The organism is Corynebacterium alimapuense, assembly GCF_003716585.1.
Taxonomy (GTDB): Bacteria; Actinomycetota; Actinomycetes; order Mycobacteriales; family Mycobacteriaceae; genus Corynebacterium; species Corynebacterium alimapuense.
The window spans coordinates 1-115,343 of the sequence record NZ_PTJO01000003.1 but is presented as its reverse complement, the minus strand read 5'-3'; the positions used below and the strand labels follow the sequence as shown (position 1 = coordinate 115,343).

At 56.5% G+C, this 115,343-nt stretch carries 106 protein-coding genes, 2 tRNA genes, 5 pseudogenes and 1 riboswitch (1 of these 114 running past the window's edge); of the genes and pseudogenes, 64 read left to right on the top strand and 49 right to left on the bottom strand.

The annotated features are described in order from the left end of the window. The 3 genes in view from C5L39_RS02010 to C5L39_RS02000 are tightly spaced (at most 47 nt apart) and all read right to left on the bottom strand, a layout consistent with a single transcriptional unit that may run on beyond the window. Positions 1-799: the 5' end (the start) of a cation-transporting P-type ATPase gene (locus C5L39_RS02010; RefSeq protein WP_123047227.1), read on the bottom strand. It extends 1,877 nt beyond the left edge of the window; the window shows 799 of its 2,676 coding nt (coding positions 1-799); it begins with the start codon at positions 797-799; the stop codon falls past the left edge of the window. Positions 800-846: 47 nt separating this feature from the next. Next, positions 847-2,211 carry a PFL family protein gene (locus C5L39_RS02005; RefSeq protein WP_123047226.1) on the bottom strand — a complete coding sequence of 455 codons (1,365 nt, stop codon included), beginning with the start codon at positions 2,209-2,211 and terminating at the stop codon, positions 847-849. A 20-nt stretch (positions 2,212-2,231) separates the two neighbouring features. Beyond that, complete coding sequence (locus C5L39_RS02000; RefSeq protein WP_123047225.1) at positions 2,232-2,501, bottom strand: ACT domain-containing protein; 270 nt, start codon at positions 2,499-2,501, stop codon at positions 2,232-2,234. 37 nt (positions 2,502-2,538) lie between these two features. Between C5L39_RS02000 and C5L39_RS01995 the strand changes: the two genes are divergently transcribed. Genes C5L39_RS01995 through C5L39_RS01985 form a run of 3 tightly spaced genes read left to right on the top strand, consistent with a single transcriptional unit; the run spans position 2,539 to position 3,968 of the window. Beyond that, complete coding sequence (locus tag C5L39_RS01995; protein WP_123047224.1) at positions 2,539-2,760, top strand: PLDc N-terminal domain-containing protein; 222 nt, start codon at positions 2,539-2,541, stop codon at positions 2,758-2,760. Beyond that, on the top strand, positions 2,761-3,261 hold the full coding sequence (locus tag C5L39_RS01990; protein WP_123047223.1) for a DUF1990 domain-containing protein: 501 nt from the start codon (positions 2,761-2,763) through the stop codon (positions 3,259-3,261). It abuts the gene before it with no gap. 17 nt (positions 3,262-3,278) lie between these two features. Beyond that, positions 3,279-3,968, top strand: a complete 690-nt coding sequence (locus tag C5L39_RS01985) for an SDR family oxidoreductase (RefSeq protein ID WP_123047222.1) — start codon at positions 3,279-3,281, stop codon at positions 3,966-3,968. Here C5L39_RS01985 and C5L39_RS01980 read toward each other — a convergent pair. The 3 genes from C5L39_RS01980 to acnA form a co-directional block, all read right to left on the bottom strand. Beyond that, complete coding sequence (locus C5L39_RS01980; RefSeq protein WP_123047221.1) at positions 3,965-4,705, bottom strand: glutamine amidotransferase; 741 nt, start codon at positions 4,703-4,705, stop codon at positions 3,965-3,967. The two genes, C5L39_RS01985 and C5L39_RS01980, sit on opposite strands and share 4 nt — an antisense overlap. 32 nt (positions 4,706-4,737) lie before the next feature. Beyond that, on the bottom strand, positions 4,738-5,304 hold the full coding sequence (locus tag C5L39_RS01975; protein WP_123047220.1) for a TetR/AcrR family transcriptional regulator: 567 nt from the start codon (positions 5,302-5,304) through the stop codon (positions 4,738-4,740). Between the two features lie 124 nt (positions 5,305-5,428). Beyond that, positions 5,429-8,200: an aconitate hydratase AcnA gene (gene acnA, locus C5L39_RS01970; protein ID WP_206750000.1), complete on the bottom strand. Its 2,772-nt coding sequence runs from the start codon at positions 8,198-8,200 to the stop codon at positions 5,429-5,431. A gap of 266 nt (positions 8,201-8,466) precedes the next feature. On the opposite strand from acnA, the gene C5L39_RS01965 reads away from it, so the two are divergent. The 3 genes from C5L39_RS01965 to C5L39_RS01955 all read left to right on the top strand — a co-directional run bounded on the left by C5L39_RS01965 (position 8,467) and on the right by C5L39_RS01955 (position 12,475). Continuing rightward, complete coding sequence (locus C5L39_RS01965; RefSeq protein WP_123047218.1) at positions 8,467-8,955, top strand: Rv1476 family membrane protein; 489 nt, start codon at positions 8,467-8,469, stop codon at positions 8,953-8,955. Positions 8,956-9,484: 529 nt separating this feature from the next. Continuing rightward, positions 9,485-11,365 (top strand): DIP1281 family NlpC/P60 protein, encoded by a 1,881-nt coding sequence (locus tag C5L39_RS01960; RefSeq protein WP_123047775.1) that lies wholly within the window; start codon positions 9,485-9,487, stop codon positions 11,363-11,365. A gap of 36 nt (positions 11,366-11,401) precedes the next feature. Continuing rightward, positions 11,402-12,475, top strand: a complete 1,074-nt coding sequence (locus C5L39_RS01955; protein WP_123047217.1) for a ferrochelatase — start codon at positions 11,402-11,404, stop codon at positions 12,473-12,475. On the opposite strand, the gene C5L39_RS01950 is transcribed toward C5L39_RS01955, so the two are convergent. Next, on the bottom strand, positions 12,442-13,182 hold the full coding sequence (locus C5L39_RS01950) for a hypothetical protein (RefSeq protein WP_123047216.1): 741 nt from the start codon (positions 13,180-13,182) through the stop codon (positions 12,442-12,444). The two genes, C5L39_RS01955 and C5L39_RS01950, sit on opposite strands and share 34 nt — an antisense overlap. A 33-nt stretch (positions 13,183-13,215) precedes the next feature. On the opposite strand from C5L39_RS01950, the gene C5L39_RS01945 reads away from it, so the two are divergent. The 3 genes from C5L39_RS01945 to C5L39_RS01935 are packed head-to-tail and all read left to right on the top strand — an operon-like array spanning position 13,216 to position 15,746. Continuing rightward, positions 13,216-14,064, top strand: a complete 849-nt coding sequence (locus tag C5L39_RS01945; protein WP_197714705.1) for a DUF3097 domain-containing protein — start codon at positions 13,216-13,218, stop codon at positions 14,062-14,064. A gap of 25 nt (positions 14,065-14,089) precedes the next feature. Further along, positions 14,090-14,518 carry an NfeD family protein gene (locus C5L39_RS01940; protein ID WP_123047214.1) on the top strand — a complete coding sequence of 143 codons (429 nt, stop codon included), beginning with the start codon at positions 14,090-14,092 and terminating at the stop codon, positions 14,516-14,518. Positions 14,519-14,522: 4 nt separating this feature from the next. After that, positions 14,523-15,746 (top strand): SPFH domain-containing protein, encoded by a 1,224-nt coding sequence (locus tag C5L39_RS01935; protein ID WP_245974844.1) that lies wholly within the window; start codon positions 14,523-14,525, stop codon positions 15,744-15,746. 38 nt (positions 15,747-15,784) lie between these two features. Here the strand turns inward: C5L39_RS01935 and C5L39_RS01930 are convergent, their stop codons facing one another. Together C5L39_RS01930 and C5L39_RS01925 are read right to left on the bottom strand one after the other, a co-directional pair. Further along, positions 15,785-16,354, bottom strand: coding sequence for a MarR family transcriptional regulator (locus C5L39_RS01930; RefSeq protein ID WP_123047213.1), 570 nt, complete (start codon positions 16,352-16,354; stop codon positions 15,785-15,787). A gap of 44 nt (positions 16,355-16,398) precedes the next feature. Then, the gene (locus C5L39_RS01925; RefSeq protein ID WP_123047212.1) at positions 16,399-17,100 is read right to left on the bottom strand and encodes a TVP38/TMEM64 family protein; all 702 of its coding nucleotides are present in this window, start codon (positions 17,098-17,100) and stop codon (positions 16,399-16,401) included. 105 nt (positions 17,101-17,205) lie between these two features. On the opposite strand from C5L39_RS01925, the gene C5L39_RS01920 reads away from it, so the two are divergent. After that, positions 17,206-17,631 (top strand): cupin domain-containing protein, encoded by a 426-nt coding sequence (locus tag C5L39_RS01920; protein WP_123047211.1) that lies wholly within the window; start codon positions 17,206-17,208, stop codon positions 17,629-17,631. Between the two features lie 138 nt (positions 17,632-17,769). On the opposite strand, the gene C5L39_RS01915 is transcribed toward C5L39_RS01920, so the two are convergent. Continuing rightward, positions 17,770-17,855, bottom strand: a tRNA-Leu gene (locus C5L39_RS01915). A gap of 201 nt (positions 17,856-18,056) precedes the next feature. Between C5L39_RS01915 and C5L39_RS01910 the strand changes: the two genes are divergently transcribed. Continuing rightward, positions 18,057-18,599 (top strand): YbhB/YbcL family Raf kinase inhibitor-like protein, encoded by a 543-nt coding sequence (locus tag C5L39_RS01910; protein WP_123047210.1) that lies wholly within the window; start codon positions 18,057-18,059, stop codon positions 18,597-18,599. A gap of 12 nt (positions 18,600-18,611) precedes the next feature. Further along, positions 18,612-19,031 carry a hypothetical protein gene (locus tag C5L39_RS01905; RefSeq protein ID WP_197714704.1) on the top strand — a complete coding sequence of 140 codons (420 nt, stop codon included), beginning with the start codon at positions 18,612-18,614 and terminating at the stop codon, positions 19,029-19,031. Positions 19,032-19,110: 79 nt separating this feature from the next. Here the strand turns inward: C5L39_RS01905 and C5L39_RS01900 are convergent, their stop codons facing one another. From C5L39_RS01900 to C5L39_RS01890, 3 genes are read right to left on the bottom strand one after another with little or no spacing between them, the layout of a single operon-like run. Beyond that, positions 19,111-20,205, bottom strand: a complete 1,095-nt coding sequence (locus C5L39_RS01900; protein ID WP_123047209.1) for a quinone-dependent dihydroorotate dehydrogenase — start codon at positions 20,203-20,205, stop codon at positions 19,111-19,113. A gap of 30 nt (positions 20,206-20,235) precedes the next feature. Continuing rightward, a complete protein-coding gene (locus C5L39_RS01895) occupies positions 20,236-21,291 on the bottom strand; it encodes a YncE family protein (protein ID WP_245974843.1) in 1,056 nt (351 codons plus the stop codon). Positions 21,292-21,324: 33 nt separating this feature from the next. Further along, positions 21,325-22,236, bottom strand: coding sequence for an aldo/keto reductase (locus C5L39_RS01890; RefSeq protein WP_123047207.1), 912 nt, complete (start codon positions 22,234-22,236; stop codon positions 21,325-21,327). Between the two features lie 105 nt (positions 22,237-22,341). Between C5L39_RS01890 and C5L39_RS01885 the strand changes: the two genes are divergently transcribed. The 9 genes from C5L39_RS01885 (at position 22,342) to C5L39_RS01845 (ending at position 31,466) form a co-directional block, all read left to right on the top strand. After that, positions 22,342-23,169 carry an undecaprenyl-diphosphate phosphatase gene (locus C5L39_RS01885; protein ID WP_123047773.1) on the top strand — a complete coding sequence of 276 codons (828 nt, stop codon included), beginning with the start codon at positions 22,342-22,344 and terminating at the stop codon, positions 23,167-23,169. 34 nt (positions 23,170-23,203) lie between these two features. Next, the gene (mshC, locus tag C5L39_RS01880) at positions 23,204-24,439 is read left to right on the top strand and encodes a cysteine--1-D-myo-inosityl 2-amino-2-deoxy-alpha-D-glucopyranoside ligase (RefSeq protein WP_123047206.1); all 1,236 of its coding nucleotides are present in this window, start codon (positions 23,204-23,206) and stop codon (positions 24,437-24,439) included. A gap of 23 nt (positions 24,440-24,462) precedes the next feature. Then, the gene (locus tag C5L39_RS01875; protein ID WP_123047772.1) at positions 24,463-24,843 is read left to right on the top strand and encodes a hypothetical protein; all 381 of its coding nucleotides are present in this window, start codon (positions 24,463-24,465) and stop codon (positions 24,841-24,843) included. A gap of 5 nt (positions 24,844-24,848) precedes the next feature. Beyond that, positions 24,849-25,520, top strand: a complete 672-nt coding sequence (locus tag C5L39_RS01870) for an HAD family hydrolase (protein WP_123047205.1) — start codon at positions 24,849-24,851, stop codon at positions 25,518-25,520. 19 nt (positions 25,521-25,539) lie between these two features. Beyond that, positions 25,540-25,803, top strand: coding sequence for a phosphoribosyl-ATP diphosphatase (locus C5L39_RS01865; protein WP_123047204.1), 264 nt, complete (start codon positions 25,540-25,542; stop codon positions 25,801-25,803). 20 nt (positions 25,804-25,823) lie between these two features. Beyond that, positions 25,824-26,669: an ATP phosphoribosyltransferase gene (hisG, locus tag C5L39_RS01860; RefSeq protein WP_123047203.1), complete on the top strand. Its 846-nt coding sequence runs from the start codon at positions 25,824-25,826 to the stop codon at positions 26,667-26,669. 106 nt (positions 26,670-26,775) lie between these two features. Further along, positions 26,776-28,278 carry an aspartate ammonia-lyase gene (gene aspA, locus C5L39_RS01855; RefSeq protein ID WP_123047202.1) on the top strand — a complete coding sequence of 501 codons (1,503 nt, stop codon included), beginning with the start codon at positions 26,776-26,778 and terminating at the stop codon, positions 28,276-28,278. Between the two features lie 192 nt (positions 28,279-28,470). Then, the gene (locus C5L39_RS01850) at positions 28,471-29,781 is read left to right on the top strand and encodes an anaerobic C4-dicarboxylate transporter (RefSeq protein WP_123047201.1); all 1,311 of its coding nucleotides are present in this window, start codon (positions 28,471-28,473) and stop codon (positions 29,779-29,781) included. 26 nt (positions 29,782-29,807) lie between these two features. Continuing rightward, positions 29,808-31,466 carry a formate--tetrahydrofolate ligase gene (locus C5L39_RS01845; protein WP_123047200.1) on the top strand — a complete coding sequence of 553 codons (1,659 nt, stop codon included), beginning with the start codon at positions 29,808-29,810 and terminating at the stop codon, positions 31,464-31,466. On the opposite strand, the gene C5L39_RS01840 is transcribed toward C5L39_RS01845, so the two are convergent. Next, positions 31,463-32,299: a RecB family exonuclease gene (locus tag C5L39_RS01840; RefSeq protein WP_123047771.1), complete on the bottom strand. Its 837-nt coding sequence runs from the start codon at positions 32,297-32,299 to the stop codon at positions 31,463-31,465. The genes C5L39_RS01845 and C5L39_RS01840 overlap by 4 nt on opposite strands. 36 nt (positions 32,300-32,335) lie before the next feature. On the opposite strand from C5L39_RS01840, the gene C5L39_RS01835 reads away from it, so the two are divergent. The 11 genes from C5L39_RS01835 (at position 32,336) to C5L39_RS01785 (ending at position 45,389) form a co-directional block, all read left to right on the top strand. Next, positions 32,336-33,589, top strand: a complete 1,254-nt coding sequence (locus C5L39_RS01835; protein ID WP_123047199.1) for a M18 family aminopeptidase — start codon at positions 32,336-32,338, stop codon at positions 33,587-33,589. Between the two features lie 26 nt (positions 33,590-33,615). Further along, positions 33,616-34,452: a tRNA (adenine-N1)-methyltransferase gene (locus C5L39_RS01830; RefSeq protein WP_123047198.1), complete on the top strand. Its 837-nt coding sequence runs from the start codon at positions 33,616-33,618 to the stop codon at positions 34,450-34,452. A gap of 51 nt (positions 34,453-34,503) precedes the next feature. Further along, positions 34,504-36,003, top strand: a complete 1,500-nt coding sequence (gene arc / locus C5L39_RS01825; protein WP_123047197.1) for a proteasome ATPase — start codon at positions 34,504-34,506, stop codon at positions 36,001-36,003. A gap of 9 nt (positions 36,004-36,012) precedes the next feature. Beyond that, the gene (gene dop, locus C5L39_RS01820; protein ID WP_123047196.1) at positions 36,013-37,524 is read left to right on the top strand and encodes a depupylase/deamidase Dop; all 1,512 of its coding nucleotides are present in this window, start codon (positions 36,013-36,015) and stop codon (positions 37,522-37,524) included. A gap of 81 nt (positions 37,525-37,605) precedes the next feature. Continuing rightward, positions 37,606-37,797, top strand: a complete 192-nt coding sequence (locus C5L39_RS01815) for a ubiquitin-like protein Pup (RefSeq protein ID WP_123047195.1) — start codon at positions 37,606-37,608, stop codon at positions 37,795-37,797. 5 nt (positions 37,798-37,802) lie between these two features. Further along, complete coding sequence (gene pafA / locus C5L39_RS01810; protein ID WP_123047194.1) at positions 37,803-39,230, top strand: Pup--protein ligase; 1,428 nt, start codon at positions 37,803-37,805, stop codon at positions 39,228-39,230. After that, the gene (locus tag C5L39_RS01805; RefSeq protein WP_245974842.1) at positions 39,231-40,184 is read left to right on the top strand and encodes a helix-turn-helix transcriptional regulator; all 954 of its coding nucleotides are present in this window, start codon (positions 39,231-39,233) and stop codon (positions 40,182-40,184) included. It abuts the gene before it with no gap. Positions 40,185-40,187: 3 nt separating this feature from the next. Further along, entirely contained in the window at positions 40,188-41,165 is a 978-nt protein-coding gene (locus C5L39_RS01800) for a helix-turn-helix transcriptional regulator (protein ID WP_123047193.1), read from the top strand. A 55-nt stretch (positions 41,166-41,220) separates the two neighbouring features. Continuing rightward, on the top strand, positions 41,221-41,556 hold the full coding sequence (tatA, locus tag C5L39_RS01795) for a Sec-independent protein translocase subunit TatA (RefSeq protein WP_123047192.1): 336 nt from the start codon (positions 41,221-41,223) through the stop codon (positions 41,554-41,556). Between the two features lie 24 nt (positions 41,557-41,580). Beyond that, positions 41,581-42,570, top strand: coding sequence for a twin-arginine translocase subunit TatC (tatC, locus tag C5L39_RS01790; protein ID WP_425453832.1), 990 nt, complete (start codon positions 41,581-41,583; stop codon positions 42,568-42,570). Positions 42,571-42,602: 32 nt separating this feature from the next. Beyond that, the gene (locus C5L39_RS01785; RefSeq protein ID WP_123047190.1) at positions 42,603-45,389 is read left to right on the top strand and encodes a DEAD/DEAH box helicase; all 2,787 of its coding nucleotides are present in this window, start codon (positions 42,603-42,605) and stop codon (positions 45,387-45,389) included. Here C5L39_RS01785 and C5L39_RS01780 read toward each other — a convergent pair. Then, positions 45,386-46,009: a S1 family peptidase gene (locus C5L39_RS01780; RefSeq protein WP_123047189.1), complete on the bottom strand. Its 624-nt coding sequence runs from the start codon at positions 46,007-46,009 to the stop codon at positions 45,386-45,388. The two genes, C5L39_RS01785 and C5L39_RS01780, sit on opposite strands and share 4 nt — an antisense overlap. Before the next feature lie 34 nt (positions 46,010-46,043). Here C5L39_RS01780 and C5L39_RS01775 point away from each other — a divergent pair, with 34 nt between their 5' ends. Together C5L39_RS01775 and C5L39_RS01770 are read left to right on the top strand one after the other, a co-directional pair. After that, the gene (locus C5L39_RS01775; RefSeq protein ID WP_123047188.1) at positions 46,044-47,159 is read left to right on the top strand and encodes a M24 family metallopeptidase; all 1,116 of its coding nucleotides are present in this window, start codon (positions 46,044-46,046) and stop codon (positions 47,157-47,159) included. 32 nt (positions 47,160-47,191) lie between these two features. Further along, the gene (locus C5L39_RS01770) at positions 47,192-47,923 is read left to right on the top strand and encodes an SDR family oxidoreductase (RefSeq protein WP_123047769.1); all 732 of its coding nucleotides are present in this window, start codon (positions 47,192-47,194) and stop codon (positions 47,921-47,923) included. Here the strand turns inward: C5L39_RS01770 and C5L39_RS01765 are convergent. Further along, on the bottom strand, positions 47,920-48,588 hold the full coding sequence (locus tag C5L39_RS01765) for a hypothetical protein (RefSeq protein ID WP_123047187.1): 669 nt from the start codon (positions 48,586-48,588) through the stop codon (positions 47,920-47,922). The two genes, C5L39_RS01770 and C5L39_RS01765, sit on opposite strands and share 4 nt — an antisense overlap. Positions 48,589-48,616: 28 nt before the next feature. Between C5L39_RS01765 and C5L39_RS01760 the strand changes: the two genes are divergently transcribed. From C5L39_RS01760 to C5L39_RS01745, 4 genes are read left to right on the top strand one after another with little or no spacing between them, the layout of a single operon-like run. Continuing rightward, positions 48,617-49,936, top strand: coding sequence for a lipase family protein (locus tag C5L39_RS01760; RefSeq protein ID WP_245974841.1), 1,320 nt, complete (start codon positions 48,617-48,619; stop codon positions 49,934-49,936). Between the two features lie 9 nt (positions 49,937-49,945). Further along, the gene (locus tag C5L39_RS01755; RefSeq protein ID WP_123047185.1) at positions 49,946-50,482 is read left to right on the top strand and encodes an FxsA family protein; all 537 of its coding nucleotides are present in this window, start codon (positions 49,946-49,948) and stop codon (positions 50,480-50,482) included. Beyond that, positions 50,479-51,963: an apolipoprotein N-acyltransferase gene (lnt, locus tag C5L39_RS01750; RefSeq protein ID WP_123047184.1), complete on the top strand. Its 1,485-nt coding sequence runs from the start codon at positions 50,479-50,481 to the stop codon at positions 51,961-51,963. The genes C5L39_RS01755 and lnt overlap by 4 nt, the downstream gene beginning before the upstream one ends. A 50-nt stretch (positions 51,964-52,013) precedes the next feature. After that, a complete protein-coding gene (locus C5L39_RS01745) occupies positions 52,014-52,820 on the top strand; it encodes a polyprenol monophosphomannose synthase (protein WP_123047183.1) in 807 nt (268 codons plus the stop codon). A 38-nt stretch (positions 52,821-52,858) separates the two neighbouring features. Here the strand turns inward: C5L39_RS01745 and C5L39_RS01740 are convergent, their stop codons facing one another. After that, positions 52,859-53,236, bottom strand: a complete 378-nt coding sequence (locus C5L39_RS01740) for an RNA polymerase-binding protein RbpA (protein ID WP_123047182.1) — start codon at positions 53,234-53,236, stop codon at positions 52,859-52,861. Positions 53,237-53,374: 138 nt separating this feature from the next. Between C5L39_RS01740 and C5L39_RS10860 the strand changes: the two genes are divergently transcribed. The 6 genes from C5L39_RS10860 to C5L39_RS01710 all read left to right on the top strand — a co-directional run bounded on the left by C5L39_RS10860 (position 53,375) and on the right by C5L39_RS01710 (position 59,558). Further along, positions 53,375-53,710, top strand: coding sequence for a hypothetical protein (locus C5L39_RS10860; protein ID WP_425453831.1), 336 nt, complete (start codon positions 53,375-53,377; stop codon positions 53,708-53,710). Between the two features lie 7 nt (positions 53,711-53,717). Beyond that, positions 53,718-54,422 carry a YceI family protein gene (locus C5L39_RS01730; RefSeq protein ID WP_245974840.1) on the top strand — a complete coding sequence of 235 codons (705 nt, stop codon included), beginning with the start codon at positions 53,718-53,720 and terminating at the stop codon, positions 54,420-54,422. After that, positions 54,422-54,607 carry a hypothetical protein gene (locus C5L39_RS01725; RefSeq protein WP_123047181.1) on the top strand — a complete coding sequence of 62 codons (186 nt, stop codon included), beginning with the start codon at positions 54,422-54,424 and terminating at the stop codon, positions 54,605-54,607. Before C5L39_RS01730 ends, C5L39_RS01725 begins: the two co-directional genes overlap by 1 nt. 1,236 nt (positions 54,608-55,843) lie before the next feature. After that, entirely contained in the window at positions 55,844-57,295 is a 1,452-nt protein-coding gene (locus C5L39_RS01720; protein WP_123047180.1) for a GntP family permease, read from the top strand. A 59-nt stretch (positions 57,296-57,354) separates the two neighbouring features. Further along, positions 57,355-58,602 (top strand): CaiB/BaiF CoA transferase family protein, encoded by a 1,248-nt coding sequence (locus C5L39_RS01715; protein ID WP_123047179.1) that lies wholly within the window; start codon positions 57,355-57,357, stop codon positions 58,600-58,602. Continuing rightward, entirely contained in the window at positions 58,599-59,558 is a 960-nt protein-coding gene (locus C5L39_RS01710; RefSeq protein WP_123047178.1) for a beta/alpha barrel domain-containing protein, read from the top strand. The genes C5L39_RS01715 and C5L39_RS01710 overlap by 4 nt, the downstream gene beginning before the upstream one ends. Positions 59,559-59,851: 293 nt before the next feature. Here the strand turns inward: C5L39_RS01710 and C5L39_RS01705 are convergent, their stop codons facing one another. The 3 genes and pseudogenes from C5L39_RS01705 to C5L39_RS01700 form a co-directional block, all read right to left on the bottom strand. After that, positions 59,852-60,433 carry an IclR family transcriptional regulator gene (locus C5L39_RS01705; RefSeq protein WP_245974880.1) on the bottom strand — a complete coding sequence of 194 codons (582 nt, stop codon included), beginning with the start codon at positions 60,431-60,433 and terminating at the stop codon, positions 59,852-59,854. Positions 60,434-60,460: 27 nt separating this feature from the next. After that, positions 60,461-60,655 (bottom strand): annotated as a pseudogene (locus C5L39_RS10855) (helix-turn-helix domain-containing protein); the annotation flags it as partial. Positions 60,656-60,920: 265 nt separating this feature from the next. After that, the gene (locus tag C5L39_RS01700) at positions 60,921-62,216 is read right to left on the bottom strand and encodes a class I SAM-dependent methyltransferase (RefSeq protein ID WP_123047176.1); all 1,296 of its coding nucleotides are present in this window, start codon (positions 62,214-62,216) and stop codon (positions 60,921-60,923) included. 171 nt (positions 62,217-62,387) lie between these two features. Here C5L39_RS01700 and C5L39_RS01695 point away from each other — a divergent pair, with 171 nt between their 5' ends. The 7 genes and pseudogenes from C5L39_RS01695 to C5L39_RS01660 all read left to right on the top strand — a co-directional run bounded on the left by C5L39_RS01695 (position 62,388) and on the right by C5L39_RS01660 (position 71,603). After that, entirely contained in the window at positions 62,388-63,800 is a 1,413-nt protein-coding gene (locus C5L39_RS01695) for an NAD(P)/FAD-dependent oxidoreductase (RefSeq protein WP_123047175.1), read from the top strand. A gap of 207 nt (positions 63,801-64,007) precedes the next feature. After that, a pseudogene (locus C5L39_RS01690) lies at positions 64,008-65,858 on the top strand (pyruvate formate lyase family protein); the annotation flags it as partial. Then, a pseudogene (gene grcA2 / locus C5L39_RS10945) lies at positions 65,838-66,392 on the top strand (autonomous glycyl radical cofactor GrcA2). The pseudogenes C5L39_RS01690 and grcA2, both read left to right, overlap by 21 nt. Next, entirely contained in the window at positions 66,389-67,261 is an 873-nt protein-coding gene (gene pflA, locus C5L39_RS01680) for a pyruvate formate-lyase-activating protein (protein ID WP_123047172.1), read from the top strand. The pseudogene grcA2 and the gene pflA overlap by 4 nt, the downstream one beginning before the upstream one ends. A 64-nt stretch (positions 67,262-67,325) precedes the next feature. After that, positions 67,326-67,437, top strand: a riboswitch (TPP riboswitch). Then, entirely contained in the window at positions 67,426-68,244 is an 819-nt protein-coding gene (gene thiM / locus C5L39_RS01675; protein WP_123047171.1) for a hydroxyethylthiazole kinase, read from the top strand. It overlaps the preceding riboswitch by 12 nt. Further along, a pseudogene (locus C5L39_RS01665) lies at positions 68,241-70,399 on the top strand (bifunctional hydroxymethylpyrimidine kinase/phosphomethylpyrimidine kinase). Before thiM ends, C5L39_RS01665 begins: the two are co-directional and overlap by 4 nt. Before the next feature lie 127 nt (positions 70,400-70,526). Beyond that, the gene (locus C5L39_RS01660) at positions 70,527-71,603 is read left to right on the top strand and encodes a magnesium and cobalt transport protein CorA (protein WP_123047168.1); all 1,077 of its coding nucleotides are present in this window, start codon (positions 70,527-70,529) and stop codon (positions 71,601-71,603) included. Positions 71,604-71,620: 17 nt separating this feature from the next. Here C5L39_RS01660 and C5L39_RS01655 read toward each other — a convergent pair whose 3' ends face one another. Continuing rightward, the gene (locus tag C5L39_RS01655) at positions 71,621-72,067 is read right to left on the bottom strand and encodes a PaaI family thioesterase (RefSeq protein ID WP_123047766.1); all 447 of its coding nucleotides are present in this window, start codon (positions 72,065-72,067) and stop codon (positions 71,621-71,623) included. Between the two features lie 88 nt (positions 72,068-72,155). Here C5L39_RS01655 and gndA point away from each other — a divergent pair, with 88 nt between their 5' ends. The 6 genes from gndA to C5L39_RS01625 all read left to right on the top strand — a co-directional run bounded on the left by gndA (position 72,156) and on the right by C5L39_RS01625 (position 79,798). Then, on the top strand, positions 72,156-73,610 hold the full coding sequence (gene gndA, locus C5L39_RS01650) for an NADP-dependent phosphogluconate dehydrogenase (RefSeq protein ID WP_123047167.1): 1,455 nt from the start codon (positions 72,156-72,158) through the stop codon (positions 73,608-73,610). Positions 73,611-73,736: 126 nt separating this feature from the next. Next, entirely contained in the window at positions 73,737-75,053 is a 1,317-nt protein-coding gene (locus C5L39_RS01645) for a DEAD/DEAH box helicase (protein ID WP_123047166.1), read from the top strand. Positions 75,054-75,065: 12 nt separating this feature from the next. Beyond that, the gene (locus tag C5L39_RS01640; RefSeq protein ID WP_123047165.1) at positions 75,066-76,448 is read left to right on the top strand and encodes a hemolysin family protein; all 1,383 of its coding nucleotides are present in this window, start codon (positions 75,066-75,068) and stop codon (positions 76,446-76,448) included. Next, positions 76,445-77,497, top strand: a complete 1,053-nt coding sequence (locus C5L39_RS01635) for a hemolysin family protein (RefSeq protein WP_123047164.1) — start codon at positions 76,445-76,447, stop codon at positions 77,495-77,497. The genes C5L39_RS01640 and C5L39_RS01635 overlap by 4 nt, the downstream gene beginning before the upstream one ends. Next, positions 77,490-78,359, top strand: a complete 870-nt coding sequence (locus tag C5L39_RS01630) for a 3-methyladenine DNA glycosylase (protein ID WP_123047163.1) — start codon at positions 77,490-77,492, stop codon at positions 78,357-78,359. The genes C5L39_RS01635 and C5L39_RS01630 overlap by 8 nt, the downstream gene beginning before the upstream one ends. Positions 78,360-78,388: 29 nt before the next feature. Next, positions 78,389-79,798, top strand: a complete 1,410-nt coding sequence (locus C5L39_RS01625) for a hypothetical protein (RefSeq protein ID WP_123047162.1) — start codon at positions 78,389-78,391, stop codon at positions 79,796-79,798. Positions 79,799-80,069: 271 nt separating this feature from the next. Here the strand turns inward: C5L39_RS01625 and C5L39_RS01620 are convergent, their stop codons facing one another. From C5L39_RS01620 to secA2, 5 genes are all read right to left on the bottom strand, one after another. After that, positions 80,070-80,615 (bottom strand): MerR family transcriptional regulator, encoded by a 546-nt coding sequence (locus C5L39_RS01620; protein WP_123047161.1) that lies wholly within the window; start codon positions 80,613-80,615, stop codon positions 80,070-80,072. 122 nt (positions 80,616-80,737) lie between these two features. Beyond that, positions 80,738-81,355, bottom strand: a complete 618-nt coding sequence (locus tag C5L39_RS01615; protein ID WP_123047160.1) for a bifunctional nuclease family protein — start codon at positions 81,353-81,355, stop codon at positions 80,738-80,740. Beyond that, positions 81,355-82,092, bottom strand: coding sequence for a transcriptional regulator FtsR (gene ftsR, locus C5L39_RS01610; protein ID WP_165857952.1), 738 nt, complete (start codon positions 82,090-82,092; stop codon positions 81,355-81,357). The genes C5L39_RS01615 and ftsR overlap by 1 nt, the downstream gene beginning before the upstream one ends. A gap of 19 nt (positions 82,093-82,111) precedes the next feature. Then, complete coding sequence (odhI, locus tag C5L39_RS01605; protein ID WP_123047159.1) at positions 82,112-82,540, bottom strand: oxoglutarate dehydrogenase inhibitor Odhl; 429 nt, start codon at positions 82,538-82,540, stop codon at positions 82,112-82,114. Between the two features lie 106 nt (positions 82,541-82,646). Continuing rightward, complete coding sequence (gene secA2, locus C5L39_RS01600; protein ID WP_123047158.1) at positions 82,647-84,938, bottom strand: accessory Sec system translocase SecA2; 2,292 nt, start codon at positions 84,936-84,938, stop codon at positions 82,647-82,649. 73 nt (positions 84,939-85,011) lie between these two features. Here secA2 and C5L39_RS01595 point away from each other — a divergent pair, with 73 nt between their 5' ends. From C5L39_RS01595 to C5L39_RS01575, 5 genes are all read left to right on the top strand, one after another. After that, positions 85,012-86,172 (top strand): bifunctional alpha/beta hydrolase/OsmC family protein, encoded by a 1,161-nt coding sequence (locus tag C5L39_RS01595; RefSeq protein ID WP_197714703.1) that lies wholly within the window; start codon positions 85,012-85,014, stop codon positions 86,170-86,172. Further along, positions 86,169-86,561, top strand: a complete 393-nt coding sequence (locus C5L39_RS01590) for a YchJ family protein (protein ID WP_123047156.1) — start codon at positions 86,169-86,171, stop codon at positions 86,559-86,561. The genes C5L39_RS01595 and C5L39_RS01590 overlap by 4 nt, the downstream gene beginning before the upstream one ends. 4 nt (positions 86,562-86,565) lie before the next feature. Beyond that, complete coding sequence (locus C5L39_RS01585) at positions 86,566-87,234, top strand: type 1 glutamine amidotransferase (RefSeq protein WP_123047155.1); 669 nt, start codon at positions 86,566-86,568, stop codon at positions 87,232-87,234. 67 nt (positions 87,235-87,301) lie between these two features. Beyond that, a tRNA-Pro gene (locus tag C5L39_RS01580) sits at positions 87,302-87,375 on the top strand. A 78-nt stretch (positions 87,376-87,453) separates the two neighbouring features. Beyond that, on the top strand, positions 87,454-87,831 hold the full coding sequence (locus tag C5L39_RS01575; RefSeq protein WP_123047154.1) for a thioredoxin family protein: 378 nt from the start codon (positions 87,454-87,456) through the stop codon (positions 87,829-87,831). A gap of 61 nt (positions 87,832-87,892) precedes the next feature. On the opposite strand, the gene C5L39_RS01570 is transcribed toward C5L39_RS01575, so the two are convergent. From C5L39_RS01570 to C5L39_RS01535, 8 genes are all read right to left on the bottom strand, one after another. Next, positions 87,893-88,684 (bottom strand): ABC transporter ATP-binding protein, encoded by a 792-nt coding sequence (locus tag C5L39_RS01570; protein WP_123047153.1) that lies wholly within the window; start codon positions 88,682-88,684, stop codon positions 87,893-87,895. Positions 88,685-88,689: 5 nt separating this feature from the next. Then, complete coding sequence (locus C5L39_RS01565; RefSeq protein ID WP_123047152.1) at positions 88,690-89,604, bottom strand: ABC transporter permease; 915 nt, start codon at positions 89,602-89,604, stop codon at positions 88,690-88,692. Then, positions 89,601-90,581, bottom strand: a complete 981-nt coding sequence (locus C5L39_RS01560; protein WP_123047151.1) for an ABC transporter substrate-binding protein — start codon at positions 90,579-90,581, stop codon at positions 89,601-89,603. The genes C5L39_RS01565 and C5L39_RS01560 overlap by 4 nt, the downstream gene beginning before the upstream one ends. A 100-nt stretch (positions 90,582-90,681) precedes the next feature. Further along, positions 90,682-91,755 carry a diacylglycerol/lipid kinase family protein gene (locus C5L39_RS01555; protein ID WP_123047150.1) on the bottom strand — a complete coding sequence of 358 codons (1,074 nt, stop codon included), beginning with the start codon at positions 91,753-91,755 and terminating at the stop codon, positions 90,682-90,684. Positions 91,756-91,765: 10 nt separating this feature from the next. Then, positions 91,766-92,566: a CE1 family esterase gene (locus C5L39_RS01550; protein ID WP_165857951.1), complete on the bottom strand. Its 801-nt coding sequence runs from the start codon at positions 92,564-92,566 to the stop codon at positions 91,766-91,768. A 530-nt stretch (positions 92,567-93,096) separates the two neighbouring features. After that, complete coding sequence (locus C5L39_RS01545) at positions 93,097-94,026, bottom strand: CE1 family esterase (RefSeq protein ID WP_123047148.1); 930 nt, start codon at positions 94,024-94,026, stop codon at positions 93,097-93,099. Continuing rightward, a complete protein-coding gene (locus C5L39_RS01540) occupies positions 94,023-95,771 on the bottom strand; it encodes an ABC transporter ATP-binding protein (RefSeq protein ID WP_123047147.1) in 1,749 nt (582 codons plus the stop codon). Before C5L39_RS01540 ends, C5L39_RS01545 begins: the two co-directional genes overlap by 4 nt. Then, entirely contained in the window at positions 95,768-97,219 is a 1,452-nt protein-coding gene (locus tag C5L39_RS01535) for an ABC transporter transmembrane domain-containing protein (RefSeq protein ID WP_123047146.1), read from the bottom strand. Before C5L39_RS01535 ends, C5L39_RS01540 begins: the two co-directional genes overlap by 4 nt. 46 nt (positions 97,220-97,265) lie before the next feature. On the opposite strand from C5L39_RS01535, the gene C5L39_RS01530 reads away from it, so the two are divergent. Beyond that, the gene (locus C5L39_RS01530) at positions 97,266-98,048 is read left to right on the top strand and encodes a class I SAM-dependent methyltransferase (RefSeq protein WP_123047145.1); all 783 of its coding nucleotides are present in this window, start codon (positions 97,266-97,268) and stop codon (positions 98,046-98,048) included. Between the two features lie 78 nt (positions 98,049-98,126). On the opposite strand, the gene der is transcribed toward C5L39_RS01530, so the two are convergent. The 4 genes from der to C5L39_RS01505 form a co-directional block, all read right to left on the bottom strand. Continuing rightward, a complete protein-coding gene (gene der, locus C5L39_RS01525) occupies positions 98,127-99,686 on the bottom strand; it encodes a ribosome biogenesis GTPase Der (protein WP_123047144.1) in 1,560 nt (519 codons plus the stop codon). Continuing rightward, positions 99,683-100,363: a (d)CMP kinase gene (gene cmk / locus C5L39_RS01520; RefSeq protein ID WP_197714712.1), complete on the bottom strand. Its 681-nt coding sequence runs from the start codon at positions 100,361-100,363 to the stop codon at positions 99,683-99,685. The genes der and cmk overlap by 4 nt, the downstream gene beginning before the upstream one ends. An 11-nt stretch (positions 100,364-100,374) precedes the next feature. Beyond that, positions 100,375-101,313: a pseudouridine synthase gene (locus tag C5L39_RS01515; protein ID WP_123047142.1), complete on the bottom strand. Its 939-nt coding sequence runs from the start codon at positions 101,311-101,313 to the stop codon at positions 100,375-100,377. Between the two features lie 265 nt (positions 101,314-101,578). Further along, the gene (locus C5L39_RS01505) at positions 101,579-102,376 is read right to left on the bottom strand and encodes a sulfurtransferase (protein ID WP_123047140.1); all 798 of its coding nucleotides are present in this window, start codon (positions 102,374-102,376) and stop codon (positions 101,579-101,581) included. A gap of 96 nt (positions 102,377-102,472) precedes the next feature. Between C5L39_RS01505 and C5L39_RS01500 the strand changes: the two genes are divergently transcribed. Then, positions 102,473-103,036, top strand: coding sequence for a GNAT family N-acetyltransferase (locus tag C5L39_RS01500; protein WP_123047139.1), 564 nt, complete (start codon positions 102,473-102,475; stop codon positions 103,034-103,036). A 98-nt stretch (positions 103,037-103,134) separates the two neighbouring features. On the opposite strand, the gene C5L39_RS01495 is transcribed toward C5L39_RS01500, so the two are convergent. The 11 genes and pseudogenes from C5L39_RS01495 to C5L39_RS01445 form a co-directional block, all read right to left on the bottom strand. Further along, entirely contained in the window at positions 103,135-103,977 is an 843-nt protein-coding gene (locus C5L39_RS01495; protein WP_123047764.1) for a ParA family protein, read from the bottom strand. A gap of 201 nt (positions 103,978-104,178) precedes the next feature. After that, positions 104,179-105,081: a site-specific tyrosine recombinase XerD gene (gene xerD, locus C5L39_RS01490; RefSeq protein ID WP_123047138.1), complete on the bottom strand. Its 903-nt coding sequence runs from the start codon at positions 105,079-105,081 to the stop codon at positions 104,179-104,181. Next, positions 105,078-105,746, bottom strand: coding sequence for an NUDIX domain-containing protein (locus C5L39_RS01485; RefSeq protein WP_123047137.1), 669 nt, complete (start codon positions 105,744-105,746; stop codon positions 105,078-105,080). Before C5L39_RS01485 ends, xerD begins: the two co-directional genes overlap by 4 nt. Before the next feature lie 11 nt (positions 105,747-105,757). Next, the gene (locus C5L39_RS01480; protein WP_123047136.1) at positions 105,758-107,404 is read right to left on the bottom strand and encodes a CTP synthase; all 1,647 of its coding nucleotides are present in this window, start codon (positions 107,402-107,404) and stop codon (positions 105,758-105,760) included. A 147-nt stretch (positions 107,405-107,551) separates the two neighbouring features. After that, the gene (locus C5L39_RS01475) at positions 107,552-108,487 is read right to left on the bottom strand and encodes a copper transporter (RefSeq protein ID WP_123047135.1); all 936 of its coding nucleotides are present in this window, start codon (positions 108,485-108,487) and stop codon (positions 107,552-107,554) included. A 13-nt stretch (positions 108,488-108,500) separates the two neighbouring features. Then, the gene (gene steA / locus C5L39_RS01470; RefSeq protein ID WP_123047134.1) at positions 108,501-109,688 is read right to left on the bottom strand and encodes a putative cytokinetic ring protein SteA; all 1,188 of its coding nucleotides are present in this window, start codon (positions 109,686-109,688) and stop codon (positions 108,501-108,503) included. A gap of 48 nt (positions 109,689-109,736) precedes the next feature. Then, a complete protein-coding gene (gene recN / locus C5L39_RS01465) occupies positions 109,737-111,464 on the bottom strand; it encodes a DNA repair protein RecN (protein ID WP_123047133.1) in 1,728 nt (575 codons plus the stop codon). 26 nt (positions 111,465-111,490) lie between these two features. After that, complete coding sequence (locus tag C5L39_RS01460) at positions 111,491-112,438, bottom strand: NAD kinase (protein ID WP_123047132.1); 948 nt, start codon at positions 112,436-112,438, stop codon at positions 111,491-111,493. Beyond that, complete coding sequence (locus tag C5L39_RS01455) at positions 112,435-113,259, bottom strand: TlyA family RNA methyltransferase (protein WP_123047131.1); 825 nt, start codon at positions 113,257-113,259, stop codon at positions 112,435-112,437. The genes C5L39_RS01460 and C5L39_RS01455 overlap by 4 nt, the downstream gene beginning before the upstream one ends. 90 nt (positions 113,260-113,349) lie before the next feature. Continuing rightward, on the bottom strand, positions 113,350-114,333 hold the full coding sequence (locus C5L39_RS01450) for an HAD-IIA family hydrolase (RefSeq protein WP_123047130.1): 984 nt from the start codon (positions 114,331-114,333) through the stop codon (positions 113,350-113,352). A gap of 17 nt (positions 114,334-114,350) precedes the next feature. Beyond that, positions 114,351-115,229 (bottom strand): annotated as a pseudogene (locus C5L39_RS01445) (hypothetical protein); the annotation flags it as partial. Positions 115,230-115,343: the final 114 nt, after the last annotated feature.

Genomic DNA, 115,343 nt, shown 5'->3' with positions numbered 1-115,343 from the left:
AGCTGGTGTCATAGAGCAGCACCGAGGTCACTGCCATGAGTGCTGCCATGATCACGGCAGCAACAGCGAGGAAGGAAGAGAACTTAGCCATTGACTTCATCAGCGGAGTTTCCACGTGCTCAACTTGGTTGAGGAGGGAGGTAATCCGGCCAATCTCGGTATCTTTACCGGTTGCGGTAGCTATTCCTAATCCGGAGCCAGCAACGACAGTGGTACTAGAAAAGGCCATCGAGCTGCGATCACCAAGATCGGCGTCTTGTTCCACGGCATTGGAACGTTTGTCTGAGGGCACTGACTCACCGGTCAGTGCGGCTTCCTCAATGCGTAAACTGCTGGCTTGAAATAGACGTAAGTCAGCTGGCACCTTATCGCCGGCACTGAGCTTGACGACATCGCCGGGGACCAATTCCTCTGCGCCCACGGTCATCCAGCGCCCGTCACGGCGTACTTGGGAGGTAGGGGAGAGCATGTTCTGAATAGCCGCCAGAGCATTGGCTGCTTTGCCCTCTTCGATGAAACCGACGAGCGCGTTAATCAACACCACCGCGGCAATAACAATGGTGTCGATGTAATGCCCGAGAACAGCGGTGAGCGCCGCGGCCCCGATAAGGACAAAGATCATCGGGTCATTGAATTGTCTCAACAACCGATGAAACGCAGATTCTGCGGGAGCTTGGGGCAGAATATTGTCACCATGAGCGCTCTTTGCGTTAACTACCTCTTGAGCTGATAAGCCCTCGGGACGACTGTCTAAGCTATCAAAAACTTCCTGGGCAGCTAGCGCATACGGAGAGAACATAATAGTTATATTCTACGCCCGAGCCCGAAAAAGCTCTTGGAAAAACCTTAGTTGCGGAAGCCGTGAACTGGGGCGGGGATGAACCCTCCACGGTTAATAAATGTGGAGTTGCCAACTTGGTTGACCGGAATGACTGGGGCATATCCTAGAAGACCTCCGAAGTTGACCTCGTCTCCAGGTGCGGTTCCAGGGACCGGGATTACTCGGACCGCAGTAGTCTTATGATTCATCACACCAATGGCGGCTTCATCGGCGATCATGCCCGCGATAGTCTCTGCGGTGGTATTTCCAGGAATAGCGATCATGTCGAATCCGACCGAGCAGATGGCAGTCATCGCTTCGAGTTTGTCCATGGTGATCGAGCCGGAACGCACGGCATCGATCATTCCTTTGTCCTCGGAGACCGGGATGAAAGAACCGGAAAGCCCACCCACACGCGAGCAGGCCATCATGCCGCCCTTTTTCACTGCGTCATTGAGCAGTGCTAGAGCAGCGGTAGTGCCATGGGTGCCTACCTGATCAAGCCCCATGTGTTCAAGGATGTGGGCCACAGAATCACCTTGTTCGGCGGTCGGTGCCAGCGAAAGGTCGACGATGCCGAAGGGCACGCCAAGCCGCTCTGCCGCCATATCACCCACCAGTTGTCCTGCGCGGGTGATCTTGAATGCTGCCTTCTTGATCTCTTCTGCGACCTCGTCGAGGCTGGCACCCTCGAGGGAGCCGAGTGCCCGGTCAACTACACCGGGTCCGGAGACACCCACTGAGACCACACAATCGGGTTCTTCGACGCCGTGGTAAGCGCCCGCCATAAACGGGTTATCGCCGACAGAGTTGGCAAAGACCACCAGTTTGGCGCAGGCGATCGCTGATTGATCTTTAGTCAGCTCCGCAGATTCTTTGATAACTCGGCCCATAGCGGCAGCAGCATTCATGTTGATGCCTGCCCGCGAGGTAGCAATATTGACCGAGGAACACACTACATCGGTCTGGCTCAACGCTTCCGGGATCGAACGGATGAGGGCTTTGTCTGCGGTAGTTGCGCCCTTTTCGACGAGTGCAGAGTAGCCACCGATGAAGTTGACGCCGACCTTCTTGGCCGCGGAGTCTAAAGCACGCGCAATATCTGCTGGATTGCCCTCGAGTCCAGCGGTGATTAGCGCAACCGGAGTCACCGAGATGCGTTTGTTGACAATCGGGATTCCTAGTTCGGCCTCGATGCCTTCGCATACCTCGACCAATCGCTCGGCCCGAGTGACCACGAGATCGTGGACAGCCTGACACGTCTCATCCATAGTCGATCTTGTGCATCCGAGTAAGGAAATACCCATAGTCACGGTGCGGATATCTAGTCGGTACTGTTCAATCATCTCGATGGTATCGAGGATGCTTCGGGTGTTTAGATGAAAGCTCATAGAGTGGCCTGTAATCCTGTCTAAATCTCGTTAACGGCAGTAAACAGTGCCTCGGATTGGATTCGGATAATGAGACCTTGGGCCTGCTCCACCTCTAAAATCCGCTTCTGAATGGTGGAGATATCGGTGGCGTGTTCATCGAACTCGACCCGCAGAATCATGGTGAACCACTCATCCATGATTGTCTGGGAGACATCGAGAATGTTGATCTCCTGCTCGGCCAGAGTGGTGGTTACGGCGGCAATGATTCCGGTGTGATCTGCGCCGGTGACTGTCATGATGGCAAACATTCCTCAAGCATATCGGCGTCAACTAGGATTGGACACTATGACTGCTAAAGATCTCAAGAGCTGTTCAAACGCGAGCTGTGGTCAGAAAGCTGGCCTAGCAGCACTCACCATTGCTGATGTGGTTGCTAAAACTGCAGTATTGATTGATATCTACCGTCGCCCAGCGGAAGATATCCGCGGCCCGAAGTGGGTGTGGGTGCTGGCACAAGCACTCAACGGCGTGGGCCCAGCCTCTTATTGGATGTTCGGTCGCAAGTAGTTGTCCTCACTGACCTATCCTGATCATTTAAAGTTAGTCACCCTAGGGCTTGCCAAGGGACAAGCTCCCAGCGAGTTTGGCCTTGATGACTCGTGGGCAATCACTGATCATTCGGCTGTCTTGGGCCACGGAACAGAGTGTTTTTCAGCTGCCGCGACTCGTTTAACGGATTGGCGAGCGCATGAACATGCTGGAGTCAAAGTTAGCCGTGAAGGTCTACTAGTCCGACTTACTTTCGGTCCGACGATGTCTCCGTGTCTGATCCTCCACGAGGAATCCACTCCAGACCGCCATGTATTGGTCTATGGGACCCTACCTGGGCATGTCGAATGCGGGGAAGAAGCATTCATCATTGATTTAGCAGATTCTGGCGAAGTCACTGGCCGTTGTGTGGCGTTTTCTCAACATTCCTGGTGGTTGGCTCGGTTGGGATCTCCAGTGGCACACGCGGTACAGAAATGGGCAACAAGGCGTTATGTTGAGGGCATGCGGCCCAAATAGTCCGTAGGGTGGATGACATGACAAAGAAGGTATTGATCATCGGCGGGCACGGAAAAGTTGCCCAACTGTCCACTCCTCGGCTCGTTTCTGCAGGCCTTGATGTCACTTCTTTGATTAGAAGTCCTGAACAAGTCCCAGATATTGAAGCTCTCGGATCCACTCCACTAGTTCGTGACCTTAGTGTTCTCGACACCGATGACTGGGCACAGCTGTTGGGCGAGTTTGATGTTGTGGTCTGGTCGGCTGGCAGCGGTGGGCATGGAGGCGCCACCGCCACTTATGCCATTGACCGAGATGGGGCACTGTGTTGCATCGGTGCTTTGGAAAAGCTCAAGGACGAAACTTCGCAGCAACCCAAGCTCATCATGGTCTCCTACCTGGGTTCCCTCGACCATGGGATTGATCCAGAGGATCCATTCTTCCCTTATGCCGACTCTAAAAAGACCGTAGATCAGCGGTTGCTCGACTCCGAACTAGACTTCCTTATCCTCGCCCCAGCCAGGCTGACTATGGATCCGGCTAATGGCATCGAAGTCATCTCTGGTGCATTGCCCGGAGATGGGGCTGTCGAGACCTCTCGTGAGCTAGTGGCCATGGTCATTGCAGAGATGGCCACTCGAGACTCGTTCCCGGAAAGAGACATCCTGCCCTTCATCGATGGCACAGGTGGAGTCGAAGCCGCCAAACACGGCGTCGAGAAGCTCTAGCGAAAGGACAGCTGACGCCGGTCACAATAGTCGACAAAATTGCGCATCAACTGGTTTGACCACGTGGTGTCGACTTGAGGTAGGCCGGCGACGATGGTGTCGTAGTCTTCCGGGGAGAAGTATCCGTAATCACGGTAGAAATTCATCCGGTCGTGCATGGCAGCGGCGTCCATGTCTGAGTGGAACTGCGTTGCCCAAACATGTTCGCGATAGCGGAGAAATTGAACGGGACAGCTAGGCCCACTTGCCAACACTGTCAGCTCGGGAGAAATAGCTTCAATACACTCGGTATGCCCAGTCAACGAAGTAAAACTATCGGGCAAGCCTGCGCTGATGGGATCTGTGCGTCCGGCATCAGTGAGTTCGACATAGGTGGGACCACTTTGCTCAGCAAACTGGTGGCCAATGGTCCCTCCTACGGTGTGTGCTAGCCAACTGGCTCCATAACAGACCAGAAACGTGGGTAGTCCAGATTCTATGATTTCACTCAGTTGCTGATGAATATGGTGTTGCCAATCATCCCACGGTTCATTGGTGATGTTGAGCGAACTTCCGCCCACTATCACTCCGTCATAGTCGCTGAGATTGCCCACGCTACGTTCGGTCGAACTTAGAACTATCATGGGAAGTTCAGGAAAAGTCAAGCCTGTGGTCTGGATAAAGTCGCGATACTCGGCAGTGGAAACTTGATCTGCGAGTTCACCAGAGCGGAGCGAAACAAAGAGGACTTTAGGCATAAGTGTGTATTCTACACACCTACGCATCCTGTTTAGGAGCGCTTTCTGACAGTGCTCTCAACCAAGTCGAGGACCTCTTCAAGACCTTCAGTAGACCCACCAGAAGCCAACCTAGTGATGAACCCATCGAGGACCGTTTCCAGATAGGTATGAAGCACATCGGCGGAGACATCTGTTCTCATGCGACCATCGGCAGCGAGCTGCGACAATCGATCTTCCACTGCGGAATCAAGGACCTCTTGATGCTTGCGCCAGCGGATACGGAAGACCGCGTCTGTGCGGAGCAGCTTGGTGATTTCCAACCTGGTGGCTAACCAGTCATAACGCTCAGGGTGTTTGAGCATATCGCGCATCACCTCAACTAGGCCCTCTTCAGCGACTACTGCCGCCTGCCTAGCAGCATCTTCCCGCGCCAAGGCCAGAAAGAGGTTCTCCTTGTCGCCGAAATGATGGAAAATTGCACCGCGAGACTTTCCGGTGGCTCTCTCGAGTAATCGAACCGTGGCACCTTCGTAGCCGTGTTCAGCAAAACAACGCCGGGCGCCCTCCAGAATCTCCGTACGGCGGCGTGTGAGCTCGAGATCGCTGACCAAAGGCATTGAAAAGTCCTCCTAGCAAAGGCAAAGACGCGAAAAGAGGACTGCCTCCTCGGGAGACGGTGATGTCTACCGAGGAGGCAGTCCCCTCAAAGAATGCAGTGTTGACTGCGCGAAACGATGAGCCTTAGACGGCTGCCATCTGGCGCAGAACGTACTGCAGGATGCCGCCGTTACGGTAGTACTCAGCCTCGCCGGGGGTGTCGATGCGCACTGCTGCATCGAATTCCACGGTGGTGCCGTCTTCCTTGGTAGCGGTGACGTGCATGGTCTTCGGGATTACTCCATCATTGAGGCCGGTGATGCCCTCAATGTCGAAGGTCTCGGTGCCATCCAAGCCGAGGGAGCCGTGAGACTCGCCGACCGGGAACTGCAACGGGACAACACCCATGCCGATGAGGTTCGAGCGGTGAATACGCTCGAAGGACTCGGTGATAACGGCCTTCACGCCAAGAAGGTTGGTGCCCTTAGCCGCCCAGTCACGGGAGGATCCGGTGCCGTACTCCTTACCGCCCAAAACGACCAGCGGAATGCCGGCTGCCTTGTAGTTTTCTGCAGCATCGTAGATGAAGGCCTGGGGAGCGCCTTCCAAGGTGAAGTCACGAGTGTAGCCACCGGTGATGTCGACCAGCTGGTTCTGCAGGCGGATGTTAGCGAAAGTACCGCGGACCATGACCTCATGGTTGCCACGACGGGCACCCAGGGAGTTGTAGTCCTGACGTTCGACACCGTGTGCGTCCAAGTACTGGGCCGCAGGGGTGCCCGGCTTGATGGACGAAGCCGGCGAGATATGGTCAGTGGTGACCGAATCGCCGAGCTTGGCCAGGACGCGGGCGCCCTTGATGTCGGTGACCGGCTGAGCCTCGGCGGGCATGCCGTCGAAGTAAGGAGCCTTGCGGATGTAGGTCGAGTTTTCGTCCCACTCGAAGGTCTTACCGGTCGGGATGTCGAGATCCTGCCACTGCTGGTCGCCCTTGAAGACGTCAGCGTAGTCAGCCTCGTAGAGCTCGCGAGAGATCGCGCCAGCGATGGTCTCTTCGATCTCAGCGGTGGAGGGCCAAACGTCCTTCAGGAAGACGTCGTTGCCGTCCTTATCCTGGCCTAGAGCCTCAGTCTCGAAATCGAAGTCCACGGTGCCGGCGATAGCGTAGGCGATGACCAGCGGCGGGGAAGCCAAGTAGTTCATCTTCACGTCGGGGGAGATACGACCCTCGAAGTTACGGTTGCCGGAGAGCACTGCGGTGGCAGCGAGATCGAACTCGTTGATTGCGCCAGAAACCTCGGACGGAAGGGGGCCGGAGTTACCGATACACGAGGTGCAACCGAAGCCGGAAAGGTAGAAGCCCATGGCTTCAAAGTCTTTCCACAGGTCAGCGCGCTTGAAGTAGCCGTCAACGACCTGGGAACCCGGGGCGCAGATGGTCTTGACCCAAGGCTTGGACTGCAGACCCAGCTCGCTGGCCTTACGAGCCAGCAGACCAGCGGCAACCAGAACCGAAGGGTTAGAGGTGTTGGTGCACGAGGTGATGGACGCAATAGCGACCATGCCGTGGTCGAGGGTGTACTCGCCACCCTTGGGGGATTCGACGACCACCGGAGTGGAGGCACGACCCTCAGCACCTGCGGCAGCAGACTCACCATTGCCAGCGAAGGACTCGTTGTAGGAGTCTCCCTCGACAGCGGTGGCCTTAACTGGCTCGGCGCTTTCATCAGAGGCGTAGGTCGGCAGGTCCTTGCGGAACTGTTCCTTGGCCTCGGTGAGCAGGATGCGGTCCTGCGGGCGCTTCGGGCCAGCAATCGACGGCACGACGGTGGACAGATCCAGCTCGAGGTACTCGGAGAAGGTAGCTTCCGGAGCGTCCTCTTCCAGCCACATGCCCTGAGCCTTGGCATAAGCCTCGACGCGAGCGACATCTTCCTTGGAGCGGCCGGTCAGCTCGAGGTACTTGATGGTCTCCTCGTCGATCGGGAACATCGCACAGGTAGAACCGAACTCGGGGGACATGTTGCCGATGGTGGCGCGGTTGGCCAGCGGGACAGACTTGACGCCGTTTCCGTAGAACTCGACGAATTTCTGCACCACGCCGTGGGCGCGAAGCATCTCGGTGATGGTGAGCACCACGTCGGTGGCGGTGACGCCGGCCGGGATTTCACCGGTCAGCTTGAAGCCAACGACACGCGGGATGAGCATGGAGACCGGCTGGCCGAGCATGGCCGCCTCTGCCTCAATGCCGCCGACGCCCCAGCCCAGGATTCCCAGACCATTTTCCATAGTGGTGTGGGAGTCAGTGCCGATACAGGTGTCTGGGTAAGCCACACCCTCGTTGTCGAAGACAACGCGGGAGAGGTACTCGATGTTGACCTGGTGAACGATGCCGGTTCCCGGGGGAACAACCCGGAAGTTGGAGAAGTTCTCGGAGCCCCAGCGTAGGAACTGGTAACGCTCCTCGTTGCGCTGGTACTCGATCTCGACGTTCTTATCGAGAGCCGCGGAGTTACCGAAGGCTTCGACGATCACCGAGTGGTCAATGACCATCTCGGCCGGGTTCAGCGGGTTAACGCCATCCGGATCGCCACCGAGAGTCTTAATGGCCTCACGCATAGTGGCAAGGTCAACAACACAAGGAACGCCGGTGAAGTCCTGCATAAGGACTCGAGCCGGGGTGAACTGGATCTCGACAGAAGGCTCTGCCTCCGGATCCCAGTTGGCAATTGCCTCAATGTGCTCGGTGGTGATATTTGAGCCGTCTTCGGTACGCAGAAGGTTCTCGCCGAGAACCTTCAGGGAGTAGGGCAGCTTCTCCATACCCGGCACTGCATCGAGGGCGAAATAGTCATAGGACTTGTCGCCGACCTCGAGGGTGCGCTTGGCGTTGAAGGAGTTCTTGCTTTCGGTCACAGGGAGCTCCATTTCCTCTTCATTGAACTGAAATGTTCGTTACCGTGAGCGCGTGTCCCGATCAAGGGTGGCGAATACGGCAGAACGCGATGGTCCATACCCAAGTCTAGGGCGATGGAACGTCGACTGTGGCGAGTTTAACAGTACGAGCGTTTTGTTTATGGTTTTTCGGGGCTACTAGCGGCGTGCCCCCACCCCCATCACACCCGTAATAGATATAACGTAACCAGTCTGATCACATCGTCTCGAGAAAGTGCCTCCAACTTATGATCCCTGCCGGTGTCGACATTCCGAATCTCGCCCAGCAGTTACAGGAAGATTCCGTAGCTTTCGGCAATCCGGATGCCGTCAATATGGGCGCCGGCCTGGAACCTGGGCTTGTTAGTGCCGTTACACATGCCGAGTCCATCGACGTGGGTCCAGTCGGTGTGGTCGTGCTGGATTTCACTCCAAATATAACTGCGGATCTCCGCGACATAGCTCAAGAACTATTGATGGCTACGGACCTTGATACCATCATCGTCCGAGCGCCAGGCACTGGGGCAATAGTCAGTGAGACGCACTCTCGCTCTGCAATTGAATCTGCTCAACACGCCTTCCTCGGCAATCCGAACATTGAAGAAGGCACTTTCTATTTCCTGGATCAGCTGGCCAATGCCGGGGCAAATTGGTTTCTCATGGGCCTATTTGCCCTGTTCGCGATCGCCTTGGTGATTGCCTTAACCATCTGGGGCTTTATGGCGTCCCGGCGATAGTTTCGCTCCCGCATGCGAACGCAACACAGTTGCCGCGATTGGGCGATTTAGAGCATATTTATTGTCAAGCTTTCAAGCTTGACTTATTAGCTGGATGGGAAACTTTCGTTGCCAAACAGTTACTCAAAATTGTCCAAATGTCGCTAATTGACCCATAAATGTGAGCTATCTCACAAGATTATTACAGCTCCATAACTTTGCAGGTCATGCACCTGGCCGAGTTGGTCAACCCTTGCCTATTGACCACCATTCGAGGGGAATGTTGGGTCATGAGTGACTCATGTGAATTATGGTTCAGGAATCGGCTCGCGAGTTGATGACAGACTTAGCTTCAATCAGTATTGACGGCTTGATTGGCGTCACTATCTACGCACTGGCATGTGGGGAAGCACGCAAAGCGCGAAGAGATTGCAAGGGAAGTGGACAGGTGTCTGAGGTCGCGAGCTGACCAGAATATGACCGAGACCTTTTAGTCATGTCAAGTCTTCATGGTTGACAAGTCTGAAAATTAGGAGCTTGAGTGGCTACCATGACTTTCCGAGCACGCCTGCGCATCAGCCTGGCGATTGCCGTAAGCACCGCGACCTTGAGCACGATCACCCCAGCTGTCGCGCAGCCTGGGGTTATCATCGCGCAGGCAGAGTCCGCAACTGAAGGTCTCGTCGGATCCTTAACTGACTCACAATCTGATCTTGACCGATTGGAGCTTGAAGTCGGGGCCCTACGTGAGAGCGTCAATCAATCGCTCGTTGATCTGCATGATGCACAAGCCACCACTGAGCAGGCTCGACAAGGAGTCATCACTGCCCGCGCAGAGTTGGATCAAACTCAAAGCGAGATTGAAGAAGCCCAGGCCAATCTCGATGAGATTTCCCGTTCTGCCTACCGTCGCACCACCGCACTGACGGCGGTAACAACCTTGGCTGGCGAGGAAGCCGCCGAAGCCTCACTCGATCGGCAGACTTATCTGCGCAGTCAGGCTGAACGGCAAAGCGAAGCCATTGAAGCACTTGATCTTCTTCGCACAGAGCAGGCCAATAAAGAATCGCAGCTACGCCAAGCACGCGATCTTGCAGAGGCGCGTGAAAAGGAAGCAACCACTAGAGAAGCTGATGCCCGTGCAGCCATCGAGGCAACCTCCCAGCAGATTATTAGCGTCACTGCAGAGCGCGACCGGCTGGCAGCAGAGCGAGACGCAGCTCAAGCCCAGCTCGATGAGATCCGGAATTCTCCAGCAGAAACTCCAGCTCAGCAAACCGCAGTAGCTGAGCTCGAGTCGGCGGAGCAGAATCAGCAACAAGCTGAAGATGAATCCGCCGCCACGGCACAAGCCCGGGCTGCCGCTGAGGAAGAAGCCGCCCGTGTGGCAGCAGACAAGGAAGCTGCCATTGCAGCCTCTGAAACCGCTGCACAGCGACAGGCCGAATCCGAGGCCGCAGTTGAAGATCTAGGCGATAACGAGTCTGCCGAAACTCGACAGGAAGCTGAAGCTGCTGCCTCGGAGGCCGCCGAAGCTGCTCAGCAGGCAGAGCAAGAGGCACAGGAACTTGCTGAAGCGGAAGAGAAAGCTGCCGAAGAAGCCGCAGAACTGGCGCGTCAAGATGAGCAGAATCAGGCTTTGCAGGATCTGGCCGTTGCTGCAGCCTCTGCCGCAGCCGCAGCGTTGATTGCTCAGTCACAGGCCGATCACACTTCTCTTGATAACCCCTATCCTTCGGTCAGCGATGAAGAAAGCGATCCAGTTGAGATCGCCGCGATTCAAAACCCCGAAGCTCTTGATGACCCTGCGGTGGAAGAAGAGCCTGAGGCCATCGAAGATGATGTCGAAGAAGATCTAGGCGAGGAAGATGTCGAAGAATCTTCTCCAGTCCAGGGTCCTTCGACTGAAGATTCCTCGGAAATTATCGACACTGACCTGACCGCGCTGCCCCCAATCAACACGATTGAGGACATCACAGCTGAGGCCTCTGAAACTGTCCTAGGCGACCGAAGCGCGACTATCGAAGCAGTCATTGCCCGAGCACAAACTCAGATCGGAGTCCCTTACGCTTGGGGTGGAGGTAATGCCACTGGCCCGACCCTAGGTATTCGTGACGGCGGAGTTGCTGACTCTTATGGCGACTACCAGAAGATCGGTTTCGATTGCTCCGGACTCATGATCTATGCCTTTGCTGGCGCTGGAATCGCACTACCGCACTACACCGGTTACCAGTACAACCACGGTACTAAAATCGATCCGAGCCAGATGGAACGCGGTGATCTGATCTTCTATGGCTCAGGCGGCAGCAACCACGTGGCAATCTTCCTCGGTGATGGAATGATGCTCGAAGCACCCAGTTCGGGCTCCTATGTTAAGACCTCTCCAGTGCGCTGGTCAGGCATGTCTGAGTACGCTGTGCGCTTGATCTAGTCTTGGTGAGGGCTTGTTGTTGGTAATGTGGCGGTCATGGCTCAAACCCCACATTATGATGCCCTCCTATTACTTTCCTTTGGTGGCCCCGAAGGAAACGACGAGGTCGTTCCATTTTTGGAGAATGTCACCCGCGGTCGTGGGATTCCCCGAGAGCGTCTTGCCAAAGTCGGTGAACACTATTTCCACTTCGGTGGAAAAAGCCCACTCAACGACCTCAATCGAGAGATCATTGCTCATCTCGAGTCAGTGATGTCCGACCGAGAGATAGATTTTCCCGTCTATTTTGGCAATCGCAATTGGCATCCATTCGCAGCTGATACCGCCGAGCAAATGTCTCGTGACGGGGTAAGCCGAGCGCTGGTTTTCGCCACGAGTGCATGGGGTGGTTACTCCGGTTGCCGGCAATACCATGAAGATATCCAGGCAATGATCGCGCACTTGGCAGATCAAGGTCTGCCGAGCATTGAGTTCACCAAATTACGGCAGTTCTATGACCATCCGAGGTTTGTCGGATTCATGGCCGATGCGGTAAACGAAGCACTCGCGAAGATCCCCGAGGATCAGCTGCCCACCACAAAGCTGCTTTTCACCGCCCACTCTGTACCCACCGCAGCTGATAATGCAGCTGGTGGTCCAGAGGATCGGAATCTCTATTCTCGGCAGGTCGCTGAATCCTCTCGTCTGATTGCCCAGACAGCAGGTGTAGATAGTTACGACCTCGTGTGGCAGTCACGCTCAGGCAATCCTGCGACTCCGTGGCTCGAGCCCGATATCGTCGATCACACCACTGAGTTGGCAGCCGGCGGCACAACCGCAGTCGTTGTCTGCCCAGTCGGATTCATCTCCGACCATATTGAGGTGCTCTGGGATCTTGATACCGAACTCGTTGATGCAGCCAAGGAATTGGGCGTGTTGGTTGAGCGCACCAAGACCATTGGTCCCTCAGAGGTTTTTCCGAAGATGATCCTCGAGCTGGTGGATGAGGTGGTCCAAGGTCTGCCGCCAGTGGGGCTGGGAGAAGTGACAGTCCAAGGCTGCACGCTAAACGGTAGCCCCTGCAAACCCGGTTGTTGTCAGAACAAACGGCCGAATTCGCCGACCGCATAGGAGACTCCGGCCATCCGGGCTGCTCGAATATGCCGCCACAGACCCAGCAACTGCGGGTCAATCTGGTGATCGTTCATCCGACCGGTCACCGTCTCCACGATGGCGGCCACCCGATCTGCTCGGGCAAAGAGCTTTGCTGCCCGCGGCGGAACTGATCCTGGCAGACCAGGGGCGTCGTAGAAATCGGACAACGCACCGACCGTCAACCGGGGAGAGTCTAAGCCCGTTGCACGATAACCCGAGGCTTCCACCAGCCGGGCTGCATCTTCAGTCGCCTTGCTCAGTAGTCGGTCGGCTTCGCCTGGGCTCAACCATGCGGGAGCAGGTTGTAGACCAGTTTCGGTAAACCACTGCCAGCCGATCACTGAGTCTGGGACCAGAACATGAGTGGTCAATGGATCTGGGTCTCGAATGAGAATCGCTCCCGCTGTGCTTTTCGACGCCGCGCGTGCCGCAGCGCTATCTGCTCTGATTCCGATGGGTTCTCCGGGGCCAGACAACACGAGCCTAAGAACCGGCTCGCCACTATCGGCTAACAGACTGCTCGTCGTATTCCTTAACTCTCGGAGGAATTCCGTGAGCTCTGGATTACCCAGATCTGCTAAAGCATCAATGAGGTCATCGGTCGATTCAAGTCCATAGAGCCAAGCGCCCAACCAGATAGAAGTGTTCTGCAGCGGGGACCAAACTTGGGCACGGATATCCATGGCGCGGGAGTCTAGCCGATAGAATCAATGACCATGAGTTTCAACGACCCCTACCGGGGAGACATCTTTTCCGGACATAACCGAAATCGTCCCCGCGAGTATCCGAAGATTCCCGCAAAACCGGGCACCGTCGTAGAAATCCGTGGAGAGGACTTCGTCGGCGCGGTTGTTGGCTGGGAACGTACCTACGACGGTGAGTTCGTCCGGCTCGAAGATCGTCGGGGGACTAGGCGTCTGTTTCAGCTGCTTCCCGGTGGGTTTCTCTACGAAGGCCACGCGGTCACCCTCACTCGATATATCGCACCTCAGAAGAAGACTCCTCAGCATTCGAATTCTGGGTCTCGGCGAGTAGAAAATCTTGAAGCCAAGGTCGCTGCGCCCTCCCGCATCTGGGTGGAAGGTATCCATGATGCCGCGATCGTCGAAAAGGTCTGGGGCCATGACCTGCGGGTAGAAGGGGTGGTAGTCGAATATTTGGAAGGACTAGACAACCTTGAGGAGCGACTTGCCGAATTCGTTCCTGGTCCCGGCCGTCGGGTCGGGGTGTTGGCTGATCACTTGGTGAAAGGATCGAAGGAGACTCGGATGACTGAGACAGTAGGGGAACATGTACTGGTCACCGGCCATCCTTTTATCGATATTTGGGCAGCAGTTAAACCAGAACGGGTAGGACTTCGTGCGTGGCCCGAGGTTCCCTATGGTGAAGATTGGAAGACCGGAATCTGCCGCCGAGCAGGCTGGTCAGACCCGCAAGAAGGATGGCGGCGAGTTTCCGCCGCAGTGACTTCTTTCCGGGATCTTGATTCTTCTCTCATCGGTGCAGTTGAGCGGCTGGTTGATTTCGTCACCACACCCGAGCTAACCAAGTCTGACCTCATGTAGGAAGGCTTCCGGTAGGTTGGGGCCCGTGGGAGCAATAGTTTGGTTTATCGCAGCATTAGTACTCGCAGGCCTGGAATTGGCAGTGGGGGAGATGACGCTGCTTATGCTCGCCGGTGGAGCACTAGCAGCAACGGGGATCTCGTTGATCGGGCTCCCGCTATGGGCATCAGTAGTGGCCTTTACCGTCACCTCGCTTGGCCTCCTGGTGTTTCTCAGGCCGTATCTCAAGCGCCGCCTCTATCAGCCGAAAGTGCTTGACACCTCGGTCACGGCTTTGGTTGGTTCTCCGGCGTTGGTTATTGCTCCTATCGAAGCCGCCGGGGGGCAGATTCGGATGGATGGCTCAATTTGGTCAGCACGTTCCCTCGACCCCGTGCACACTTTTGCCGAAGGTGATCGCGTCACCGTAGTCAGCATCGACGGGGCAACCGCAGTCGTCTGGAAGGAATCTTGAACACATGGTAGAAATCATTCTCTTGGTCGTGCTGCTCGCTTTTGTCGCAGCAGTAGTGATCAAATCCATCGCGCTAATCCCTCAGGGAGAAGCCGCAATAATTGAACGATTGGGTAGCTACACCAGGACGGTATCGGGAGGTCTTACCTTCTTGATACCGTTCATCGACCGGGTGCGCGCCCGAATCGATACCCGTGAACGCGTGGTCTCGTTCCCGCCACAGGCGGTGATCACCCAAGACAACCTAACCGTGGCCATTGACATCGTCGTGACCTTCCAGATTAATGAACCTGCCAAGGCCATCTATGGCGTTGACAACTACATCGTTGGTGTAGAACAGATTTCGGTGGCGACCCTCCGAGATGTGGTCGGCGGAATGACGCTGGAAGAAACCCTTACCTCACGAGATACCATCAACCGCCGCCTTCGAGGTGAGCTAGATGCCGCGACCTCAAAGTGGGGCCTACGAATCAGCCGTGTGGAGCTTAAAGCTATTGATCCACCGCCGTCCATCCAGCAGTCGATGGAAATGCAGATGAAAGCTGACCGCGAAAAGCGGGCGATGATTCTCACTGCAGAAGGTCGCCGAGAGTCAGACATCAAGACTGCTGAGGGTGAAAAGCAGGCTCGTATTCTCTCTGCTGAAGGTGACAAGCATGCGTCTATTCTCGCAGCTGAAGCCGAGCGTCAGGCCATGATGCTCAGGGCAGAAGGCGAGCGTGCCTCCCGCTACCTTGAGGCTCAAGGCCAAGCCCGCGCGATCCAAAAGATCAATGCTGCGGTCAAGGCGTCCAAGCTCACCCCAGAGGTGCTGGCTTATCAATACTTGGAGAAGCTGCCAGAGCTGGCCCAGGGTCAAGCCTCAACGATGTGGATGATTCCTTCTCAGTTCGGCGATTCCCTTGAGCAATTTGCGCGTGCCTTCGCACAGAAGGATGAGGAAGGGGTATTCCGCTACGAGCCAAACGGAGTTGATGAGGAAACCCGTGAAATGGCAGAACCAGAAAACATTGATGAGTGGTTTTCTACCGCCTCTGATCCAGAAATCGCTGCGGCAGTTGCAGCGGCCACTGCGGTAGCAAACAAACCGGTGGATCCGGAGCTTCACGAGGTTAAGGCAGCAAAGAAGGCCTCATCATCTCGCCATTCAGCCCCAGACTCCACCACAGCTGAGATCGAAGGCTCTACCGAGGGCTCTTCGGTCGAGCAATCTGCAATTGATCAATAAGCTCGCGGTAGCGAAGAAGTGAAGCGCCAAAGCTAGAACTACTCGCTAGTTTCCGCCCGAGCAATCAGATTGACTGCTAGCTGCCAGCCAGCGGTCTCTGCTTGCCAACCTGCTGCTTGAAGCCGCTGGGACATTGCCTGCTTAGAAATGCCCAACTCCTCAGCGGCCTCGTTCTGATTGAGCCCAGAACGAACCAAGGAGGTCGCCTCTCGGCCTTCCAGGGTTCGCTTGGCTAACACTTGTCCTAATAGCGCGAAGACAGCGGCGATATCCGCTGCGCGGTCTGCCCCTCCACGGGTGCTCAACTTGGCCTTAACTATTCCGGCCCTGCCCCCTTTGCTCAGCGATGCGGTGGCAGTCTTGCGTGCAATGTCGGCATTGCCACCTGGGGCGACACCGATACCGATGACCCAGTTTCCATCGGAGAGCAGCGCCATGACGGTGTCACAGACTGCACGAGGGGATTCCACGGCTGCGCAGATGTCCTCAACTCCCAGAACGTGGAATTCTCCGACTCCATTGAGCGTGGATAGTGCCTCCGCGGAGCGCTTGACCAGTGCGGAACGGCGGATCTCGCGACCTCGGTATCGGGCGTGGACGGCAAGCACTGGTTCTCCCTGCAGCTAAATGTCTCTTCTATGTTCTCTGCAGTCTACTCTACAGGCTTGACGGGTGTCTGATAGTCCACGACTAGTCCCGCGATTCCCACTAGCGCCAGAGCGACAGTGATGACAAGCAGCTGTGGATCAATCTCACCGGTAAGTGCGGAGCCCAATGCGACGGTGACCACTGTGCCAGGAGTCGATCCCACCAGCGTCGCCAGCGTGAAGGCCACCAGGGGCACGCTGCTTAATGCAGCCGCATAATTGAGCACTGAGAAGGGGACAGCTGCGATCATTCTCAGCGAGGCCACCGCCAACCAGCCACGTTGTTCTAAGCGGTGGTTGATCCCCGCGACAGAGGGATGATTAAGGCGCGGCCGCATCCATTCGCCGAGCAGCTTACGGACGACGATGAGTGACAACGCGGCTGAGACGGTAGTGGCTGTCAGAGACACCAAAATTCCGACCCAAGGTCCGTAGAGAACCCCGCTGGCCAAGGTCAACAGAGTGCGAGGAACTGGGAACATGGTGACGATTACGTAGCCCAGCCAGAAGGCCAAGAGGAACTCCGGACCAGCAGCTGATCCCCAACCCACCAGTACATCGAGGGAGGGAATACGCGCGAATATGGCAATGGCTAGGAATAAGACTGATCCAATCACCACTAGGGTTTTGCGAGTTCGAGACCAGCCCCGTACCGCGGCCTGCGCGTCTCGGGAAAGTCCCCAGACAAAATGACCGAAGTGTTTCACGGAAGGTGAGTGTACGCGGGAGCGCAAATTCGATCTCCTAGCCGCACCGTCTAGAGATCACTAGACTTCTAAGTAGAGACATTGAACCACCTAGAAGGAGAGAACATGTCAGATCTGCGAACCGACCATGGGCCGAACCCCTATGTGCTTGATATCGAGAAGGTGACTCTCGACAACGGTGCCTTCCGCGACACCCTGTGGACCGGCTCGTACCTTCAGATGACGGTCATGGCCATCCCCGCCGGCGGGGAAATTGGCGCTGAAGTTCATGATGACCACGATCAGTTCTTGCGCCTGGAGGCTGGACAAGGCCGCATCATGATCGGCACGGATGAGAACAATCTCGATGTCGATCGGATCGTCGAAGATGATTTCGCTATTTTCGTCCCTGCCGGCAAGTGGCACAACTTCGTCAATGAGGGCGAGGAGACCGTCAAGCTGTACTCGATCTATGCAGCTCCTGACCATGTGCCCGGTACCTTCCACCAGACTAAGCAGGATGCCGACAACGATCCCAACGAGCAGCACTAGCTCATTGTAGGAACTGCGGGCAGTCCATTCGGTTGAGATATCACTCGTACTGAGTGAACTGCCCCGATCAGCTCTGCGTAAGAGCATAGAAAAAAGTACCGCGGAAGATATCAAACTATCTTCCGCGGTACTGCACTGTGCCCGGAGGGGGACTTGAACCCCCACGTCCGTTAGTAGGACACTAGCACCTCAAGCTAGCGCGTCTGCCATTCCGCCACCCGGGCTGGGTGTTTGTCTCAATCCTTACTGGCTGAGCACTCGCATTACATTAGCCGGACAGACGTAAAACATACAAATCGCGAGGTTATATGCCCTTTTTTGGCATGCTTGAACGACTTAAGAATCACACCTTTGATATTCCCGATCCGACCTCGACATCTATTGCTTAGTGACGCTGGGGTTTGATTTCAGGTACAAACAAATATATGAGCACCTATGCAGACGATCCTCGTTTCCCCGGCCCTGACCCGTATGCCCCATTGAAGGACTTGCCTTCTTTTACGCTTAATTCCACCGACCTTATCGACGGCGCTGAGCTCGCCCAGGCGCAGTGCGCGCCGGCCAGTATTTCCCCACAGCTTTCTTGGTCTGATCTTCCAGAGGGCACCAAATCCCTAGCAGTGACGTGCTTTGATCCAGATGCCCCGACTGCGTCCGGATTTTGGCATTGGGCGGCGTTCAATATCCCAGTATCAGTGACAGAGCTTTCCACCGGAGCAGGATCCGATGAATCCTTAGGCGGGATTGAGGGAGTGATCACGTTGGCAGGGGATGCTGGTGTGCATTCCTACTATGGAGCCAATCCCCCCGCTGGCCACACCCCTCATCGGTATCTCTTTGCCGTGCACGCCGTTGACGTGGAGAAACTCGATATTGACCAGACGGCTACGGCCACGGTTCTGGGCTTCAATCTCCATTTTCATTCTTTGGGCCGCGCCATTCTTTGGGGCTGGTACGAGACCAAGTAGACTCTGCAGGCCATGAGCAAGAACCGAGACGTCAACGATCCCGGCCGGGCGGCACCCGATAAGCCTGTCTACAAAGTTCCCTTGGCATTGCGCGTCGGTGGTGCCTTCATGGCGCTAGCCGTGGCGTTACTAGTGTTCACCGTCATCGCGGTGTTCACTGATGGCTGGATGGCGCCTTTTGAAGTCACTCCGAGGTTTCTCATCCTCTTAGTGGCGGCAATGGTGGTGGGAGCATTCGCCACCGTGCGCAGAGATCAAGCAGCTAGCCGCAGCCAAGTCGTGGCCTTGATAGTGGCAGTTGTCCTGGTGGGGGCTACTCGATTCATCCCCAGCACCGTGATATTTGTCATGGCGCAGTACTGGTTAGCCATGTACGCAGTGTTCGCGGTGATGTGCGCTCTTATTCTTCGTCGTTCACTGATGTCGCGTTAGCCCAATAGACCAACAAGAAGACCTCTTGTGCAGTCATGAGAGACTGCACAAGAGGTCTTCTTGGGCGTTAAAGGGGCTATCAGTCAAGCCATTCCAGCTCTGAGCCGATTGCCTCAGAGATTGAGTTCAAATCGTGGCGATGAATCTGCTCAGCGATCCCGCGGTGGATGTTTCGGATCCAGTCCGGGCCGCCATAGATCAGTCCGGTGTAGCCCTGCAGCAGTGTGGCCCCAGCAGCGATACGTTCCCAGGCTTGCTCCGGGGTGGAGATTCCGCCCACGGAAATTAGCACCATGTGGTCCCCAACCTTGGCGTGTAGTCGCTTAAGCACCTCTAGCGAGCGTTTCGCCACCGGAGGACCTGAGATGCCGCCAGCACCCAATTCCGCAACCTTTGCAGCAGAGGTCTCTAGACCATCCCGGGAAATAGTCGTGTTAGTAGCGACGATACCGGCCAGTCCTAGTTCCACGGCTAAGTCGGCGACGGCATCGACATCCTCGTCGGATAGGTCTGGGGCAATTTTGACCAACACAGGGGAGCTGGTGGATTTCTGGACCTCAGCGAGAATAGGCCTGAGCGATTCGACCGCCTGGAGGTCACGCAATCCTGGGGTATTCGGTGATGAGACGTTGACCACGAGGTAGTCAGCAAGATCACCGAGCAGGGAAGCCGATCGACGATAGTCCTCGACCGCCTCTTCTGGGGCTACCAACTTGGTCTTGCCAATGTTGATACCGATGACGTCATCGTAGCGACGGTGGCGCAGATTGATCGCGGCATCCGCCGCACCCGCGTTATTGAAGCCCATCCGGTTGAGAATTGCTTTGTCCGCAGTCAGCCGAAACAACCGCGGAGTTGGGTTGCCTGGCTGTGGAGAAGCGGTGATAGTGCCCAGCTCTGAGTAGCCGAATCCCATTGCAGTCCACGTGTCAGCAACGGAGGCATTCTTGTCGAAGCCAGCTGCCAGTCCCAAGGGGCGAGGGATGACTCGACCGAATACCTCCTGAGACAAGACTGGGTCATTGACTCCGATAATTCTCCCGAGCGCTCGATTGGCCGGGCCAGCTGCTTGAAGTAGACCTAGACCATCATGAATGATGCCGTGGATCCGTTCGGGACGGAGAGTAAACATTGCCTTGAGTGCCAATTGGTAGGCGGCTGTGCGCATGCTCATCAGATTAGGCCTTTGCTTGAAATTTGTTAATTACTGGGCGGCGGGTTCGGCGGTAGAAAAGGACTCTGGATCAGCGATGACTTGCAAACCATCGCCAGTCGCGGAGGCTAAGACCAAGGTTCCATCGGGCAGCACGATCGCATTATGAGCATCGGCGAGGGTACTCAGCCTCATCTGCTCCACGGGAACTCCCGTAGAGATGTCATAGCCAACCAGAGAGTTATTCGCGGTCGAAGCGATCCAAGCGAGATCTCGCTCGGAGTCCCAGGCCACAGCCCAAGGACTGGGATCTACCGGAGCAGTCTGATGCAGACGAATGACCTCAGTAGCGGTATAGATAGCAAGCTGATCACCGATGTTATCGGAGGCAATAATCAACCCATCCTCACCACCGGAAATTTGGCCAACTCCCAGGCCAACGCGCAAAGTTCCGCCTTGCTCTCCGTCCTCCCAATGCACATCCTGGATGGTGGTATTGACGGTGTTAGTACGCACTGCGATGTCTTCCTCGCCGTCCACTGGCACCGCTAGGAGTTGGCTGGTGGGGCCAGCGACGGTGATCAGTTCGGTGTCCTCACCCTCACGGTGCACCGACACAGTGTTGGACTCCCCATTGCCCACGAGCAGCGCCCCAGAGTTCGTCAATGCGGCTGACGCTGCCGGAGCGTTGTCTGAGACGTCCCGGGTGACGGTGTCGGTGGGAGCGGCGGCGTCGATAAGCAGCACTTGTTCGTCACATGCCACAACAAAGGTGTCTGTGGAAGCATTGAGATCCCCACAGGTCTCGGGGATCTCTAGCACCGCACTATCTCCAGCTTCGAATTCTTCCAAGGTTCCGATAGCCAGCGCATCACCTGCTCGCAGGCCTAAAATATCTCCGGCCACTTCCATATCGCTGACCTCGGAGAATCCTTCGGGCAGGCCGACTAAAACGCCGGCTGGATCAACTGACTCAGGCGAAGGATCCGCTACCGCCCGGCCCATGTCCGGGTTCTCATCCGGGACCGATCCGGTCTGGCAAGCGACCAAGGTCAAAGAGGTGGTGGCAACGGCGGCCATCAGGGCTGTCAAACGTCCGGTTTTCACGGTTTTTAAGCCTATCAGCGCCGCTGGCAACGACTAACGCGAGACATCGTCGAGGGCCTGAGCAATTGCTCGAGGCAGCACCGCTTCGGTAGCCCTAAGCAGCTGACGCAGCTGCTCCGGATTACTAGCCCCGGCCACCGCGGAAGTTACTCCAGGACGATCTCTGACCCAGGCTAGGGCTACTACCGCTGGCGGCAGATCGAGACCTGCGGCAGCAGTAGTAACAGCTTCTACTACTGTGTGGGATTTTAACCCCAGTAGAGGATGCACCTCGGCTCTAGCAGTGCGAGGAACCCCATCCCGGAAACGCCCAGTCAGCAGACCCTGTGCCAGCGGCGCCGCAGCGATCACTCCCACACCTAGGTGCCGGGCAGCTGGGATCATTTCCTCCTCGATCCCTCTCACCAACAGAGAATATTCATGCTGAGTAGCAACGATTCCACGGGCAGAGAATCGGCTCATCTCCCCGGCGGTGACAGCTAGCTGCCAACCGGTGTAATCCCGCACCCCAGCGTAACGAGTACGTCCGGTGCGAATAGCCCAATCCAAAGTGTCGGAGACCTCCGCCGGAGGGGTCTTTTCATCGAAATAGCCCACCGACCACAAATCAAGATGGTCAGTTCCCAATGCCGACAGTGTGGCATCCAGCTGCGAGATCAGAGCCCGGCGCGAGCAATCCACCCGCCGGCCAACCGGAGACTGCGGAGCCACCCCAGCCGAGGACGAAAGCACCAGTTCCTCACGTCGAACCCCAGAATCGGATAGGGCTGCAGCGAGAGTCTCCTGAGCTTGGCCCTCTGCATACACAGGAGATGAGTCCACCAGGTTTCCACCTGCGTCCACAAAATCTCGGAGCATGGTGCCTGCATTAGTCGCAGACGTGGTCGTTCCCCAGGTGGCGGTTCCCAGTCCGAGCTCGGAGACCCGAAGTCCGCTAAGGCCCATCAAACGTTGTTTCACCTGCACCAGACTAGTAGTAGGGTAGGTCCGGTGAATGACGTGTCCATCTTTGCCTCCGCGGCTGAGTCTACCGCTGCCGCCGCTGAATCGATGACCTGGATCCAGGTCATCGTCTTGTCAATCGTCCAAGGACTTACCGAGTTCCTGCCGGTCAGTTCCTCAGGCCATTTGCGGATCGTCTCTGAGCTGTTCTGGGGCGAAGACGCAGGAGCCTCATTTACTGCGGTCGTCCAATTGGGCACTGAGTTCGCGGTGCTGGTGTTTTTTGCCAAAGACATCTGGCAAATCCTGACCGGTTGGTTTAGAGGTCTATTTAACAAAGAACTCCGCGGGTTCCACTACCGCATGGGCTGGATGGTCATCGTCGGTACGATCCCGGTAGCCTTGGTCGGCTTTTTTGCCCGAGACATCATCCGGGATGGGCTGCGTAACCTCTGGATCACCGCCACCGTCCTAGTGCTGTTTTCCTTTGTCTTCATTCTCGCCGAGAAATTTGGTAAGAAGCAACGTCCCACTGAAGATCTGAAGATGAAAGACGCGATCGTAATGGGGCTGGCGCAGTGTTTGGCCTTGATCCCCGGTGTTTCGCGTTCTGGCGGCACCGTTTCTGCTGGTCTGTTCATGAACCTCGACCGTGAAGTGGCGACTCGTTTTAGCTTCTTGCTGGCGATCCCTGCAGTATTAGCTTCTGGGCTATTTTCTTTGCCTGATGCCTTTGATCCTCAAGCAGGACAGGCTGCCAGCGCCTTGCAGCTATTGGCTGGTACCTCGATTACTTTCGTCCTTGGCTATGCCTCAATCGCTTGGTTATTGAAGTTCGTTGCTCACCATTCCTTCGCCTGGTTCGCGGCCTATCGCATCCCCGTAGGTCTGCTGGTGATGGCTTTGCTGGCCTTTGGCGTCTTGCAGCCTGTCTAAAGGTTTGCTGACATGACACGTTAGAGTGTTGGTCATGCGTTCATGGCCCACCCCTGATGTCCCGCGGGTAGACGGCACTGCCGTTCCGCTCGCTTTGTACGACACTGCCGACGAGGTGGTCCGCCAAGTAGATGCTGGTGAGGTCGCTGGTCTCTACGTCTGTGGAATTACTCCCTATGATTCAACCCACCTAGGCCATGCTGCTACCTATCTGACCTTCGATTTGGTCCATCGTCAGCTGCTCGATAATGGCCACCGCGTGCACTACGTCCAGAACATCACTGACGTCGATGATCCGCTCTTTGAGCGCGCTGAAAGAGACGGATTGGACTGGCGTGATCTGGGGGAGAGCCAGATTGATCTCTTCCGCTCCGATATGACGGATCTGTCGGTCATCCCGCCCAAGGATTACATCGGTGCGATGGAATCGATTGATGAAGTCATCGAATTAGTCCAGCGCTTGCTGGACAATGGCTCAGCTTATGTTGTCGAAGACTCTGAGTTCCCGGATGTCTACGCCTCGATTAGCGCGACGACTCAGTTCGGCTATGAGTCCAACTACGATCGCGCAACCATGGAGCAGTTGTTCGCTGAGCGTGGGGGAGACCCCGATCGCCTTGGTAAGAGAGACCGCCTTGACGCCCTAGTGTGGCGGGCCCATCGAGAGGGCGAACCTGCTTGGGAATCGCCTTTCGGCCCCGGCCGACCTGGCTGGCATATCGAATGCTCTGCAATCGCCACTAATCGCCTCGCCGAGAATTTCACTATTCAAGGTGGCGGCAGTGATCTCATTTTCCCGCACCATGAGTTCTCAGCGGCTCATGCCGAAGCAGGACTGGACTGCTCCAGAATGGCCGGGCACTACGTCCATACCGGGATGATTGGCCTAGACGGGGTTAAAATGAGTAAATCCCTAGGCAATCTAGTGTTCGTTTCTAAGCTCACCGCTGCCGGCTTCGAACCAGCCGTTATCCGGCTCGGGGTGTTTTCCTCACATTATCGTTGCAACCGAGATTGGTCTGAGGCAGTGTTGCAGCAGGCGCAGACCCGTTTGGACTCTTGGCGGGAAGCGCTACTGAGCCCCGGAAGTCTTTCCGCTGCTCAAGAGCTCATCTCGCAGTTGCGCGCACATCTGGCAAACGATCTAGATACTCCTGAGGCCTTGGCTACTGTTGACCGATGGGTCGCCGGAGATAGAGGCCCCAACGAGGCTGAATCTGCGCAACTGGTGACAACTGCCGTCGATGCACTGCTGGGGGTGCGCCTGTAGTGGATTTCAGTCACAATGAGCCTATGACGATTCGTTCCCAGTTCCAGCCCACAGTCGATGAATTCATTTCCACCCTCAATGATTTCGCTACCGGCAGCTATCTCAAAGCCGAAGAAAAAGAGTTCTGGGATCAGCCGTTCAATCCTAAGGTGCTCCCAGAGCTCAAATCCATCCTGGAAAAGATGCTCGATTCCTTCGACGCTCTTGACGATGATCCAACCGAAGAAGATCTAGTCAAGGTTGCTCAACGCTGGGTGGATAAGCTGTTGGAATTCAACGCACGCCACGCCGACGCGGTTATTGAACCAGAGGAAAAAGAAGAGCTTGGGGAACTGATCCGCGAGGCTGCTGCTGCCACCGGCGCCGAAGAGTCGGCGTTGGCCGAGCTACCGGAGCTTGACTGATCATTATGCTCAAAGCGATTTTCTGGGACATGGACGGAACCATGGTGGATTCCGAGCCATTGTGGGGCTTAGCCACCTACGAGCTCAGTGAGCGACTGGGGCGACGGCTACCCCCGGAGCTGCGAGAGCAGACCATGGGTGGCAGCTTCCGCAACACACTTGAAGTGTGCGCTGAGCATGCTTCAGTCACCTTGACGCCTGAGGACTATCCACGGCAACGCAGAATCATGTTTGATCGGATGGCGGGACTATTGGCTGAGCAGCTAGTGCCTAACCCCGGTGTTCAAAAACTCTTAGCAGATTTGCAGGACACCAAGCTACCGATGGTGGTGACCACTAACACTGAACGCGAGCTCGCTGATCCCTCCATTGCTGCGGTTGGAGAGCAATTCTTCACCGACTCGATCTCTGGTGATGAAGTTACTCATCCTAAACCTGCCCCTGACATGTACTTAGAAGCTGCACGAAGAGTTGGTGCGCATCCTTCTGAGTGTCTAGTTTTCGAGGATTCTCAGGCTGGAATGAGTGCGGCTGCTGCCGCAGGCTGCAGGGTAATCGGGCTGTCCGAGCACCCTCCGGAGGGGGTTGTTGCGCTGAGTAGTCTGCACGATCGTACTGACTTCGTGGGTGTCACCGCAGAGACTGTAGCCATGTGGTTCCAGCGGCTGAGTGGGTAGTGGTCTAACCTAGTCGATTGTGAAGAACTTTGACTCTCTCTTTGAAGAACTGACCGAACGCGCGAGCAACCGTCCGGAGGGCTCCGGTACCGTTTCCGCACTCGATGCTGGAGTGCACCAGATCGGTAAAAAGGTCATCGAGGAGGCTGGAGAGGTCTGGATCGCCTCCGAATACCAATCTGATGAAGAGTTGGCGGAGGAGATGTCGCAACTGATTTATTGGACCCAGGTCATGATGATCGCTCGCGGCCTGACCCCGGCAGATATCTACAAGTACCTGTAACTAGGAAGCGACACCACAACATGATCAAGATCGCCGTGCCCAATAAGGGCTCGCTGTCGGAAGCCGCCGTCGAGATTCTCTCCGAGGCTGGGTACAAAGGCCGAGGAGATACCAAAGCGCTGGCCGTGTTCGATGAGGCCAATGACGTGGAATTTTTCTTCCTACGGCCCAAAGACATTGCTATCTATGTGGCCAATGGAAAGCTCGACCTGGGTATTACCGGTCGCGATCTCGCTGGCGATTCCGGTGCAAAAGTCCAAGAGGTGCTCCCGCTGGGATTTGGCGGTTCCACTTTCCGCTACGCCGCTCCGGTAGGCGAGCAGTGGTCAGTAGATGACCTCGATGGCAAGCGCATTGCCACCTCCTACCCGAACCTAGTCCGTGAGGATCTAGCAGCCAGGGGCTTCAACGCCGATATTATTCGTTTGGACGGAGCAGTCGAGATCTCCATCAAGCTGGGTGTAGCCGATGTCATCGCTGATGTGGTCTCCTCCGGCAACACTCTGCGGCGCCAAGGACTAGCTCCTTTCGGTGAACCGTTGGTCGATTCTGAGGCTGTCATCGTCTCTCGTACTGGAGTCGAGATCACCCCGGAGCAGCGAGTCCTTTTGGCCCGCATTGAAGGTATTTTGCACGCTCAGAATTACCTCATGATCGACTACAACATCTCTCGTGACCTGCTTGACTCAGCTGCAGAGATTACCCCGGGGCTTTCAGGACCGACTGTTTCTCCGCTGGCCCGCGAGGATATGGTCGCCGTCCGTGCGCTGATTCCTCGGAAAAAGGCCAATGATGTGATGGACTTGCTTTCCACACTCGGAGCCCAGGCTATTTTGGCTTCTGAACTGAGAATCGTTCGGCTTTAAGTCATTAGGTTTCCCCGGGATATCTCGTGTTGTCCCGGGGCCATGGATTGCAGCTAGCATGGATAGAAACACCATCAGTTGCGTTTCTTATGAGGAGACCTAATCCATGTCGAAGACCACGGGTAAATCAGCTAATTCTTCCCAAAAGCAGGAGAAAAAGTTGAAGCTCTCTAGCACCACTCTTGCTCGGGCAACCCGCACAGAAGAAGACCTTCTTGGGCAGATGGAGGTCCCTGCTGATGCCTATTACGGCATCCACACTCTCCGCGCGATAGAAAACTTCCAGATCTCCAGGACTCGGATCAACGATGTGCCTGAGTTCATCCGAGGCATGGTTCAAGTCAAGAAGGCAGCGGCGCTAGCCAATCGTCGACTACACACCCTGCCTGCTGAAAAATGCGAATCCATCATTTGGGCGTGTGACCAAATCCTCAAGCATGGTCGGTGCATGGACCAGTTCCCCATCGATGTTTTCCAAGGTGGGGCAGGCACAAGCCTCAACATGAACACCAACGAAGTCATCGCCAACCTCGCGTTGGAGCACTTGGGCAAAGAAAAAGGCTCGTACGACATCATCAACCCCAACGATGACGTCAATATGTCGCAGTCCACCAATGATGCCTACCCCACAGGTTTTCGCATTGGTCTCTACAATTCCATGGGCACCCTCATCGAGCAGATCGATGAACTGCAGAAGGCCTTTCAACATAAAGGTCGGGAGTTTCAAGACATCCTGAAAATGGGGCGTACTCAGCTCCAAGACGCAGTGCCGATGACCTTGGGAGATGAGTTCAATGCTTTCGCCCACAATTTGGAGGAAGAGCAATCGGTATTACGCAGTGCCGCTGAGCGTCTCCTAGAGGTCAATCTTGGTGCTACTGCCATCGGAACTGGAGTAAACACCCCCTCTGGATATCGCCATCAGGTCACCGCCTCGTTGGCTGAGATCACTGGCCTGAAGGTTAAATCAGCCCTCGACCTCATCGAGGCCACCAGCGACACCGGTGCCTACGTGCTGGCTCATTCCGCGGTCAAGCGAGCTGCAATGAAGCTCTCGAAAATCAGCAATGATCTGCGTCTGCTGTCTTCTGGTCCTCGTGCAGGGCTCAATGAGATCAACCTTCCACCGCGCCAAGCTGGGTCCTCGATCATGCCGGGTAAAGTCAACCCAGTCATCCCCGAGGTCGTCAACCAGGTTTGCTTTAAGGTCTTCGGCAATGACCTTACTGTGACCATGGCCGCCGAAGCAGGTCAGCTCCAGCTCAATGTCATGGAGCCGGTCATGGGTGAAGCATTGTTCCAATCCATTCGGATGCTCAGCAATGCTGCCTTGGCGTTGAAGGAAAAATGCGTGGAAGGTATCACCGCTAATGCGGACGTCTGCCGCTACTACGTTGATCACTCGATTGGCATTATTACCTACCTCAACCCATTTATCGGCCATCACAATGGCGATCTGGTGGCCAAGGAGGCCGCGTTGACAGGGCGCTCAGTACGCGAGTTGGTCCTGGAAAAAGGACTCATCGATGTTGAGACCCTTGATCGAGTATTGAGCAAGGAAAACCTCATGCACCCTCAGTTTCGCGGAAAACTCTACCTCGATATCTAGACCAACTCAGTTGGTCACCGTGAGGAAACTCATAAAAATGGACTTATTAGTCGCTGCCCGGGAATACTCATGCCAGAGATATTCCTACCGCGGATGAACAGCTAATTTGACCGTAAAGCTCCAACTAAGTGGACCCTTTAGATAATGAGTTGAGTGAGCGTTCATCGCCGAACTGAAAGTACGGTCCGATTTATGCTCCTCGCTCTCCAAATACTCATTGTCTTAGGCGCCATTGTTTTAGGCGCTCGCTTGGGGTCCATCGCAATCGGCTTCGCAGGTGGCCTCGGTGTGTTGCTACTGGGAGCCACCGGCATTCCGGTAACTGCTGCAGATGTGCCCTTTGACGTCATCGGAATCATCATGTGCGTCATTGCCGCCATTTCTGCCATGCAGCGTGCTGGAGGTATGGATTATTTAGTCCACTTAGCCGAGCATTTTCTCCGGCGGAATCCGAAGCAGATTACCCTGTGGGCTCCCGTAGTCACATGGACGATGACTGTATTTGCCGGCACCGGGCACACAGCTTTTTCTACACTTCCGGTGATCGTGGAAGTAGCCAAAGAAAGTAAGGTTCGACCTTCTCGTCCATTGTCGGTGGCCGTTGTGGCTTCGCAGATGGCTATTGTAGCTTCGCCGATCTCGGCGGCAGTGGTCTTTATGGCCACCATCCTGGAGCCTCTCGGAGTGAGCTACTTAACGCTGCTGGGAGTGATGATCCCGGCAACTTTCCTGGCGATTTTTCCGACCGCTTGGTTGACCAACCGCATGGGCAAAGAGCTCAAAGATGACCCCATCTATCTCGATCGCTTGGAAAATGGATTGGTTCGAGCGCCACTTGGCCAACAGGAGTGGACTGCTCCGAAGGGCGCCAAAGCCTCCGTCTGGATATTTCTCGCCTCGATCATTGCCGTGATGGTCTATGCCACAGCAATCTCCGAGCAAGTAGGTCTGATTAACAATCCGACAGTTCCCCGCAACGAAGCAATCATGGCCATCATGCTGGCGGCCGCCGCAGTCATCGTAATAGCAACTCGAATCCCCGCCGATGAAGTTATTAAGACTCAAGTTTTCCGTTCAGGAATGTCTGCCACTATCTGTGTGCTGGGTGTGGCGTGGTTGGGCACGACATTCATCAATCATTACATCGAAGACATTCAGGTCTTGGCAGGTGATGTGTTGGAGACTAGCCCCTGGTTGCTAGCAGTTATTCTCTTCTTCGCCGCCGCTTTGCTCTATTCTCAGGCCGCTACGGCCAAGGCGCTCATGCCAGCTGCACTAGCTATCGGAGTCAGTCCACTGACCGCTGTGGCCGCTTTTCCTGCTGTTGCTGCTCTGTTTATCCTGCCGACTTATCCGACTCTCCTCGCAGCCGTAGAAATGGACGATACCGGATCTACCCGGATCGGCAAGTACGTATTCAACCATCCCTTTATTATTCCCGGAACAATCTGCATCACTGTCTCGGTAATGCTTGCCAATGTCATTGGAGCAGTACTGATCTAATCCTTCACCCACGTAGGATTTAGTTCATGGCTTTAAAAGACGTCGACATCGCCCAGGCCCATACCCTCGAACCGATCGGGGCTATTGCCCAGCGAGCAGGGATCGACCCAGCATCTTTGATCAGCTATGGCACTACCAAAGCCAAGGTTGATATCACTACGCTGGCATCGCCTTCGGACCCCGGAAAGCTAGTGCTAGTGACCGGCATTTCGCCAACACCTGCCGGAGAGGGAAAATCCACTGTGCTGATCGGGCTAGCCGATGCGATGAGCCGGCTAGGAAAAAATGCTGCTGCGGCCTTGCGCGAGCCCTCCCAAGGTCCGGTCATGGGTATTAAAGGCGGGGCGGCCGGTGGTGGCTACTCCCAGATTGTGCCGATGGAAGAAATCAATCTGCACTTCACTGGAGATTTTCATGCCATCGCCGCGGCCACCAACACTCTGTCCGCGATCATTGATAACCACATCCACCACGGCAATGAATTGGGGATCGATCCTCGCCGGGTGACCTGGCAACGCTGCGTGGATGTCAATGACCGAACTTTGCGCAATGTGATCACCGGCCTCGGGGGACCTGCTCACGGAGTGCCACGAGAAACTGGTTTTACTATCACCGCAGCCTCCGAGATCATGGCCGTGTTGTGCTTAGCCACCGATTTGGCGGATCTTAAAAAACGCATCAGCCAGATTACGATCGGATTCACCTACGATCAACAACCAGTCACTGCTGGTCAACTCGACGCCGCTGGAGCATTGACTGCGTTGATGAAAGAGGCGATCAACCCCAACTTGGTCCAAACCCTGGGAGGAACTCCGGCTTATGTCCACGGCGGGCCGTTTGCCAATATTGCTCATGGTTGCAACTCCCTGATCGCCACCCGCGTAGCACTCCAACATGCGGAGATCGTGCTCACTGAGGCAGGCTTCGGCTCTGATCTAGGGGCGGAAAAATTCTTCGACATCACCGCACCTTTTGGTGATCTCACCGTCAACGGTGCGGTCATCGTGGCCACCATCCGATCCCTCAAATACAACGGCGGCCAGCCGCGAACGGATTTGACGACAAAGAACCTCGACGCGCTCAAACCCGGGGTGGCCAATCTCGCCCGGCATGTCAGTAACGTCCAGCAATTTGGCGTAAGCCCGGTGGTCGCGCTCAACCTCTTTGACTCCGATACTGCGGCAGAACGGGAGTTTATGCGCAACTGGGCCAATGACTTCCAGGTTCCGCTAGTAGAAGCCAAAGTCTGGTCCCAAGGCGGAGCAGGCGCCGAAGAGCTCGCACGAGTAGTCCTAGACAATCTTGGTGATCACTCTGCGCAGCTCTACGACGCTGCAGAAGGGGTGGAGAAATCCATCGAGACCATTGCTCGGCGGATCTATCGAGCAGACAAAGTCCAATATTCTCCAAAGGCGCTCAAAGACCTAGCACTAATTCGGGATAACGGCTGGGATCAGCTACCGGTGTGCATCTCCAAGACGCAGTATTCCTTTAGCGATGATCCCAGTGCGCTTGGTGCACCTTCCGGGCACACTCTGCACGTTCGAGAGCTATTGCCACGCACCGGTGCGGGCTTCATCGTCGCGTTGACCGGCAACGTAATGACCATGCCAGGACTGCCTAAAACACCAGCCGCCAACACAATCGATGTCGCCCCTGATGGCCGAATCTCTGGCCTATTCTAGGAATCCCGGCGCGCCAGATCGGCGGTAGATCCTGGCCAACCGGGATACTCCGGCGGGGTGCCGCCAAAGGAAGGACAGAGCTCTTGGAAGGAGCACCAGCCGCAGAGCTTCGAAGTCTTTGGCCGGAAGATCCCTTCCTTTCCATCTCCCTCAATCTTGGCCCATAGATCGCCGAGGTCTCGTTCGAAGTACTCCAGTTCTTCCCGGGAGGGGCTCAGAATCATGGAGTCGATGACCTTGAGGTACATCAGGCGCAGCTGGTGGGGGATGGTGTCAAAAAGCCGCCAATAGACCAGTGCGTAGAACTTCATTTGGAAGGTTGCGGACTGGGAATAGCGCGGGATCGGCTTCTTGCCGGTCTTGTAGTCGACCACTCGAACCTCGCCGGTGGGGGCGATGTCTACTCGGTCGATGAATCCACGCACGGGGACTCCGTTGGGCAGGATGGTATCGACGTACATCTCGCAGGAATCAGCGTCGAAACCCTGTGGGTTTTCCATCTGGAAGTAGCCTCGCAGCAGCTCCCGAGATTCGACCAAGAAACCATGCAAAGTCTCTGGCGGAACCAATTCGAGCAGTTGTTCATCCTGCTCGCACATATCTGCCCACTGTGGTTTGAGTCGCTTCACCGCTGCAGGAAAAGTCCGCTCCTCGCGATTTTTTCCATGCAATTCCTCGAGGACGGCATGGACCAGCGTCCCTTTGACCTGCGCCAGAGTTTTAGGTTCCGGAATCCGGTCAATGGCTTTAAGCCGGTAGAGCAGCGGACACTGTTGGTAGTCGGAGGCACGTGAGGGAGACAGTGCTAGCGGGCGAGGCGAGGGGGAGTCCATGATGGCCAATAGTTTAACCGTGGCAAGGTAGGAGATATGAACCAAACTCCGGATCTTCTTGACTTCCTTGCTTCCGCCCCGAGTTCTTATCATGCGGCTCACCTCGTTGCCGATCGACTATCCGCGGCAGGATTTGCCCGCCAGAACGACACTGATGCTTGGGATGCTTCCCCCGGTGGGCATGTTCTCGTCCGCGGAGGAGCAGTCATGGCTTGGTGGGTACCCGAAGATGCCTCTCCCGAATCCGGATTCCGGATCATCGGCTCGCATACCGATTCTCCCGGTTTCACCCTCAAACCTCATCCAGATATGACCGCCGCAGGTTGGCAGCAGGCGGCCGTGGAAGTTTATGGCGGGCCGATCCTATCGTCCTGGTTCGACCGCGACTTGGGGTTCGCAGGTCGCATTGTCTTGGCTGATGGCTCTACCAAGCGAGTCGCTACCGGTGCCATCGCTCGGATTCCTCATCTGGCAATCCACCTAGATCGTTCGGCTGACCGGAGCATTGATCGTCAACAGCACACCCAGCCGATTATCGGAACTACCGCGACTTCAGTGATGGACGCGGTGGCCGAAGCCGCTGGGGTGGACAAGCAAGATATTTATGCCCACAACGTGATCACCTATGACACTCAACGTGCTGAAGTATTCGGCGCTGATGCGGAGTTTATCGCCGCTGGTCGGATGGATAATCTCACCTCGGTACACGCTTCACTGATTGCGCTATTGCGGGCTGTTGATTCCGGCGATACCGGTAAGGATGTGCTCGTGCTCGCTGCCTTCGACCATGAAGAGGTTGGCTCGGCTTCGACGACTGGGGCCGCCGGCCCGATTCTGGAACAGGTCATGAGCAGGACTGCGGGCTACCTTGGCGCCGATAACGATGGATTCGCCCGGATGATCGCGCGTTCTAGTTGTGTATCGGCCGATGCCGCGCATTCTGTGCATCCCAATTACTCAGGCCGCCACGACCCCTCACACCAGCCGATTATCGGCCAAGGCCCAGTGGTCAAGGTCAATTCCAACCAGCGATACGCCTCCAATGCAAAAACGGTAGCTATGTGGGAACATGCCTGCCGCGCGGCTGGGGTGCCCTCACAAGCTTTTGTCGGCAACAATGATGTGCCTTGTGGCTCGACGATCGGACCGATCACCGCCACCCGCATCGGAGTAGCGACCGTGGATGTCGGCGTGCCCTTGGTCTCGATGCACTCCGCTCGAGAATTAGCAGGCGTGCAGGACCAGATATGGTTCGCGCAAGCGCTTGAGGCATACTTAATTAACCGATAACCCAGATCTACAAGGAGCCCTTCCACATGGCCAATTCCGGCCCGTTCCAGCTCGGCGACCGCGTCCAGCTCACTGACGCTAAGCGCCGTCATTTCACCATCATCCTGGAATCGGGGAAGAGCTTTCATTCCCATAAGGGCATGATCTCCCACGATGAGATCATTGGTATGCCAGAAGGTTCGGTCATCCGTTCCACGCTGGGATCGGATTTCCTACTCTTTCGCCACTTGATGGTCGATCATGTCTTGTCGATGCCCCGTGGCGCGGCCGTGATCTACCCGAAAGACTCGGCCCAGATCCTCGTCGAAGGCGATATCTTCCCCGGCGCCCGAGTGCTGGAGGCAGGTGCCGGTTCCGGCGCTTTGTCTATGAACCTGCTGCGTGCAGTCGGCGAGCAGGGCAAAGTGATTTCCTACGAAATTCGCCAGGACCATTTGGATTTTGCTGAGTCCAACGTCGATGAGTTCTTCGGCGGCCGGCCTGACGCGTGGGATCCCCGGTTGGGCGATCTCAAGGAAGTCACTGCCGATGATCTCGGCGGCCCCGTCGACCGAGTCATCCTGGATATGCTCGAGCCCTGGGAATGCCTAGAGGTCGTGCGCGACATTCTCATCCCCGGTGGAGTGTTCATGACCTATGTGGCTACCGTTCCACAGTTGATGAAGGTCATGGAGGGAATCCGGGAGCAGCAGTGTTTCACTGAGCCACGAGCTTGGGAGTCACTGGTTCGTGAGTGGAAGGTCGAAGGTTTGGCCACCCGCCCGGAGCACCGAATGAATGCCCATACTGCCTTCCTGATCTGGGCTCGTCGCCTGACTGACGGGGTTACCCCGCCGCGCCCGCAGCGCCGCGCTAGGAAATAGCCAGCTAGCTATTAACCCCAGATGAGTGCGGCACGGCTATAGAGTGAGTACATGAACAGCTCTGAGACCACCTCACTCAACCAGGAGATCCAAGCACTGGGTCTCCAAAACGCTAAGCTCTCCCGAGCGCTGAAAGCCTCCCGTGATCGGCTGGCAGATCTCAGCGCTCAAATTGACTCCTTAGCTGAGCCAGCCTCAACTTATGGGGTGTTTTTGGAATACTCGGCTTCCGGTCAAGACGCCGAGGTATTTACCGCTGGACGGCATATGCGGCTAAAGATCTCGCCTGGTATCCCGAAGAAAAAGCTCACCCCAGGGACCTTAGTTCGCCTTGGTGAAGGCAGCATCGTGGTGGAAGATTGCGGCTTTACCGACACCGGTGAGTTAGCCGTGGTCAGCGAGCGCATCGACGGCCGTCGGGTATTGGTAAGCACCCACAATGGCGATGAGCGGCTGTTAAAACTAGCTGGCCCAGTGGCCGAGGAAGCCCGTGCTGGCGACACTCTCTTGGTAGATACCAAGGCCGGGGTGGGTTTTGAGCGAATCCCCAAGACTGAGGTCTCCCAGCTCTCACTCGAAGAAGTTCCAGATGTTGCCTACGAGGACATTGGCGGCTTGGATGAGCAGATTGAATTGATCAAAGACGCCGTCGAGCTGCCATTTTCCCATCCACAGCTCTATCGGGATTATCAGCTCAGCCCGCCAAAGGGTGTGCTGCTCTACGGCCCACCCGGTTGCGGCAAGACGCTGATTGCCAAGGCCGTAGCCAACTCTTTGTCGCGGAGAATGGGGGATGGCTCATCATCCTATTTCCTCAACGTCAAAGGTCCCGAGCTGCTCAATAAGTTCGTTGGAGAGACTGAGCGACGCATCCGCCTGATCTTTGAACGCGCCCGTGAGTTAGCAGGCGAGGGCCGTCCGGTGATCATCTTCTTCGATGAGATGGAGTCAATCTTCCGTACCCGTGGATCAGGAGTGTCCTCCGATATGGAAACTACCGTGGTTCCACAGCTGCTCACCGAACTCGATGGGGTGGAAAACCTCGCCAACGTCATCATCATTGGCGCGACTAACCGCGAAGAGCTCATTGACCCAGCACTGCTGCGGCCTGGCCGATTGGATGTAAAAATCCGGGTGCAGCGTCCCAGCCGCGATGGCGCGCGGGATATCTTTGCCCGCCATCTCACTGAGGCAGTGCCGCACACCATCGGCGTTGAGGCGCTGATTGAGGCGGGCGTCGAGAAGCTCTTTGAGCCCCGGGCTTACGTGGAGTTGACGCTTATTGACGACACAATTGAGACGCTCAACTACTCAGACTTCGTCTCTGGGGCGATGATCGCCAATATCGTCGATCGGGCGAAGAAGCTGGCTATCAAAGATCATCTGTCCCAGATCAGCGATGCTGGTGTGAGCCCGGAGCATATCCGGCAGGCAGTGGTTACCGAGCAGCAGGAGAGCGAAGATCTGCCTAATACCGCGAACCCAGATGAATGGAGCCGAATCACCGGACGCCATGGATCACGCGTCGTGGCCGCCCGAGTAGTCGGTTAGGCTGGGGATATGACTCGTTATATGGGTACGGAAACCGAGTACGGCATCGCCACTCCGGATGCTCCGGGGTTGAGCCCGATTATTACCTCCACCCACGCGGTGGTTGCCTATGCAGCAATGCATACCGGCGCCAGATCCCGCTGGGATTATGCGGAGGAATCACCGCTGAAAGATAGCCGTGGTTTTGACCTACGTCGCTACCGAACCGTCCCCGTAGTTGATTCGGACGCGGTGGGAGTGGCTAACGTGGTCACCACCAATGGTGCCCGTTTCTATGTTGATCACGCGCACCCGGAGTATTCCTCCCCGGAGGTCTCCAATGCCTATGACGCGATGGTCTATGACGCTGCGGGAGATCTGATTCTCAACCAGGCCGCAGCGGAAATTCGTGGCCTCTACGAGCACAACCTCTCAGTGCTCAAGCATCACGATCCTTGTCCGCCGTTGAAAATCTACAAGAATAACGTTGATGGCAAGGGCGCTTCTTATGGCGCGCATGAGAACTATCAGTACTCGCGGCAGACAGATTTCGATCTACTTACCCAAGCGCTGATTCCGTTTTTCGTTACTCGCAATATCATCATTGGCGCAGGCCGAGTAGGTATTGGGGCAGAAGGCGAGCAGCCCGGATTCCAGATTTCTCAACGAGCGGACTATTTCTTCCAGGAGGTCTCGCTAGAGACCACGCTCAACCGGGGCATCGTCAACACCCGCGATGAGCCACACGCGGATGCTGATCATTTCCGCCGGCTGCACACCATCGTCGGGGATGCGAATATGTCGCAGACCGCGAATTTCCTCAAATTCGGTATGACCAAGTTAGTCATCGATGCCATCGAAGCGGGGGGCGATTTCTCGGATCTTCGTCTGCGCAACCCGGTTGCTGAAATCAAAAACGTCTCCCACGATCTCACCCTGAGCCATCGATTAGAGCTTGTCGACGGTCGCGAACTCACCGCCCTAGAAATCCTCGCGCTGTACCGGGAACGGGTCAGTGCCCTCGACGATGTTGACCAGCGAGTCGTTGAGCTCTGGGGACAGGTCCTCGAGCTATTAGCTACCGATCCACTGTCGACCTCGCATCTGCTGGATTGGACCGCGAAGTGGTCCTTGATCTCGGGTTATCTCAAGCGGGGAGTGGATATTTCGGATGCCAAGATCAGACTCATTGACCTGCAATATACCGATATCGACCCGGCGCGCTCGCTCTATCACGCGCTCGTGGGCAAAGGTCGGATGTCTACGTTGGCCTCAGCTGATGAGATAGCCGCTGCTGCGATTACTCCGCCGGCCGATTCCCGTGCGTGGTTCCGTGGTCGGGTCTCCGCTCGTTTTGGCGAGGATGTCATCGCCGCGAGTTGGCAGGCACTTTTGCTCAAAACCACCCAGGGTTCGGTCCGCCTAGCCATCAACGATGTGGACGGCTTCACTAAAGCACAGGTCGGCGAGCTAGTTGAGCGAGTCGAAAACACCGATGAATTAGTAGCTGGTCTTGCCAAACTTGGACTCTGCTCAGACTAGAGTCCGCACTAGGGTTTCTGGCTGAGTACACCAGCACCACAACTTCACAGCTTCACCTAACCTAAGGAGACTAAAGAGACGATGACCGGACCTCAGACACAGGCATTCTCCGGCGGCGGCGACGGCAACGAGGATGATCAGGCCGCTGCCATCGCGGGCCAGGCGCAGCTCAATACCACCGGAACTGATGATCTGCTCGACGAGATCGACGGACTATTGGAAAACAACGCGGAGGAATTCGTCCGTTCCTATATCCAGAAGGGTGGCCAGTAGTCCCGATGAGTCAGGTGCAGTTGTATAGCCGCCGCATCATGGGTGTGGAGACGGAGTACGGCATCACTGCGGTCTCCTCCCAGAAAAACCGCACGCTCACTCCGGAAGAAGTCGCTCGGTATTTGTTTAGACCGGTGGTTCAGCGCTACGCCAGCTCCAATATTTTCACCCCCAATGGTTCTCGTCTCTACCTCGATGTCGGCTCTCACCCTGAGGTAGCTACCGCCGAATGCGATAGCCTCACGCAGCTGCTTAACTATGAACGCGCTGGCGATGTCATGCTCAATGATCTGGCCTGCCAGGCAGAAAAGGCGCTAGCGCACGAGGGAATCGACACCCGAATTTATCTGTTCAAAAACAACGTCGATTCAGTGGGTAACTCCTATGGCTGCCATGAGAATTATCTGGTGGGACGCGAACTGGTACTGCGCAATCTGGCCAGGCAACTCCTGCCGTTTATGATCACCCGTCAGTTGATCTGTGGTGCAGGCATGATTGCTCGTGCCACCGCCGGAAACCAGCCCGGTTTTCTGCTCTCGCAGCGTGCTGATCAGGTGTGGGAAGGAGTCTCCTCCGCGACGACGAGATCTCGTCCGATCATCAACACTCGCGATGAACCCCACGGGGATTCCCATCGTTTCCGCCGGATGCATGTCATCGTGGGCGACTCAAATATGTCTGAACCCACCTTTGCGCTCAAAGTCGGTTCCACCCTCTTGCTCTTGGAAATGATCGAGGCAGGGGTGGACTTGCCGGATCTAGAATTGGCCGATCCGATCTCCCATATCCGCGATATCTCTCGGGATATTACCGGCTCCACGGTGCTTGATTTGAAAAACGGCGGCACCGTCACTGCGTTGTCGGTCCAGGAGCAAACCCTGGCTGCAGCAACTCAGTGGTTGGATCAGCGCCCAGATAAGGGCACTCCGACTGAGGAACTGCGCCGGGTAGTCGATCTATGGCAGCGTCAGCTCGAGGCTATTGCCACCGGAGATTTCTCCCGGGTTGATCGCGAAATTGATTGGGTAATCAAGCGCAATCTGCTCCACCGTTACCTCGACCGGCTCGGCGGAGATTGGTCACATCCAAAGTTGGCTCAGGTTGATCTGGCCTTCCATGATATTCGGCCAGGTCGTGGATTATTTCCCCTTTTAGAGGCTAAGGGTCTGGTGGATCGCTGGAGTAGTGATGAAGACATTGCCGCCGCAGTGTTAGAGGCTCCAGCGACCACGAGGGCACATCTAAGAGGTCAATTCATCACCCACGCTGAGCACCTCGGTGCGCCGATTACTACCGATTGGGTGCACTTGAAGATCAATGCACCGCAGACCCAGATGGTGGAGTTAACCGATCCGTTCGCGGCCGTCGATAGCCGAGTTGACGCACTTCTTGACTACTTGGACGAGCACGCGGGCGAATACGGGGAGCACTAGGTGAGCAGACAAGATGAGGCCGTTCAGCGGTTGACCAAACTCGTCTTCGCCCTGTTGGCGGCTGACCGAGAAGGTGGTCGGATGCTGACCCCCGAGTGGATCCGCACGCATGTCGAGGGCTATCAAGACCTCAGCGATGATGCTTTCCTCACTAAGATTCACCGCGATATTGCCACTTTGGCGCGTGCCGGAGTGCCGTTGGAGTCGTGGCAATCAGCGGATGGTCAGGGGACGGTCTATCGCCTGCAATCCGAGCAATATCAACTACCCGAAGTCAGCTTCACTCCAGAAGAATCAACAGTGTTGGGTCTGGCCGGCGAGATGGGCCACAGTGGTGAGCTAGGGGTATTTGCTCGCTCCGGTTGGACCAAACTTGCGGCCGCTGGCGCTAGTCGTGATCTCTCTCAAACACCGGTGTTTTCTACTGTCAATGATGTCACGGTGTTGCCGGCTCGAATGCTCACGTCCATTCTCACGATTATCCGCGCGGGTTTTCGCATGAGTTTTAGCTATACGGCTACTCCGGCTAGCACTCCGGTCAAGCGCACGATGGATCCGTGGGGATTGGTTCCGCTGCATGATCGGCTCTATTTGGTCGGCTATGACGTTGACCGGCAAGCCCCGCGCAGCTTCCGGATCTTGCGTATCAGCGATGTCCACGCCAAACGCACCCGCGCCGTCCACACAGAAACCGCTACATCTTTACAAAAGATCGTGGAAGATTCGCTCCGGGTAGGAAGGCAGCGTATCGACGCCCTCCTATCCATCCCCGAGGGCAGCGCACACGAGCTTGCTGCCGCCGGTACCCGACGGCCCGATGGACTCGTAGAGCTCCGCGATGTTGACCGAGATTGGTTGGTTCGCACAGCTGCGGGTTTTGCCTACGTAGTTGAACTAATCGAACCGGCAGATGCCCGCGAAGAAATCATCGCCCTGCTTTCGGAGGTGCACTAGCTCATGCCTCGACCAATAGACTCACCCGCCAAGCTAGACACATTGGTTCATTTGCTCAATATCATTCCCTATTTTCAGGCTCACCCGGAGCGCTCGGTGATGGAGGCAGCCAAAGACTTGGGCCGTGAGCCCGGTGCTCTGTTGGCAGATCTGCACCGATTATCATGCAGTGGGGTAGGCAATTGGCCCGAGGAACTGGTCGATCTCCACGCCGACTACCGGCGGGTGACCATCAGCAATTCTCAAGGCATGGACCGGCCGCTTCGGTTAACCCCCACTGAAGCCGGTGTGTTGCTGTTGACCTTGGAGTCTCTCGAGGCGATGTCGGGTCTGACGGATCGCAAGGCGGTGATCTCCGCGGCCAAAAAGCTCCGCGAGATCCTCGACCCTAAAGCGGTGGCTGTTTTTGACTCTTTGGCTGCAGAAGATGTGGCTGAGACATCCGCTCAACTGGTATTGCGCCAAGCGTTGGAAAATAATCAACGGGTTAACTTCAACTATCGTTCCGTCTCTTCTGACACTGTCCGGTCGCGAGTGGTAGACCCAGTCCGCATTTTCGTCAACGGCGGGGAGACTTACCTTACTGCGTGGGAGGAATCCTCCGGCCAGCACAAGCATTTTCGGGCAGACCGGATGTCTGACATGCGCGCTCTCGATGAACCTTCGTCTCCACATCTAGATCAGATTCCATTCGATCAACACGATCCATTTAGCTTCCTAGACATTCCGGAGAAGGCACAGCTATTGATGCGCGCCGAGGCCACCTGGCTGGCTGACTACTATCCGATCACTCTGGGTAGGATCAGGGAAGATAGTCGCGTCGAGGCTTCTATGCCGTTGGGATCAACAGAGTGGTTCATCCGCTTCGCTCTCGGCCAAGCAGACCGACTCGAGGTCATTGGACCTGCACACTTGGCGCAACAGGTGCGCCTTCGTACCTCGATTGGACTGTCAACGTATAATTGCCTGCCAGACCGGTAGCGCGTCCTGCGCTACCCCCTTGCCGACACATTCGCTTCTTTTTGGAAAGGCTCCCATGCCCATCGGCCCCACCGAACTCCTCATCCTCCTCGTTGTCCTCGTGTTGCTGTTCGGGGCGAAGAAGCTGCCCGACGCTGCCCGCTCCATTGGCCGTTCAATGCGCATCTTCAAGTCCGAAGTTAAGGAAATGGGCAACGACGATCAGCCGCAACAAGCTCAGCAGCAGCAGGCTCCTCAACAGCTGACCTCCGGTCAGGAAAACTACTGGGATCAGCCACAGAATCAGCCCACTCAGAACTCCGCTGCACCGCAGCCACAGCAGGGAAACCAGCAGGGAAACCAGCAGGGAAACCAGCAGGGAAACCAGAATCCTAACCAGCAGAATCTCTAGCAAGAACCCTGTTAAGAGTCCACTATGAGTGCTGAGAGTCCTTCATCCGCCCCCAGCCGTTTCCGGCGGAAGTCAAAGAAATCTCCGACCGGAGAGATGACACTGGTCGACCACATCCAGGAGTTTCGGCGACGGGTCATCATCTCCTTGCTCGCTCTGCTGGTTGGCGCGATCCTTGGTTTCATCTGGTACCAAGAGAGCTTCCTAGGAACACCCTCCTTGGGTGAAATCCTCCGCGGACCTTATTGCGATTTGCCACCGGAAAACCGCGCTGATTTTAGCAATGACGGGCAATGCCGGCTCTTGGCCACTGGGCCATTTGAGATGTTCATGTTGCGGCTCAAGGTTGGCGCGTTGGCAGGGTTGGTGCTGTCTTCTCCAGTGTGGCTCTATCAAATCTGGGGCTTTATCACCCCAGGTCTGCACAAAGGCGAAAGACGTTGGACCTTCACTTTCGTATTCCTAGCGGTCACCCTCTTTGTCGCTGGTGCCATCTTGGCCTACTTTGTCGTCTCTTATGGTCTCGACTTCTTGCTGACCATTGGTGATGAAACCCAGGTCGCAGCCTTGACTGGTGAGCGCTACTATAATTTCTTGCTCGCCTTACTCTTGATCTTTGGCGTGAGCTTCGAAGTACCCTTGATCATCGCCATGCTCAATATTGTCGGCGTCCTGGAATATGAAGCCATCAAAGACAAGCGTCGAATCATCATTCTGGTGTTGTTTATCTTCGCCGCGTTCATGACTCCTGGACAAGATCCCTTCTCCATGGTGGTCCTAGCCTTCGCGCTGACCATCCTGGTGGAGTTGGCCTTGCAATTTGCCAAGTGGAACGACCGTCGACGAGATCGGCGCCGCCCTGAGTGGATGGACTTAGACGATGAGGCATCTTCACCACTGTCCACCCAATCAGGTGGAATCGATGCGCCTGGGCCGTTATCTTCACCGGCGCCAATAAAGCCTTCGAGTGATCTCAGCAGCCGTGAGAACCAAGACTTTGGTGACGTGCTCTAACTGTTTAACCAGCGACAGGTAGCGTGGTGGTCATGATTGACACCCACGCCACACATTTCGCGGAGTTCACCGCCGGTCTAGATTTCCCACTCGATGACTTCCAAGTGGCCGGCTGCCAGGCAGTGGAAAATGACCAGGGAGTATTGGTCTGCGCACCCACCGGCGCTGGCAAAACTGTTGTCGGGGAGTTCGCAGTCTCTCTGGCTTTGTCACAGGGCACCAAGTGTTTCTACACCACGCCGATCAAGGCGCTGAGCAACCAGAAGTACCACGATCTTGTGGCCGTACACGGCGAAACTGCCGTCGGCCTGCTCACCGGTGACGTCTCCATCAATAGTCACGCAGATATTGTGGTCATGACCACCGAAGTCCTGCGGAATATGATCTATGCCGGCTCTGCAGCTCTCGATCGGCTCAGCCACGTGGTCATGGATGAGATCCACTTCCTCGCTGATGCATCCCGCGGCGCAGTCTGGGAAGAGGTTATTTTGAACCTCGCGGAATCTGTCAACATCATTGGTCTTTCTGCCACGGTCTCTAACTCCGAGGAATTCGGGGAGTGGCTCTCCACTGTCCGCGGAGATACTCAGGTGATCGTCTCTGAGCATCGCCCGGTTCCACTGGAGCAATGGATGATGGTGGGACGAAAAGTCCATCCCTTGTTCGAGGCTAATACCGGTGGGGAAGTCAATCGTGAACTCGAGCGCAGGATTGAAAGAATCCAAGCACCCGATGCCGAAGAAGGCCGATCCGATTATGAATCCGGCAAGGGATTTCGTGCGCGCTCTGCGGGGCGTCGCACAGGTGCCAAACGGCCAGAGGATCGCCAGCGTCCAGTGCGCCGTCCAGATGTCATCCGTGTTCTCCAAGGCATGGACATGCTCCCCGCCATCACCTTTGTGTTCTCCCGCGCTGGCTGCGATGGCGCACTCTACCAGTGCCTGCGCTCCAACTTGATCCTGACTTCTCCAGAAGAGTCCACTCGAATCGGGGAAATCATCGATGCTGGGGTGGAAGGCATCCCCACTGAGGACCTCGAAGTCCTTCAATTCGCACAGTGGAAAGCCGCCCTCCAACGAGGTTTCGCCGCCCACCACGCCGGAATGCTGCCAGCCTTCCGACACATCGTGGAGGATCTTTTCGTCAAGGGTCTGCTGCGCTCAGTCTTTGCTACCGAGACACTCGCTTTGGGCATTAACATGCCCGCCCGGAGCGTGGTGTTGGAAAAGCTCGTCAAATACAATGGCGAGGCCCATGTGGAACTGACTCCTGGCCAGTACACCCAGTTGACTGGTCGTGCGGGACGACGAGGCATCGATATTATCGGCCACGCCGTGGTCCAATGGGCACCCGCAATGGATCCCCGGGCAGTCGCTGGTCTGGCGTCTACTCGGACCTACCCATTGGTATCTACGTTCGCCCCCGGCTACAACATGGCCGTCAACTTGCTCAACATGATCGGCTTTGAGCCTTCACTGCGCCTGTTGGAAAAATCTTTCGCCCAGTACCAAGCCGATGGTTCCGTGGTCGATGAGGTTCGCGAGATCGAACGCGCCGAACACCGTGTCCGGCAATTGCATACTCAGCTCACCCAGGAGATCGCTTCCTTTAACCCGCCAGCCCCTGATGGTGGAGATCCAGTCACCATGTTGCTGGAGTATTTGCAGTTGCGCCGAGAGATCAGTCAAGAGGAGAAATCCGCCAAGGCGCATTCCATTGATCAGCGGGTCGAGGAAACGGTGACCATCCTGGCGCGTTTGCAAGCCGGAGAGGTTATCGCCATTGCTGGCCGCAAGCACCCGGTCTTGGCCGTGGTGATTACCCCAGCCAACCAAGCTCGAGATCCGCGCCCTTGGGTGACCACCGAGCAGGGGTGGTCTGGACGCATCGATGCTGCCGGCTTTAAAAACCCGCCCATCGTCTTAGGCAACATGCGATTGCCGCGCAATATCAGCAAGGCACCACGGAAAAGCACCCGCTATGTCGTCGATCAATTTCATAAGAATCACTATGCCCGCCCGAAAAAGATGCGTAAGACTGCCCGAGTACGGGAATCGGCAAGGGCTATCGAATTGCGCTCCCAAATGCGCGAACACCCCGTCCATATGTGGCCGCCAACTGACCGCGAACAGCTAGCTCGAGTAGGCGAGAAACTGGCCCGTAGGCAACGCGAGCTACACCGCTTGGAAACAAGCGTGGAACGGGCCACGGATACTCTCGGCCGGCATTTGGAGCGCATTATTAACCTGCTCTCTGAGATGAGCTACGTCGAATTCGACGGTTCTGGCCCCAAGGCCACGCCTGTGATCACTCCAGAAGGAGAGCTGCTGGCCAAGATTTACAGCGAATCCGATCTGCTGGTGGCTCAATGTCTACGCCGCGGTATTTGGAATGAACTCGATCCGGCCGAACTCGCCGGAGTGGTCTCCCTGTGCACTTTTGAGAACCGAAAAAGCTCCGGGGGAGAACCCAGTGCTGCCACCGAGCGGATGGGCAAGGCGATGGATGCCACTGCTGGGATCTGGCAAGAACTCTCCGCCGATGAACGCCGCCATAAGCTGCCGATCACCCGCGAACCTGAGGGTGGGTTCGCCCTATCTATTCACCAGTGGGCTGCTGGAGCACCGCTGGGATATTGTCTCTCGGCGGCCGCTGAATCTGGAGCCGAGCTAACCCCTGGCGATTTCGTACGCTGGTGCCGCCAGGTTATCGATTTGCTCCAGCAGGTGGCTAAAACTGGTTACACTGATGAAATCCGGGCTAATGCTCGCCGAGCCATCGATTCCATTCGACGTGGAGTAGTTGCCATCGGCAGTTAATCAAGGCTTGGATAGGCCCCTTGTAGGGCTTCGATTGCCCGGGCAATCGCTCGCCGATGGGGTCCGACCTGGGAGACGGTGGCTAGCCCTAAGTTGTAGCCAAATGGATCACTGATCAGTGATTGCACCGCGACGATCTTGCCACCTTCAAACACCGGCCCACCCGAATCCCCGCGGATAGCTTTGGGATTGTTATAGATCACGGCCCCTGGGCGCACGAGCGTATCTAATCTCCGAGAAAAGGCCACCGGAGTGCGAAAAATCACTCGCCCAAACCGCAGTCGAGGCTGTTTGGCACTACCTCCGAACCCTTCAGTCACCGTGTTCGAAAACCACGTGGGTGGTCTATCTGAGATACCGATCAGATCTCTCGGTGGGCTTTGCTTACTCAATCGCGCCACGGCTAGATCGGTCCCAGGAATAGACACCACGCCCAACACCTCAGCTCGAAAAGAACTTCCGGCAACTCTGACCTGGCCAGATCGCGACCGGAAGAAATGCGCACAGGTCAACACCAGGTCAGTGCTAGTTGCTGGATGGGCCATAAGATCTGGACTAATGAGCGCTCCAGAGCAGTAGGCGCTATCGGCCTTGATCCGGAGAGTGATGTTCGAAGACACCGCCCCACCATAGTGCGGATCTAAGATGGCCGTTATGCCAGTAATTTTCGACGCCCCCGTCTATGCCCATCGTCTCAGCACTGCCGCCGAGCTAGCCCACAGCCAAGGGCTTGCCGGTCTCATCATCGGTACCGGCCCAGAGTTGGCTTATCTGACCGGTTCTACTATCAGCTCCCACGAACGATTGACTGCCTTGGTGATACCAGCCCAAGGCACCCCGCAGCTGGTGGTACCTGCCACTGATCTCGGTGAATTGGCGCATTCTGCAGTGCCGGAATTGGAGATCGAGATCCGTGGCTGGGTCGATGGGGATCGCCCTCATTCACTGGCCGTTGAATCGCTGCCGACGTCCGGTGCGGTGGCGCTAGGCTCTAGCCTGACGACTATCCATGTCCTCACCCTCCAGCAGCTATTGCCTGGGCGTTCAACCGTCCCCGCGGCCACCACCCTGGCTGACCTATTCATGGTCAAAGATCCTGCCGAGATTTCACAGCTCAAACGCGCAGGTGAGGCTATCGACGCCGTCCATCAGCAGGTTCCAGGTTTGTTGCTGCCTGGGCACACAGAACGGCAGGTAGCTGACACTCTCGCTAAGTTAATCCTGGTAGAACACGAGGTGGTTGATTTCGTCATCGTCGGTTCCGGGCCTAATGGAGCTGATCCGCACCATAGTTACTCCGATCGAGTCCTGGAAAGCGGAGACGTCGTCGTGGTTGACTTGGGCGGCACCTTGGATACTGGATATCACTCAGATGAGACTCGTACCTACATCGTCGGCGGCCCGGAGGCAGCCACCGCGAAAGCCCGCGAGGCCTATGAGGTCCTCTTCAACGCCCATGCTGCAGCGGTGGCCGCCGTCGCGCCTGGGGTGAGCGCCGCTGACCTTGATGCTGCGGCCCGGGCGGTGATCACCGAGGCTGGATACGGCGACTATTTCATTCACCGCACCGGACATGGCATTGGTCTTTCCACCCATGAGGAGCCCTATCTCATGGCGGGAAACAACCTGCCGGTCGAACCTGGGATGTGTTTTTCGGTGGAACCGGGGATCTATCTGCCAGGAGAGTGGGGGATGAGGCTCGAAGACATCGTCACCGTCACCAGCAGCGGTGCTGAATATTTGTCCTATCAGCATCGTGAGCTCCGCTAGATCCTCTCTAGTGTGGGGTAGCGTCAGTGATCATGAATGGGATCCTTTTGCTCGGTGGCCACAGCGATATCGGTGGAGATTTGAGTGCTCGCCTCTGCGCAGGCCGCGAAGTCGTGGTGGTGGCCCGCCGATCCCAGGATCTCCATGAAGTCGTAGTCCGACTTAACGAAGCCGGTGCTTCTGCGGTGCACACACTCGACTTCGAGGCCAGCGAGTTGTCCTCTCACCAACGCCTCATTGAACGCGCGATTGAACTGACCGGAGGCATCAGCACTGCCATCGTGGCCTTTGGAATCCTCGGTGACCAACAGCGAGCTGAGCACGATCAAGCTCACGCCGTCGATATCGCCACCATCGACTTCACGGCTCAAGTTTCAGTACTGACGGTGTTGGCCGAGCAGATGGATGCCGGAGAGATCATCGCCTTTTCCTCCATCGCTGGTTGGCGGGCGAGGAAAGCCAACTATGTCTATGGCTCCACCAAAGCCGGATTAGACGCCTTTTGCCAAGGGCTCAGTGATCGCCTTTACGGCAGCGATCTACGGTTGATCACCGCTCGGCCAGGCTTTGTCATCGGCTCGATGACCGAAGGCATGAAACCTGCTCCGATGTCAGTAACCCCCGATGCCGTCGCGGCTGCTGTTGCTCGCGAAATCCGCAACGGCACAGCCAGCACCACTCTGTGGATTCCGGGGAGGCTGCGGTTATTGGCTTGGGTCATGAAGCTTGTTCCACGCCCAATCTGGCGGCGGCTTTCCCGTTAGCGCTCACTGACTTCATACTCGCCGTCACCCGTAGCCAAATATTCCGTATGACTGCTGTGAGGTCGCCCGCAACCAACCTCACAGCCCAGAAAATGGGCCTTCTTGGTAGCAGGATGCCCGGCGGTAACAGCTGAGGCTGCGTCTCGGCGGACGTCGGAAAGCGACCATTGGCATTGAGCACAGGAACTCACCCGCAACCACGGGGAATTCTCATCAAAAATCAGCCCCAACGGGGCCAGCACCCGCACAACCTGTTCGGCAATAGACTCATCGAGTCCTCGGATGATCAAGGAATGCCCCTCGGTGAGCAGAACTTCTGCACCGATGACATCAATCATCCGAGCCAGCTGAGTGGTCAATACTCCTAGCTGTACTGCGGCGCCGAGGCTGACGGAACCATCCGATTGTGTCAACCAACCGATCTCTTGACGGGCTGGATTAAGCTCTGATTTCCCAGCTTCAAGCCCGAAGCTTTCGAGTTGTTTGGTTGCCAAGGTCCGATCATCGACGCCAAATAGTTGCACGCCTGCCTGATTATTGAGATGGATCAAGCCGCCAGCGTGCTCATCAGCAAGATCTGCTAATCCGGACCAAGCACCGGTTGGGACCAGGCCGGCTGGAATTTTCACGTTGAAGGGCAGGGGAGCGGCTGCGACATCTTTCACGAGTTTATATCCTAGTTAACATGGGCAGGTGACTACTAAGCACTCGAAACCTGAGAATATGTACCGCTCCGGTGAGCGCACCACTGCTTTCCGCGCGCTCGCCCCGCTGGCGCATGAAACAGCTCAAGGATTGCTTCGGCGATTAGTCGGCCGCGAACCACCGCCGCTACGAGAAGGCGAGCCGCCCTCGTGGGACTCCTTGCCCAGCTTCGGTGAAGCTACCTGGTCGATTGGACTTGAACCTGGCACTTTATTGGATTCTCGGCCGATGCGGCTTTTGGGCACTCGTGGGCGGCTTAACCCAGCGACTGCTTACCGGATGGATTATGTCACTACTGATAGTCGCGGACATACCATCACCGCAACAGGGGCTTATTTCCATTCGCATAGTCCGTGGCGTGGTGGCCGCCGTCCAGTAGTGGCTTTCGCCCCCTCCACTCAGGGAGTGGCGGTGCACTGCAATCCTTCTTATAGCTGCACCGTCGGGTTTAATGTGTTTACCTCTCCGCCCTACGACATTATTGCGGCCTATGAGCTGCCAATGATCAATATGTTCCTCGCAGCAGGCTGTCATATCGTATTGATCGACTATCCCCGAGATCCCGACCTAGGGCTGCAGCTGTACTGCGACCATATTTCTGGAGCTCATGCGCTCTCAGATGCGGTCCGCGCCGCCCGCCAGCTCGGACTCAAAAAGCATGCCCCAGTAGGGCTGTGGGGATTTTCTCAAGGTGCCGGCACTGTCGGGATGGCGCTGGAACGACCTGACTACGCCACTGATGTGGTTGCTAAGGCCGCGGTAGTTGGAGCACCTCCGGCCCAGCTGGATGCTGTGCTGCGCCAAGTCGACGGCACCTTATCTACCGGTGTGCTCGCCTATGCCATTGCTGGTCTGCTCGTTACGTCCTCCGAAATCCGGGATGAGATTCTCTCGGTACTAACCACTGAGGGACTAACCTGCTTGATCGACAACATCACCACCTGCGCTGGTGGCTCCGCTATTGCCTCTGGGTGGCAGTCCTCGGCCGAATGGACCACCTCTGGCATGACTCTCGGAGCCTTGATCTCCGACCTTCCCGCCGTCAGTGCGGAACTTGATCGCAGAAAACTTGGCCAGCAGACGCCTCAAGTTCCGGTTTTGCTCTGGGGCTCAACCAACGACGATATTGTGCCGTTCCAAAGCGTCCAAAACCTACAAAGTGCCTGGAAGAGAGGGGGAGGAGAGATCACCTGGCGGCGCAATTGGCTTCCCCAAGTTCCCGGAAGAACCGGATTCAACCACTTTGGCCCCTATTACAAACACATGGTCGGTGACGCCGGGTGGTTACTCGAACAACTACGTCGCTAGACTTGAGGCGTGCCTTTTCTATTAGCTGTCCTCCCGTATCTGCTCATTGAGGCACTTGCCTTTTGGGCGGTGGCAACCTGGCTTGGAGTCGGGTTTGCCCTTCTGCTCGTTTTCGGGCTCATGGTGCTCGGTGTGCTTGCCGCCGGATTTGAGATCCGGAGGGTCAACCGAGCAGCCTTGGCTAACCGCGTAACTGTCGGCCGCGTCGCAGCCGACTATGGCCTGTTGTCTCTGGGTGCCATCTTGGCAGTCATTCCCGGACTAGTCTCTTCTGCCTTTGGTCTGATCTTGATCTTCCCGCCCACTCGTGCGCTTGCCCGCACAATCCTGGCGGTGAAGCTGATTAAATCCATCGAAGATCTGGGAGTTCGCACCTTCGAGATGACCAATGCGCAGCGCCCGCAAGCCAACTATGGCAGTTTTCAAGGTGGCGACGCAGAGGCCTGGGATCCCATGGTCATTGATGAAGATGAGCTGCAAGAATGGACCCAGCGCATTCGCCCCGAGGATTTCACCGGAGATGACAAGCCCGGCGAGAAGCAGTGATCCTAGTCCTGCGCCTGGCACTGGCAGCATTATCTGGGCTGCTGGTTTTTGCTTCAAATGAGCCTATTGGCTGGTGGATCTCTGGAATCCTAGGGATCGCGCTGCTGTATGTGACGCTCTCACCTTGGGGACATCGGCCTGGGCCAGGGCTGTGGCAGGGAGCCTTGGTGGGTTTTATTCAGGCGTTCGTTGTCTACCTGTTTATGTTGCCGTGGGTAGGCGAGTTCGTCGGTAGCCTGCCCTATGTCGCACTAGCGCTGTTTACTGCACTCTATGGCCTGGCAACTGGCGCCGGTGGAGTGGCAATTGTTCGCTGGCGCTTCGGTTTTCTCGCTTTCCCCTTCTTGTATGTTTTGGTGGAGTGGGCACGCAGCAACTTTCCCTTCGGCGGATTTTCTTGGGTCCGCTTAGCTTGGGGGCAGATTAATGGTCCTTTAGCTAACTTGGCGGTCTGGGGCGGTCCGGCCTTGGTGAGCTTCGCTGCAGCCGCCGTTGGAGCCGCGATTGGTGCATTGGTGATCAAGCGCGGGTCAGTCGCTCTGCTAGCAATAATCGCTATCGTGATTCCAATAACTGCTGGCTTGGTCACTGGCTCGACGGTAGTCAACCAAGAGGAAAACACCGTCGGTGACGTTGATGTCGCGGCCATTCAAGGCAACGTGCCGCGCATGGGTCTCGATTTCAATGCCCAGCGTCGTGCAGTGTTGGCAAATCATGTGCGTGTCACTGAAGAGTTAGCCGCTAGTGGGGCACAACCCGATATCGTCATCTGGCCGGAAAACTCTTCAGACGTGAACCCCTTCACTGATCCACAAGCAAGGGAATTGGTCGATAGTGCCGTAGCCGCCATCGATGCCCCGATCTTGGTGGGCACGATCACCCAAGACGAAGTGGGAGATCGCAACACCATGATTGTCTTCGATCCGGAGACCGGGCCGGGGGACTACCACAATAAGCACTACCTCCAGCCGTTCGGCGAGTACATGCCCATGCGGGACTTCTTCCGGATGTTTTCTCCCTATGTTGATCAAGCAGGGGACTTCAAACCAGGAGAGGCCGACTTCACCGTCACAATGAACGACATCGTGATAGGTGTTGCTACCTGCTATGAAGTAGCCTTCGATCCGGCTTACCGGCAGGCAGTGTTGGATGGTGCTCAGCTACTAACCACTCCGACTAACAATGCCACCTTCGGTTTTACAGATATGACTTATCAGCAGCTAGCGATGAGCCGACTGCGTGCCATTGAAGTAGATCGAGCGCTCGTGGTGGCCGCGACCTCTGGTGTCTCCGCGATCATTCAGCCAGATGGTTCGGTGTCCCAATCAACTGAGATTTTCGAGCCTGCATCGCTTGAAGAAACCTTGCCACTGCGCGATTCGCTGACGGTTGCTGCACGTTACGGTTTCCTCGTTGAACTCGCGCTGATTATCATGGGTGGAGTACTCGTTATCGCCGCCTTGATCACACGCCGACGTTGATGGTCAGCAACGCCCCTTGAATAGAGGGGCTTTTAGATTAGGAGAATCTCTTGAACAAACCCAGTGACGCGACTCTGGTGATCATCCCCACTTACAACGAACTTGAGAATCTTCCGCTGATCGTCGGCAGAGTCCGCAAGGCTGCTCCAGACGTTGACGTTCTCATCGTCGATGACAATAGCCCAGACGGCACGGGGGACAAGGCCGATGAACTTGCTGCTGCCGATCCGCAGGTCACGGTGCTCCACCGTGAGGGCAAAGGTGGTCTGTGCGGGGCTTATGCTGCTGGATTCGCTTGGGGATTGGATCTAGGTTTCACCGTGCTCTGTGAGATGGATGCCGATGGCTCGCATTCTCCAGAACAGCTTCACCTTCTTCTCGATGAAATCGATCGCGGCGCAGACTTGGTCATCGGTTCCCGTTATATCGACGGCGGGAAAGTGGTCAACTGGCCGAAAAAGCGTTGGCTGCTGTCCAAAGGCGGAAACACCTATATCTCGTTGGCTCTTGGAGCCGGCCTGTCGGATATGACTGCCGGTTACCGGGCCTACCGTCGGGAGACCCTCGAAGCCATTGACCTCGACGAGCTGTCCAATGCCGGTTATATCTTCCAGGTGGAACTGGCTTGGCGCGTCGTCTCCGAGGGCTTTAACGTCCGTGAAGTTCCGATTACTTTCGTCGAACGGGAAATCGGCGAGTCCAAATTGGACGGTAGCTTCGTCAAGGATTCTCTCGTCCAGGTCACCACCTGGGGATTTAAGCACCGTTTGACTCAGCTCACGGAGCTCTCCCGAGAACTGAAAAAGCTTGTGGCCCACGAGTGGAAAACCTCGCAGCGCCACAAGCGCAATCACTAGCTACCGGTTAGCCACCGGCAAGAGTAGGCCCAAAGGGCCTACTCGTTTTCTTTTGCCTGCTGCTCTTTGAGCAGGCGAGCGGCTGAACGGCGTCGCTTCCTTAAATGCTCGACGCGTTCTTCTAACAGAACGTCCAACTCGTCGAGCGTCCGGCGCTCCCGCAACATATCCCAGTGGGTACGAGGGGGTTTGACTGGTTTAGATTCCACGCCCTCACCCTCCATGAGGGTGCCGAGCTGACCATTCTTACACATCCACTCTTCAGGGATTTCAGCATCGTCAGCGAAGGGGACGTCAAATACCTCACCGCTGCCTGTCCGATACTTAGCCATCTGGCGCGGGGCAAGGTCGTGGTCACGATCAGTTTCATAGCTGACCGCACCCATACGGCTGCCGCGAAGTACGCGATCTGCCATGCAGCATCATCCTTTTCATTGCGTTCCCGAAGAAACAGTCCCTTATACTGGGGCCGCTTCTGATGTAGACCTATCAGTATAACGGACCAGCACGTGATCTTGTTCCCCGATCCCCACCCATGAACTAGGGTAGGTCACGTGACGATATCTCGAACCCAGCACACGTCAGTCTGTGCATGGTGTGGCAAGGAACTTGGCAGCTCTGGGCGGGGTCGCCCCCGAAAGTACTGTGGCAGGTCTTGCAAACAACGTGCCTACGAACAACGGCATAAAATCACGGGTACCAATATCCCGCAAGAAGCGGTTATTATTCATCCTGACCGTGCTGCGGCTCTACGAGATTCCCTCTTCGAGTTGCGCTGCGCGGCCGAGGATATAGCCACCGCGTCAGCGGAGGGTGCTGAGCCGGACGAATTACGCGACCTGTGCACGGAACTGGTATCGCTCGCCCGGGCAATCGAGAAGTTGAGGTAACTACGGTATGTCCCAAAAAATGTCCACGGGCCGCAAGGCGGTCATGTCGGTTGTTGTCGTCCTCATCGTGGTACTGGCGTTGGTCGCGGTAGTTCCCATGGTGTATTCGGCAATTATGGGCCCTGGTGTGCGCACAGAAGGCTTGTCTGCAGAAAATGCCCAACCAGCCACGACAGATCTTGATGGACAATGGCAGGTAGTCACTACCCGCGATGTCAATACCACCGCTGTAGGCTTCACCTTTTTTGAGATCCTGCCAGGGGAGCGCAAGAACACCTCAGGCTCAACTCAAGCGGTGGAAGGCTCCGCGACCGTCGATAATGAAGAGCTCACCGCAGGTGAGATCGTGGTCGATATGACCGAGGTAACCACCGATAATCAGCGTCGAGATGTCAACGTTGCTCGAAAGATTCTCCTTACAGATCAGTTTCCCACTGCATCTTTCACCGTCACCGAACCTGCTGATGTTTCTCAGGTTCCTGATGATGGAACCTCCGGAACGGTCACTTTGGTCGGAGACCTAGAGATTCATGGCGAGACCAATCAGGTAACCCACGAGTTCGATGCACTCCGCGATGGTGACCTCTTGATCATCTCAGGTGATCTGCCAATCAACCGGCTTGATTACGGCGTCGAATCGCCGGAGTTTGTAGCAGCAGCCATCGATGAAGAGGGCGAGCTTAATATCCGCATCGCCATGGAGAAGGTCTAATGCTTGCAACTCGGATGATTCCGGCGATGTGGCTGCGATTAGTAGTCCTGATTGGTTTTGGTACCTATGTCCTCATCGAGCAGATGTGGGTCATTGGTGCCATCGCCGTCGGCCTGTTGTTGTTGACTATCTGGCAGTTGCGATATGCCTACCGGGTCAAAGAATCGGACAATTCCACCGAATAACGTCACAGTGACTAAATAGTAGATACTCAGAGGTTGCTACCTTAAGGCATCCTGAGGGCAAGTTAGGGCCTTCAGGATGCCTTTTCAATAAGCTCATGCCTATATCTCCAGATATGCAAAACCTCCTCGGGGCCAAACCTCATCACGGCACTGGCGCGAACCACATCCAGATATCTCATGTCAGCCAATGATCGAGCGAGCGTCCCGTATGAAGCGCCCGCATGAAGCTGGAGTCCGCAATGATGACGCGAGATGACTGCCGGAAAGTTGAGGCCAGTCCAGCCGGGCCACGGATCTTTCATGCGGACCCAGAGATGGATAACTAGGTAGGCATAGACAGATGGGCGGGTCCCGAAGATGTTCGCGAGCTAGTTATCCAGGTCTAGATAATTGTCCGATAATGTACATTATGTCATATTGCTTCTGGACAGAGCTCCCCGAGTAGCTTCGCTGACCTGGCCCATGCCATTTTTTGCGCATTGCCCTGATCATCCAATTCATCTCAGCAGTTCCAGCATGCAAACAAGACCTCAATGACGGTCAATCTCATCCATCAAGCATCGGTCGATGGTCAATTTGCCCTCACGCGATGGGTCGCTGTGGAGCAAGCCTCGAGTCGCACTTCGGGATCCGATCCATCCCGACTCCATCCTGAAACGAAGAAGGCGCCTCTTTTTGACTCCTTAGTCAAGAAGTCGATCCATCGCACACCCTGACGTGCCCGTAATGATCGACGCAGGGATCTCCGCATCCACCAATTCCGAATGAGCCGGCCCTCAATATGTCACCCTCACCCTTAATCGGTACCGGAAAATGATTCTTCGAGGGCTCACCTTTTACACCTAGTCAGTATCCAGCTCAGAGTCGCCTTGGACGATTAAACGGAGGCTGGCCGTCATTAACTGCCAGGAGGTCAACTCCCCCTTCATCGCCAGGTGAACAGTCTATTAAGCCCGAGAACGATGACCTATACCCCGCCTTAACCTCACGCAATGGCAATCACACTGGCCCGAGGCGATTGTGACTCGAGCTCGATATTGGCCTTGCTGAAATCCTTTGCAACGACCTTAATGCCCAGGCAGGGTCAACTCCAATCCAGATTGGTGACTTGCATCACATTTTTAGTGAACTATGGCCCACTATGTGGGCCAGTGCTAACGTCGTGGATCACATGCACAATCTAAAGTGAGTCACACCACATAAACTGGATGGCTCGAAGGAAAAGGTGAATAGCTCATGGCAGACTGGCAAATTCTCTCGATCACCGCTGCGGTGATCGTGGGAATCGTTCTAATGATCATCAAACTACGCATCAATCCCGTGGTGTCACTAGTGACGGGCGCTTTGGTATTGGGACTAGCAACGGGCCTTAGTCCCGCTGAAACAACTACGACAGCAATGCAAGGCTTCGGCGACATCATGTTTGAAGTTGGCCTCTTGATTGCTTGGGGTGTGCTCATGGGCTCAATCCTCAACGAGACTGGCGCGATTCGACGGCTCGTTAACGCACTATTGAGGATTTTTGGGCCACGAGGTGTCCCCTATGCTTTGGGACTAACTATCGGTACTGCACTGCAATCGATCTTCCTAGATGTATTGCTAGTGATGAGTGCACCCCTCGCCCGGCGCATGGCTCCCCATCTAGGCAAGTTCGGTATTGCAAAAATGGCCACGGCTTTGGCAATTAGCCTGGAATGCGGCATCGTTCTCATGGTTCCTGGCGTGGCAACGATGGCGCTGGCCGGATTACTCGGCGTCCCACTGGGGAAGATGATGATCTTCGGCTTTATCGTCGTCGTTCCGACCATCGTTATCTCCATTGCAATCATGAACTTCTTTATTCACCGAGGGCTATGGAACGTCGACCTAGACCAACAACCCATCGACGAGGAACCCTCCGATGTTTCACAGCCCACCGACGCTGACAACGACCCTGCAGGATTTGCCCCAGTAGATCACGAAGATGGGCTCATCGATGGCCACGGCACTCGCGTCGGTCTGCTCCCACAACGTGTCCACGAATCCGAAGAGACTAAGGAAAAGCAACCCAGTCTTTTCTTGCTCTTTGGTCCCATGCTGCTGGCATTGGTACTCATCGCTACCGGAGCAATCTTAGAGATGGCTGGCGTCATGAATCCCGTCATCGAATTCTTCTCCACTCCAGTAGTCGCTCTGCTCATTGGACTGCTGGGTACCAGCTTTGTCGCCCGCTACACCATCGGAGGCGAAAGAGTTGAAAAAGCTGTCGTCGATGGTTTTCGAGAGTCTGGCCAGATCCTCATCCTGACCGGTGCCGGTGGCTCGCTAGCTGCTGTCATCGCAGCTAGCGGTATGGGCGATGTCTTGGGCCAGTACTTCACCGCCGGTTCCTTCGCACCACTTCTTACAGTCTGGGCAATCGCAGCGGTCCTTCATATCGCAGTGGGCTCCGTAACGATTTCTGCAATCACCGCTGCAGGTCTGCTCGCTCCAGTAGTCGGCCAAATCGGAATGGATCCTGTGCTCCTTGCACTGGCTGCCGGGGCAGGTTCCCTCTTCATGGTTCACGTCACCTCTAATACCTTCTGGCTCCTGCAATCCATGCTCGGCCAGACCACCCGAGGAACACTGAAATCTTGTTCTCTAGGAGTTTCAGTCGCATCAGTAGTCGCCCTGCTCTGCACCATGATCCTCGGCATCTTCCTCTAGTCCCCTGCAACCTGCATATCCAAACATTTCAATGAGCGTCTTGAAAGGACCAACTTCCGATGACTGAACACACTCCCCAGCCTCTCGCAGGCATCCGCGTTTTAGAACTAGGCAACTACATTGCTGCCCCTACTGCCGGAAGGCTCCTTGCCGACTTCGGCGCTGAGGTGATCAAGATTGAGCGTCCCGGTACCGGCGACGAACTGCGCAATTGGCGTCTATATCAAGGCACTACCTCGATGCTTTTTCGTACCATCAATCGCAACAAGAAGTCGGTAGTGCTGGACCTGCGATCCGAGGCGGGCAAGGACGCAGTCAAAGCTCTAGTCTCCGAGTGCGATGTGCTTCTGGAGAACTTCCGTCCCGGTACCCTTGAACGTTGGGGACTGGGACCGGAGGTACTCAATGAGATCAATCCGGAGTTGGTGATCAGCCGTATCTCTGCCTTCGGGCAAACTGGACCGCTATCCCACCGCCCCGGTTTCGCAGCAGTAGCCGAGGCATTCAGTGGCTTCCGCAATATGGTCGGTGACCCGGACCGCGCGCCGGTGAGAGTAGGTGTGTCCATCGGTGATTCTATCGCTGGAATCTACGCTGCCTTCGGAGTGGTCATGAGCCTCTATCAACGCGAAGCCACTCGTCCGGAGGGCGAGAGGATCGCTTTATCAGACCGCATTATCGACGTGGCTCTCCATGAGGCCATGTTCTCCATGATGGAGTCCCTCATCCCCGATAACCAGGCCTATGGCATTGACCGACAGCGCGTCGGAGGTCGGATGGAAGGCATTGCCCCCACCAATGCCTATCTCTGCGCTGATGGCGCCAGCATTGTCGTCGCCGGAAATGGCGACTCGATTTACCAGCGCTACATGGAGGTCATTGGCCGTCCCGATTTGGGCATTGACCCAAGTTTGCAGACCAATGCCGACCGCTGGGAGCATCGCGATGAGCTCGACGCCGTCATCGGTGAATGGACTGCCACGCTCCCTGCCGCCGAGTGCCTGGAAATCCTTGATAAGGCAGGAGTCCCAGCTGGCCCAATCTACACTGCTTCCGATATCAGCGAGGACCCACAGTACGCAGCTCGCCACATGATCCAGAAATTTGATGTCGACAGTGGAAAAGAGATTATTCGTGACGTAGGGTTCCCAGGAATTGTGCCTGTCATCGGTGATCACTCACTTCCCATCCAGCATCTTGGACCCGATCTTGGAGAACACAACCAAGAAATCCTTGGTGGACTCCTGCAGCTTGATGCCGAGCAGATTGCTAACGCAACTGCTGCTAAGGAGCGCTTGGACGCATGAGCAATTACTCTTTCTCCCCCAATTCTCACCTCCGCGACGTCACCTTGCGTGATGGACTCCAATTAACAGGAAAGGTCTTAGACACTGAGGATAAAGTGCGCATTATCCGTACATTGCTGAGTCTAGGAGTTCCAGAGATCGAACTAGGTTCTATGGCAAGAGCCGATTTGGTTCCACCGATGGCTAACACTCTTGAGGTGGTGGAAGTACTAACGGAAAAAGAACTAGCGAAGTGTTGGATTTGGGTGGCTACTCCGCGCCATATCGCCAAGGCCGCTGCAGCCGGCGCCCGCAATTTTCAATATTGTCTTTCCGTCTCCGATGCTCACAACGAAGCTAACATTGGACGCGCCACCGAAAAGAGTCTTGCTGCGCTACCGGAAGCCATTGCCATTGCTCAAGGTGTGAAAGGTCGGGTTCAGCTTTGTTTGGCCACCTCCTTCACCTGCCCTTTCAATGGACCAGTTGATCCGGAACGGGTAGTGGCCATCGCGAATGACCCCCGCGCCGAAGGCTGTGTAGATATCGTCATCTGCGACACTCTCGGTCAAGCGGTGCCTGCCCAAGTCACCGAGTTGATACACAGGGTGAAAGCTGAAACCCCCGCTCGGCGCATCGTCTTTCACGGGCACGACACCTGGGGCTTAGGTGTAGCCAATACGCTGGCTGCCATCGCCGCTGGTGCCGATGTCGTCGATGGTGCTCTTGGTGGCCTCGGAGGGTGTCCCTTCGCCCCAGGCGCCAGCGGTAATACTTCGAGCGAAGACATTCTCTTTGCCACCCAGCCTGGATGGTTGACCCCTAAGAAATTTGCTGGGATCGTCGAGCTTTCCGAGAATCTATTAGCAGAGCTTTGTGAGGAGAATCGATCCAAATCTGCTCAAGGTGCGCGCTCTAATGCCACCGCTTTCGAGTGGGTTACTCCGCCCGCCACCGGAAAACGTACCTTAGCCTGAAACTCACACTTAATGGGCACTGCCCACCACCCTGGATTTAGGCCAAGATAGAAGGATTAGACAGGATGGGTGATGGGTGGTCTTAATCTCCGCTTCAGAAATCTTGGACGCTGAAGCACCCAGCCCGGAGATTCAGCCCACCGTTAAAGATCGGTCAACCTCAACCAATTCCAGCCTATTGGATGGTGTTGCAAAGTCATCGACGTAGAAATAACTAGAGAGATTTTTCTAATAGAAATTAGCCAGAGGAAAGGAAAATAACCTACTAGATGCTAGAGAGATCGGCTCGGACTTTAAGGGTAATTAAGAGAATCGTCGGGAAGGCGACCGCCGATTAGCCGCGTCATCCGCTCCGCAGTAGACAACAGCTCCTCGATCCAGCCCTCACAAATATCATAAGACATCCGCATAGTTGGCCCACTGATTGTTAATGCGCCAACGGCTGCACCTGCGGAATCAAACACTGGTGCAGAGATTCCAGAAGCACCGTCCTCCCGTTGACCTGTTGTGATGGAAAAACCATCCCGACGAGTCTTTTTTACTGTTGCTTCTAGTTCTTCCGCAGAAGTGATGGTGGCCTCGGTCAGCTGTTGTAGCGGAGTCTCTTTAATGCGCTGCAACAACTCAGGAGTCCACGCCAATAGGACCTGACCAGCCGAGCCAGCATAGAGCGGCAAGATAGCACCCACCCGCATCGCACGACGCAAAGTATGCCGAGTTTCCGCCATAGCCACGCATACGCGATAGTCTCGCTCTGAGCGAAAAAAACACACTGTCTCATTCGTCAAGTCGCGAAGCTCCTTGAGCAGTGGGTTAAAGAGCTCGAGCACCTCAACACCACGCGTTGCCGGAGCGGCCCAATAAGCCATCTTCATGCCGATTCTGAAGGAATCCTCCTCTCGTTCAAGGAATCCTTGAGACACAAGATTAGTAACTAAACGCTGCACAGTGGACGGTGGCATACCTGTTGCCTCTCGTATCTCCCCCAGAGAAAGAGTAGGCCGAGTTAAAGTAAAAGCATCCAAGATGGCACTGATTTTCCCCAGCACCAGAAGGGGTTTTTGCGATGACGCGGACGGCTTATCATTGACAACCATAAGTAAACGTTAACCCACTTGATGACTTTGGAACGAAGGTTTTGCACCTCAACTCCAACTTGCTCCATAATAGATTAACGTCACTGTGACAATAAAAATGTTCGGAAAACTCCCGATGATCGAATGACGGCAGACTCACGAACCTAGCCATTTCCCGGCATCCAGCTAATTACCGCAGAGACACTACGTCCAAGCTCACCCGGCCAATTGGCACTGGAAAGAAACTGGACCCTAGCTTCCTTGTGTCCCAGCATTTATCGACTGCTTATCTGCGCCCGCGCCGATCTCGGTGCGTGAGCGTGAACTGCACGACATCAAGCATCCCGAGCCGAAATAGCGCTTCTCGCAGGGCGAATTGATAGTCCCACAAGCGTCGGAATACTGGATCGAAGCCGGCTGCAGCAGCTTCTCTGGTTTGACCATCAAAGATGGATCGCTGCATTCCGAGGGAAATCTTCGCGTGATTGCCCACATGAGTCTGTCCGATAATCCGCAAACCAGACTCCCGGTCTGCCAACCGATGGATGTCTTGGGCTCCGGGATAATTCAGCCCGGGCCAAATATAGGCTGATAGCACGCCTAGAGAAGCTTGAGCCGCCTGCGTCATCGAGTCCGTTGCCACCACCGTCTGTATTGCTGCCAGCCCGCCGATGGTCAACAGCCTATCGAGAGAACGGATAAGAACCACTCGCTCGCGAGCCGAGAGAACTTCTAGCCGCTCAACGCTGACGATCGCATCATAATTTCCCCGCCATTCCCTGGGACCGGGAATGGGCCGAGCAATCACCGAAGTCTGCACAGATTCAGCCACCCCAGCCAAGGTAAGCCGCTCCTCCACCGCTCGGGCATAGTCCGGATCTGCAGTAAGCGTATCGACGGTCGCCCGGCGATGGGTCGCCCCAATCGCGATCGACCCGCCGGTGCCGGGATATTCCAGCAGATGTGTGCCCGCAGAGACTCGGGCGGCGTCGAGAAGCATCTCAACACTACGATCCTGCGCATCGCGCAGATCGTCACGCTCTGCTGCGACGGGATCTGAAAAAGTAGTTAAATCAACGAAATGGGTTTGCGGGCCCTTATGCCCCGAAACAAAACTAGGTACAGCGGTACGCACCGTTGTCGGAACGCCGGAGGCAAAAACTCCTCCGAATGCGCTCATCCCATCACCGGAGCTCAATCGAACAAGATCCGCGGGCAGCTCGCCGCCTTGGAAACGCCTTGGGCTCATTTTTCGATGCCCTAAAGGGACTCGCGGATGATAATCAGAGCGCAGTAAAGCTTCGAGGACGTCTGCTAATTTTTCAGCACGCCACTCCCCCGCTAAATAGCCTTCGGCCAGACCCAACCAGCCTGAAATTGCGATGCGGGAGAACAGCTCTTCTTCTTCCACGATCAAATCCGGGGAGCCGTTGATATCTAGGTCTAGTCCGGCATCCGCGCAGGCACGCGCGAAAGACGCCTCTGCTAGACGGGCACGGATACCAATTATTCGACCGGTTGGTACCCAGGCCACGCCAGGCCAAGCGTCAGCATCAATAGCCGTCAGATGGGATTGCCTCACAGCCGACCATGCTAACCCCCTATGCTGTCCGAATCATTCAGGCGCGTCGATGCCAATGCAGCTATCCGGGGTTAGACTACAGTTTCACGATATCCCCGGTCAGTAGATATCGAGCGAACCAGTTAACATGGTGTCGTTGATTCCCACCCACACGTTGAGGAAATTAAGATTATGACGAACTCTCCCTTTCGCCCGGCTAGCGGCCGCCACCATGTAGTCATCATTGGATCTGGCTTCGGTGGAATGTTCGCCGCCAAGGAACTGAACAAGGCTAATGTCGATATTACGATCATCGACCGCACCAACCATCACCTTTTCCAGCCGCTGTTGTATCAGGTAGCTACTGGCATCCTGTCCTCTGGTGAGATCGCTCCCTCGACCCGTCAGATCCTCCGTAAGCAGGACAATGTCAACGTCGTTAAGGCTGAGGTCACCGATATTGACCTAGAAGGCCACCTAGTCACCACCTCACTGGGCGCCTACGATCGCGTTTTCGAGTATGACTCCCTGATCGTCGCTGCTGGTTCCTCGCAGTCTTACTTTGGCAACGACCAGTTCGCCGAGTTTGCCCCGGGTATGAAGACTATCGATGACGCACTGGAAATCCGTGCCCGTGTCATCGGCGCTTTCGAGCGTGCTGAACTGGCTAAGGATGCTGCCCAGCGCGAGCGCCTGCTGACCTTCGTCATCGTCGGCGCTGGCCCCACCGGTGTGGAGCTGGCTGGCCAGCTGGCCGAGCTTTCCCACCGCACGCTCTCCGGTGAGTACTCCAACTTCTCCACCACCTCCGCCAAGATCATCTTGCTTGATGGTGCTCCGCAGGTATTGCCGCCCTTCGGCAAGCGTTTGGGCAACAATGCTCAGCGCGAGCTCGAGCGTCTTGGCGTTACCGTCAAGCTCAATGCTTTGGTCACCGACTTGGATGAGAAGACCGTCACTTACAAAGACACCAGCGATGGCAACGAGTACACCATCGACGCACTGACCAAGATCTGGTCCGCTGGCGTGTCCGCATCCCCGCTTGGCCGCCTGATCGCGGAACAGGCTGGCGTTGAGGTTGACCGGGCCGGACGAGTCCCAGTCAACGAGGATCTGACCGTCGGCGAGCACAAAAACGTCTTCGTCGTAGGCGATATGATGAACCGTGAAGGCCTGCCGGGCGTCGCCCAGGTCGCAATCCAGGCTGGCCAGTACGCTGCTGAGCAGATTGCTGCCGAGAACTCTGAGGATTCTGAGGACAAGGCTCGTCAGCCGTTCGAGTACTTCGACAAGGGCTCGATGGCCATCGTTTCCCGCTTCAACGCCGTGGTCAAGATGGGCAAGGTCGAGGTCACCGGCTTCGTCGGCTGGCTGCTCTGGCTCGCCGTCCACGTGATGTTCTTGGTGGGCTTCCGCAACCGTGCGGTATCCATGCTCAACTGGGGTCTCAATGCGCTGTGGCCTTCCCGCTACAACTTGGCTACCACCCGCCAGCAGCTCCACTCGCGTACCGCGCTGATGAAGTTGCAGCAGTTCACCACCGAGATCGAGGGCGATACCCCGATCGAATTGCGTGACACCACCAAGTTCACGGGTAAGCGCTAGTTTTCACCCACTACCTGTAGCTTTTCTCAAAGACCCGATCCTGGCACCTGCTGGGATCGGGTCTTTAGTAGTTAATGCCCCACCGTGTGGTCAGACCACCTATACTAGAAATGTATCGTGGCGCACCGCTTCAAATCGTCTGGCCGAAGATCACATCGGTGGCGGACGCAAGGGTAGGTAAGGGCAGCTGGGTCGCCATGAGCATTCATGAACGCCGTTAACCAGCTGAAAGGCACGCCTGTGACTACCGTTACCGCACCAGATACTCAGGCCTGGCAGGGATTCCACAAGGGTTCTTGGACCGAGACCATCAACGTCAGTGATTTCATCACCCGCAACTATTTGCCCTACCTCGGCAGCCAAGACTTCCTAGTTGGCTCCACAGACAAGACGCTGCGTACCTGGCGCCACCTCGAGGAGACCTATCTATCAGTAGAGCGGGAGCGTCGAGTCTATGACGTTGACACCACCACCCCTGCCGATATCGATGCCTTCGGACCTGGCTACATTAGCGAGGACGACGATGTAATCGTCGGCCTGCAAACCGATGTCCCACTCAAGCGCGCCATGATGCCCTACGGTGGCTGGCGCATGGTTGAAACGGCGATCAAGGAAGCCGGCAAGGAAGTTGACCCTGCGGTCAAGGAAATCTTCTCCCGTTATCGCAAGACCCACAATGATGCGGTTTTCGATATCTACACCCCGCGCATCCGTGCTGCCCGTTCTTCCCACATCATCACTGGCCTGCCTGATTCCTACGGGCGTGGCCGCATCATCGGTGACTACCGTCGAGTAGCTCTCTACGGCGTAGACCGCCTCATCGAGGAAAAGCAAGCAGCCAAGCACGCGGTAGGCTCTCAAGGGTTCAGTGAGCACTGGGCGCGTTTCCGCGAAGAGCACTCCGAGCAGATCAAGGCCCTCATAAAGCTCAAGAAGATGGCCGCCGACTATGGCTTCGACATCTCTGAGCCCGCTACCACCGCTCAAGAGGCAGTGCAGTGGACCTATTTCGGTTATCTCGGCGCTATCAAGTCCCAAGATGGTGCGGCCATGTCCTTTGGCCGACTCTCTTCCTTCTTCGATATTTATATCGAGCGCGATTTAGCAGCTGGCATTCTCGATGAGCAAGGCGCCCAAGAGATCATCGATTCCTTGGTTCTCAAACTGCGCATCGTCCGTTTCCTCCGCACCATCGACTACGACCAGATCTTCTCCGGTGACCCCTACTGGGCCACCTGGTCGGATGCTGGCTTCATGGCTGATGGTCGCCCACAGGTCACTAAGACCTCCTTCCGGCTGCTGCAAACCCTGCGCAACCTAGGCCCCGCCCCGGAGCCGAATATCACCGTGTTCTGGGACGATAAGCTGCCAGCTGGCTATAAGCAGCTCTGCGCGGAGATCTCCATCGAGACTTCCTCCATCCAGTACGAATCGGATAAGCAAATCCGCGACCAGTGGGGCGACGACGCCGCCATTGCTTGCTGCGTATCGCCGATGACCGTCGGTAAGCAGATGCAGTTCTTCGGCGCCCGAGTCAACGCCGCCAAGTCATTGCTCTACGCCATCAACGGCGGCCGCGATGAAATGACCGGCAAGCAGATCACCCAGGATCACACTCCTATCGAAGGTGATGGTCCCTTGGACTTCGATGAGGTCTGGGAAAAATACGAGCTCATGCTCGACTGGGTCATCGGTACCTACGTCGAAGCGCTGAACATCATCCACTACTGCCACGATAAGTATGCCTACGAGGCAGTAGAGATGGCGCTGCATGACTCGGATGTCATCCGTTCCATGGGCTGCGGCATCGCCGGGCTGTCCATCGTGGCTGACTCCCTGTCTGCCATCAAGTACGCCACTGTGACCCCTGTGCGCGATGAATCCGGCCTCATCGTGGACTACACCGTCGAGGGTGACTTCCCCTGCTACGGAAATGATGACGATCGGGCTGACGATATTGCCGCAACCATCGTCCACACCGTCATGTCCAAGATCAAGGCCATCCCGATGTATCGGGACGCTATTCCTACCCAGTCGGTGCTTACGATCACCTCGAATGTCGTCTACGGCAACGCCACCGGAAACTTCCCCTCCGGCCACCGAGCAGGCACCCCATTCGCGCCGGGTGCCAACCCTGAAAATGGCGCCGACCAACACGGCATGGTCGCCTCGATGCTGTCGGTGGGCAAGCTCGACTACCACGATGCCCTCGACGGAATCTCGTTGACCAACACCATCACCCCTTCCGGACTTGGCCGCACTAAAGCTGAGCAGACCACTAACCTCGTCGGCATCCTGGATGCCGGTTTCATCATGGACACCAACTAAGGAGTAATCACCATGCCTACTAAGACTTTCGACGAGCGCCTCACCGCCATGAAATCTGCTCGCTCCGAGCATCAGATGGATTCCGGTCTCTACCACGCCAATATCAACGTCCTCGAGCAGTCCACCCTCGAAGCCGCCATGGACCACCCGGAAAAGTACCCGAATCTAACCGTCCGGGTATCCGGCTACGCCGTCAACTTCGTCAAGCTGTCCAAGGACCAGCAGCGCGACGTCATCTCCCGTACCTTCCACCACGGTGCATGAGCGGTGACGGGGTCACCGGCGTCGTTCGCCTCGAACCCGAGATCGGTGACCGGGTACGGGGCATCGCCGGTGGGCTCGGTGGCGCCAGTGAATGTGCCTCAGAGCTAGAACGTCCGGAACTTCTAGCGGCTCGCCACACCGGCGATATCGCGCTGGTCCATTCATGGGAAATGGTCACTGCCGTTGATGGTCCGGGCACGCGCATGACGCTTTTCCTTTCGGGCTGTCCATTGCGGTGTCTGTACTGCCACAACCCAGACACCATGGAAATGCGCACTGGAACGGTGGAGCGGGTCGAGGACGTCGTTAAGAGGGTCACTCGCTATCGGCGAATATTCTCCGCCACTGGTGGTGGATTGACGCTGTCTGGTGGTGAACCGCTCTTCCAAATTGCGTTCACCCGCCGGGTATTAGCAGCAGCTCACGACGCTGGGATTCACACTGCCATCGACACCTCTGGGTTCCTTGGCTCTCGGTTAAGCGATGAAGATCTAGGCAATATCGACTTAGTGCTGCTCGATATCAAGTCTTCAGACCCGAGCACCTATCACAAGGTCACCAGCCGGGCCTTGCAGCCAACGCTCGATTTTGGTGACCGCTTAGCAAAAGCACATAAGCCAGTATGGATCAGATTTGTGCTGGTGCCAGGTCTCACCGATGACCCTGACAATGTCGCTGGCGTAGCTGAGATCGTCTCTCATTGGCCCAATGTCGAAAGAGTTGAGGTTCTGCCCTTCCACAACATGGGTGCTGACAAATGGCGTGAGCTGGGTTTGGACTACCAGCTCGGAGATGCCACTCCACCGAGTCTTGAATCACTAGAGGCCGCTCGAGAGACCTTTCGTGCGCATGGACTAGCTACCTATTAGCACCAACCCGCAGCTAACTATGACCGGCAACACTCTTGAGTGCTGCCGGTTTGCTAATGTTCAACAACACGACATGGGGTGCGCCTGCTCATAAACAACAGGCACTAGCGCTGAGATCATACCCATCGAACCTGCTCTAGCTCGAACTAGCGAAGGGATTGTCAATGGAAGACTCACTTCCATCTACTTCTCCGTATCTGACCGCGATCGATCTCCTACGAGAGACCGCTCCCTTGGTCCAGTGCCTTACCAATTCGGTGGTCATGGAAATCACCGCCAACGTCCTCTTGGCTGCTGGTGCTTCACCAGCGATGGCTGATACTCCGGAGGAATCCGCCGAATTTGCCGCTGTGGCCGATGGCGTATTGATCAACCCTGGCACTCCCTCGGCTGAGCAATACGCTGGCATGAGAGAGGCCATTCGCGGCGCCGTGGGGGCTGGTACCCCCTGGGTGATGGACCCGGTGGCCGCTGGCGGACTTGTTCACCGCACCATGTTTCTGCGCTCTGTACTCGATGCCCATCCAGCAGCTATCCGCGGCAATGCCTCCGAAATCGTTGCCTTGGCTGGGCATAGCACCGGTGGCCGAGGGGTGGATTCCACCGAAGCGGTGATCGAAGCGCTACCGGCGGCCCAGGAGCTAGCCATCCGCACCGGTGGGGTCATCGCGGTCTCTGGTCCAAGGGACCTCATTGTCTCCAGTGGCCGGGTTACCTGGCTGAAGTCGGGAGATCCGCTGATGCAAAGAGTCATCGGCACCGGCTGTTCCTTGGGAGCTCTAACAGCTGCTTATCTGGCACTACCTGGCTTGAAGCCTCATGATGCGGTCCTCGCCGCCCACGCTCACGCTGGAGCTGCTGGCCAGGTGGCTGCCCGGCGCGCGCAGGCCCCGGGCAGTTTCGCCGTAGCTTGGATTGATGCGCTTTATCTACTCACTTCCGCTGAGATTGCGGAACTGACCACTGTGAAGGAGTCGGCATGAGTGTTGACTGGAGTCTGTATCTGGTCACCGATCCGCATCTAGGCGGTGGCCCGGACCAGGTTGTTGAGGTGGTCTCCCGCGCTTTAGAAGGTGGGGTGACGGTTGTGCAGTTGCGAGATAAGTTCGCCTGCGATGCTGAGGTCGAGGAAACTGCTGAGCAGCTGCTCGAGATCTTGGGGGATGTGCCACTGTTTCTCAATGATCGGGTGAAGGTTGCGCGTCGGTTGGGTTGCCACCTGCATATCGGTCAAAACGATATGCCCTATGCCCTTGTCCGCGAGTTGCTGGCACCTGATCAAATGATCGGGCTATCGGTGGGCACTACGGCGGAGTTCGATGCCCTGGCGGAGCTGACCGTGCCGCTGCCGGATGTGATCGGTATCGGTCCGGCCTTTGACACCACTACCAAGGCAGATGCTCCGGCGGGCCGCGGAGTAGCTCATGTGAATGCGTTGGCGGCTAGGGCAGCTTCAGCGGGCATGGCTTCGGTAGCTATCGGTGGGATTAATGCCCAGCGCGCACCGCTGTTTAGCGATACTCGGGTTGATGGCATCTGTGTGGTCTCCTCGATTATGGCGGCGGATGATCCGGCCGCTAGTGCTCGTGAGATCAGGAAGGCCTTCCGCGGATGATTCCTCGTGTCTTATCCATCGCTGGTACAGATCCCAGTGGTGGAGCTGGTATTCAGGCGGATCTGAAGTCTATTTCGGCGGCGGGCGGTTATGGCATGTGTGCGATAACTGCGGTGGTATCGCAAAACACCCTTGGGGTGCGTTCAGTGTTTGTTCCTCCCCGGGAGGTGCTCGCGGAGCAACTCACTGCGGTGTTTGAGGATGTCTCAGTTGATGCGGTCAAGATCGGCATGCTGGGTGATTTACAGACTATCGAGGTGGTCGCGCAGTTCTTGGCTTCTTATACTCCCCGTTCGGTGGTGCTTGACCCGGTGATGGTAGCTAGCTCTGGTGATCGATTGCTCGATCGGGAGGCAGAGACTGCCATGCGGGATTTGGTGCCGTTGGTAGATGTGGTCACGCCTAATCTCTGGGAGTTGGCGGTGCTGGTTGGTCGCGATAGAGCTCTAGATCAGGAGTCTGCGTTGGCACAGGCTAAGGCGCTAGCTGCGGAGTCTGGGACCGTCGTGATTGTCAAGGGTGGTCATTTTTCTGGTCCGGCTGCCGATAATGCGGTGGTTGACCCGAATGGTCGGGTTCACCTAGTGCCCAGTCCCCGAGTGGAGACAGTCAATACTCATGGCACGGGGTGTTCGTTGTCTTCAGCATTGGCGACGTGTCTGGGCGCAGGCGATAGTGTGGAGCAAGCGCTGGAGTGGTCTACTCGGTGGCTGTATGAATCGATTGTCCATGCAGATGAGTTGGCGGTGGGCTCTGGCAACGGGCCCATCGATCATGGGCATCGAGCTCGTCGTCTGGCGGCGGCGGCTTCTACTCGCCCTTGGGGGCATCTCACTACTGGGAAGGTCAGCGATGTTCAGGCACCCACGCCCGTCTTGGCGCCGGCTGGACCGCATACTCGTTTGTTATGGGAGGCAACCGGCGGGGTGTGGGCATCGATCATGGGATTGCCTTTTATCCGTGGGCTAGGCTCTGGGACCCTCCCCGAGACTGATTTCGGGTTTTACCTCGAGCAAGATGCGCGCTATTTGAACCGTTACGCCAGGGCGTTGGCGTTGTTAGCAGCCCGTGCCCCAGATACTGAGTCTCAGGTGGGATGGGCCAATGGCGCAAGCGGTTGTATTACCACTGAAGCTGCTCTACATCGGGAATGGCTGGGAGACCGGGAAGTTTCTTCTTCTGGGGCTTCACCGGTAACCATGGCATATACGGACTTCTTGGTCGCCTCTGCCGCTGTGGAGGACTATGTGGTGGCCGCTGCTGCGGTATTGCCGTGTTATTGGCTCTACGCGGAAATCGGAATGGCGTTGCTAGCTGATGATTATCCGGATCACCCTTATCACCAGTGGCTGGGAACGTATTCGGGTTCGGAGTTTCTCGACGCAGCTCAAGCAGCAATCGAACGGGTGGAGAAGGCTCTAGAACAGGCGTCTCCCCCACAACGACAGGCCGCCATGGAGTCCTATTTGACCGCCTGTATCCACGAACAAGAGTTCTTTGATCAGGCAGATCGCGCCTGGTAATCAAGGGCCAGGTGGAGCAAACAGCGAGTGAGATGGGCGTCGAAAAGCTCTTGGTCGATAAAATATCGGCCGAGGTCGCTAAGCTAGTCAGGTCAACGCCCGCACCAACCGAGGAGGCCGAACCTGCGTGCCAAATCCGTTTGATCCAGTTTCGCTTGCTCGGAGTCGTCGGGTAGGTGCCCCCGATCGTTCGCGGGTTCCTATCCCCGTCGAGCGTGCTATCGACCATTGTCGGGTGTTCACCGCTAACCGAAGGTTGCCTGGGGAATACACCCTGGCGTCCGCGCTCACTGAGGTCCGCGACAATGGTGAGGGTTTCGTGTGGTTGGGTCTGCACGAACCGAATGAAGAACAGATGAACAAGGTCGCAGCGGCATTTGGTATCCACGCGCTCATCGTCGAGGATGCGGTCAGTGCCCATCAGCGACCCAAGGTCGAGCGCTATGACGATCAGATCTTTATCGTTGTGCGTTCGGTGCATTTTCATGCCGAGGCCGTCACCGGTGATACCCGAGAGATCATCTCCACGGGTGAGGTGCAGATGGTAGTAGGACCCAATTTCATCATCACCATTCGACATGGTGCGCAGTTGCCAGAGTTATCGGACACCTTGGTGGGCAATCCGAACCTAGTAGCCATTGGCCCGGCGGCATTAGCTTGGCAGGTAGCTGACCATCTAGTTGATGAATACGGCTGGATCGCCACGCAGCTGGCGGAGGTGGTCGACAATCTCGAGGAACGGGTGTTTTCCCCGGGTTCAGTATTTAGCATCGAGAAGATCTATCTCTACAAAAGAGAGATCCTGGAGATGCGGCACTCTACTGATCCGCTAGCACCTGCGCTGCGGTCCTTGATTACGGATAACAAGGATATTTTGGGCAAGCAATTGCGAAGCTATTTCCGCGATGTCCTCGACCATGAGCTGAGCGTGAAGGACCAAATTGCTGGCTACGACGAACGGCTCTCGGCGCTGATTGATGCCTCGGTGGCCAAGATAACCCTGCAGCAAAACTCCGATATGCGCGCCATCTCCGCGGTAGTGGGTATGGCGGCTGCCCCAACGCTAATCGCTGGCATCTACGGAATGAACTTTGCCAATATGCCTGAGTTGGAGTGGGAATATGGCTATTTCATCGTTTTAGGGTTCATCGCTGCCATCGTAGGGCTAATGGGATGGTGGTTCCGCCGGAATAACTGGATTTAGGCGCTCACAATCTGGCCTTAGTGCGACCGGACCGGCATGGTGCGCAACGTGCTGCGGGCTACCACTTTATCCTGGTGAGTCATCAGAATCTGCCAGAGCTGGGTACGTCTTCCCAATTGGATAGGTGTCGCCTCCGCGGTGATGACTCCAGAGCTCACTGATGAAATAAAATCGGTGTTGTTGTTGACCCCAACCACTGGGCTGGCTGCGGCAACCATCCCGGCGAGGCTGCCCACGGATTCTGCCAGGGCGCAGTAGAGACCGCCGTTGACCAATCCAGCGGGCTGGAGATGCTGCTCGGTGACCGTGATCTCGGCCATGACGCTGCTCGGACCGATATGGGTATAGCGGATCCCGAGGGTGGAATCTAGACCGCCAAGGCTGTCATTGACTGCGGTAAGTCCAGCCTGGTCGAGTCCTTCAGGCGATTGCGCGGCCTGCGCCAGTGCGTCTCGGATGTCCATGGCCACACACACTACCCTCCTGAATAGATAGCATCTTTAGTCCTTCCCGGATGACAGTGCCGAACCTAACCGCGTATGCTCAGCGAGCATGAGCACCCCTGAAAAACTCGCCCAGATCGGCGTCGTCGGACTTGCCGTCATGGGATCAAACCTAGCCCGCAACTTCGCCCGCAACGGACACACTGTCGCGGTCTATAACCGCAGCACCTCCCGTACTGACGCCCTGATCAGCGACTTCGGCAACGATGGCGACTTTATCCCGGCTTCAACCATCGAAGAATTCATCGCCGCGCTCGAACGCCCGCGCCGGGCAATCATCATGGTCCAGGCCGGACCGGCCACTGATGCTGTCATCACCCAGCTGGCCGACGCCATGGACCCGGGCGACATCATCATTGACGGCGGAAATGCCCTCTACACCGACACCATCCGTCGCGAGGCAGAGATGGCTAGCCGTGGCCTCCACTTCGTCGGCGCTGGTATCTCCGGCGGCGAGGAAGGCGCTCTCAACGGCCCCGCCATCATGCCCGGTGGCCCGGCAGAGTCCTACGAGTCCCTCGGCCCGCTATTGGAATCCGTCGCCGCCGTTGTCGATGGAGTGCCCTGTGTGACCCATATCGGCCCAGATGGTGCCGGCCACTTCGTCAAAATGGTCCACAATGGCATCGAATACGCCGATATGCAGGTCATCGGCGAGGCTTATCAGCTGCTGCGCTACGCCGCCGGCATGACTCCGGCTGAGATCGCCGAGGTTTTCCGCGAATGGAACTCGGGCGATTTGGACTCCTACCTCATCGAAATCACCGCCGAGGTGCTCTCCCAGGTTGATGCCGAAACCGGACAGCCGCTTATCGACGTCATCGTGGACGCCGCAGGCCAGAAGGGCACCGGCCGTTGGACGGTCAAGGCCGCGCTAGACCTTGGCATCCCGGTCACTGGCATCGGCGAGGCAGTCTTCGCCCGTGCACTCTCCGGAGCCACCAGCCAACGTCTAGCTGCTGTGGGCACCCTGCCTGCAGGCCAGTTAAGCACCCTGTCGGAACTAGGCGTTGATCGAGCAGAGTTCGTCGAGGACGTTCGCCGCGCGCTCTACGCTTCTAAGCTGGTGGCTTATGCCCAGGGCTTCGACCAGATCAAAGCCGGATCCCAGGAATACGGCTGGAACGTCGACCCGCGCGATCTGGCAACCATCTGGCGCGGAGGTTGCATCATCCGAGCAAAGTTCCTCGATCGCATCCGTGAGGCCTACGACACCAACCCCGAGGTTGAGTCCCTCTTGCTCGATCCCTACTTCAAGGGCGAGATGGCCGACCTGGTCGATTCTTGGCGTCGCGTGGTTATCTGTGCCACCCAGTTGGGTCTGCCAGTACCGGTGTTCTCCTCGTCCCTGTCCTACTACGACAGCCTGCGCTCTGAGCGTCTACCCGCTGCGTTGATCCAGGGGCAGCGTGACTTCTTCGGTGCCCACACCTACCGACGCGTGGACAAGGAAGGCTCCTTCCACATTCAGTGGTCCGGCGATCGCACCGAAATCGAGGCCTAGCACCGGGTTATTCGCGGCCGAGCACCTCGTAGAATGTGCGAGGATTTCGGCAGCGAAACTACGCCTACGGCTAGGTCTGGCTTACCCAGCGCTAGATATCCAAGCGGAGGGCGTAGACTTCAGGCAATGACCACCTTCAAGGATCTCGGCCTGCCCCTGCCCATCGTGCGCGAACTGCAGCGCCAGGGGATCACCGAAGCTTTCCCCATCCAGGAGGCGGCGATTCCGGATGCGCTCGCTGGCCGTGACGTCCTGGGCCGCGGCCCCACTGGCTCCGGCAAGACCTTCACTTTTGGCTTGCCCATGCTCACCAGGCTGGCAGAATCTGGCGCCTCCCGCCCCGGACACCCGCGAGCTCTCGTGCTCAGTCCCACTCGTGAACTAGCTTCACAGATCCGGGAGCGGCTCGAAGACCCCGCCGCTGCCTTGGGTCTGCGCGTGCTCGATGTCGTTGGTGGCGTAAACGTTAGCCGTAATATCCGCTCGTTGGCTGCCCCAGTGGACTTGCTCGTAGCCACCCCAGGCCGCGCGCAGGACTTGCTCGACCAAGGCAAGCTGCACTTCGATGAGGTCGCAGTTACTGCGATCGACGAAGCCGATCAGATGGCGGACATGGGCTTTTTGCCCCAGGTCCGACGCCTGATGGACCGCACCCCGAAGACCGGTCAGCGCCTGCTGTTCTCGGCAACCCTTGATGGTGATGTCCAAAAGCTCGTCAGCCGCTATATGCATGATCCGATTACCCACTCCACCGCCCCAGCACAGGCCAGCGTGGACACCATGTCCCACTATCGCCTCTTGGTCGGAAACCGCGATTCCCGCAGCGACATTGTGCTGCAGATCGGAGCCCGCGAGGGCAAGACCATCATGTTCATGCGCACCAAGCATGGAGTGGACCGTCAGGTTAAGAAGCTGCGTCGAGTCGGAGTCAACGCTGCTGGCTTGCATGGCGACAAGGGACAGTCCACCCGTACCAACGCGCTGGCCGGCTTCGCCGATGGCTCAGTCCCCGTCTTGGTGGCCACCGATATCGCCGCCCGCGGCATCGACATCAACGACGTTTCCTTGGTCGTTCACCTCGATCCCCCGGCTGAGCACAAGGCCTACCTGCACCGCGCCGGACGTACCGCACGAGCTGGTAGCACCGGCACCGTGGTCACTCTCGTCATGGATGAACAGCGCAAGGAAGTCGCAGATCTTATGCGCAAAGCTGGCGTCGATGCTCGCGAGGTGAAAGTAACCGCTGATTCCGATGTCTTGGCCAAGATCACCGGAGCCCAAAACCCCACCGGAACCCCGCTGACGCTGCCTGGCCAGCAGCAGAAATCCCAGTCGCAGTCACCACAGCGACAAAATCGCCGTGGTGGCCCCGCTCCGCGCGGACGCAACGGTCGTGCGGGACGCACCGGTGGCAACAGCAACCGGCGACGACGCTCCTCCTAGTTTCTTCTCACCATGGATATATTAATCAGCATCATCTCCCTGTTCGGGTTCGTCGCACTGACCGCCTCTACTGGTCTTTTTGTGGCCATCGAGTTCGCGTTGACGGGCATGGAACGTTCCACCGTGGACAACCATGCCCGTGACCGCAACGATCGCAGTGCACTCGCCGTTCAACGAGACTTCCGCAACCTGTCCTTCGTCTTGTCTGGTGCCCAGCTAGGTATCACCGTGACCACTTTGGCCACTGGTTTCCTCGCTGAGCCAATCTTGGCTGGCTATTTCACCCCGCTCTTAGAGCTCGTTGGCCTCAACGAATCTGCTTCTTCCGCGCTAGCCCTAGTGTTAGCACTGGTTGTCGCGGCCTTCTTATCGATGGTCTTCGGTGAGTTGGTACCCAAGAACATCGCCATCACCTTGCCGTTGCAGACCGCCCGGGTGGTCAGCCATCCAGTCCACGTTTTCAACGTGTTTTTCCGTTGGTTTATCCTCCTGATGAATCGATCAGCCAACTTCGTCGTACGCAAGCTCGGCATCGAACCCGCTGATGAGCTGGCTTCCGCGCGTTCCCCGCAAGAGCTGGGCACCTTGGTGCGCAACTCTGCTGAACACGGTGAACTGGACGCCGAAACAGCTCAAGTTATTGATCGATCCTTGCGCTTCGGTCAATCAATCGCCACAGAATTTATGACCCCGCGTTCGACAATTGACTCCCTCGAGATCGATGACACCGTCGATGATTTGATCGCACTTGCCTTAGAAACGGGACATTCCAGGTTCCCAGTTATCGATGGCGATCTAGACGAGACTGCCGGTGTAGTCCACATCAAAGATGCTTTCTCGGTTCCGAAAGAACTCCGTTCCACCACCAAGCTAGACACGCTAGCTAAGCCAGTACCCACCATCCCTGACACCCTCGATGGCGACGCGGTACTCAATGCCGTGCGCTCTGCTGGCTCACAGGTAGTTCTCCTAGCTGATGAATACGGCGGCACCGCAGGCCTGGTGACCATCGAGGATGTCGTCGAAGAAATCCTCGGCGAGGTCTATGACGAATACGATGACGCCGAAGCCGAACGCAACTTCCAAGCCTTCGGTTCCTCCTGGGAGGTCTCCGGATTGGTGCGCTTCGACGAATTAAGTGAACGTGTCGGCTACACCGCCCCAGACGGGCCTTATGAGACTCTCGGCGGGCTCATCATGGCTACGCTTGGCCGGATCCCTAAAGCTGGTGACTTGGTGGTGTTACCGGAAGCTGATCGTCCCACCATGGCGGCCTTCGAGTCTGGAGTCACGCATCCGTGGATGGCCCGGATCACCGTGATGGAAGACCGTAGAGTAGACCGGGTTATTCTCAGCCCGATCACCGATGAACAAGCGAAAGAACAGCTGTCATGAGCATCATCTCTACCGTGGCCATGGTCGTCGCGCTGCTGGCCGCTAACGCCTTTTTTGTTGCTTCCGAATTCGCCCTCATCTCCTCTCGTCGCGATCGCATCGAGGCGCTCATTGCTCAAGGCAAGCCAGGTGCGCGAAAAGTTCTCTATGCCACCGAACACCTCTCGATCATGCTTGCTGGTGCCCAATTCGGCATCACCATCTGTTCCCTGATTCTGGGTAAAGTGGCAGAACCTGCGGTGGCCCACTACATCGAGGAACCCTTTCTTGCCATAGGTATCCCCAGTGATCTGATCCACCCGATCTCCTTTGTTATCGCGTTGGCGATCATCACTTTCCTCCACATCCTCTTTGGCGAGATGGTTCCCAAGAATATCGCCATCGCAGGACCCGAAACCCTAGCTATTTGGCTCTCACCTGCCATGATCTGGTGGGTACGGCTCACCCGACCGTTAATCGAGTTTATGAACTGGATTGCTCGGATTACCCTCCGAGCCTTCGGGATCGAGCAAAAAGACGAACTAGATTCCACCGTGGACAAAGCTCAGCTGGCATTCATGATTAAGGAGTCTCGTGCCGAGGGGCTACTCGACGCCGAGGAAACCCTGAGGCTATCGAAGGCGCTGCGTTCAGATAAGCGCACCCTCAAAGAAATTATGATCCCGCTCGATGACGTCCGGACCCTTGATTTTGGCAACCGCGGACCCAGCCTCGGAGATTTGGAAGCAGCGGTCGTCGAGACTGGCTTCTCCCGATTCCCAGTCTCTGCCTCGGATGACTCCTACCTCGGCTATATCCACGTCAAAGACGTCCTCGACCGTCTGGCTTCAGCCACCTCTGAGGAAGTTCTCACCCGAGCAGACCTCCGCCCCTTGACTATCCTCGATGTCTCAGAGCCCATGGATGTTGCTCTCCGAACACTCCACCGGCGCTCCGCACATATGGCGCAGGTCCGCGACCGCGATATCTTGCTGGGAGTAGTCACCCTCGAAGACCTCATCGAAGAATACGTGGGAACCGTCAACGACTGGACCCACGAAGATGTCTGAGCTATTGCCCGCTCCCCGCTGGCAGGCTCGTATGTCAGCCCATGAGCAACGGGCAGAGAGCTTGACTCATCGGCATCTTGAACGTCGCTATCGCGGTGAGAAGCACCCAGTCTTCGACTTCCTCTTTGAGTACTACCCCATTCGTCCGGCACACCTGCGACGGTGGCATCCCGGGATCGGCGTAAGGCTAGAAGGCCAAGCCCCACAGCTGGAATGGCGTGACTATATCTTGGCCGATGACGGTACTACCACCGTTGATATCGACCAGCTCTGGGCTAGGCGCAGCGAGTCTTTCCGCTACATCCGGACGCTCCTGCACCGCACCAATATCAACCCGGCGCACTTTGATTGCTTCGGTCTGCACGAATGGGCGATGGTCTATCGCACTGATAATCCCCGTCATGATCTTCCGCTGCGACTGGGACCACAGGGAAGTGACGCGGTCGTCGAGAAGCATAGAATCCGCTGCAGCCACTTTGATGCCTTCCGGTTTTTCACCCCTCCTGCACGCTCACTCAATATTAGGGTGCTCAACCGCGAAGACCAGCCAGAGTATGACCAAGCCGGTTGTGTTCATGCGACGATGGATCTCTACAAATGGGCAGCCAAACTTGGCCCACTGGTGCCGGGTGAGCTCTTCCTCGACACTTTTGAATTAGCCGTCGATGCCCGCGTTCTCGATATGGAGGCTTCGCCCTACGATTGTCGTGATTTCGGCCTCGGAGTCGTCGCGATTGAGACCCCCGAGGGCAAAGCCGCTTATATCGATCGTCAGCGAGCTTTAGCCGAACGGGGAAAGCCGCTGCGTGACCGGCTTGTCGCGCTGATTGATCAAGCAGAAGCCGCTACACTGGCGGCCTAACGTCCGTCGCCGCTAGGAGGATCACTCTCGTGGGCCGTCATGCCAATGGCAAACAGAACTACTCGGTATCGAGTGGCGCCGTAGCCGCAATTATTCTCGTCATCGCACTCGTAGCAGCCGTGGTGTGGTGGTTTTGGCTTCGAGATAGCACCGAGGCAGATAATGTTGCTGCCGCAGACGAGTGTATCCAAGGGGAACTAGTCCTTCCCGTAGCAGAATCTTCCCCTGGGCTTGCCGAGGATTTGATAGAAGAATGGACTCAGTCTGGCCCAGTGGTGCGCGATTATTGTGTGACCCCAGAGGTAGTGGATTCGCTCTCTGAAGCTGCCGTCTATCTTGTCCCTGACTCCCCCAATGTCGAAGATGACTTGGCTGAGCGTGGAGCATCTAGTGTTTCTCCAGTCGCAGTCCTGCCTGCTGGCCTGGCATTTGCTGATCAGGCCGTGGCCATCGATGAGGTTGATCCCCAGGCGGTTACTTACCCGGTCGCTAGCGCCCCGGATGCAGCAATCGCTGTCGCGGTGGCACTAGCTGGTGATCAGGCTGAAGAGCTCATCGCCCGCGATAGCGCAGTTACCAGTGATACCGCGGATGTAGAGATCATCGCTAGTACTGAAGCCGAGACTCCTGAAGGCTTCGAATTCGCGGCTGTCGAAGGCGCGGAACTAGTTGTCTCCGCCCATGTGCTCGACCCCAACGATTCGGTCTCTGAGGAACAAACCCGCGCAGCAGCCGAGTTTGCCAGCGTCAATGACGCATCCGAACAGGTGCCGGCGCAGTTGCCCGATCGTAGCGCTGGTTGGACGGCCGCAACCACTACAGAAGCTCTTCCGGTAGAAGAGACCCCAGCCGAAGAGCCAGAGGCAGAGCCTGCAGCAGCTGTGCCTTCTGACACTCTCATCCTGCTGGATACCTCCAATAATATGAACGCAACCTTCAACGGTGGCAGCATCTATGAGGCCTCCGCTCAGGCGCTCTCGCAGATTTCGCTTGATCTCGGAGCCATCGATCAGCAAGTTGCCCTGTGGAACTACTCGTCTCCGATTTCCGCTGGCGTAACTGAGGGCTGGCGCCAAAACGTCGGCTTCTCTAACGGGACTGCCGCGGCCAATGCCGTTCAGCTCTTCGGGACCGGTGGCGTCCCCCAGACCCGTTCGGCGCTGATTGCCGCAGCCGCCAATGCTGCAGATAAGGCTAGAGAAACCGGTGAACCCGCCCGAGTGCTCCTAGTGACCAGCGGTACGGAACAAGATATTGATGATGCCACCTTTACTGCTCGGTTGATCCAAGCCGTTGGAGATGCACCAGTAACTATCGATGTTGTCCACGCTGGCGCTACTGGTACGGATAATCTTCTGATGGAATCGGTCGATAGCTTTACCACCGTGGATACTCCCGAACAGCTGACCGAAGCTCTTCGATCTGCCTCGGGGCTGTAGCTGGACCTAGCCCGACTGCTGTCACCGCAATAGGCCGCCTGCCGACATATTGGTAGGCGGTCTTTCCATTTCCGGAAGGTAGTCCCTATCTGGTGGCCGCACTGCGCAGGCGGTTATTCGCCCGACATTTAAGTACCCAACCTTGATAGTTCTGTCCGTTCATGCGGCGCGAACAACCACATAGCCTCATGGAGGCCAAGAAAAACCACCCCTCGACCCGGTCTGCACGTGAGCTTGGCAGCGGGGCGAGAGGTGGAGAGAGAAAGCGAACTTAAGAAGTCTTGAGGGTGCGACGCGCAGCGAGCTCGTCTACCCTTTTGTCTTCTTCTTCGTAGTCTTGATCAAGTCGTTCGGAGGGGAATGCGGAAATGGTCCCAGTCAATTCCTTCATAATTCCAGGTACCGCGATACCGAATACACCCTGGCCGCCACCAAGCAGATCAATGACCTCGTCGTTAGAACGGCATTCATAAACAGTCGTGCCGTCAGAAACCAAAGTAATCTCAGCGATATCATTGGTGCCGCGGTCACGGAGTTTGTCTACTGCTAAACGGATATTCTGCAAAGAAATACCAGTGTCGAGCAAACGCTTGACAATCTTGAGCACCAAGATATCCCGGAAAGAGTAAAGACGCTGCGAGCCTGAGCCGCGTGCGCCACGGATAGAAGGAACAACCAGCTTGGTTCGTGCCCAATAATCTAGCTGCCGATAGGTGATGCCGGCTACCTGACAAGCGATGGGCACGCGGTAGCCAACCTCATCCCCAGGGCCGAGGTCGAAGAGGGACTCTTGGACGGGATAGTCGTTGATGCTCACGTAATTACTCCAATGGGGTTTAACCGAACGCTCTATGCGCCATTAAAGGCCAACGTTAGAGCATGGTCAAGCCCACAGCCCTGAGACACGCCCAAATTAAACCCACACGTACGGATCAACTATCACGTATCTGGGGAGCCAGTATCCTTTTCTTCTGGTGAATTTTCAGCGTCAAAGCCATCGCCTTGGCCATCGAGGAAATCTGATTCGGACATCCCCAGCGATCGCATCATCTGTTCAAAGTCAGCGTCGGCTGCGGCATCACCGGAAGCCGAAGGCGTTAGTAGTTCTTCTGCATCTTCAGACTCAATACTGATTCCGAAGTACTCCTCAAGGATGGCATCCGAGGCGAAAAATGATGCTTGCGTGAGCACATCTTCATCCACTTGGATCCCGATCTGGAGAGCTCTGGCCAAAGTAATTGCATCGGAAGGACGGGCATCAATTTCTTCGCCATCATTGAAAACTACTGAGGCGATAAAAACCCCTTCGAAATGGCTGACAATATTAATGGCAGCAACACCGCTGGTCAGGCGAGTAATCATTTCCAACATGAGGTCAGGGGTACCGGGGCGACGTGGACTAAACCCTTCATCACGAGCCTCAAGATCGGCGGCCAAAATCGGAGAAATCCAGATCGGGAGGATCCGATTCTGTGCAGTCCACCGGAGCAAGACACAAGTAAATTGCTCGGGTCCGGTGGTGTATACTCCGTGGTACTCAACAGGAATGAAGGTCATTAGTTCAGCTCATCTCGAAGGGCATTCTTGACCAAGCTGGCGTGCAAAGAAACCGTCAACGCACTCATCTGTTGCCCTATCTCCTCAGCGCGTTGCTTCGAAGAAGGTGCAGATGATTTGGCTAACGGACCGACTACTTGACCAATCAAATCCGCTTGCCGGCGAGCAGTATTACGCAGGGAGCGTAAATGGCGAGCATCAAATCCAAAACCCCTGAGCGCCTCAGCAGTTGTGACAATCCTCACATCGTCTGCGGTGAAGAAGCCAGCAGCATCAGGAGTGATTAGTCCAGCACTAATGAGTTCCGCAACCATGCTCGCATCAGCGCCTGATTGGACAGCAACATCGGTGTCAGTCAGACGAGTATCAGCAGGTGCGCGAAAATTCTCCGGCGAGACCATCTGATCCGCTTCGCCTGCAGTAAGGATCGCTGCCACTGAACCAGAATCCATTGCTTCAAGCTGCTCACGGATGACCTTCAGCGGCAGATAGTTATCGCGCTGAGTGACCAAGATATAGCGCAGCCGCTGGACGTCTTCTTTGGCAAAACGCCGATATCCGGAAGCGGTGCGCTGCGGAGAGATCAGCCCCTCTGATTCGAGGAAACGGATCTTGGAGACGGTCACATCGGGAAATTCGGCACGAAGCTGTTCCAGGACCTTGCCAATGGACAGGGTTCTGGTGGAACTTCCGGACGGGCCTAGTTGAAGGGCCGCCGACTTAGGAACTGCACTCACAGCTGGGACTTATTTTCCTCTAGTCGTTCTTCTGGCTGGAGACGAATACCAGGCGGAACTTGCCGATCTGGATTTCATCGCCGCTGGTTAGCACCTGAGAATTGCGGGGTTCGCGGTTGATGTAGGTGCCGTTGAGGGATCCGACGTCAAATACCTCGAACTCGCCATCATTGATGCGAAACTCTGCGTGACGGCGCGAAACCGTGACATCGTCGAGGAAAATATCCGACTCTGGGTGGCGACCCGCGGTGGTAATGGGCTGATCCAAGAGGAAGCGGGCACCAGCATTGGGACCACGCCTTACTACTAGAAGGCCTGCTCCGGCAGGCAAATTATCCGCCCCGGAAGTGGCCGGAGTGCTCCCAGACTCCATTTCCTTGAGCAGATCAGCGCGGAAAACCGAAGTGGTCTCGGCCTGCGCTTCAGGAGTACCGGTGTTCTCACTCATATCTAAACCTCCGATTGGTCGGAACTGTAATTGTTAGCAATCATAGCGGTTATATCTGACTCGGGCGTGCACAGGAGGTGCTCTATTGCCGCTATCAGGTGGCTGATCAGCGGAAAAGATTCCCGATTCCGGAAAGTACCGAGTTTCCGGACCCTGCCAACGGGTTATCCGAGACCATATAAGTCCACGTAGCCGATGGCCTAATCAATCCTTCATCTAGCAGATGCGCTCCCTGTTCATCAATGACAATCTCACAGAAGCTACTGACTGCCAGCTCTACTGCGCGACGAGCCAATTCTTTGAACTCTCGAACGGCGATGCGATGGTATTCATCGATCGGTGTTTCTCGGGCAATAGCGCGCAGATGAATAGATTCTCGAACATCATCCATAATAGCCAAGTGCTCGGCCCATTCGTGATCCAGATGAAAGAGCATAATCTCTCGAGCTGCTTGCTCCAGCGTCTCTGGCTCTAAGTGCGCTAGTTCCCCAGCGCGTTCGGGGGCGCGTTCTGCCAGCTCTACTAGGGCTTGGTCAGTGTCGAGCAAGTCTGTTCGACGTTCATCGATAATCAATCGCTGATCTGCTAGTAGCTGATTGTATTTCCAGGTTTGAGCATGGATTTCCAATAGCTGGCCTTCAGTGACTCGCTGGCAATGAGCGACAAAGTCCCGCGCTCTGCCGGATTCAATGCGCCCATAATCATCCGATTGCGCGGTGATCGGTTCGCCTGCCGCACCTGAGACGACGACGTCGTCTTCCATCGAGACAAAGAACATCGATAGCCCAGGGTCTCCCTGTCGCCCGGCGCGCCCGCGGAGCTGATTATCCAGGCGGGAGGTGCGATGTAAAGCGGTGCCGATAACAGCTAGGCCACCCAGCTTTGCGACGTCGTCGTGGTCTGCGCCGTCTGCCCCGCCCAGGCGGATGTCGGTGCCACGGCCGGCCATTTGGGTGGAGACGGTCACTCGCCCCAGATCACCGGCTTCAGCGACGATGCGGGCTTCCTCAGCATCGTTTTTAGCATTGAGGACATTGACGTCGATATCGCGATCAGCCAGTGCCTGGGCGAGCGCCTCAGATTCGGCTACATCATGGGTTCCTACGAGGACTGGTTGGCCCGTGGAGTTTAGTGCCGCGATCTCGTCGACGATGGCACGGTTTTTCTCTCTGGAGGTAGCGAAGATGCGGTCTGGTTGGTCGATCCGCTGCAAGGGTTGATTGCGCTCAATAACTGATACATGCAGGTCATAGAATTGACGCAATTGATCGGTTGCTTCGACTGCAGTGCCGGTCATCCCGCACACTGAGGGGTAGCGGCGCATGAGGGCTTGGAGGGTGATGGTATCGAGGATTTTGCCGCCTTCGGAGACATCTAGGCCTTCCTTTGCTTCTACTGCGGCTTGTAGTCCATCTGGCCAACGTTGAAGGTCGGCAACGCGGCCACGGGAGGCGTCGATAAGCGAGACTTTTCCCTCGGATACCAAGTAGTGAATGTCGCGGAACAGTAGTGCTCGTGCGTGGAGTGCAAGATTGACCTTCACCAAGGTGGTGCCGATATGTTCGTCGTCGTAGAGCGAGCTGATCCCTAGTGCGCCTTCGATGCGGCGGGCGCCATCGTCGGTAAGAAATACGTTTCGACGATCGTCGTCGATCTGATAGTGCTCATCTTCGCGCAAGTGACGGACCGCATCGGTGATATGCCCGGTCGTTTCTATGCCTGGCTGACCGCCAGCCAAGACCAGTGGTACCAGTGCTTCATCCACGAGGACAGAGTCAGCTTCGTCCACGAGTGCAACGTCTGCGGGTGAGACAACCGCATCAGAGCGGCGAGTGACTTGTTGGTCACGCAAGACATCAAAACCGATTTCGGTCACTGGTGCATAGACCACGTTGGCGGTGTAAGCGAGACGTCGCTGTTGGGTAGTGAGTTGCTCAGTAACGGCCGATACTTCTAGGCCGAGGAACTCCATCATCGGTCTCATCCATCCGGCGTCACGGCTAGCGAGGTAGTCGTTGACGGTGACCAGGTGGACTCGACGACCCATGAGAGCGAATCCAGCAGCGGCCATGGAGCCAACTAGGGTTTTGCCCTCGCCGGTGGCCATCTGGATGACATCGCCTTCCAATAATCGCAGTACAGCCTGCGATTGCACCGGATAGGGACTTAGACCTAAGGTGCGCTCGGAGATCACTCCGAGGACCGCGAGAAACTCGGCAGGATCGGAGATCTCGCCGTCGGTGGTGAGTTCTTGGGCGCGTCGGCTTAGAGCGGCGTCGTCAAGCGTGCTCAATTGGCTAGCGTGTGAGGCTGCAGCCTCGACGACAGCGAGGCTACGTTTCTGATTGCGCGAGCCTTGTGCTCCCATCGCTTTCCAGAACCAATCGAATGCCACAATGAACCTCCCTGGGATGCAGTGTTAATGACCTTCGTTCCACATTAGTGGAGTGGGCTCGCCTATCCTGATGCTCATGCATTCTAAGAGCGTGAAGCTCCCCTCCAGTATGGGGACGACGATGACTGGAACTATTGATTTCCCGGACGGAGAACCGGTAGCCTACGCGATTTTCGCGCATTGCTTTACCTGTTCACGGTTCGCTCCGGCGGCCTCGAGGGTATGTAAAACCCTCTCTGAGCATGGGATCGCAGCATTGCGTTTCGATTTCCCAGGTTTGGGCCAGTCTGAGGGCAACTTCGCTGATACCTCTTTTAGCTCGAATGTCGCCGATATCATCGCCGCCAGTGATTGGCTGACTGAGAACTACTCCGCTCCGCAACTGCTCGTGGGGCATTCCCTGGGCGGTGCGGCAGCACTCCAAGCCGCCACTAAGCCAGAGATGAAGCATCTAGCAGCCGTAGCCACCCTCGGAGCTCCCTTTGATCCGGCGCACTCAGTGCTGCATTTCGCCGACCGAGTTAAAGATGCTGACGAAGATGGTTCCGTGACAGTTGTCTTGGGCGGGCGGGACATCGTCATTTCCAAAGAGTTCCTCGAGGATCTGGCAGATACCAACCCAGAGGCTTATCTACCGGATCTGCGAAAGCCATTGATGCTGATCCACTCCCCGATCGATACCACTGTTGGTGTGGATAATGCGCAGAAGATTTTCCGAAAGACTCGTTATCCGAAGTCTTTGGTCTCGATTGACAAGGCTGATCACTTGTTTACCCGTGGCACTACTGCTCAGCGCGCCGGGCACATGATCGCTGAATGGGCTCACCCCTATTTCACTCCAGATCACCTGCCCGTTGCTGTTGGACCTGAGGAGGTTCGTTCTTCGACTGCAGCTGGTACTCGCTTCGGTGATGTCGTGCGTACCGAAAAGCGTGAGATTGTTACCGACCGAGCCAAGGGTGACGGAGGAAAGGGACAGGGCTTCTCAGCCGTGGACTTGGTCATGTCCGCATTGGCTGCGGCGACTTCTCAGGCTGTTCGTGCGGCAGCCAAGGGTATGCCCTTAGATGATGTGGAAGTCAGCATCATTCACGCCTCGGGGGCGACTTTCCAGCGCAAGATCTCCCTCAGCGGGCAGTTGAGCCAGCAACAGCGCCAGACCCTGCTCAAGGCAGCTACCTCAAGCAGTATCCAAGGCATGCTCTCCGGGGCCAACATCATGGATGTACCTGCATGATCGCAGCGCAACGACGGTGCCCTTGTGGCAGTGGTTTGAGCTTTGGGCAGTGCTGTAGTCGGTATCATGCCGGGGCGACCGCGCCCACTGCCGAGACCCTGATGCGTTCTCGATTCACTGCCTTTGTGGTCCGTAATGGGGATTATTTGCTGCAGACCTGGGATCCAGATACTCGCCCTTCGGAACTGAATCTGGTGGACCTGCCGGTGACCTTCTATCGGTTGGAAATTCTCGATACCGTCGCTGGCGGCCTCCTCGATTCCACAGGTGTGGTGGAATTCGAAGCTTTCTACCGCGGCGATCCTTCCGGCTCGCAGCGTGAGCGTTCAACTTTTCGTCGTATTAATCGTAAATGGTATTACACCGCCGAGATACCTGTCGTACAATAGGTGAATGAATGCGCCTCACATCACCGTCCTTCAGCCCGACCCCCGAGTACCCCTCGACCGTTTCGGTGACTGGCTCACCGAATTTGGCGCTACCTACGAAACCGTAAATCTGGGAGCTTCCGGCATTCCGGAAAAGCTGCCGGAAGCCGTCATTCTATTGGGTGGGATCGACAATTGTCGCGCCTACCCATGGGCTGCTGAGCTTCGAGCTGAGCTTCGCGGCATGGTTGCTAAGGGTGTGCCAATCCTAGGGATCTGCTTAGGCCATCAGCTCTTAGCCGATGCCCTAGATGGCGACGTCACCTTTGGGTTGCGCGGCGAGAAAGGTGCAGTTGATGTTGAGCTCACTAGTGCCGGCCTGGCCGATCCGCTCTTCAACGGCCTACAATCGCCAATTCTGGCACCTCAGCATCACCATGATGTGGTTACTGCCCTGCCGCTGGGAGCCACGCTCCTAGCCACCTCCAAGCGCTATGAAATCCAGGCGTTCCGAAAGGGCTCCGCTATCGGTGTGCAATTCCACCCAGAGGCTTCTCCGGAGACCATGGGCGCGTGGAGCCGCTACGGCGGTGGGGATAGCGCTGCCATGATCGCAGACATGACCGAGGTTGATGAACAAATCTCCCAGACTGGCCGAGCTATCGCCCGCAGTTTCGTTCAAATCTGCACTTAACCTGGCGATTCGCAATTCAATATGACACTGTTGTAACCTATAGCAGTTGCATGTTGAGTGCGATGAACGGACTGTGGCGCAGCTTGGTAGCGCACTACACTGGGGGTGTAGGGGTCGCAGGTTCAAATCCTGTCAGTCCGACAAATAGCAGGTCAGGTTAGGCTTATACTTAAGGTCTAACCTGACCTGTTTTTTGGATATCTGGAAGCTGGGATCGCTATGATCACCCACCTGACCTATGACACCTTCGAGGAGTACACCTCCCAGGAGGGTCTGGTATTTGTCAATTTCTGGTCCACCTCTTGCGGGCCATGTCTGCGGTTCCACCGCATCTACGCCGCAGCTGCTGAAAAGATCACCTCCGCAGTATTCGGCGACGCGGAGATAGAGATTCAACAGCGCTTAGTCAAAGAGCTCCAGATCTCCACCATCCCGGTGTTATTAGTCTACCGAGATGGAGAACTGATTTACCGAGATCCTAGTCCAGATACGGCATCCTCAACCTTCAGCACGTTTGAGGGGGCTCCACGCTTCCTAGACATCATGTATCGGGAAAAGGACTTCCAAGCGTTCGCAGAGAAGCTGTTGGCCCAATGAGAAAATCCCGTCACCACGTTTCTGGTGACGGGATTTCTCTCTGGCGGAATAAGACGGAAAACTAGCCCAGCATCGCCTTATCTGAGAGAGTCGCACCCTTGATGGTTGCGAACTCCGCCAGCAAATCACGGACGGTCAGCTTGGACTTGATAGCCTCATCTGCTTCGTAGACGATCCGGCCTTCATGCATCATGATCAGGCGGTTTCCTAAGCGGATAGCCTGTTCCATGTTGTGGGTAACCATAACCGTGGTCAGGTTTCCTTGGCCCACGATGCGCTCAGTTAGACCGGTAACCAATTCGGCTCGCTGCGGATCGAGTGCTGCGGTGTGCTCATCAAGCAACATGATCTTTGGGTTGGTAAAACCAGCCATCAACAGCGAGAGCGCCTGTCGCTGACCACCAGAGAGCAGACCAACCTTAGCTGTTAGTCGGTCCTCCAAGCCCAATTCCAGGCTCTTGAGACTCTCCACAAAAGTATCGCGGCGCTTCTTGCTCAATCCCCTACCCAAGCCTCTTCGCTGACCGCGCAAAAGCGCAAGCGAGAGGTTTTCCTCAATGGTCAAGGTAGGAGCAGTACCTGCCAACGGGTCCTGAAATACGCGGCCAATATAGCGAGCGCGCTTGTATTCAGGGAACCGATTGACATTTTTGCCATCGATCTCCACGGTGCCGCTGTCGACGAACATCCGACCGGACACTGCGTTGAGTAAGGTCGACTTTCCGGCGCCGTTGGAACCGATGACGGTGACAAAGTCGCCCTCGGCCAAATCCAAGGACAAGTCGTTGAGCGCAACGCGCTCATTGACAGTTCCAGGAAAGAAGGTCTTGGTAATGGAGTTAACAGTTAACACTGTTTCTAAGCCTCCTTCATAGCTGGTTCGAGCGTCGGTGCCGGAGTAGATTTAGTGCTCTTAAATACCCTGCTTTTGGCGCTTTTGAACCGAGGCAACACCAAAGCGATGATCACCAGCAGTGCAGTAATCAACTTCATATCGTTGGGATCCAAGCCGACCTGAAGCGCGGAGAAAATGATGACCCGGTAGATTACCGCGCCCACGATCACTGCAGCCACGGCGATCCACAAGCGACGCTGGCCCAGGATTGCCTGGCCCATGATCACCGATGCCAGACCAACCAGAATCAGGCCAATGCCCATGGAGATATCTGCAAAGCCCTGGTACTGGGCGATGAGCGCTCCACACATTCCGACAAAGCCGTTAGACAGTGCCAAGGTGAGTGTCTTGGTGTAATCGGTAGAAACTCCAAAGGAGGTAATCATCTGGCCATTATCACCAGTAGCACGCAATGCCAGACCCAAATCGGTGGTCAACAACCACACCACGATCAAACCCAGACCGGCCACAGCTAGAGCGATGATGCCGACGCCCAGCCAAGTTCCGAGGATGCCGGAGTCACGGAGCGGGGTAAACAGTGTGTCTTGCCGAAGCAAGGGAATGTTCGCCCCATCCATGATTCGTAGGTTGATCGACCACAAGCCGATCATGGTGAGAATTCCGGCTAGCAGACCGTCGATCTTTCCTTTGGTGTGCAACAAACCAGTGATACCACCGGCGATCGCACCAGTGACGAAACCGGCGAGGGTGGCCAACACTGGGTTCCAGCCGTTGACGATGCCCACGGCAGCGGTAGCGGCACCGGTGGTAAAGGAGCCGTCGACAGTAAGATCCGGGAAATTGAGCACTCGGAACGTCAAAAAGACACCCAGCGCCATAACTCCATAGATCAGGCCAACCTCAACCGCGCCGATCATACGGATTCGGCCTCGGAGAGGATCTCCTCCGGAATGGTGACACCCTGGCGCTGCGCAGCCTCTTCATTGATGACGTAGGTGAACTCGGTAGCAGTCTCAACAGGCATGGTGGCGGGGTCTTCGCCCTCTTCCAGGATGCGCAATGCCATTTCACCGGTCTGGCGTCCCAGCTCGGTGTAGTCGATACCTAAGGTAGCAACAGCACCACCTTCGACGGTGCCGGATTCAGCAGCAATGACCGGGATCTGCTTCTGCTCAGCGACCTGAACCAAAGAAGCGATACCGGAGACAACCAAGTTGTCGGTGGGGACGTAGATAGCGTCAACGTCACCGAGCGCCTCAACAGCCTGCTGGATGTCATTAGCGGTGGTCACAGTCTGGGTCTTAATTTCCAGTCCACGCGGGCTGGCGGCTTCTTCTACTGCGTCAACCTGCACCTGGGAGTTAACCTCGCCGGAAGCATAGACAATACCGATCGACTCTGCACCGGGAACCAGCAGCTCAAGCAGATCAAGCTGCTCTTCAATTGGAGCAACATCCGAGGTGCCTGTGACATTGCCGCCGGGGGCTTCATTTGAGGCAACCAGCTCTGCAGAGACCGCGTCAGTGACGGCGGTGAACAAAACCGGGAGATCCGTGATGTTCTGAGCAGTAGCCTGTGCGGCCGGGGTAGCAACTGCCAAGACCATATCTAGATCATCGCTGGCGAACTGCTGGGAGATCGTCAGCGCAGTGGCCTGCTCACCGTTGGCATTTTGCTCATCGAATTCAACCTCGACGCCAGCGTCATCGAATGCCTCCTTGAAACCAGCGGTAGCAGCGTCCAGTGCTGGGTGCTGTACCAGCTGGTTGATGCCGATGGCGTAGGCATCCTCGGAAGCCGAGTCAGCGTCATCGGACTCACTGGTGCATGCGGACAGAGTCAGTGCGGTGACAGCGGCTAAGCCGGCCAGCACCTTGGTACGAGAGGAGAACATAAGGTCAGCCCTTCACAGTATGTGATTTGATACGTATTTGAACTTACTGTGTCACAACATCACTTGTGAAATGTTCCGGTTGTGTTCTCCCCTACCCAAATCATTCCGAAGAAGCAGGATCTTTCTTCACCAACGTCGTTGAAGGGTTAAATCGACGCGCCCGGCGTTGGAGGCTTTTCCACTGGTGACGATCTTCCGAACTAGGAGCGCGCACTACTAAAGATCCTGGGTCGATGGCAATATTAAAGCCTGTCACTTCACCGGCTTCATCGCCATCGACCTCAAAAATCTCGGGGTGTCGAAGAGTCACGTTCAAGGTGGTGGCTGTGGCATAGCGCAGCGAGTGAATCTCGTTATCTTCACCTGTGACCCGGTTGTTCCTTTTGAGAATCCGGTGGCTAAATCTCACCCACATCTGGTGGAGCAGCTTAGCTAAAATCTGTGCCCACCCGAACACTCCCCCTGGACGCAGTAAAACCACGTCAAAGATGCCATCATCTGCTCGAGCATCAGGCAACAAAGGAAGATTGCCGACTAAATCTCCACAGTTTCCAATGATTACCGAATGAGCACGGACATGTCGCTGCTCGCCATCATTGATCTGATAGTCAAGCTTAATGTGGTTTCCGCCGGTGAGAGATTTAGCAATAGCGAACCCATAGGCCAAAAAGCCAATCTGCTTTTTCAGATTGTCATCGGTATTGACAATCATCTGCGCGTCCAAACCCACCCCAGCCATGACGACGAAATCTAGGCTCTCCTGGGTGCCATCTGGACGGGTCAGCTCCGCGGTACAGACGTCAATATGAGTGTTGCAACCGCCAAAGGCAGCATCAACAGCATTGGCGATATCCAATGGAAGCGAGAGGTTCCTAGCCAGAAGGTTGCCAGTTCCGCGTGGGACAATAGCTAGAGCGGTCTCCGTTCCCCGCAGGCCGGTAGCTACCGCACGGACGGTACCGTCACCGCCACAAGCGATGACCATATCCACGCCTTCAGCTACTGCTTGCTGCGCCTGCCCCATCCCGGGGTCTTCCTTTGTGGTCTCAATCCAGGAAGATTCTCCCCAGCCGTGCCTTCGCGCAGCCGCATCGACGGCTCTTTCAAGTCTTGATCGATTGATCTTCACCGGATTAAAGACAATGGCCGCGCGAGGGGGCGTGGTGGAGGTCATAGGATGAAGATTACACTCCGAAGAACTCTAAAATCTCCTCAGTAGCAAGGCTAGGCCACTCGTGTCCGCCAGAAACCATTTGAATATGTTTCAAGCTCTGACTACAGCCCGACCAGGTTTTCTCCTTGACTGATCTGCTGATGGTCTTAGTCGAAGAATCTGAACAGTTATTTCGCACTGCAAGTTTCTCAAGCACCCCCGGGACAGATTCATACGTGGCATCATTTCGTTCTCCGCCGTTGTAGCTCATGATGTCATCAGCAGTGCCATGAATATCCAAGGTGGCAATGGGTATATCTAGGCAATCAGTCTGAACACCCTCATAATAGGCAGCAGCCACCGGAGCCACCGCTGCGAAAGTTCCGGGCAGCTGGCAGCCAAGGTAGGCAGCGAATCCGCCGCCATTGGAAAGACCAGTGGCAAATATCTGTGCGGAATCAACGGCGAAGTCATCATCAAGCTCAGCAAGGATGGTCCGGATAAAAGCTAGATCCTCTGAGCCAGTCGTTTCGGCATAAGGAGCCGGTGCCCAGGCTTGAGCTATGCCTCGGGGATAGACCAAGAGCGCATCTGCATTATTTAGTCCGGCGGTCCGTGCCATCTCCTCTTCAGATCTACCCCAGCCAGGGAAGACAAAGATCACTGGCACAGGCTCCTCCGGATCATAATCGGCCGGAGTTGACCATAGATAGCTTCGAGATTGTCCGTTGACTGAGGTATAAGTCTCCGTGAGATTTGCCGAGGCCAGGACCGAGGAACCCAGGTTAGATAGCTCGGGTAGCACAGAGCTAAGCCCATCCAAAGAGCCCACATCCGAACTACCTGATGAAATAGATTCAGAGCTTAAAGAGGACGAAGAAATAGACGATGCGTCTAGATCCAGAGCGTGAACCTCCGCGGGGACCGACAATATTCCCAATCCAAGCAGCGTGACTGTTGCTGCGCTCAAAAGCTTGTGCATTGATATTTTCTCCTGGTAAAGCGGTCTGACCGGACACAACTCCGGTGACACTGTTGTTGCCACTAGAGCTGATTGGTTTCTTTACTTGGCGGAGTTTCCCTGATGTATGCCAACGGCATGAGAGATTCGGACACGGGCCATCGAGTTCAAAGACCTTAGACCTAGGATCGCATCACAACGAAGCGACTACGCAAGCTATCTGAGAATACCTAATTTTCCTGAGAAAACTCATTGGCGGAGCAATTTTATCTTTGACTAAGAAAAATAAGACACCCACCAGTAGTTCAGCCAATCCAAGCAAGCCTAAATCTAGGGCGATGCTCTGAATGAGACACCAGGCCTTGAGCGGCTGGTGTGTCTAACCAAAGCTTCTCCAAGGACTAGACACCGAAAAACTCGCGCACTTCCTCAGTGGCAATACTCGGCCAGATATGTTCGCCGCCTCCCAGACGGAGGTGCTCCAGGGGCTGATCGCAGTCCAGCCAGCGCTGTTCTACCACCGCGGTGCTACGTCGGATGATGGATGAACCTTGGCAGTCATTTCGCTCAGCGATCTCAGCCAGTACCTCGGGGACTGATTCATAATCGGTTCCATGCCGGTTTCCGCCGTAGTAGTCAACGACTTGGTCATAGGTGCCATGAATATCCAGGGTCGCGAGTGGGGTATCTTCGCAATCTGCTTGCACTGTTTCATAGTAGGCAGCTCCCACCGGGGCAATCGCGGCGAAAGTATCCGGCATTCGACATCCCAGGTAGGCAGTAAAGCCACCTCCGTTGGAAAATCCAGTGGCAAATACCTGTGAAGAGTCCACGTCATATTCGTCTTCAAGTTCGTCGAGGATGGTCTTCACGAAAGCTAAATCCTCTTCCCCGCTGGTAGCGGCATAAGGAGCTGGCGCCCACGCATTATCCACGCCTTGCGGGTAGACCACAATCGATCGAGATTGGTCTAGTTCGGTACTCTGCCGCATCTGTTCTGCGGACATCTCCCAACCATGAAATACCAGGATCACCGACCATGATTCATCCGGGGAAAAACCGACCGGAGTGGACCGTAGATAGGTCCGTTCTCTGCCTTCGACTGAGGTAGTGATCTCAGCTAATTGTGCTGGAGCAACCTCAGTGGAGACCGGGCTGGGTTCTACCTTTGACGGTTCTTGGGAGCTTGATGTCGGCGCTGATTCCGGCTCCGGTGAGATCACCGAACTAGCTAGCTCTTCCGGCTCCTGGGAGCTCTCCTCCGCGCAGCCCGCAAGCATCCCTGCGCCCAGCACCATCGCCACCATGGCCTTCAAAAACTTCTGAGTCATGACCTACCCCTTGACCAAGCAGACCAAAGTTCGGTGTAGCGACCGCCTTCAGCTACTAGTTCCTCGTGAGTTCCTTCCTCGACAATGCGTCCCTGATCCATGACCACGACTCGGTCAGCACGGGCTGCTTGGTCGAGCCGGTGTGCTACGACCAAGGCTGTCCGACCTTGAGTAACTTCCTGAGCTGCGGCTTCCAATTCGCCAGCACCGGAAGAACCTGCCTCAGCGGTAGCCTCATCCATGACCACGACTTTGGGGTCAAGCAGCAGAATCCGAGCTAGTGCCAGCTGTTGGGCGGCCACGGGATCGAGCTGGTAGCCACGTGCACCAACCTCGGTGTCTAGACCGTCTTCTAGAAGGTCTATCCAGTCGGCCCGCACACGGGCGAGAGCGTCATCAAGTTCTTTGTCGCTGGCCTGTGGCTTGGCCAGGGTGAGATCTTCGCGCAAGGTGCCAGAAAATACGTGGACTTCCTGGGAAATCATCGCTAATCGGGCGACCCGCTCATTGTCTGAAAGGGAGGAGACCTCTACCCCATCGACGCTCACCCGCCCCTGATCAGGCACTCGAAGACCAGCAAGGAGTGCCGCAACGGTGGTCTTTCCCGCGCCAGAAGCTCCGACTAAAGCGACTGTCTGACCGGGGCTAATCCGCAACGAAACATCATGCACTGCCCAATCATTAGCGCCATAGGAAAAACTCACCGAGTCTATTTCTACGTTGCCAGCCTTAGCGGGGGCACCAGTATCAGGAACCGGCTGCGGCGGATCAACCACCACACCGACAATGCGCGCCAACGAGGCATACCCGGATTGGATGGTGTCTAGCACTCGCATGACCATCATTAGTGGCCCACGCAGCCGGATCAGCATCAACGCAGACGCGGTGACCGCGCCGACAGTCAAGGAACCTGCAGATACGAGAAAAAAGCCCAAGGTCAGGGCCATCGCCAGCATGACGAACTCGGTGGCCGTGATCCAGGCCTGCAGCACCAGCATGGTTGTCCGAGCACGCACTCCCTTATCAACCACCTGCTGGGAAGACTCCCAGATCCGGTCATGCATATCTTGTTCCATGCGATAGGCACGGACGGTGTCTCGTCCGCGGATGGCTTCCAGCACGCGTCGGGCGCGTTCGGCCATCGCAGCGCGTTCCAGCGCATATCGACTCGGCGCGAGCTTTAAGTACTGGCGAGCTGCCAGAATATACATTGGGGCCACCACCAGCGGAATAGCCAGGAAAGACCAGTCCAAGGTGGTCAATGCAAGCGTAGTAGCGACAATCGCAAACACGGAGCTAGCTAATACCGGAACAGTTTCAGTCACCGCGGAGGAAAGCTCTGCCACATCATCGGTAGAACGAGAGACTAGATCTCCAGTGCCAGCCTCCTCCACTCGGTGAACAGGCAACCCCAGTGCGGTACCAACCATATTCTCACGCAAGTTGGCGATGACTCGTTCGCTGATCCGGGAGACCAGATAGAACCCGAAGGCTGATAACACTGCCGCTGCTAGTGCCGCGACAAGGAGCAATACCGCGGTAGAAGTCAGGCTTCCGCCTTCGAGCACGCCATCGACGATTCTGCCCAGTAGTAAAGGCACCGCCACATTCGCACCCGCGCCCAAGCTTAGAAGCGCAATTGCGGCCCAGAACCGCGGTTGCGCGCCGGGCACCTGAGAAATCTGCTGACCGACCTCACGTCGGACTTGTTTGGCGGAGGCGACTGGGAAACGAAGCTCACTCATACGGATACCTCCTCGAGCACGCGGTCAGCGGCTGCACGCCAGGCAGGGGCGTTGCTAAATACCAAGGTGGTTCGCCCGGCCCGTTTTCCCGCCACATTGGTAGCGATGGCTTGTTCGGTCACCGAGTCCACAGCGGTAGTCGGGTCCTTGAGTACCAGGATGGAGGCATCGGCTGCGATGGCTCGGGCCAGTGCGACGCGTTGGCGTTGGCCGCCGGAGAGATTGCGGCCATTTTCCCCTACTTGTCGCAGTGCTCCCCCGGGGATGTCAGAGGCGCAAGCCTCATGGAGGGCTTGTTCTGCAACGGTGAGGTCAGGATGGATGTTTCCGGCGACGGTGCCGTCGAAAAGATCGGGCGAGTGGGGAGCCACCACTACGAGATGTCGTGGCCATCGATCTATCGCTGCCGGCGCGGAGGAGGTCACCACCGTCAATCCGGTTGGTAGCTCGGGTACTTCGGTCAGCTCGGGTCCTACTGCTGGGCCAGCGCCCAAGATTTCCACGATGCGTCGTCCAGAGGCCTGTGCTGAAGCCCAACGAGAGGCGATGTTTTTTCCCATCATCGTCATCGGATGGATGATGAACTGGGTCAGTCCGACCACGGTGATTAGTTCACCAACGGTGATTTGGCCGTTGAGCGCCAATGATCCGCCAGCTACACCAATGCCGATGACAAAGATTGCTCCGGCTGATTCGGTGATCGCATTGAGCCTGGCTTCAGCTCCGTTGGCTTCGATAGTGCGCAGATAGGCTTCATTGGAGATCTTGGTATAGCGGGTGTGAACGGTATCTACTGCACCCAAACCTTTAAGAATCCGCAGGCCTTGGACGACATCGGTGGCAGTGGCTGCGGTTTTGGCCAGAGATTGCTGCCGCACACTCGATCGATGACGCAATGGAGTCGCGGCTTTAAGCGCAATCCAGACCACCAGTGGACCGCCAAGTAGTACGGCGATACCCAGCCAGGGATTGATCGTGAGCATCACTATGCCGACATAGAGGATGGAGACGATCTCCGCGACGGGAAATACCGTCATCATCACCGCATCCGAGACTCGTTGAGTATCTGATGAGGCAATGGAGAGCAGCTCTCCGGCCGTACGTGGTCGACCGGCGATTCCGCGAGGGTCTTGGATCCGGTCGGTCATAGCCATGCGGAGGTTGTGGCCGATGATCAAGGTGGAGTGAATCAGTAGTCGGCGGGCAAACCAACCAGCTACGCCATTGATCAGGAATACTGCTAGGAGCACTCCCACCCAAAGGGCAAGGCGGCGCGGGTCCCCTGGGGTGATCGCATCATCAATAGCTACTCCGATGATCAAGGGGGTCAGACCATTACAGAGAAAGGCCACTGCCATGAGGACTGCGGCGCTAGAGGTGTGCTTCCACCGCGAGAATACGGTCCTCAGCAGCCACCGGGGATCATCAGCAGCGGGCAGTCGTGTCATGTTCCGGCATCTTACGCGCTGGCTTGGGCGCTAGACTAAGCCCGTCATGAACAACTCCTCTGCTTTCCGTCCGGCGTCGATGAAAGATGCTCCAGAGTTCCTTAACTCTGCCCACCGCTACCGCTCTGCCTCGGCTTTCCGCCAGGGCGCGGACGTCTATGAGGATGTCCGGCCTGGTTATCCCAGCCAGGTAGCGGCCTTGGTTGCTGATTGTCACCGGGTGCTCGATATTGGGGCAGGCACTGGCAAACTGACTGCGGATTTGATGGCTGCTGGTCACCAGGTCTTTGCTTCGGATCCCAGCGCTGACATGGTCAGCACTCTCCATGCGAGATTGGCCATCCCGACTTTCCGGGCTACCGCTGAGCACACCTCGCTTATCGACGCCTCCGTGGACGCCGTCACCTGCGCCCAGACCTGGCATTGGGTTGATGCCCAAGCGGCCTGCGCGGAGCTTGACCGAGTGGTGCGCCCTGGAGGCAAGGTGATGTTGGTGTGGAACAACCTTGACGTTTCTCACCCGTGGATCCTACGGCTGGCGCGAATTATGCACTCTGGGGATATTCAGCGCCCAGGATTTTCTCCAGAGCTACACCAGCCCTGGGCGATCAGCCAGGAACTGCGTACTAGATGGTCTCAGTATCTGCGTACTGAAGATCTCCACCGACTGATGCAGACTCGCTCGTATTGGCTGCGCTCGAATGAACAGGTGCGCAAGAAGATGACTGCCAACCTCAACTGGTATCTCTTCGAACGGCTGGGCTTCCAAGAAGGGCAGCTGTTGGCTATCCCCTATCGCACTGATGCGTTCTTAGCGCAACGGAAATGACTGAAGATAAGCTGCAATGAGAAAAGCAAACACCGCCCACTGGAGACTATCCAGTGGGCGGTGTTTTCCTCATTATTCCTACTTGCGCTGGCGGCGTTCGCGGACACGAACTGCGATGCGCACTGGGGTGCCGTGGAAACCAAAGTTCTCACGGAACTTACGCTCGAGGTAGCGGCGGTAGCCGGCATCTAGGAAGCCGGTGGTAAACAAGACGATCACCGGCGGGCGTGAGGATGCCTGGGTGGCAAACATCACGCGCGGCAGGCGACCGGCCTTCATCGGCGGCGGGTTCGCGGCGATTGCTTCACGAAGCCAGTTGTTTAGCTGGCCAGTTGAGATGCGCTTATCCCAGCTCTCGAGTGCTTCCAACATGGCTGGCTCGAGGCGCTGGAGGGCGCGCCCGGTCTTGGCCGAGATATTGACTCGAGTGACCCAAGGCAGGTGTGCCAACTGTTGGTCGAGCTCGCGATCGAGCTCCCAACGGCGACCCTCCTCCATGAGGTCCCACTTGTTGAATGCGATAACCAGGGCTTTTCCTGATTCAAGGATCATCGTCAGGACTCGCTGGTCCTGCTCGCTGACCGGCTCGGAGGCGTCGATAAGCATGATGCAGACCTCGGCAGCGTCGATGGCTGCGCGGGTACGCAAAGAAGCGTAGAACTCATGGCCTTGAGCGCTTTTAACCTTCTTGCGCAGACCAGCGGTGTCGACAAACTTCCACATCTTCTGATCAAGCTGAATCAGTGAGTCAACCGGATCAACAGTGGTGCCGGCGACATGGTCGACAACCGAGCGCTCTTCGTTAGCCATCTTGTTGAGCAAGGAGGACTTGCCAACGTTGGGCTTGCCCACCAAGGCAACGCGACGCGGGCCCTCAACGATGGACTTGGCTCGCGGCTCGGAGGGGAACTTCTTAAGCACCTCATCGAGAACATCTGCGCCGCCACGTCCGTGCAGTGCAGACACTGGCCACGGGTCGCCAAGACCGAGGGAATAAAACTCAGCCATGTCGGCGTACATGGTATCGGAGTCAAACTTATTAGCGATCAGCAGAACTGGTACTTCAGACTTCTGCAGCATCCGAGCCATGACGGAGTCGGTCTCGGTAATGCCGACCTTGGTGTCAGCAACCATGACGATGACATCGGCGGTGTTCATAGCAATCTCCGCCTGGCGGGCGATAGAGCCGTGAATACCCTTAACGTTGGGATCCCAGCCACCAGTGTCCTGAACCAGGTAGCGGCGACCATTCCACTCCGCGAGGTAGGAAATTCGGTCGCGGGTGACACCAGGGAAGTCCTCGACGACAGCTTCACGGCGTCCCAGGAAGCGGTTGACCAGCGTCGACTTGCCCACGTTCGGGCGGCCAACGATAGCCACAGTGCACAGTTCTTCTTCGGGGTGCTCGGGGTTGTCTACACCGAGGCCACGTTCGACCTCAGCCCACTGGTCATCGCTCATTTCCTCGAAGTTGAACTCCTCGGCGTCGAACTCAGCGGTAGCCCAGCCATCGCCGGGGGCTAGTTCGTCTTCTTCGACGAAGACGCCCTCGGCGTCCATCTCGCCGCCACCGGGAGTGTGAAAGACGAACTGGGTTTCTTGTTCGTCGTGGTTGGGATCAATATCTTTGGGGTTCATCGTGCGCTGTCCTCCAAAAGGTGCATGAGGGTGTCGAGGACCTGCTCGAGCGATTGCTCGGAGGTATCGACGATGGTGGCGTCCACGGCCGGGATCAACGGCGAAGTGGTGCGGGTGGAATCGAGCCCGTCGCGACGGATAACGTCGGCCAGGACGGTGTCGAAGTCCACGTTTCTTCCCGCAGCGATATCTTGATCGAATCGACGGCGGGCGCGGACCTCGGCGGAGGCGGTGAGAAAGACTTTAACGGGGGCGTCGACCAGCACGACAGTACCAATATCGCGGCCTTCAACGATCGCGCGATGAGCCTGATGCGCCAGCCGACGTTGCAAAGCAACAAGGTTAGTACGTACTTCTGGGATCGCGGAGACAGCAGAGACTGCCCCGGTAACCTCAGGGCCACGGATCTCGGCGGAGACATCTTCGCCGGCCAAGAGCACCTCGGTGGAATCGGGATCATCATTGACCATCAACGGCAGATCAGTGGTGGCCTCGATCACGCGTGCGGTGTCCGCCGGATCGACTCCAGCGCGCAACACAGCCAAAGTAGCGACGCGGTACATGGCGCCGGTATCGACGTATTTGGCGTCCAATTGTTTGGCCAGGGTGCGGCAGGTGCTGGACTTGCCGGTGCCCGAGGGGCCATCAACGGCCAGCAGCAGCCCGCCATCGCTCATATTGGAGACACTCACATTTGCACCACCTTGTAGAGAGAAGTCAGCTCGGAGTTATTCAGCGCGCGCATCGTGCCCGGCTTTTGCTCTCCCAACTGAACGTTGTGGATCTTGGTGCGCACGAGACGCTGAACTGGGAAGCCAGCTTCCTTGAGCATGCGGCGGACAATATGCTTGCGCCCTTCATGCAGCTCCAGACGGATCAAGGACTTACCGTTGTGGGAGTCGACGATCTGGACGAAGTCTGCCGAGGCATTACCATCCTCAAGCTCCACGCCACGGCGCAGTTTATGCTCCAGGCGCTTGTCTGCCTCGCCGAGCACCGTGGCCAAGTAGGTCTTGGTGACCTCATACTTGGGGTGCATCAGACGGTTGGCCATCTCACCGTCGTTGGTGAGGATGAGCAGACCTTCGGTGTCGGCATCAAGGCGGCCAACATGGAAGAGTCGCTGGCCAGCCATCGTCTTTTCAGCGACGATATCGCCCACGCAGGGTCGGCCCATGTCATCAGACATCGTCGACTGCATGCCGCGGGGCTTATTGAGCAGGAAGTACTCGTGGTCTTCATTGATGTTGATGCGAACGCCATCGACTCGGATGACGTCTACGTTCGGATCGACGCGTACGCCTTGTTCCTTGACGATTTTCCCGTTGACCTCGACTCGACCTTTGCCGATGAGAACCTCAGCATGGCGACGGGAAGCGACTCCAGCCTGCGCAAGTACCTTTTGCAGGCGAATGCCGGAGGACTTCTTCTTGGCGGAACCTTCAACCATCCAGTCGGCGCCGAGGCTTTTGGCCACGGAATCGGCGGTGGCTGCCTTGCGGCGGCGAGCGGAGGCGTCAACATTCTGGTGACGTGCGGGTTTTGCGTTAGACAGCGGGATATCGGAAGCCCTCAGCTTGGTGGGCTGATCTTCCGGTATGCCGTCTCGGCGAGCGGGTGGATTCACGTTAATCGTGTCCTTTTCATGGTTTATGAAATTGAAAGAGGCGGAAATATTCTGCCGCCAGGGTTTTTACGCGAAGGCGTATTTTCTTAACTCGACCTCCGTGAGAGAGGCGTATTTTGCCTGTTCACTCAAGGAACGGATGGAGCCGGATGTGAGAAAATACGTCTCACTGGCCTCGATACTCCACCAATCGACCGTTGCGCGTCTACCTAGCCTACCGGATCCGAGCCCAAACACCGAACCATCCGCTATCCAGCTGAGTTTTCTAACGAGCAACATCTCGGCCACTGTCAGGCCTTCCCCATTCTGACCAAGACCCTTCATATATCGCTACGTCCTCGTAGCCAGCCACGATGGCAGCTAAAGCGTCGATACAAGCGGTTACCCCGGAACCACAGCTAAAGGTCAATGCCCGATGCTTATCGACGACCTCGCCTAGCGCCTCCCGAAGCTGCGCTGGAGGGCGGAAGAATCCTCGCTCATCTAAGACCTGCGTAAAAGGCAGGTTGACGGAACCTGGAATATGCCCACCCCGCAGCCCTGGACGCGGCTCTGGCTGGCGGCCATGGAAGCGCTCAGCTGAGCGAGCATCGAGCACCAAGCGATTACCATCTGCGATCTGGTCGGCGCTGAGCAATAGCTCCGGACAAGGCGCCGAGACGATCTTCCCCCTGGACGCCGGGGTGGAGAACTCCGCTACTTGGCCGCTATTGCCTCGCCAAGCAATCAGCCCACCATCAAGTACATAAACGTTTTTCAGCCCTGCGGCCAGTGCCAGCCACCACACGCGAGGCGCTGCGGTGCCTGCTTGATCGTCATAAACCACGACCGTGCTGCTATCGCTGATGCCATAGCTCTCGAACAATCCGGTGAGCTCCGCTGGGGCGGTATGCGGAAGATGGCTGCCAGGATCCGAGAAATCCCCTTCAAGATCCGCCAGATAGGAGCCAGGAATTCCCCGCGCGGGCGGGTGCGGCCCCATAGAAGCACATAGCAGCACTGGCGGGTCGCTAAGAGTGGCCATTTCTTCGACATTGAGCAGCGGTTGAGCGGAGATAAACATGCCTTCAATACTAGGCACGCCTGAGTTAGCAAAGATTATTAAGATTATTCTGCAAATCACCTTCGCAACAAATAGTGATGCGGGTAACATTGCCCCATGGCTACTATCACCCGAACCGACCGACTTATTCTCATGCCGCTGAGCGCGAAACATGACGACGAGGCATACAAGGTCTATAGCGATAAACGCATCTGGACCCACCGCCCCCAAGCTCGCCACGAAGATGTCCGCGAGACGCATCAGCTCATTGGCCGCACCCAGGCTTCTTGGGCCGCCAAGGATCTGGGCCCATGGGGCATCTACCTTCGCGACCAGCCCTCCGAGTTCATCGGGATTGGCGGTCTCGAGCTGGTTGACGGCCGAGTGTGGGACCTCAAATACCGCTTCCGCCCCGATAAATGGGGCAATGGCTATGCCACCGAGGTCGCCGAAGCTGCCCTGCGCCTAGCGAAACGATTGGACCAGGACACTCCGGTTACTGCCCGAATCACCACTAATCACCCTTCATCCGAGCGGGTGCTGGAGAAATTGAACCTCAAGCCCGTCTGGGAGGGTCGACGAGTCGGTACCGATGTGGACCCGAGCGAGCCGGATGTGCGCATCTATGCTGATCGGGAGCTGCCCGTTGAAATCCTAGAATTCCTCAAGGCACGCCCTTAATCTGAGCCCACAAGGCCCACAAGCGAAACCTCAAAGAGCCCGCAGAATGAGAGTAAATACTCTCATTCTGCGGGCCCTAAGCACTAGCCGACTAGAACTTATCCAGCCCGATCTATTACCTCCAGAGCCAGGCTGCGGTACTGCTCTGCACCTTGAGAGTTCGGCGCCCAAGTAATGATCGGCTCACCAGCCACCGAAGTCTCCGGGAAACGAACCGTGCGCGTGATCACCGAATCAAAGACCCGATCGCCAAATACCTCAACTACTCGAGACATCACTTCACGCGCATGCGAGGTGCGACGATCAAACATCGTAACCAAGATGCCCATCACTTCAAGGTCGAAGTTCAGCCGATCGCTGACCTTCTCTACGGTGTCAGTCAAAAGAGCAAGCCCGCGCAGTGAAAAGTACTCACATTCCATGGGGATGATGACAGCGTGAGAACACGCCAGCGCATTGACCGTCAGCAGGCCGAGGGAGGGCTGGCAATCGAGGATAATGAAGTCATATTCATTGAGCACGGGCCGGAGAGCACGGGCTAAAGTCTGCTCTCGGCCGACCTCATTGACCAACTGAATCTCCGCGGCTGAGAGATCGATATTGGCTGGAACTAGGTCAAGATTAGGCACACCTGAGTGGTGGATCGCCGCGTGGATAGAGGTGCGATTATCAACCAAGAGGTTATAGACCGTGAGGTCGAGTTCATCATGTTGAATACCCAGGCCCGCAGAGAGTGCACCCTGGGGGTCAAGATCAACCAGTAGAACTTTGCGCCCTTGCTCAGCCAGGCAAGCTCCAAGGTTGATCGTGGACGTAGTTTTGCCAACGCCACCCTTTTGATTGCACATGGAGATAATCTTGGCCGGTCCATGATCGTCCAGAGGGGTAGGCTGCGGCAGCTCCCTAATAGGGCGACCGGTTAACCCGGAAGTCTCCATCATTCCCTCATCATGCACAGTCAATCCCTCTTCCTTGACTTTTTCAATGCCAAGTATGTCATTCCCAGTACTTTCCCCAAGGTTACAGGTCAACGGACCGAGACAGAGCCATCGCCACGGCCTCAAAAAATGTCAAGCTTAGAGGCTTTACTTAAGCTCTTATGTCTGAACTACTACCTCCCGTAGAGGTAGTTGGGCAACCAGCTAAGGCCGTGGATGAGCCTGCCGCCAGACCTGACGGAGGTTCTCTGCGGTGACATGGGTATAGATCTGAGTGGTGGTCACCGAAGAATGGCCAAGCAGTTCCTGGACCACTCGCACATCAGCCCCGCCCTCAAGTAGGTGCGTGGCGTAGCTGTGGCGAAGCGTATGCGGGGAGATGTCTTTGTTCAGTCTCGCTCGGTCTGCAGCTTTTTTCAGCACCATCCATGCCGACTGCCGAGACAATGGGCCACCACGACTATTGAGTAACAGCGCGTGAGTACGCCCCCGAGATAGCACCGGACGCGCACGAACTAGATAGTCCTCCACTGCCGATAGAGCTTTCGACCCAACCGGGACTAGCCGCTGTTTCCTACCCTTTCCGGTGATCTTTAGCAGACCATCGCAATCAGCAACCTCGTCGACCACCAGAGCAGTGATCTCGGAGATACGAGCACCGGTGCCATAGAGCAATTCCAACAACGCCTTGTCTCGAAGATCGGTGGGCGTGGCTAGCTCACCAACAGGCACGGCGTCGAGAAGCTCTGTTACCTCCTCGATGCTCAAGGTATCGGGAAGATGCTGAGCCGCGGCAGGCGGTGAAACTTCAGCGGATACATCTACGCCAATGAGATTCTCTCGGACGGCGAATCGATGCAGTCCCCTGGCTACAACTAACGCCCGCGCCGCGGAAGACGCCGCCAAGCCACCTCGGCGAAGATCAACCACATAAGCCTCCACATCGGTGGTGGTGATCTCCCCCAGATCACGACGGCCCGCTTCATCGAGCCATTCGAGATAGCGATCAAGATCCCGACGATAGTTGCTCAACGTATTAGCGGATAAGCCGCGCTCGACAGTGAGATGGTCCAGCCACGTCGCGGCGAGATCGTGCGGATTAGTCACCGATTGATCTTTTTCATATCCGGGCTCACTCCCGCCGATTGGCGACGTGAGGCCAAAGAATCCGGACGAAAAGCAAAAGGCTCAGCAACCTCACGCGGCTGCGCCCTGCCCGCCATGACTTCGGTAGCAGTCAGTATGCCGGCTATCGCGATGGAATTGACGATCTGACCGCTCAGCACCATCTCGCGAGCCTGGTCTAGGTCAACCCAGTCCAAGATCAGGTCGGCTTCCTCATCTTCTGCCACCGGGCGGGCAACCTCGAAGAGCCCTCGGGCTAAAAACACCCGCACAGCCTCATCGCAGAATCCAGGAGAGGTCACCAGATCCACCAACACCCCCCAATCACGGGCGGCCAAGCCAGCTTCCTCTTCGAGTTCGCGCCCGGCACAGGTGAGCTCATCCTCACCAGCGATATCGAGCAGGCCCGCGGGTAGCTCCCAGAGGCGTTGCCCAACCGCATGGCGGTACTGATAGACCAGCGGAATCCGCCCCTGTTCATCCACGGCAACCACCGCCACTGCACCGAAGTGCTCGACGACTTCCCGTGCCCCTTGTCCCCCGCCGGGCATGACCAAACGATCACGCCGCAGCGAGAGAATTGGAGAATCCAACAACTGCTCGGAATCTAGGACGCTGAATTCGTGCTTACCGAGAGTTGAGGTCATAACTTCCCAATCTAGGCGTTGCGCTCCAAGATGGCACCAACCAGCCCGATAAACAGCGGGTGAGCCTTGGTCGGACGCGACTTGTACTCAGGGTGTGCCTGGGTACCGACCAAATAGGGATGCAGGTCCGTGGAGTACTCAACGAATTCCACCAGCTCGCCATCCGGAGAGGTACCGGAGAACTCCAAGCCGGAGCCTGCTTCGATGGTCTCCCGGTAGGTGTTGTTGACCTCATAGCGATGACGGTGACGCTCGTTGACTTCAGTGGAGCCGTACAGATCAACTAGCAGAGAGCCTTCGGCTAGACGCGCCGGGTAGGAGCCCAAGCGCATGGTGCCACCGAGGTCTGCTTCACCGGAGACTGCGGCCTGCTGCTCAGCCATCGTGGAAATCACTGGCTCTGCGGTATCCGGATCAAACTCAGTGGAGGTGGCAGCTAGCACACCGGCAGCGCGAGCAGCCTCAATCACGATGCACTGCAGACCTAAGCAAATTCCCAACAGCGGGATGTTGTTTTCCCGGCAATGAGTGACTGCCCCGATCTTGCCCTCGATGCCACGGTTGCCGAAGCCGCCGGGGATGACCACTGCATCAACCGTGCTGAGCGCGGCAGCTGCGCCTTCTGGAGTATCGCAATCATCCGAGGCAATCCACGCGATCTCGGCACGGATGTGGTGATGGAAACCAGCAGCGCGTACTGCCTCAACCACTGAAAGGTAAGCATCGGGAAGATCAATGTACTTGCCCACGATGCCCACGGTGACGGTTGCACGGGGATGGCGAACTCGGTCCAGCAGGTCGCGCCAGGACGTCCAATCAACATCGCGGAAGGGCAGGTTCAGTCGGCGAATGAGGAATGTGTCTAGGCGCTCGTCGAAAAGAACCTCGGGAATGTTGTAGATCGAGGCAGAGTCGGCGCAGGAAATAACACCCTCGGTCTCGACGTCACACATCAAGGCAATCTTGTTCTTGAGCCCCTGAGGCACATCTCGGTCTGCACGCAAAACGATCGCATCCGGCTGAATACCGATGGAACGCAGCTGAGCCACTGAGTGCTGGGTGGGCTTGGTCTTCAGTTCTCCGGAGGGTGCGAGATAAGGCACCAAAGAGACATGGATGAAGAAGATGTTCTCCCGGCCCACCGCGTGACGGACCTGGCGGGCTGCTTCGAGGAAGGGCTGGGACTCGATGTCACCAACGGTGCCACCAACCTCAGAGATGACCACATCGGGGCGCTCGCCTGTTGCATCGGGCTGGCCCATCGCCAAGATGCGAGCCTTGATCTCATCAGTGATATGCGGGATGACCTGAACGGTCTTGCCTAGGTAGCCACCACGACGCTCGCGAGCGATGACTGAGGAGTACACCTTGCCAGTGGTGACATTGGCGTTGCGAGTGAGGTTGCGATCTAGGAAACGCTCATAGTGTCCCAGATCGAGGTCTGTCTCTGCGCCGTCCTCGGTGACAAAAACCTCTCCGTGTTCGAAGGGGTTCATGGTTCCGGGGTCAACATTGAGATAAGGGTCGAGCTTCTGCATGGTCACGCGTAGTCCACGCGCGATCAGCAGCTGGCCCAGACTGGCGGCTGTCAGGCCTTTACCCAGGGAGGAGACGACGCCTCCGGTGACGAAAATGTATTTGGTCGGCGAAGCTGACACGAGGGGCCTCCATCGGATGCGGGTAGGTTCGGGTGCTCCGGTTTTCTACAGCCTCCAACAAAATAAGAAAACCGCAGGTGAACTCATTCGGAGCACCCACGGGATCTCAGTCTAACACCTTATCTAGCACCTAATAGAAACCGCCGGTCAGGGCGCAGGAGTCGCGGCCTCAGCCGATTCCGCGGAACCATAATTACCCGACTCCCCCGCCAGCTGATCTCGCGCTGCCAGAACCGTAGCCATCTGCGCCCAAGCACGATCGAGGGAATCTACAGTGGACACCCCGTTCTCGGCCTCCGAGCGAAGAATACCGATCGCCCCAGTATCGGCGGCAGTATGAATCCGGCCGGCCAACACGGTTCCATTGCCACGCGTATCTAGAGCTTCAGCGAAATCGGCGAGGCTATTCGAGGCAAAACCGGCGTCCCCAGAACCATCTGAATCTCCGGTGAGGACAATAATCACCTGTGCGGGGAGGATTGTCCCCTCTTCAAATTCAAGATAACCAGCTTCCTGCAAGGCCCCCAAAAGCAATGCGCGCTCCTCAGAGCTGGCTTGTTGTTCACCACTAGCCGGATTCAACAGCAAAGCTGAACCGAGTGATTCCCCAGCGTGAACGCCTGGGTCAAGGTTGTCGGTGGACAGCTGGGCCCCGGCCGGCAGTGTACTGGTCACGATGGACTTCAGCTGATCGGCGCCTTCCCGGCTAAAGAACTGCTCGCGCAGCGAGATCGTGCCGGCGTCCAATGCCCCGGCGTCAACCAAGAGCTTTTCGACGTCGCCGACATCCCCCTCGTCCGCGTCATCGGTAGTCATCAGCAAAACGGGACGACCATCGAGCGAGCCTGCCACCGAAGGCACCAAAAGTTCACTAATCACGCTATCAGCGGAATCCGCCTGAGCTTCAGCAATCTCGGCGCGTTCAGTGGTCTCATCAAGCTCAGCGGCAGAGACCTCACCAGATTGATCAATTCCATCTGCCATATTCGGAGCCAATACCAAAGTGCCGAAAGCCACGCCTGCGGCAATACCAAATCCGAGACCTGCGACCACCCAACCCGGACGTCCAGTGTTATGTCCCATGTTTATCTCCGCTCTAGCTGAACCAACCCTGGACGGTCAGCGCGATGCTGTTCCAGGTGTCGATGAGATTGTTGATAAATGATTCTGAACCCGAGAGACCGACGACGAGAATGACGGTGGCCAGAGCAACAAAGATTCCCAATAACGCCCACAGCCATGCCAAACCTCGGCCGGTGTTGATGTTATAAAGATCCGCGATGGCTGCGGCATCAACCAGCTTCGGACCGAGCTTATTGCGAGCTAGCATCGCCGAAGGGGTAGCTGCGGGGTCGTTGGCGAACACCGCGTCAATGTTGAAGGGGGCACCTGCGTTTACGACCATCTGAGCACCGTGATAATCAGCTAGGAGCAGGGCCAAGTCAGTAGCAGAATTGGCGGCGGTGGGGAAAGTCATCGCCCCAATTCCTAGGTCCTGAATCCGTTCCAACCCGGCGGCATGACCATCGGGATCTGCGGGCAGCACCACGCTGGCGCCGCAACGCAAAGTATCAGCGCCAATACCGGCTGGATTTCCGACGATCAGGTCCGGCTTATAGCCCAGCTCAAATAGGGTATCTGCGGCAGAATCGACGCCGATAATTACCGGCGAGTACTCCCGGATGAAGTTTCTTAATCGCTTGATCTCATTGCGATGCTCAGTACCTGGGCTGACGACCAAGACTTTACGATCAGAAAACCGGGTACCGATCTCAGGTACTCCCAGCCCATCAATCAACAACGGGCTCTCAGAATGGATAAATTGGATGGTGTTTCCGAAGAAGGCTTCCATCTGATCGACCAAGGACTGCTGAGCATCAAGAAATGCCACCTCGGCTGAAGTTGGGGTGACTACGGTTCCAGATCCAATGGGCTTTTCTCCCATATGGATCATTCCATCATCAGTGATCCGTCCCTTTTTCCCGTCTTTGAAGGATCGAGCTAGCTCTTCGCCAGCGCCTTCGATGAGCAAAATATTGGCCTCAAGAAGAAAATGTGGACCGTATTTCGGGACGACTCCGGTGCTAAACCTTGCGAGATTGACCACCGCTGCCGGAGCGGCATCCAGCAGCAGCTGAGCGTCACGCCTGGTGATATCAGGTGCATTAATCACGGCGATATCACCGGCGTGTAGGCGCTTGAACCCCTTGCTGCCGGGGTTGGTGCAGTCACGCAGAGTGCCTTGGAGTCCGGGCAGGTCGACGTTGCGGGAAAACAGGCTCATAGCGCTATTGTTTCGCGGACGGCCGTTGCGGTGGCTAAGGCGCGCGGGTCACCCCCTTCGAAACTCCGCGCGTTCTTGGTGCGCCAGTGCTAATAATTCCGCAGCATGGGCTCGACCAGTCGCCGTACCATCCAAGCCTGCCAGCATCCGAGCTAGTTCATCGACCCGCTGATCCCCGACCAGCGTGAGCACACCAGATGTCACCGACTTATCTCCGACGTTTTTAGCCACGTGCAGGTGGGTGTCCGCATACGCGGCCACCTGTGGCAGGTGGGTAACCACGATGACCTGGTTGCGAGTAGCAAGACGAGCCAAGCGACGACCAATCTCCACTGCTGCTCGACCACCGACTCCCGCGTCAACCTCGTCGAATACTAAGGTCGCTCCTTCGGTGTCGGCGGAGAGAATGACCTCTAGCGCCAGCATCACTCGGGAGAGCTCACCGCCGGAGGCAGAGGACGCTAACGCTCGTGGCTCGGTTGAGGCATTGGGAGCTAGGAGCAACTCCACCTCATCTGCCCCGTCCTTGCCCGGATCGATGCCACGGACTTCGACGACCAATCGGGATTTGGCCATCGCCAGTCCCCCAAGTTCTGCGGTCACCAATTCTCCCAGCCGACGTGCTGCTTTCACTCGAGCTGCGGTGAGCTTCTTCATCGCGCTCTGCAGGTTCTTTTCAGATGCTGCTACCTGGCTTTTTAACTCATCAAGTGCCTCAGTGGAGACGTCAATGCGTCCCAGACGAAGCCGAGCTTTATCTCGCCAGCTAAGAACCCCATCCACGTCAGGTGCATATTTTCGAGTCAAGAGTTTGATGTGTTGTTGTCGCTGCAGCAGCGAATCGAGCTGTGCGGGGTCAGCTGGAAGATCACTGAGAAAACTACCGAGCTCTGCGGAGATCTCCCCGAGACAAGTCGTAAGTTCTTTCAATCGCAGGCCTAGATCCCGCAACTGGCCATCTTCTGAAGAGATCAATGTGGCTTCTGCCCGCCCAAGCAAAGTGGAAGCAGCATCTTCCTCTGCGTGACCGCCAAAGCTCTCCGGTCCATCAATCTCACCAAGTGCGGTGGTGGCCTGTTCACGAAGGGAATCTACATCTTGGAGTCTGGTGATCTGCTGAAGCAAGCTCTTATCTTCCCCAGCTTCTAAATCCACCGCATCAATTTCATCGAGCGCAAACTGCAGTCGGTCAATTTCTTGCGCCAACTCTCGACGGGACTCCGTGCGCTGTTTCAGGTCTCGGGTCAGTTCCCGCCATTTGCGATAGGTTTTTCGATAGGTTGCTAAAAGTGGCGCAATCTTTGGATCAAAGCGATCGAGCGCCGCGAGCTGTTGATCAGGTGCTAGCAAACGAAGCTGATCGTTTTGCCCATGAATAGTCAATAGTGGAGCGCTAAATTGGGCCAAGGTCGCAGCTGGAACTGAGCGCCCACCCAGATGCGCCCGGGAACGGCCCGAGGCATTGACCGTCCGCGAGACTATGTACTCGCCGTTCTCATCCGCGGCTCCCCCAGCGGAATCCACCAGCTCAGCGACCTCAGTTTTGACCTCTATCGGCAGAGCGGAGGTTAAAAAACGCCCCTCCACCACTGATTGCCCAGTACCTGCGCGCACTCTTGAGGCATCCGCCCGGCCACCTGCCAACAATCGCAATCCGGTAACGACCATGGTTTTGCCAGCACCGGTCTCGCCGGTGAGCACAGTCAGACCTTCAGCCAATTCCGCGGATGCCGAAGGAATAACACCCAGATTCTCAATGGCAATCTCAGCAAGCATGGCGCCAGCCTACCCGAACACCCGTGCTATGTCTGGCCCGGGGTGCGGGGCCCACGCCACCCTTCAACGGGCAACCGAAGCTTGGTGACCAACCGGTCAGTGAAAGTCGAGTTATCCAATCGAACCCAACGCACGGGACGCGCGCCGCGCACAATCTCCACTCTCGAGCCCGGTGGCATGGGGATGGGCCGGAACCCGTCCATAACCGCCATCGCTGGGGCACCTTCGGGGTTTGATTCCACCGCGACGGTAGAACCTGGGGAAACTACCAACGGCTTAGTAAACAGGGCATGCGCGTTATTGGGAACCACCAAGATCGCATCCAGCTCTGGCCACAGCACAGGACCACCAGCGGAGAAAGCATAGGCAGTCGAACCAGTTGGGGTGGAGATAAGCACTCCATCACAACCAAAAGAAGAGACCGGGCGACCATCGACCTCGAGGATCGCATCGAGCACACCCCGGCGATTCAGGTTTTCCACGCTGGTTTCATTCAGTGCCCAACCTCGACCAATAACCTCAAGATCGTTGTCCAGGACAGTGACGTCAATGGTCATCCGATCTTCAACGCGATATTCGCGGTCGATAACCCGGCGAATTGCCTCATCGAGGGATTCCGCCTCCCATTCAGCGAGAAAGCCAACGTGTCCCAGGTTGATACCCAAGACCGGGAGATCCACTGAATGCGCAAGATCTGCTGCACGCAAGAACGTGCCATCGCCGCCAAGAACCAACACCAATTCGCAGTCTTCTGCAGCGTTGTCATCATGAGTCACTCGCTGGAGCTTTGACAGCACCGGGCTGCCCTCCAACGGGCGACCATCTTGATGGACGAGCACGCGGACGGTGATCCCGGCGGCGTCGAGAAGCTCAGCGGTACGCTCAGCCGCCGAAACGTTCACCTTTCGCCCGGTATGCGGGACGAGAAGGACCTTTCGATCTGATCGCTGGGGTTGCTTTTTCGTTGTATTCACTGCGGGCCCTCCTCAACGGCGGCCTCGATCATTGCTTTGAGTTGCTCAGTATCTGGGGCGCAGGCGCCGCCGTCTTTGACCAGCCATAAGAAATACTCAACATTGCCGCTGGGTCCCGGCAAAGGAGAGGCCACCACGCCCTTGCAGCTAAGTCCTAGGCCGCGGGCGAACTCTGCGACATGGCACGTTACTTCCACGCGCAACTGCAAACTACGGACCACGCCACCTGAGCCGAGACGCTCCTTGCCGACCTCAAACTGTGGCTTAACCATAGGCAAAAGATCTGCCCCTTCAGCCAAGCTTGAGGCAATAGCGGGCAGCGTCAGCTCGAGAGAAATAAACGACAGGTCACCGACCATCATGTCGCAGGTCCCACCGGCAATTTCTGGCGTGAGATTGCGGATATTGGTCCGGTCAAGAACCGTGACCCTCGGGTCATTCTGTAACCGCCAGATCAACTGTCCATAACCGACGTCGACGGCCACCACCTCCGAGGCATCTCGTCGCAACAACACATCAGTAAAACCGCCGGTCGAAGCACCCGCGTCGAGGACTCTACGACCGGATACGCTTAAACCTTGAGGTTCAAAAGCCTCCAATGCCCCGAGCAGCTTATGCGCCCCACGAGAGGCCCAATCATCGTTCTCGGATTCGGCGACCCTGATCGAGACCTCCGGTTCCACAACGGTCGCGGGTTTAATCGCCGGCAAACCACCGACAAAAACTCGACCGTCTTTGATCATCTCTACCGCCTGCTCACGGGAACGAGCAATCTTCCGGCGGACTAGTTCAGCATCAAGACGCCTACGTGAGACTGCCATAGCCGATATTCTCCTACCTATCTTCGTGCCACGGACGGGGTGTATGTCCTCGCGAGAGATTCATATTCACGCTGGTGTTAACCACGGCGATCACCACCAGTTGTCCACTGCACGTTGTGCTGCCTCAGACATCGGACGAATGAGATTGACCGGCTTGGGGAAAGCCCAAGCCACCTCCAAAACCGTGCGCAATGCTTGGATAGAAGTCGACTCATCGGTGCCGCGCTCGAGCAGGATATCGGAACCATCGATGCGGGCGGTGAATCCGCCTTGAGAACCAGGCGCCAACTCGTTCCTCGTGAGCCGCAGATCAGCCAGCGACTCCGCAATAAAGGTAGGCCGTTGCTCCTTCGGCGCCTCGATGAGCGCGAGCTGACCAGAAACTCCAGTGAGTACCTGAAAAGTAGCCATTCCTGCGGCGTTGCCACCTTGGATATCAGTGTCCAACCGATCTCCGACTGCCAACGGCGAGTGTGAACCAAGCTTGGAAGCGGCAGCATGGAACATCGCTGGGCCAGGTTTTCCAGCCGAGGATGGTTGCACGCCCGTTGCAGAAATCACTGCAGCAACCATGGAACCGTTGCCCACCAGCAAACCTCGCTCAGAAGGCAACGTGGTGTCTAAGTTGGAAACAAGGTACTTAGCTCCGCCTCTAACGGACAAAGCAGCTTCAGACAACTCCCGCCAACCCAGATCAGGGTTGAGCCCCTGCAAGACAGCCTTAGGCTGCTCATCTGCAGAGTCAACCACTTGGAATCCAGCTTCCGTGGTCAAGTTCCGGAAAGAATCAGTTCCGATGACATAAACCTTGTCACCAGGTTCGAGGAACTCCGCGGCCATCTCGATGGCCGCTTGGGCCGAGGTCAACACATCGTGGGTAGCAACGTTCAGGCCGATGGCGCGTAATTTCTCAGCGACAGCATCCGGACCACGCATAGCGTTATTAGTAACGTAGATAGCCGGAACTCCAGCAGCCGAGATAGCCTCAACTGCCCCGTCAATGGCTCTACCGCCCTCCCAGACGGTTCCGTCGAGGTCCAGCAGTAGGGCATCATAATGGGCAAGAAGACTCATGCCCTTGACTCTACTTGTCAGCTCAGTTCTTGCAGTCGTTCGGTCGCGTCGAAGAGCTCATCTTCATCGATAGCCACGACATGCGCAAAGTACTCAGCTGCCTCGTCAGTGCGTCCTGCTGCAAGCAAAGCATCGGCATAAGCGTAGGCCAACCGTGCCGCCAAGATACCGGTGGAATCCAGGCTTGGGTTCATTCGCTGGAGGGTAACCACTGCACTTTCTGGCTGCTGAAGATCCAGACGAGCACCGGCGACAACGATCGCGAGTTCAATTTTGCCTTCTTCGTCCAACTCAGCGGCTTCTGCTGAGCGTCCGAGTTCAACGGCCTTTTGCGGACGACCAAGACCGCGTTCGCAGTCTGCCATCACAGCCATTAAGCCTGGACCACCGGACATACGACGGGCGGCACGAAGCTCGGCGAGGGCTTCTTTCCATTCACCAGCACGGTAGGCGGCAATACCATTGGTTTCACGGGCTACTCCCACTCGGCCGGCACGATCCTTGGCAGCACGGGCATGGCGAAGGGCTAGCTGAGGGTCTTCGTCCATCAAGGTGGCAGCCATAATCATGTGCTGAGCCACCGCATCAGCGTTGTCCTTAGACAACATCCGCAAATCCTGGAGCACCATCGGATCCAAATCGGCGATATCGATATCACCGGGAAGATCAGGCTCGGTCATCCGCTTGTTCAAGCGCTCTTCGCGGAATCCTGAACGCTGCGGGGCAGAGCGCAAATTGCTGGATCGCTCAGCACCGGCTCGCTGCGAGTGACGACGGTCGTCTTGACGACCATCGCGACCCGGTCGGCCGCCACTTTGGGAGCGGTCATTGCGGTTGTTGCGCTGGGGTTTGCTGTTACGGTCTCGCGACGGACGATCAGACATACGTTCATTCTTCCCGAATAATGTGCCCTGTGGGGGCAGATACCGAAAAAGGCGCGGCCTGCCGAGGAGAAGACTCTCACTCAACAGGCCGCGCCTTTCATTTCTCTTTTAAGTTTTAGGTCGGCG

What these genes read in the sequence shown, in the direction of transcription:
- C5L39_RS02005 (WP_123047226.1), bottom strand. Translation starts at nt 2,211, where the DNA reads ATGAGCTTTCATCTAAACACCCGAAGCATCCTCGATACCATCGAGATG.
- C5L39_RS02000 (WP_123047225.1), bottom strand. Translation starts at nt 2,501, where the DNA reads ATGTTTGCCATCATGACAGTCACCGGCGCAGATCACACCGGAATCATT.
- C5L39_RS01995 (WP_123047224.1), top strand. Translation starts at nt 2,539, where the DNA reads ATGACTGCTAAAGATCTCAAGAGCTGTTCAAACGCGAGCTGTGGTCAG.
- C5L39_RS01985 (WP_123047222.1), top strand. Translation starts at nt 3,279, where the DNA reads ATGACAAAGAAGGTATTGATCATCGGCGGGCACGGAAAAGTTGCCCAA.
- C5L39_RS01980 (WP_123047221.1), bottom strand. Translation starts at nt 4,705, where the DNA reads ATGCCTAAAGTCCTCTTTGTTTCGCTCCGCTCTGGTGAACTCGCAGAT.
- C5L39_RS01975 (WP_123047220.1), bottom strand. Translation starts at nt 5,304, where the DNA reads ATGCCTTTGGTCAGCGATCTCGAGCTCACACGCCGCCGTACGGAGATT.
- C5L39_RS01965 (WP_123047218.1), top strand. Translation starts at nt 8,467, where the DNA reads ATGATCCCTGCCGGTGTCGACATTCCGAATCTCGCCCAGCAGTTACAG.
- C5L39_RS01960 (WP_123047775.1), top strand. Translation starts at nt 9,485, where the DNA reads ATGACTTTCCGAGCACGCCTGCGCATCAGCCTGGCGATTGCCGTAAGC.
- C5L39_RS01955 (WP_123047217.1), top strand. Translation starts at nt 11,402, where the DNA reads ATGGCTCAAACCCCACATTATGATGCCCTCCTATTACTTTCCTTTGGT.
- C5L39_RS01950 (WP_123047216.1), bottom strand. Translation starts at nt 13,182, where the DNA reads ATGGATATCCGTGCCCAAGTTTGGTCCCCGCTGCAGAACACTTCTATC.
- C5L39_RS01945 (WP_197714705.1), top strand. Translation starts at nt 13,216, where the DNA reads ATGAGTTTCAACGACCCCTACCGGGGAGACATCTTTTCCGGACATAAC.
- C5L39_RS01935 (WP_245974844.1), top strand. Translation starts at nt 14,523, where the DNA reads ATGGTAGAAATCATTCTCTTGGTCGTGCTGCTCGCTTTTGTCGCAGCA.
- C5L39_RS01920 (WP_123047211.1), top strand. Translation starts at nt 17,206, where the DNA reads ATGTCAGATCTGCGAACCGACCATGGGCCGAACCCCTATGTGCTTGAT.
- C5L39_RS01910 (WP_123047210.1), top strand. Translation starts at nt 18,057, where the DNA reads ATGAGCACCTATGCAGACGATCCTCGTTTCCCCGGCCCTGACCCGTAT.
- C5L39_RS01905 (WP_197714704.1), top strand. Translation starts at nt 18,612, where the DNA reads ATGAGCAAGAACCGAGACGTCAACGATCCCGGCCGGGCGGCACCCGAT.
- C5L39_RS01900 (WP_123047209.1), bottom strand. Translation starts at nt 20,205, where the DNA reads ATGAGCATGCGCACAGCCGCCTACCAATTGGCACTCAAGGCAATGTTT.
- C5L39_RS01890 (WP_123047207.1), bottom strand. Translation starts at nt 22,236, where the DNA reads ATGGGCCTTAGCGGACTTCGGGTCTCCGAGCTCGGACTGGGAACCGCC.
- C5L39_RS01885 (WP_123047773.1), top strand. Translation starts at nt 22,342, where the DNA reads ATGACCTGGATCCAGGTCATCGTCTTGTCAATCGTCCAAGGACTTACC.
- mshC (WP_123047206.1), top strand. Translation starts at nt 23,204, where the DNA reads ATGCGTTCATGGCCCACCCCTGATGTCCCGCGGGTAGACGGCACTGCC.
- C5L39_RS01875 (WP_123047772.1), top strand. Translation starts at nt 24,463, where the DNA reads ATGACGATTCGTTCCCAGTTCCAGCCCACAGTCGATGAATTCATTTCC.
- C5L39_RS01870 (WP_123047205.1), top strand. Translation starts at nt 24,849, where the DNA reads ATGCTCAAAGCGATTTTCTGGGACATGGACGGAACCATGGTGGATTCC.
- hisG (WP_123047203.1), top strand. Translation starts at nt 25,824, where the DNA reads ATGATCAAGATCGCCGTGCCCAATAAGGGCTCGCTGTCGGAAGCCGCC.
- aspA (WP_123047202.1), top strand. Translation starts at nt 26,776, where the DNA reads ATGTCGAAGACCACGGGTAAATCAGCTAATTCTTCCCAAAAGCAGGAG.
- C5L39_RS01850 (WP_123047201.1), top strand. Translation starts at nt 28,471, where the DNA reads ATGCTCCTCGCTCTCCAAATACTCATTGTCTTAGGCGCCATTGTTTTA.
- C5L39_RS01845 (WP_123047200.1), top strand. Translation starts at nt 29,808, where the DNA reads ATGGCTTTAAAAGACGTCGACATCGCCCAGGCCCATACCCTCGAACCG.
- C5L39_RS01840 (WP_123047771.1), bottom strand. Translation starts at nt 32,299, where the DNA reads ATGGACTCCCCCTCGCCTCGCCCGCTAGCACTGTCTCCCTCACGTGCC.
- C5L39_RS01835 (WP_123047199.1), top strand. Translation starts at nt 32,336, where the DNA reads ATGAACCAAACTCCGGATCTTCTTGACTTCCTTGCTTCCGCCCCGAGT.
- C5L39_RS01830 (WP_123047198.1), top strand. Translation starts at nt 33,616, where the DNA reads ATGGCCAATTCCGGCCCGTTCCAGCTCGGCGACCGCGTCCAGCTCACT.
- arc (WP_123047197.1), top strand. Translation starts at nt 34,504, where the DNA reads ATGAACAGCTCTGAGACCACCTCACTCAACCAGGAGATCCAAGCACTG.
- dop (WP_123047196.1), top strand. Translation starts at nt 36,013, where the DNA reads ATGACTCGTTATATGGGTACGGAAACCGAGTACGGCATCGCCACTCCG.
- C5L39_RS01815 (WP_123047195.1), top strand. Translation starts at nt 37,606, where the DNA reads ATGACCGGACCTCAGACACAGGCATTCTCCGGCGGCGGCGACGGCAAC.
- pafA (WP_123047194.1), top strand. Translation starts at nt 37,803, where the DNA reads ATGAGTCAGGTGCAGTTGTATAGCCGCCGCATCATGGGTGTGGAGACG.
- C5L39_RS01800 (WP_123047193.1), top strand. Translation starts at nt 40,188, where the DNA reads ATGCCTCGACCAATAGACTCACCCGCCAAGCTAGACACATTGGTTCAT.
- tatA (WP_123047192.1), top strand. Translation starts at nt 41,221, where the DNA reads ATGCCCATCGGCCCCACCGAACTCCTCATCCTCCTCGTTGTCCTCGTG.
- tatC (WP_425453832.1), top strand. Translation starts at nt 41,581, where the DNA reads ATGAGTGCTGAGAGTCCTTCATCCGCCCCCAGCCGTTTCCGGCGGAAG.
- C5L39_RS01785 (WP_123047190.1), top strand. Translation starts at nt 42,603, where the DNA reads ATGATTGACACCCACGCCACACATTTCGCGGAGTTCACCGCCGGTCTA.
- C5L39_RS01775 (WP_123047188.1), top strand. Translation starts at nt 46,044, where the DNA reads ATGCCAGTAATTTTCGACGCCCCCGTCTATGCCCATCGTCTCAGCACT.
- C5L39_RS01770 (WP_123047769.1), top strand. Translation starts at nt 47,192, where the DNA reads ATGAATGGGATCCTTTTGCTCGGTGGCCACAGCGATATCGGTGGAGAT.
- C5L39_RS01740 (WP_123047182.1), bottom strand. Translation starts at nt 53,236, where the DNA reads ATGGCAGATCGCGTACTTCGCGGCAGCCGTATGGGTGCGGTCAGCTAT.
- C5L39_RS01730 (WP_245974840.1), top strand. Translation starts at nt 53,718, where the DNA reads ATGTCCCAAAAAATGTCCACGGGCCGCAAGGCGGTCATGTCGGTTGTT.
- C5L39_RS01725 (WP_123047181.1), top strand. Translation starts at nt 54,422, where the DNA reads ATGCTTGCAACTCGGATGATTCCGGCGATGTGGCTGCGATTAGTAGTC.
- C5L39_RS01720 (WP_123047180.1), top strand. Translation starts at nt 55,844, where the DNA reads ATGGCAGACTGGCAAATTCTCTCGATCACCGCTGCGGTGATCGTGGGA.
- C5L39_RS01715 (WP_123047179.1), top strand. Translation starts at nt 57,355, where the DNA reads ATGACTGAACACACTCCCCAGCCTCTCGCAGGCATCCGCGTTTTAGAA.
- C5L39_RS01710 (WP_123047178.1), top strand. Translation starts at nt 58,599, where the DNA reads ATGAGCAATTACTCTTTCTCCCCCAATTCTCACCTCCGCGACGTCACC.
- C5L39_RS01705 (WP_245974880.1), bottom strand. Translation starts at nt 60,433, where the DNA reads ATGAAGATGGCTTATTGGGCCGCTCCGGCAACGCGTGGTGTTGAGGTG.
- C5L39_RS01695 (WP_123047175.1), top strand. Translation starts at nt 62,388, where the DNA reads ATGACGAACTCTCCCTTTCGCCCGGCTAGCGGCCGCCACCATGTAGTC.
- pflA (WP_123047172.1), top strand. Translation starts at nt 66,389, where the DNA reads ATGAGCGGTGACGGGGTCACCGGCGTCGTTCGCCTCGAACCCGAGATC.
- thiM (WP_123047171.1), top strand. Translation starts at nt 67,426, where the DNA reads ATGGAAGACTCACTTCCATCTACTTCTCCGTATCTGACCGCGATCGAT.
- C5L39_RS01655 (WP_123047766.1), bottom strand. Translation starts at nt 72,067, where the DNA reads ATGGACATCCGAGACGCACTGGCGCAGGCCGCGCAATCGCCTGAAGGA.
- gndA (WP_123047167.1), top strand. Translation starts at nt 72,156, where the DNA reads ATGAGCACCCCTGAAAAACTCGCCCAGATCGGCGTCGTCGGACTTGCC.
- C5L39_RS01645 (WP_123047166.1), top strand. Translation starts at nt 73,737, where the DNA reads ATGACCACCTTCAAGGATCTCGGCCTGCCCCTGCCCATCGTGCGCGAA.
- C5L39_RS01640 (WP_123047165.1), top strand. Translation starts at nt 75,066, where the DNA reads ATGGATATATTAATCAGCATCATCTCCCTGTTCGGGTTCGTCGCACTG.
- C5L39_RS01635 (WP_123047164.1), top strand. Translation starts at nt 76,445, where the DNA reads ATGAGCATCATCTCTACCGTGGCCATGGTCGTCGCGCTGCTGGCCGCT.
- C5L39_RS01630 (WP_123047163.1), top strand. Translation starts at nt 77,490, where the DNA reads ATGTCTGAGCTATTGCCCGCTCCCCGCTGGCAGGCTCGTATGTCAGCC.
- C5L39_RS01615 (WP_123047160.1), bottom strand. Translation starts at nt 81,355, where the DNA reads ATGACCTTCATTCCTGTTGAGTACCACGGAGTATACACCACCGGACCC.
- odhI (WP_123047159.1), bottom strand. Translation starts at nt 82,540, where the DNA reads ATGAGTGAGAACACCGGTACTCCTGAAGCGCAGGCCGAGACCACTTCG.
- C5L39_RS01595 (WP_197714703.1), top strand. Translation starts at nt 85,012, where the DNA reads ATGCATTCTAAGAGCGTGAAGCTCCCCTCCAGTATGGGGACGACGATG.
- C5L39_RS01590 (WP_123047156.1), top strand. Translation starts at nt 86,169, where the DNA reads ATGATCGCAGCGCAACGACGGTGCCCTTGTGGCAGTGGTTTGAGCTTT.
- C5L39_RS01585 (WP_123047155.1), top strand. Translation starts at nt 86,566, where the DNA reads ATGAATGCGCCTCACATCACCGTCCTTCAGCCCGACCCCCGAGTACCC.
- C5L39_RS01575 (WP_123047154.1), top strand. Translation starts at nt 87,454, where the DNA reads ATGATCACCCACCTGACCTATGACACCTTCGAGGAGTACACCTCCCAG.
- C5L39_RS01565 (WP_123047152.1), bottom strand. Translation starts at nt 89,604, where the DNA reads ATGATCGGCGCGGTTGAGGTTGGCCTGATCTATGGAGTTATGGCGCTG.
- C5L39_RS01560 (WP_123047151.1), bottom strand. Translation starts at nt 90,581, where the DNA reads ATGTTCTCCTCTCGTACCAAGGTGCTGGCCGGCTTAGCCGCTGTCACC.
- C5L39_RS01555 (WP_123047150.1), bottom strand. Translation starts at nt 91,755, where the DNA reads ATGACCTCCACCACGCCCCCTCGCGCGGCCATTGTCTTTAATCCGGTG.
- C5L39_RS01545 (WP_123047148.1), bottom strand. Translation starts at nt 94,026, where the DNA reads ATGACTCAGAAGTTTTTGAAGGCCATGGTGGCGATGGTGCTGGGCGCA.
- C5L39_RS01540 (WP_123047147.1), bottom strand. Translation starts at nt 95,771, where the DNA reads ATGAGTGAGCTTCGTTTCCCAGTCGCCTCCGCCAAACAAGTCCGACGT.
- C5L39_RS01535 (WP_123047146.1), bottom strand. Translation starts at nt 97,219, where the DNA reads ATGACACGACTGCCCGCTGCTGATGATCCCCGGTGGCTGCTGAGGACC.
- C5L39_RS01530 (WP_123047145.1), top strand. Translation starts at nt 97,266, where the DNA reads ATGAACAACTCCTCTGCTTTCCGTCCGGCGTCGATGAAAGATGCTCCA.
- der (WP_123047144.1), bottom strand. Translation starts at nt 99,686, where the DNA reads ATGAACCCCAAAGATATTGATCCCAACCACGACGAACAAGAAACCCAG.
- cmk (WP_197714712.1), bottom strand. Translation starts at nt 100,363, where the DNA reads ATGAGCGATGGCGGGCTGCTGCTGGCCGTTGATGGCCCCTCGGGCACC.
- C5L39_RS01505 (WP_123047140.1), bottom strand. Translation starts at nt 102,376, where the DNA reads ATGTTTATCTCCGCTCAACCGCTGCTCAATGTCGAAGAAATGGCCACT.
- C5L39_RS01500 (WP_123047139.1), top strand. Translation starts at nt 102,473, where the DNA reads ATGGCTACTATCACCCGAACCGACCGACTTATTCTCATGCCGCTGAGC.
- C5L39_RS01495 (WP_123047764.1), bottom strand. Translation starts at nt 103,977, where the DNA reads ATGATGGAGACTTCCGGGTTAACCGGTCGCCCTATTAGGGAGCTGCCG.
- C5L39_RS01485 (WP_123047137.1), bottom strand. Translation starts at nt 105,746, where the DNA reads ATGACCTCAACTCTCGGTAAGCACGAATTCAGCGTCCTAGATTCCGAG.
- C5L39_RS01475 (WP_123047135.1), bottom strand. Translation starts at nt 108,487, where the DNA reads ATGGGACATAACACTGGACGTCCGGGTTGGGTGGTCGCAGGTCTCGGA.
- steA (WP_123047134.1), bottom strand. Translation starts at nt 109,688, where the DNA reads ATGAGCCTGTTTTCCCGCAACGTCGACCTGCCCGGACTCCAAGGCACT.
- recN (WP_123047133.1), bottom strand. Translation starts at nt 111,464, where the DNA reads ATGCTTGCTGAGATTGCCATTGAGAATCTGGGTGTTATTCCTTCGGCA.
- C5L39_RS01455 (WP_123047131.1), bottom strand. Translation starts at nt 113,259, where the DNA reads ATGGCAGTCTCACGTAGGCGTCTTGATGCTGAACTAGTCCGCCGGAAG.
- C5L39_RS01450 (WP_123047130.1), bottom strand. Translation starts at nt 114,333, where the DNA reads ATGAGTCTTCTTGCCCATTATGATGCCCTACTGCTGGACCTCGACGGA.